At 70.6% G+C, this 103,592-nt stretch carries 90 protein-coding genes and 1 pseudogene; 46 read left to right on the top strand and 45 right to left on the bottom strand.

Annotation, left to right across the window (positions count from 1 at the left end; genetic code table 11):
• Nucleotides 1–265 precede the first annotated feature (265 nt).
• The gene (locus tag Adu01nite_RS30895; protein WP_379138728.1) at nucleotides 266–862 is read left to right on the top strand and encodes a DUF4360 domain-containing protein; all 597 of its coding nucleotides are present in this window, start codon (nucleotides 266–268) and stop codon (nucleotides 860–862) included.
• Nucleotides 863–1,139: 277 nt separating this feature from the next.
• On the opposite strand, the gene Adu01nite_RS30900 is transcribed toward Adu01nite_RS30895, so the two are convergent.
• On the bottom strand, nucleotides 1,140–1,979 hold the full coding sequence (locus Adu01nite_RS30900; RefSeq protein WP_203731978.1) for a LysR family transcriptional regulator: 840 nt from the start codon (nucleotides 1,977–1,979) through the stop codon (nucleotides 1,140–1,142).
• Nucleotides 1,980–2,074: 95 nt separating this feature from the next.
• Between Adu01nite_RS30900 and Adu01nite_RS30905 the strand changes: the two genes are divergently transcribed.
• A complete protein-coding gene (locus tag Adu01nite_RS30905) occupies nucleotides 2,075–2,797 on the top strand; it encodes an SDR family NAD(P)-dependent oxidoreductase (protein WP_203731980.1) in 723 nt (240 codons plus the stop codon).
• On the opposite strand, the gene Adu01nite_RS30910 is transcribed toward Adu01nite_RS30905, so the two are convergent.
• Complete coding sequence (locus tag Adu01nite_RS30910; RefSeq protein WP_203731981.1) at nucleotides 2,764–3,990, bottom strand: hypothetical protein; 1,227 nt, start codon at nucleotides 3,988–3,990, stop codon at nucleotides 2,764–2,766. The genes Adu01nite_RS30905 and Adu01nite_RS30910 overlap by 34 nt on opposite strands.
• A 120-nt stretch (nucleotides 3,991–4,110) precedes the next feature.
• Between Adu01nite_RS30910 and Adu01nite_RS30915 the strand changes: the two genes are divergently transcribed.
• Nucleotides 4,111–4,551: a nitroreductase/quinone reductase family protein gene (locus tag Adu01nite_RS30915; protein WP_239132818.1), complete on the top strand. Its 441-nt coding sequence runs from the start codon at nucleotides 4,111–4,113 to the stop codon at nucleotides 4,549–4,551.
• On the opposite strand, the gene Adu01nite_RS30920 is transcribed toward Adu01nite_RS30915, so the two are convergent.
• Nucleotides 4,526–4,888, bottom strand: coding sequence for a MerR family transcriptional regulator (locus Adu01nite_RS30920; protein WP_203731983.1), 363 nt, complete (start codon nucleotides 4,886–4,888; stop codon nucleotides 4,526–4,528). The two genes, Adu01nite_RS30915 and Adu01nite_RS30920, sit on opposite strands and share 26 nt — an antisense overlap.
• A gap of 62 nt (nucleotides 4,889–4,950) precedes the next feature.
• Between Adu01nite_RS30920 and Adu01nite_RS30925 the strand changes: the two genes are divergently transcribed.
• On the top strand, nucleotides 4,951–5,940 hold the full coding sequence (locus Adu01nite_RS30925) for an oxidoreductase (protein WP_203731985.1): 990 nt from the start codon (nucleotides 4,951–4,953) through the stop codon (nucleotides 5,938–5,940).
• On the opposite strand, the gene Adu01nite_RS30930 is transcribed toward Adu01nite_RS30925, so the two are convergent.
• Complete coding sequence (locus tag Adu01nite_RS30930; protein WP_203731987.1) at nucleotides 5,931–6,209, bottom strand: TspO/MBR family protein; 279 nt, start codon at nucleotides 6,207–6,209, stop codon at nucleotides 5,931–5,933. The genes Adu01nite_RS30925 and Adu01nite_RS30930 overlap by 10 nt on opposite strands.
• A 62-nt stretch (nucleotides 6,210–6,271) precedes the next feature.
• On the opposite strand from Adu01nite_RS30930, the gene Adu01nite_RS30935 reads away from it, so the two are divergent.
• From Adu01nite_RS30935 to Adu01nite_RS30960, 6 genes are all read left to right on the top strand, one after another.
• On the top strand, nucleotides 6,272–10,990 hold the full coding sequence (locus Adu01nite_RS30935; protein WP_203731989.1) for a PDDEXK-like endonuclease domain-containing protein: 4,719 nt from the start codon (nucleotides 6,272–6,274) through the stop codon (nucleotides 10,988–10,990).
• Nucleotides 10,991–11,080: 90 nt separating this feature from the next.
• A complete protein-coding gene (locus Adu01nite_RS30940; RefSeq protein ID WP_203731991.1) occupies nucleotides 11,081–12,469 on the top strand; it encodes a WD40 repeat domain-containing protein in 1,389 nt (462 codons plus the stop codon).
• A 156-nt stretch (nucleotides 12,470–12,625) separates the two neighbouring features.
• Nucleotides 12,626–13,474, top strand: coding sequence for an SDR family oxidoreductase (locus Adu01nite_RS30945; protein WP_203731993.1), 849 nt, complete (start codon nucleotides 12,626–12,628; stop codon nucleotides 13,472–13,474).
• Nucleotides 13,475–13,478: 4 nt separating this feature from the next.
• Nucleotides 13,479–14,105, top strand: a complete 627-nt coding sequence (locus Adu01nite_RS30950) for a TetR/AcrR family transcriptional regulator (RefSeq protein ID WP_203731995.1) — start codon at nucleotides 13,479–13,481, stop codon at nucleotides 14,103–14,105.
• Nucleotides 14,102–14,494 (top strand): HflX-like GTP-binding protein, encoded by a 393-nt coding sequence (locus tag Adu01nite_RS30955; protein WP_203731997.1) that lies wholly within the window; start codon nucleotides 14,102–14,104, stop codon nucleotides 14,492–14,494. The genes Adu01nite_RS30950 and Adu01nite_RS30955 overlap by 4 nt, the downstream gene beginning before the upstream one ends.
• A gap of 23 nt (nucleotides 14,495–14,517) precedes the next feature.
• Entirely contained in the window at nucleotides 14,518–14,841 is a 324-nt protein-coding gene (locus tag Adu01nite_RS30960) for a hypothetical protein (RefSeq protein ID WP_239132819.1), read from the top strand.
• A 183-nt stretch (nucleotides 14,842–15,024) separates the two neighbouring features.
• Here Adu01nite_RS30960 and Adu01nite_RS30965 read toward each other — a convergent pair whose 3' ends face one another.
• Genes Adu01nite_RS30965 through Adu01nite_RS30975 form a run of 3 tightly spaced genes read right to left on the bottom strand, consistent with a single transcriptional unit; the run spans nucleotide 15,025 to nucleotide 16,231 of the window.
• Complete coding sequence (locus Adu01nite_RS30965) at nucleotides 15,025–15,297, bottom strand: hypothetical protein (RefSeq protein WP_203732001.1); 273 nt, start codon at nucleotides 15,295–15,297, stop codon at nucleotides 15,025–15,027.
• A 2-nt stretch (nucleotides 15,298–15,299) separates the two neighbouring features.
• A complete protein-coding gene (locus Adu01nite_RS30970; RefSeq protein ID WP_203732003.1) occupies nucleotides 15,300–15,785 on the bottom strand; it encodes a hypothetical protein in 486 nt (161 codons plus the stop codon).
• Nucleotides 15,782–16,231, bottom strand: coding sequence for a hypothetical protein (locus Adu01nite_RS30975; protein ID WP_203732005.1), 450 nt, complete (start codon nucleotides 16,229–16,231; stop codon nucleotides 15,782–15,784). The genes Adu01nite_RS30970 and Adu01nite_RS30975 overlap by 4 nt, the downstream gene beginning before the upstream one ends.
• 63 nt (nucleotides 16,232–16,294) lie before the next feature.
• Here Adu01nite_RS30975 and Adu01nite_RS30980 point away from each other — a divergent pair, with 63 nt between their 5' ends.
• Nucleotides 16,295–17,323, top strand: a complete 1,029-nt coding sequence (locus Adu01nite_RS30980) for a helix-turn-helix transcriptional regulator (protein WP_203732007.1) — start codon at nucleotides 16,295–16,297, stop codon at nucleotides 17,321–17,323.
• On the opposite strand, the gene Adu01nite_RS30985 is transcribed toward Adu01nite_RS30980, so the two are convergent.
• The 4 genes from Adu01nite_RS30985 to Adu01nite_RS31000 all read right to left on the bottom strand — a co-directional run bounded on the left by Adu01nite_RS30985 (nucleotide 17,275) and on the right by Adu01nite_RS31000 (nucleotide 19,353).
• Complete coding sequence (locus Adu01nite_RS30985; protein WP_203732009.1) at nucleotides 17,275–17,784, bottom strand: mycothiol transferase; 510 nt, start codon at nucleotides 17,782–17,784, stop codon at nucleotides 17,275–17,277. The genes Adu01nite_RS30980 and Adu01nite_RS30985 overlap by 49 nt on opposite strands.
• Complete coding sequence (locus tag Adu01nite_RS30990; RefSeq protein ID WP_203732011.1) at nucleotides 17,781–18,047, bottom strand: hypothetical protein; 267 nt, start codon at nucleotides 18,045–18,047, stop codon at nucleotides 17,781–17,783. The genes Adu01nite_RS30985 and Adu01nite_RS30990 overlap by 4 nt, the downstream gene beginning before the upstream one ends.
• Nucleotides 18,048–18,192: 145 nt before the next feature.
• Nucleotides 18,193–18,417 carry a hypothetical protein gene (locus tag Adu01nite_RS30995; protein ID WP_203732013.1) on the bottom strand — a complete coding sequence of 75 codons (225 nt, stop codon included), beginning with the start codon at nucleotides 18,415–18,417 and terminating at the stop codon, nucleotides 18,193–18,195.
• A gap of 51 nt (nucleotides 18,418–18,468) precedes the next feature.
• Nucleotides 18,469–19,353: a helix-turn-helix transcriptional regulator gene (locus Adu01nite_RS31000; protein ID WP_203732015.1), complete on the bottom strand. Its 885-nt coding sequence runs from the start codon at nucleotides 19,351–19,353 to the stop codon at nucleotides 18,469–18,471.
• 178 nt (nucleotides 19,354–19,531) lie between these two features.
• Between Adu01nite_RS31000 and Adu01nite_RS31005 the strand changes: the two genes are divergently transcribed.
• Genes Adu01nite_RS31005 through Adu01nite_RS31025 form a run of 5 tightly spaced genes read left to right on the top strand, consistent with a single transcriptional unit; the run spans nucleotide 19,532 to nucleotide 26,732 of the window.
• Nucleotides 19,532–22,297, top strand: coding sequence for an alpha-L-rhamnosidase (locus tag Adu01nite_RS31005; RefSeq protein WP_203732017.1), 2,766 nt, complete (start codon nucleotides 19,532–19,534; stop codon nucleotides 22,295–22,297).
• 25 nt (nucleotides 22,298–22,322) lie between these two features.
• Nucleotides 22,323–23,636 (top strand): ABC transporter substrate-binding protein, encoded by a 1,314-nt coding sequence (locus tag Adu01nite_RS31010; RefSeq protein WP_203732019.1) that lies wholly within the window; start codon nucleotides 22,323–22,325, stop codon nucleotides 23,634–23,636.
• A gap of 9 nt (nucleotides 23,637–23,645) precedes the next feature.
• The gene (locus Adu01nite_RS31015; RefSeq protein ID WP_203732021.1) at nucleotides 23,646–24,569 is read left to right on the top strand and encodes a carbohydrate ABC transporter permease; all 924 of its coding nucleotides are present in this window, start codon (nucleotides 23,646–23,648) and stop codon (nucleotides 24,567–24,569) included.
• On the top strand, nucleotides 24,569–25,393 hold the full coding sequence (locus Adu01nite_RS31020; RefSeq protein WP_203732023.1) for a carbohydrate ABC transporter permease: 825 nt from the start codon (nucleotides 24,569–24,571) through the stop codon (nucleotides 25,391–25,393). Before Adu01nite_RS31015 ends, Adu01nite_RS31020 begins: the two co-directional genes overlap by 1 nt.
• Nucleotides 25,394–25,424: 31 nt before the next feature.
• Nucleotides 25,425–26,732, top strand: a complete 1,308-nt coding sequence (locus Adu01nite_RS31025) for a neutral zinc metallopeptidase (protein WP_203732025.1) — start codon at nucleotides 25,425–25,427, stop codon at nucleotides 26,730–26,732.
• Here Adu01nite_RS31025 and Adu01nite_RS31030 read toward each other — a convergent pair.
• Nucleotides 26,729–28,171 (bottom strand): RNA-guided endonuclease InsQ/TnpB family protein, encoded by a 1,443-nt coding sequence (locus tag Adu01nite_RS31030; RefSeq protein WP_203732026.1) that lies wholly within the window; start codon nucleotides 28,169–28,171, stop codon nucleotides 26,729–26,731. The two genes, Adu01nite_RS31025 and Adu01nite_RS31030, sit on opposite strands and share 4 nt — an antisense overlap.
• 105 nt (nucleotides 28,172–28,276) lie before the next feature.
• Entirely contained in the window at nucleotides 28,277–29,065 is a 789-nt protein-coding gene (locus Adu01nite_RS31035) for a phosphatase PAP2 family protein (RefSeq protein WP_203732028.1), read from the bottom strand.
• A gap of 224 nt (nucleotides 29,066–29,289) precedes the next feature.
• On the opposite strand from Adu01nite_RS31035, the pseudogene Adu01nite_RS31040 reads away from it, so the two are divergent.
• Nucleotides 29,290–29,745, top strand: a pseudogene (locus Adu01nite_RS31040) (molybdenum cofactor biosysynthesis protein); the annotation flags it as partial.
• A gap of 187 nt (nucleotides 29,746–29,932) precedes the next feature.
• Here Adu01nite_RS31040 and Adu01nite_RS31045 read toward each other — a convergent pair.
• The 4 genes from Adu01nite_RS31045 to Adu01nite_RS31060 all read right to left on the bottom strand — a co-directional run bounded on the left by Adu01nite_RS31045 (nucleotide 29,933) and on the right by Adu01nite_RS31060 (nucleotide 35,489).
• Complete coding sequence (locus Adu01nite_RS31045; RefSeq protein WP_203732030.1) at nucleotides 29,933–30,715, bottom strand: N-formylglutamate amidohydrolase; 783 nt, start codon at nucleotides 30,713–30,715, stop codon at nucleotides 29,933–29,935.
• A gap of 233 nt (nucleotides 30,716–30,948) precedes the next feature.
• A complete protein-coding gene (locus Adu01nite_RS31050) occupies nucleotides 30,949–31,089 on the bottom strand; it encodes a hypothetical protein (protein ID WP_203732193.1) in 141 nt (46 codons plus the stop codon).
• Between the two features lie 258 nt (nucleotides 31,090–31,347).
• Nucleotides 31,348–32,829, bottom strand: a complete 1,482-nt coding sequence (locus Adu01nite_RS31055; protein WP_203732032.1) for an alpha-amylase family glycosyl hydrolase — start codon at nucleotides 32,827–32,829, stop codon at nucleotides 31,348–31,350.
• On the bottom strand, nucleotides 32,826–35,489 hold the full coding sequence (locus Adu01nite_RS31060; RefSeq protein ID WP_203732035.1) for an MGH1-like glycoside hydrolase domain-containing protein: 2,664 nt from the start codon (nucleotides 35,487–35,489) through the stop codon (nucleotides 32,826–32,828). Before Adu01nite_RS31060 ends, Adu01nite_RS31055 begins: the two co-directional genes overlap by 4 nt.
• Nucleotides 35,490–35,753: 264 nt before the next feature.
• Between Adu01nite_RS31060 and Adu01nite_RS31065 the strand changes: the two genes are divergently transcribed.
• Nucleotides 35,754–37,418, top strand: coding sequence for a methyl-accepting chemotaxis protein (locus Adu01nite_RS31065; RefSeq protein WP_203732037.1), 1,665 nt, complete (start codon nucleotides 35,754–35,756; stop codon nucleotides 37,416–37,418).
• A 16-nt stretch (nucleotides 37,419–37,434) separates the two neighbouring features.
• Nucleotides 37,435–39,054, top strand: a complete 1,620-nt coding sequence (locus Adu01nite_RS31070) for a methyl-accepting chemotaxis protein (protein WP_203732039.1) — start codon at nucleotides 37,435–37,437, stop codon at nucleotides 39,052–39,054.
• On the opposite strand, the gene Adu01nite_RS31075 is transcribed toward Adu01nite_RS31070, so the two are convergent.
• Nucleotides 39,051–39,980 carry a DMT family transporter gene (locus Adu01nite_RS31075; protein WP_239132821.1) on the bottom strand — a complete coding sequence of 310 codons (930 nt, stop codon included), beginning with the start codon at nucleotides 39,978–39,980 and terminating at the stop codon, nucleotides 39,051–39,053. The genes Adu01nite_RS31070 and Adu01nite_RS31075 overlap by 4 nt on opposite strands.
• Nucleotides 39,981–40,187: 207 nt before the next feature.
• Between Adu01nite_RS31075 and Adu01nite_RS31080 the strand changes: the two genes are divergently transcribed.
• Both Adu01nite_RS31080 and Adu01nite_RS31085 read left to right on the top strand, forming a co-directional pair.
• Complete coding sequence (locus Adu01nite_RS31080) at nucleotides 40,188–40,568, top strand: BlaI/MecI/CopY family transcriptional regulator (RefSeq protein WP_203732043.1); 381 nt, start codon at nucleotides 40,188–40,190, stop codon at nucleotides 40,566–40,568.
• On the top strand, nucleotides 40,565–41,455 hold the full coding sequence (locus Adu01nite_RS31085; protein WP_203732045.1) for a M56 family metallopeptidase: 891 nt from the start codon (nucleotides 40,565–40,567) through the stop codon (nucleotides 41,453–41,455). Before Adu01nite_RS31080 ends, Adu01nite_RS31085 begins: the two co-directional genes overlap by 4 nt.
• Nucleotides 41,456–41,534: 79 nt before the next feature.
• On the opposite strand, the gene Adu01nite_RS31090 is transcribed toward Adu01nite_RS31085, so the two are convergent.
• The 4 genes from Adu01nite_RS31090 to Adu01nite_RS31105 form a co-directional block, all read right to left on the bottom strand.
• Nucleotides 41,535–42,020, bottom strand: coding sequence for a GNAT family N-acetyltransferase (locus tag Adu01nite_RS31090; RefSeq protein ID WP_203732047.1), 486 nt, complete (start codon nucleotides 42,018–42,020; stop codon nucleotides 41,535–41,537).
• Between the two features lie 141 nt (nucleotides 42,021–42,161).
• Nucleotides 42,162–42,500, bottom strand: a complete 339-nt coding sequence (locus Adu01nite_RS31095; protein WP_203732049.1) for a hypothetical protein — start codon at nucleotides 42,498–42,500, stop codon at nucleotides 42,162–42,164.
• 240 nt (nucleotides 42,501–42,740) lie between these two features.
• On the bottom strand, nucleotides 42,741–43,331 hold the full coding sequence (locus Adu01nite_RS31100) for a redoxin domain-containing protein (RefSeq protein ID WP_203732051.1): 591 nt from the start codon (nucleotides 43,329–43,331) through the stop codon (nucleotides 42,741–42,743).
• 704 nt (nucleotides 43,332–44,035) lie between these two features.
• The gene (locus Adu01nite_RS31105; RefSeq protein WP_203732053.1) at nucleotides 44,036–45,613 is read right to left on the bottom strand and encodes an MFS transporter; all 1,578 of its coding nucleotides are present in this window, start codon (nucleotides 45,611–45,613) and stop codon (nucleotides 44,036–44,038) included.
• A 105-nt stretch (nucleotides 45,614–45,718) separates the two neighbouring features.
• On the opposite strand from Adu01nite_RS31105, the gene Adu01nite_RS31110 reads away from it, so the two are divergent.
• Nucleotides 45,719–46,219: a CGNR zinc finger domain-containing protein gene (locus Adu01nite_RS31110; RefSeq protein WP_203732055.1), complete on the top strand. Its 501-nt coding sequence runs from the start codon at nucleotides 45,719–45,721 to the stop codon at nucleotides 46,217–46,219.
• Between the two features lie 89 nt (nucleotides 46,220–46,308).
• Here the strand turns inward: Adu01nite_RS31110 and Adu01nite_RS31115 are convergent, their stop codons facing one another.
• From Adu01nite_RS31115 to Adu01nite_RS31160, 10 genes are all read right to left on the bottom strand, one after another.
• Nucleotides 46,309–47,631, bottom strand: a complete 1,323-nt coding sequence (locus tag Adu01nite_RS31115) for a family 4 glycosyl hydrolase (protein WP_203732057.1) — start codon at nucleotides 47,629–47,631, stop codon at nucleotides 46,309–46,311.
• Entirely contained in the window at nucleotides 47,618–48,637 is a 1,020-nt protein-coding gene (locus Adu01nite_RS31120; RefSeq protein WP_203732059.1) for a carbohydrate kinase family protein, read from the bottom strand. Before Adu01nite_RS31120 ends, Adu01nite_RS31115 begins: the two co-directional genes overlap by 14 nt.
• 75 nt (nucleotides 48,638–48,712) lie before the next feature.
• Entirely contained in the window at nucleotides 48,713–50,881 is a 2,169-nt protein-coding gene (locus Adu01nite_RS31125; protein ID WP_203732061.1) for a translocation/assembly module TamB domain-containing protein, read from the bottom strand.
• Nucleotides 50,882–50,957: 76 nt separating this feature from the next.
• Nucleotides 50,958–53,189: an alpha-xylosidase gene (gene yicI, locus Adu01nite_RS31130; RefSeq protein ID WP_203732063.1), complete on the bottom strand. Its 2,232-nt coding sequence runs from the start codon at nucleotides 53,187–53,189 to the stop codon at nucleotides 50,958–50,960.
• A gap of 11 nt (nucleotides 53,190–53,200) precedes the next feature.
• Entirely contained in the window at nucleotides 53,201–54,085 is an 885-nt protein-coding gene (locus Adu01nite_RS31135; RefSeq protein ID WP_203732065.1) for a carbohydrate ABC transporter permease, read from the bottom strand.
• Between the two features lies 1 nt (nucleotide 54,086).
• Nucleotides 54,087–54,977, bottom strand: a complete 891-nt coding sequence (locus tag Adu01nite_RS31140) for a carbohydrate ABC transporter permease (RefSeq protein WP_203732067.1) — start codon at nucleotides 54,975–54,977, stop codon at nucleotides 54,087–54,089.
• A gap of 65 nt (nucleotides 54,978–55,042) precedes the next feature.
• Nucleotides 55,043–56,353 (bottom strand): ABC transporter substrate-binding protein, encoded by a 1,311-nt coding sequence (locus Adu01nite_RS31145; RefSeq protein WP_203732069.1) that lies wholly within the window; start codon nucleotides 56,351–56,353, stop codon nucleotides 55,043–55,045.
• 137 nt (nucleotides 56,354–56,490) lie between these two features.
• The gene (locus Adu01nite_RS31150; RefSeq protein WP_203732187.1) at nucleotides 56,491–57,498 is read right to left on the bottom strand and encodes a LacI family DNA-binding transcriptional regulator; all 1,008 of its coding nucleotides are present in this window, start codon (nucleotides 57,496–57,498) and stop codon (nucleotides 56,491–56,493) included.
• Nucleotides 57,499–57,569: 71 nt separating this feature from the next.
• Nucleotides 57,570–60,389, bottom strand: coding sequence for a beta-galactosidase (locus Adu01nite_RS31155; RefSeq protein ID WP_203732071.1), 2,820 nt, complete (start codon nucleotides 60,387–60,389; stop codon nucleotides 57,570–57,572).
• Nucleotides 60,390–60,454: 65 nt separating this feature from the next.
• The gene (locus tag Adu01nite_RS31160) at nucleotides 60,455–63,373 is read right to left on the bottom strand and encodes a glycoside hydrolase family 3 protein (RefSeq protein WP_203732073.1); all 2,919 of its coding nucleotides are present in this window, start codon (nucleotides 63,371–63,373) and stop codon (nucleotides 60,455–60,457) included.
• A 241-nt stretch (nucleotides 63,374–63,614) separates the two neighbouring features.
• Between Adu01nite_RS31160 and Adu01nite_RS31165 the strand changes: the two genes are divergently transcribed.
• From Adu01nite_RS31165 to Adu01nite_RS31180, 4 genes are read left to right on the top strand one after another with little or no spacing between them, the layout of a single operon-like run.
• Nucleotides 63,615–64,127, top strand: coding sequence for a hypothetical protein (locus tag Adu01nite_RS31165; RefSeq protein ID WP_203732075.1), 513 nt, complete (start codon nucleotides 63,615–63,617; stop codon nucleotides 64,125–64,127).
• A gap of 28 nt (nucleotides 64,128–64,155) precedes the next feature.
• Nucleotides 64,156–64,890 carry a helix-turn-helix transcriptional regulator gene (locus Adu01nite_RS31170; protein WP_203732077.1) on the top strand — a complete coding sequence of 245 codons (735 nt, stop codon included), beginning with the start codon at nucleotides 64,156–64,158 and terminating at the stop codon, nucleotides 64,888–64,890.
• Nucleotides 64,891–64,901: 11 nt separating this feature from the next.
• Nucleotides 64,902–65,861: a phosphotransferase family protein gene (locus Adu01nite_RS31175; RefSeq protein WP_203732079.1), complete on the top strand. Its 960-nt coding sequence runs from the start codon at nucleotides 64,902–64,904 to the stop codon at nucleotides 65,859–65,861.
• Between the two features lie 25 nt (nucleotides 65,862–65,886).
• Entirely contained in the window at nucleotides 65,887–66,480 is a 594-nt protein-coding gene (locus Adu01nite_RS31180) for a GyrI-like domain-containing protein (RefSeq protein WP_203732081.1), read from the top strand.
• Nucleotides 66,481–66,496: 16 nt separating this feature from the next.
• Here Adu01nite_RS31180 and Adu01nite_RS31185 read toward each other — a convergent pair whose 3' ends face one another.
• Nucleotides 66,497–67,432 carry an NAD-dependent epimerase/dehydratase family protein gene (locus Adu01nite_RS31185; RefSeq protein WP_203732082.1) on the bottom strand — a complete coding sequence of 312 codons (936 nt, stop codon included), beginning with the start codon at nucleotides 67,430–67,432 and terminating at the stop codon, nucleotides 66,497–66,499.
• Between the two features lie 122 nt (nucleotides 67,433–67,554).
• Nucleotides 67,555–68,154, bottom strand: coding sequence for a TetR/AcrR family transcriptional regulator (locus Adu01nite_RS31190; protein WP_203732084.1), 600 nt, complete (start codon nucleotides 68,152–68,154; stop codon nucleotides 67,555–67,557).
• Between the two features lie 44 nt (nucleotides 68,155–68,198).
• On the opposite strand from Adu01nite_RS31190, the gene Adu01nite_RS31195 reads away from it, so the two are divergent.
• Nucleotides 68,199–69,107 carry a homocysteine S-methyltransferase family protein gene (locus tag Adu01nite_RS31195; protein ID WP_239132823.1) on the top strand — a complete coding sequence of 303 codons (909 nt, stop codon included), beginning with the start codon at nucleotides 68,199–68,201 and terminating at the stop codon, nucleotides 69,105–69,107.
• Here Adu01nite_RS31195 and Adu01nite_RS31200 read toward each other — a convergent pair.
• Nucleotides 69,042–69,461, bottom strand: a complete 420-nt coding sequence (locus tag Adu01nite_RS31200) for an ankyrin repeat domain-containing protein (protein WP_203732086.1) — start codon at nucleotides 69,459–69,461, stop codon at nucleotides 69,042–69,044. The two genes, Adu01nite_RS31195 and Adu01nite_RS31200, sit on opposite strands and share 66 nt — an antisense overlap.
• Entirely contained in the window at nucleotides 69,458–69,844 is a 387-nt protein-coding gene (locus Adu01nite_RS31205) for a tautomerase family protein (protein ID WP_203732088.1), read from the bottom strand. Before Adu01nite_RS31205 ends, Adu01nite_RS31200 begins: the two co-directional genes overlap by 4 nt.
• Before the next feature lie 78 nt (nucleotides 69,845–69,922).
• Here Adu01nite_RS31205 and Adu01nite_RS31210 point away from each other — a divergent pair, with 78 nt between their 5' ends.
• Together Adu01nite_RS31210 and Adu01nite_RS31215 are read left to right on the top strand one after the other, a co-directional pair.
• Nucleotides 69,923–70,219: a protealysin inhibitor emfourin gene (locus Adu01nite_RS31210; RefSeq protein WP_203732090.1), complete on the top strand. Its 297-nt coding sequence runs from the start codon at nucleotides 69,923–69,925 to the stop codon at nucleotides 70,217–70,219.
• A gap of 157 nt (nucleotides 70,220–70,376) precedes the next feature.
• Nucleotides 70,377–71,033 carry a hypothetical protein gene (locus Adu01nite_RS31215; protein ID WP_203732091.1) on the top strand — a complete coding sequence of 219 codons (657 nt, stop codon included), beginning with the start codon at nucleotides 70,377–70,379 and terminating at the stop codon, nucleotides 71,031–71,033.
• 127 nt (nucleotides 71,034–71,160) lie between these two features.
• Here the strand turns inward: Adu01nite_RS31215 and Adu01nite_RS31220 are convergent, their stop codons facing one another.
• The 8 genes from Adu01nite_RS31220 to Adu01nite_RS31255 form a co-directional block, all read right to left on the bottom strand.
• Nucleotides 71,161–75,198 (bottom strand): CHAT domain-containing protein, encoded by a 4,038-nt coding sequence (locus Adu01nite_RS31220; RefSeq protein ID WP_203732093.1) that lies wholly within the window; start codon nucleotides 75,196–75,198, stop codon nucleotides 71,161–71,163.
• Between the two features lie 13 nt (nucleotides 75,199–75,211).
• The gene (locus Adu01nite_RS31225) at nucleotides 75,212–75,877 is read right to left on the bottom strand and encodes a hypothetical protein (protein ID WP_203732096.1); all 666 of its coding nucleotides are present in this window, start codon (nucleotides 75,875–75,877) and stop codon (nucleotides 75,212–75,214) included.
• Complete coding sequence (locus Adu01nite_RS31230; protein WP_203732098.1) at nucleotides 75,874–76,272, bottom strand: hypothetical protein; 399 nt, start codon at nucleotides 76,270–76,272, stop codon at nucleotides 75,874–75,876. Before Adu01nite_RS31230 ends, Adu01nite_RS31225 begins: the two co-directional genes overlap by 4 nt.
• Nucleotides 76,269–77,624, bottom strand: a complete 1,356-nt coding sequence (gene tnpB / locus Adu01nite_RS31235; protein WP_379135102.1) for an IS607 family element RNA-guided endonuclease TnpB — start codon at nucleotides 77,622–77,624, stop codon at nucleotides 76,269–76,271. The genes Adu01nite_RS31230 and tnpB overlap by 4 nt, the downstream gene beginning before the upstream one ends.
• A gap of 207 nt (nucleotides 77,625–77,831) precedes the next feature.
• Entirely contained in the window at nucleotides 77,832–78,446 is a 615-nt protein-coding gene (locus tag Adu01nite_RS31240) for a hypothetical protein (RefSeq protein ID WP_203732100.1), read from the bottom strand.
• A complete protein-coding gene (locus tag Adu01nite_RS31245; protein ID WP_203732102.1) occupies nucleotides 78,446–80,320 on the bottom strand; it encodes a beta-galactosidase in 1,875 nt (624 codons plus the stop codon). Before Adu01nite_RS31245 ends, Adu01nite_RS31240 begins: the two co-directional genes overlap by 1 nt.
• Nucleotides 80,321–80,338: 18 nt before the next feature.
• Nucleotides 80,339–81,490, bottom strand: coding sequence for an acyltransferase family protein (locus Adu01nite_RS31250; protein WP_203732104.1), 1,152 nt, complete (start codon nucleotides 81,488–81,490; stop codon nucleotides 80,339–80,341).
• Nucleotides 81,491–81,554: 64 nt separating this feature from the next.
• Nucleotides 81,555–83,363, bottom strand: a complete 1,809-nt coding sequence (locus Adu01nite_RS31255; protein ID WP_203732106.1) for a polysaccharide deacetylase family protein — start codon at nucleotides 83,361–83,363, stop codon at nucleotides 81,555–81,557.
• A 356-nt stretch (nucleotides 83,364–83,719) separates the two neighbouring features.
• Between Adu01nite_RS31255 and Adu01nite_RS31260 the strand changes: the two genes are divergently transcribed.
• From Adu01nite_RS31260 to Adu01nite_RS31290, 7 genes are read left to right on the top strand one after another with little or no spacing between them, the layout of a single operon-like run.
• Nucleotides 83,720–84,850 (top strand): Gfo/Idh/MocA family protein, encoded by a 1,131-nt coding sequence (locus tag Adu01nite_RS31260; RefSeq protein WP_203732108.1) that lies wholly within the window; start codon nucleotides 83,720–83,722, stop codon nucleotides 84,848–84,850.
• Nucleotides 84,851–84,904: 54 nt separating this feature from the next.
• Nucleotides 84,905–86,026, top strand: coding sequence for a DegT/DnrJ/EryC1/StrS family aminotransferase (locus Adu01nite_RS31265; RefSeq protein WP_203732110.1), 1,122 nt, complete (start codon nucleotides 84,905–84,907; stop codon nucleotides 86,024–86,026).
• A complete protein-coding gene (locus Adu01nite_RS48585; protein ID WP_203732112.1) occupies nucleotides 86,023–86,613 on the top strand; it encodes an acyltransferase in 591 nt (196 codons plus the stop codon). Before Adu01nite_RS31265 ends, Adu01nite_RS48585 begins: the two co-directional genes overlap by 4 nt.
• Nucleotides 86,610–87,221, top strand: a complete 612-nt coding sequence (locus tag Adu01nite_RS31275) for a sugar transferase (protein ID WP_203732114.1) — start codon at nucleotides 86,610–86,612, stop codon at nucleotides 87,219–87,221. Before Adu01nite_RS48585 ends, Adu01nite_RS31275 begins: the two co-directional genes overlap by 4 nt.
• Nucleotides 87,218–90,259 (top strand): murein biosynthesis integral membrane protein MurJ, encoded by a 3,042-nt coding sequence (murJ, locus tag Adu01nite_RS31280; protein WP_203732116.1) that lies wholly within the window; start codon nucleotides 87,218–87,220, stop codon nucleotides 90,257–90,259. Before Adu01nite_RS31275 ends, murJ begins: the two co-directional genes overlap by 4 nt.
• Nucleotides 90,256–91,452: a glycosyltransferase family 4 protein gene (locus Adu01nite_RS31285; RefSeq protein WP_203732117.1), complete on the top strand. Its 1,197-nt coding sequence runs from the start codon at nucleotides 90,256–90,258 to the stop codon at nucleotides 91,450–91,452. Before murJ ends, Adu01nite_RS31285 begins: the two co-directional genes overlap by 4 nt.
• Nucleotides 91,449–93,062 carry a tyrosine-protein kinase domain-containing protein gene (locus Adu01nite_RS31290; protein ID WP_203732119.1) on the top strand — a complete coding sequence of 538 codons (1,614 nt, stop codon included), beginning with the start codon at nucleotides 91,449–91,451 and terminating at the stop codon, nucleotides 93,060–93,062. Before Adu01nite_RS31285 ends, Adu01nite_RS31290 begins: the two co-directional genes overlap by 4 nt.
• On the opposite strand, the gene Adu01nite_RS31295 is transcribed toward Adu01nite_RS31290, so the two are convergent.
• Entirely contained in the window at nucleotides 93,059–94,189 is a 1,131-nt protein-coding gene (locus Adu01nite_RS31295) for a glycoside hydrolase family 5 protein (RefSeq protein ID WP_203732121.1), read from the bottom strand. The two genes, Adu01nite_RS31290 and Adu01nite_RS31295, sit on opposite strands and share 4 nt — an antisense overlap.
• A gap of 109 nt (nucleotides 94,190–94,298) precedes the next feature.
• Between Adu01nite_RS31295 and Adu01nite_RS31300 the strand changes: the two genes are divergently transcribed.
• The 10 genes from Adu01nite_RS31300 (at nucleotide 94,299) to Adu01nite_RS31345 (ending at nucleotide 103,545) form a co-directional block, all read left to right on the top strand.
• Nucleotides 94,299–95,210 (top strand): siderophore-interacting protein, encoded by a 912-nt coding sequence (locus Adu01nite_RS31300; RefSeq protein WP_203732123.1) that lies wholly within the window; start codon nucleotides 94,299–94,301, stop codon nucleotides 95,208–95,210.
• Nucleotides 95,211–95,351: 141 nt separating this feature from the next.
• Entirely contained in the window at nucleotides 95,352–95,765 is a 414-nt protein-coding gene (locus Adu01nite_RS31305; protein ID WP_203732125.1) for a response regulator, read from the top strand.
• A gap of 125 nt (nucleotides 95,766–95,890) precedes the next feature.
• The gene (locus Adu01nite_RS31310) at nucleotides 95,891–96,070 is read left to right on the top strand and encodes a Flp family type IVb pilin (protein WP_203732127.1); all 180 of its coding nucleotides are present in this window, start codon (nucleotides 95,891–95,893) and stop codon (nucleotides 96,068–96,070) included.
• A 22-nt stretch (nucleotides 96,071–96,092) separates the two neighbouring features.
• Nucleotides 96,093–96,539, top strand: coding sequence for a TadE/TadG family type IV pilus assembly protein (locus tag Adu01nite_RS31315; RefSeq protein WP_275414714.1), 447 nt, complete (start codon nucleotides 96,093–96,095; stop codon nucleotides 96,537–96,539).
• A gap of 110 nt (nucleotides 96,540–96,649) precedes the next feature.
• Nucleotides 96,650–97,435: a Flp pilus assembly protein CpaB gene (gene cpaB / locus Adu01nite_RS31320; protein ID WP_203732130.1), complete on the top strand. Its 786-nt coding sequence runs from the start codon at nucleotides 96,650–96,652 to the stop codon at nucleotides 97,433–97,435.
• Entirely contained in the window at nucleotides 97,432–98,613 is a 1,182-nt protein-coding gene (locus tag Adu01nite_RS31325; protein WP_203732133.1) for a CpaE/TadZ family protein, read from the top strand. The genes cpaB and Adu01nite_RS31325 overlap by 4 nt, the downstream gene beginning before the upstream one ends.
• Complete coding sequence (locus Adu01nite_RS31330) at nucleotides 98,610–99,998, top strand: TadA family conjugal transfer-associated ATPase (protein WP_203732135.1); 1,389 nt, start codon at nucleotides 98,610–98,612, stop codon at nucleotides 99,996–99,998. The genes Adu01nite_RS31325 and Adu01nite_RS31330 overlap by 4 nt, the downstream gene beginning before the upstream one ends.
• Nucleotides 99,992–100,960, top strand: a complete 969-nt coding sequence (locus Adu01nite_RS31335; RefSeq protein WP_203732137.1) for a type II secretion system F family protein — start codon at nucleotides 99,992–99,994, stop codon at nucleotides 100,958–100,960. The genes Adu01nite_RS31330 and Adu01nite_RS31335 overlap by 7 nt, the downstream gene beginning before the upstream one ends.
• Before the next feature lie 4 nt (nucleotides 100,961–100,964).
• Complete coding sequence (locus Adu01nite_RS31340) at nucleotides 100,965–101,867, top strand: type II secretion system F family protein (RefSeq protein WP_203732138.1); 903 nt, start codon at nucleotides 100,965–100,967, stop codon at nucleotides 101,865–101,867.
• Nucleotide 101,868: 1 nt separating this feature from the next.
• On the top strand, nucleotides 101,869–103,545 hold the full coding sequence (locus Adu01nite_RS31345) for a sensor histidine kinase (protein WP_203732140.1): 1,677 nt from the start codon (nucleotides 101,869–101,871) through the stop codon (nucleotides 103,543–103,545).
• Nucleotides 103,546–103,592 lie beyond the last annotated feature (47 nt).

The raw sequence follows: 103,592 nt of genomic DNA on the forward strand, positions 1-103,592 counted from the left end.
CGGATAACCAACGACCATCGACTCCGCTATCAGGTCCCTAAAAACACTGCTTAACACCCATAAGCAGTAGAAAATGCGATAAGCGAATTGAATACGTTGGGTACCGAGTCGTACGTTTCTGCGGCGAGCCCGGCCGGAATCCTGCCGGGCCGCAAGACGGCGGTACTTTCAACGACGAAAGAGGGTCATTGTCATGCGTAAAAGCCGCAAAGTCGTCCTCGCCTCCGTGGCACTGTTCACTTCGCTCGCCGGGGTAGCCACGGCCATGACGGCCAGCGCGTCCACTACGCCACCCGCACCTCTGCCGCCACTGCCGCAGGAAAGCATGACCATCGACGTGGTCTCGGCAAACGGATCCGGCTGCCCGCTGGGCACCGCCGCGGCGACGGTGTCGCCGGACAACAAGGCGTTCACCATCAGCTACAGCGAGTTCACCGCGAAGGTCGGCGCCGACTCCGGCGCAGCCGACTTCCGAAAGAACTGCCAGCTCGGCCTGAACGTCAACGTCCCGCAGGGTTACACGTACGCCATCGCCAGCGTCGACCACCGCGGGTACGCCCACCTGGAACGAGGAGCCAAGGCGACCCACTCGTCGTACTACTACTTCCAGGGCGAGCGCCACACCAGCAAGACCAACCGCAACTACACCGGCCCCTTCGACGACGACTGGCAGCGCACCGACACCTTCGGCGTGAGCTCCCTGTCGTTCCTGCCCTGCGGCGAGAAGCGTTATCTCAACGTCAACAACGAACTGAGGGTCAACGCCGGCCGTTCCGACAAGCGCAAGATCAGCTTTATCACCATGGACTCCACGGACGGCAACCTCGACACCGTCTACCACGTCGCCTGGAAACGCTGCTGACCCTCGTCGAGTGTGCCCGCCAGGTGCAGGCGTACGGCGGGCACACTTGACGTAATAGGTCAGTTGGTCAGGATGGCGCCGGCCCGGCGGCGGCGCGCGCCTGGTCGCGACGATCGGTTGGCACCCGGCCGTCAAGGTCGTCCGCGGCGGAGCGACCGCAAGCCTTCGACGACGGCCACAAAGACGCCGAGCAGCGCCAAGACGGCGAGTGCCCCGGGCGGGTGACACCCACGGCGGCTTCTCTCCTCGCTACCTACACCGGGTGAGCCAAGACGCCCTACAGGCGGGTGGCGGCTCGGACCAGGCCGGCCAAGGCCCGGGAGCGGCTGTGCGGGGGCCACGCGATCACCGTGGTTACCAATGGAGCGTCCAGCAGCGGGACCGCTACCACGTCGCCGCGCAGCTGGGTTCGGGCTGACTCGGGGACTATCGCTACCGTGCGGCTCAGGGCGATCAGCTGCATCAGCTGGGCGTGGTCTCGGACCTCGGGGCCGGGGCCGTCCGGGTAGGTGCCGTCGGCGGTCGGCCAGCGGGGCAGCGGCAAGCCCGGCAGGGCCGCGATGTCGGCGCGGCGCACGCCGGGGCTACCCGTCAGCGGATGGCCGGCCGGCAGGACCACGATCTGGCCCTCGGTCGAGAGCTCCTCGGTGTCCAGGCCGACCGTCGAGTCGAACGGGCGGTGCAGCAGGGCCACGTCGGCGCGGCCGTCGCGCAGCATCCGCTCCTGCTCGGCTATTCCGCACAGCTGCACGTCGACCTCGACCGCGCCCGGCTCGGCCGCGTACGCGTCGAGCAGCTTGGCCAGCAGCTCGCCGGCCGCGCCCGCCTTCGCGACCAGCACCAGGGCCTGGTTCGGCATCGCGGCCCGCCGGGTGCGGCGCTCCGCCGCCTCGACCGCGTCCAGCGCCGCCCGGGCCTCGCGCAGCAGCACCGCGCCGGGCTCGGTCAGCGTGACGCTGCGGCTCGTACGCTCCAGCAGCTCCGCCCCCAGCCGGCGCTCCAGCTGCTGGATCGCCCGGGACAGGGGTGGCTGGGCGATGCCGAGCCGTCGCGCGGCCCGCCCGAAATGCAGCTCCTCGGCGACGGCGACGAAGTACCGAAGCTCCCGCGTCTCCATTCCGGCCAAGTTACTCCACCGCCGATACCCGCGGGGTATTGCTGCCCACCCAGATGGTGTTGGAGCCGCCGCCCGGCCACGGCCAGGATCGAAGCATGAGCGAACAGACGATCGCGCTGGTCACCGGCGCGAACAAGGGCATCGGCTACGAGATCGCGGTGGGGCTCGGCGCCCTGGGCTGGGCGGTCGGGGTCGGCGCCCGCGACGACGAGCGCCGGGAGACCGCGGTGGAGAAGCTGCGTGCGGCCGGGGTGGACGCGTTCGGCGTGCCGCTCGACGTCACCGCCGACGACAGCGTGGCCGCGGCGGCCCGGCTTCTCGCGGAGCGGGGCGGTCTCGACGTACTCGTCAACAACGCCGCCATCACCGGTGGCCACCCGCAGGAGCCGACCCTGGTCTCCGCCGACATCGTGCGCACGGTCGTGGAGACCAACGTGATCGGCGTCATCCGGGTCACCAACGCGATGCTGCCGCTGCTGCGGCGCTCGTCGTCGCCGCGGATCGTGAACATGTCTAGCAGCGTCGGCTCGCTGGCCCGGCAGGGCGCGAACGACGGCACGACCGGGCCGGTCTCCGCCGCGTACGCCCCGTCGAAGACGTTTTTGAACGCGGTGACGTTGCAGTACGTGAAGGAGCTCGGCGACACGAACATCCTGATCAACCTCGGCTGCCCGGGTTTCGTGGCGACCGACCTCAACGGCTTCCGCGGCATCCGGACACCCGCCCAGGGTGCCGCGATCGCCGTCCACCTGGCCACCCTGCCGGACGACGGCCCGACCGGCGGCTACTTCGACGACAACGGCCCGATCTCCTGGTAGCAGCCGCACGGCACGGCGCTCAGGTCGCAGATCGCCGTCTCCGGGTAGTAGGAGCGCATCACCGCCCGGGCGCCGTCGGCGTCGTTGATCGCGGTGACGTTCTGGATGGCCTCGGCGAAGCGGCTGTTCGCCAGCATGTCCCGCAGGAACAGGATGTGCTGGGCGTTCGGCCGCCCCGCCGACCAGGGGACGAACGTGACGTCCGGGAGCGCCTCGATCCGTGGGCGCTGGGTCTCGGTGCCCACGACGTACGTGTAGAAGCCGTTCCGGTCGAGAGTGGTCTCGTCGTCGTTGCGGCAGCCGTAGTCGACCGTGCCGTCGGCGAGCGGGTTGGCCACCAGGGATCGCTGGGCGTTGTTCAGGTTGTTGCAGAGTGACCAGTAGCGCAGGTCGACGCCGCGTCGAGGCCAGGGTGCGGGATGTTCACCGTCGGCCGAGGTGGGACCCCGGCCGCGAATGACGAGGACCTGATCCCCGGTCGGCGGCGTCATCGTCACGGCGAGATAGCCGGTGTCGGTGTTCGGCAGCAGACCGAGATCGGCCGGTGGCCGGACGAACTCTCCGTCGCCCAGGAGGCCCACCGGCGCGGGATCCGCGGCGGCGATATCGGCGGGGGAATCGGCGGCGAGACGAACGCCGGAGCAATCCGGCAGCGGTTCGGACGACGAATCCACGATGGTCACCGAGGGCAGCGGCACCGTCCCCCAGTCACCGCCGGCCGGCAGATAGACCCGCAGCACGAGCCGGCCGAGCGCCCCGTCCGGCGTGTCGAGCGGCGCCAGCGGCAGCACGTTGGCCTGCCCGGCGACCGGCGACGAGACCAGGTCCACGGTGAAGGTGCCGGGCGCGGCCCCCGCCGTACGCCAAGGATTGGCAGTTCCGGCATCCGGCAAGATCTCGTAGTCGGTAAGGGTGGAGTCCACCCCGTTGACCGAGAATGCGCCGCCCTCCCCCTTGTAGACCGACAGCGACATGAACCGGCTGTCCGGAAATTCCCCGCTCAGCCGGACGTGCAGCCCCGGCCGCATGGTGTAGACGAACGCCCAGTAGGCGGCGTGATTCTCCGGGAAGAGCGCGTTGACCGCGTCGGTGCTGACCTCGCCGCCCCAGGCGCAGGACGGATCCTCCGCCGCCGCGACGAACCCCACCAGCAGAAACCCGGACAGGCCCGCCACGATGCGAGACCACCCCATGATCGACCTCCGCATAGATCGACACTTGTCTTTGTCTATCAAAGTAGTAGAGATGGGTTTCCGCCAGGTTTCCGCCCCACGGGGTTGCCGCACGGTCCGGATCGCGACAGAGTCGGCCGCATGACCTTCGATTCCCGTAACGGGACCCGCGGCGCCCGGCAGCCGCGCGGCGCGCTGCTCAAGCTGGCCAACAAACTGACCATGGGCCGGGTCCGCCGCAAGGGTGGCCGGCTGCTCGTTCTCACCACGGTCGGGCGCAAGAGCGGCCAGGAACGGCAGAGCCCGCTGCGCTGGTTCAAGGCCGGCGAGGGCTGGCTCATCGTCGCCTCCGCGGGCGGCGGCCCGGCCAACCCGGCCTGGTATTACAACCTGAGCGCCAACCCCGACAAGGTCACGGTGGAGGTCGACCGCACGAAGGTCGCGGTGACCGCCGAGCAGTTGCACGGCGAGGAGTACGAAGCGGCCTGGCAGCAGATCACCAAGGACGCGCCGCAGTTCGCGAATTACCAGGTCAAGACCGACCGGGAGATCCCGGTCATCCGGCTGACGCCGCGGGGCTGACCCGGTATTCCTCGACCAGCCCGGCGAGGATGTCCCGCGTCCGGTGGAGACTCTCGATCTGCGACTCGACGCGGGCCAGCTCGGCGCCCAGCCGCCCGGCCAGCCACGGCGTGCGGATCGCCGAGTCGCTGATGCACGGCAGCACGTCGGCGATGGTGACGCTGTTGAGCCCGGCCGCCAGCAGCGACTGGATCAGCGACACCCGCTCGACCGCGCCCGGCGGATAGACCCGCTGGCCACCGCCGGTCCGGGTGGACGCGAGCAGCCCCTGCTCCTCGTAGTAGCGCAGCGAACGGGCACTCGCCCCGGTCGCTGCCGACAGGTCGCCGATCTTCATCGATGTCTCCCACGCCACAGACTCTTGAAGCTCACATCCATGTGAAGTTTTACCGTACCGGCATGGACACCTACGCGGCCCCCACCACCCTCGGCAAACTGGCCCTCAGCAGCCGCTTCGCCATGGCGCCGATGACCCGCAAGCGATCACCGGGCGGCGTGCCGACGGCCGCGAACGCCGCCTACTACCGCCGCCGCGCCGAGGGCGGCATCGGCCTGATCATCACCGAGGGCGCGCTGATCGGCCACCCGAGCGCGAGCCACGAGGACGACGTCCCGCGCCTGACGCCCGGTCCCGCCGAGGCCGGCTGGCGCCTGGTCACCGACGAGGTCCACCAGGCCGGCGGCCGGATCGCCGCGCAGATCTGGCATCTCGGCAGCGAGCGCCGGCCCGCCGAAACGGCCTGGACCCCGGATCGGATGAAGGTCAAGGACTTCGAACAACTGCTTATTGCGTACGCCGAGAGCGCGCGCACCGCCGTCCGCGCCGGATTCGACGCCGTGGAGATCCATGGGGCGCACGGTTACCTGCTCGACGAGTTCCTGTGGCCGCACACCAACCACCGCACCGACCGGTTCGGCGGCGCCGCGGCCGCCCGGGCGGTGTTCCCGGCCGAGGTGATCCGCGCGGTGCGCGACAGCATCCCGGCCGAGATGCCGCTGATCGTGCGCTTCTCCCAGTTCAAGGAGCGCGACTACGCGGCCCGGATCGCCGAGACCCCGGCCGAGCTGGCGGTGATCCTCGGTGCGTTCGCCGAGGCGGGCGCGGACGTGCTGCACGCGTCGCAGCGCCGCTTCTGGGAGCCGGCCTTCGACGGCGACCCGGCCAACCTGGCGGGCTGGGCGAAGCGCCTCACCGGCCTGCCGGCGATCACGGTCGGTTCGATCGGCCTCGACCGGGACCGCCTGCCGGAGCTCGAGAAACACGACGCCGACCTGATCGCGCTCGGCCGAGTCCTGCTCGGCACTCCGGACTGGGCCAAGCTGGCCACCACCGGCCGCGAGTCGGAGATCCGGCCTTACGACAAGGCCGACGAGGACGTCTACCTCTGATTACGCCGGGCGATCGACGCGCCGAACGCGGTGATCACCTCGCGCCGGGCCGCGCCGCGGGTGCGCAGCACGGCGTGCCCGCCGGCCCAGGCGATGCTCGCGTAGAGCGGCGTCCAGACCGCGCCGAACGCCCACGACGGCGGCTGCCAGGGCGGCTTTTCGAGGGTGCGGTACCAGCGGGTTCCGGTGTTCACCGCGGTCGAACCGGCGACGGCGGTCGCGGTCACGGCCGCCGCCGAGGCGGTGTAGGCAAGCCAGCGCGTACTCATAAGTTTCGTCCTTTCCCGCGAATCGCCAGCGGAATCATCCCCGCGCTTGCTGGAATCGGTATATGACGCCCGAAACCGCCACCGAGTCGACACGGGCCGCCCTGCGGGCCTGGCGCGACGGCCTGGTGAACCTCGACGCCGGCAACCGGATGATCAACTTCCGGCGGTCCGAGACGGGCATGGTGGAGATCGCCGGGCCGCCGCCGGGGGTGATCGTCGGCGCGCTGCGCTCGGGCGGTGAGCACGGCTTCGCGGGCGAGGGCGAGTTCTTCCGCACCGGCCTGGATTCCAACCAGCTCGGCACGGTGCTGCGGCGGCTGATGCGTAAGGCCCGGCAGGACTTCCTCGACCGCGGCGTGGACGCGCTGCACCTGTCGATCGGCATGCTGCACTGGGCGGAGGACTCGTCGTATGTCAGCCCGCTCCTGCTGCTGCCGGTGGAGCTGACCGCGGCCGGCCCGGCCGACCTGCCCAGGCTGCGCGGCCGCGACGACGACCCGGTGGTCAACCCGGCTCTGGTGCTGCGGATGCGTCTGCTCGGCATCGAGCTGCCGACCGTGGACTCGCTCGACACCCTGGATCTGGCCGAGTTCCTGACCCGGGTGCGGGCGGCGACGGCCGGGCGGGACGGCTGGCGGGTCGACGAGACGGTGCTGCTGTCCACGTTCAGCTTCCACAAGGAGGCGATGTACCGGGACCTGCACGACAACGAGGACCGCATCCTCGACCACCCGGTGATCCGCAACCTGGCCCTGGTCGACGGCTCCCCCGGCTTCGAGCCGATCGCACCCGCCGACGTCGACCGGCTCGCCCCGCCCGAGGAGATGCCGCTGGTCCTCGACGCCGACGCGTCCCAGCGGGCCGGCATCGCCGCGGCCACCGCCGGGCACAGCTTCGTGCTCGACGGCCCGCCCGGCACCGGCAAGTCGCAGACCATCGCCAACATGATCGGTTGCCTGCTGCACGCCGGGAAGCGGGTTCTGTTCGTCTCGGAGAAGGCGGCCGCGCTCGAGGTGGTGCGCAACCGGCTCGGCGACGCCGGTCTCGGCGGCTACCTCCTCGAACTGCACAGCCACAAGGCCACCCGCAAGGAGGTCGCACGGGGTTTGGCGGCGGCGCTCGACGAGCCGCCGATTCCGCCATCGACGCCGGCGGCGCGCACGGTCGGTGCGGCGCTGGCTTCCCGCGAGGGGCTTTCCGCGTACGCCGAGGCGATGAACGAGGTACGCGAACCGCTCGGTGCCAGCCTGCACGACATCCTCGGCCGCTGCGCGCAGCTCGCCGGTGTGCCCGCCGCACCCGCGCCCGAACCGGCCACCCTCACCCCGGACACCCTGCGGCAGGTCCGCGACGCCGCCGACCGGCTGGCCCGGTCCTGGCGGCCAGCCGCGCTCGGCGACGACTTCGCCTGGCGGGAGGTCACCGAGCACGACCCGCTCGACGCCCGGCTGCAGCGGGCCGAGCACGCGCTGCGCGACCTGTCCGGCGCGGCCGGGCGCAACGCCGCGCTCGCCGCCGCGTTCGGCCTGACCCGGCCGGCCGGTGCGGCCGCGCTCGCCGCCCTGGCCGCGCATGCTGCCGGCCGCCCGGCCGGGGTCGACGACGCGTGGCTGACCGCGGCCAGTCTGCGGCCGGTGCGCAAGGCCGCCACCGAGCGCGGGCGCCGGCTCGCCGGGGTGCGGCAGGCCCGGGACGCCGTCCGGGCCGCCGCCGGGGTCGGGTGGGACGACCTTCCCGCGCCGGAGGACGTGCCCGCCGTGAAGCGGGCCGAGACCCGGCCGGCCGCGGTCGACCCGGGGCCGCTGACCGCCGAGGCCGCCGCCGGGCTGACCCGCCGCTTCGACGACGACGCCACCCTCCTCGAGGAGCGGCTCCGCGACGTCAGCAAGATCACCGCCGCGCTGACCCTGCCCGCGGCCGGCACGTTCAACGACGTCGCCCGGGTTCTTGCGCTCTGCGAGCTCGGCGGGCGGGCCAACCGGCCAGAGCCGTACTGGTTCGGGGCGGGGGTGCTCGCCAAGGCCAACACCGCGGTGGCCGCACTGCGCCAGGGCGTCGAAGCGCTGACCGCGGCCGAGGGGCAGGCCCGGCTCTACTTCCGCGAGGCGATCCTCGACCAACCCGTCGAACAACTCGCGGACCGGCTCACCCGGGTGCATCGCGGGCTGTTCCGCAAGCTGTTCGGGGCCTATCGCCGCGACTACGAGGCGGTGGCCGCGTTCGCGCTGCCCTCGATGTCCTCCTCCGACGCGGTCGCGCACCTCGGCACCGCGGTCGCCTGGCGGGCCGCCCGCCGCGACCTGGCCGCCCTCGAACAGGAGCACGCCGCCGTCCTCGGCCGGTTCTGGCGCGGCGCCACCACCGACTTCGCCGCCCTGAACGAGGCTCTGCAGGTCGCCGCCGACCTGCTGCGCTGGGCCCCGCCGCAGGCCGTGCCCGCGGTCATCGACCACGTCTGCGCGCCGGTGCCGGACGACTCTCTGCTGCGGGCCGCCGCCGCGGTGTCGGCCGCGATCGCCCGCTGGCAGTCCACGCTGCGGCCGGCGCCGGAGCCGGCCGCCCGGCCCGAGCTGGCCCAGGCCGGCGTCCGGGACGCGATCGCCTGGCTGCGCGCCAACGCGGCTCCGCTGTCCGCCACCGCCCGCCTGGTCAGCGCGTACGACGAGGCCACCGGCCGCACCCTTGATCTGGCCGGCGCCGAACGTTTTGCCGCCCTGCGGCAGGCCGTCGTCGATGCCGCCGGCTCTCTCGGCGCGGAGAGCGCCGACGACGAGAACACCGAGACCGCTGCCATCGACTGGGCGGAGAAGGCGCGGCAGCTCGCCACCGGCAGCGCCGAGAAGCCGCTCACCGCCGCGCAGGCCGCCGCCCTCGCGGCGAGCCGGCCCGCCGACGGGCTTGCCGCCAAGGCCGCCGCCTGGACGCAGGCCCGTGACGCGGTGACCGCCGCGTTCGGGGCCGCCCGGCGGGCCGCGCTGGTCGAGTCGCTCGAAGACTACGAGCGCGGGCCCGCCCTGCTGCGGGAGCTGCGTGAGGACTCCAGCGGCCAGGAGGAATGGTTCAGCCACGTGGCGGCGCGCGAGGTGCTGTCCGGGTTCGGCCTGGACGCGGCGGTCGAGTTCTGCGCGAGCGAACAGGTGCCGCCGGAGCGGCTGCGGCCGGTGCTCGAACGGGCCGTGCTGCGCGCCTGGGCCGACGACGTGCTGCACCGCGACCGCCGCCTGCACCCGGTGCGCGCCGAGGAGCGCAGCCACCTCGTCGACGAGTTCCGCCGGCACGACCGCGACCTGGTCGCGTCCGCCCCGGCCCGGATCGCCACGGTGCTGCGCGAACGGCGCGAGTCGAACCTGCCCGCCGAGGAGACGGCCCTGCTCCGGCGGGAAGGCATGAAGGAGACCCGCCACCTCGCCGTACGGGATCTGATCGGGCGGGCCCGCACCGCCGTACTCGCCATGAAGCCCTGTTTTTTGATGTCACCGCTCGCGGTGAGTCAGTACCTTCCGCCGGACATCGGCTTCGACGTGGTGATCTTCGACGAGGCGTCCCAGGTGACCCCGGCCGACGCGATCAACTCGATCTACCGCGGCGCCGCCCTGGTCGCCGCGGGCGACGACAAGCAGCTGCCGCCCACGTCGTTCTTCGAGACCGTCGCCGACCGCGACGGCGGCACCGACGTCAGCGACTTCCAGTCCATCCTGGAGCTGGCCAAGGCGTGCGGGGCGTTCCCCAGTCTCGGCCTGGCCTGGCACTACCGCAGCCGGCACGAGGCGCTGATCGCCTTCGCCAACCAGGCGTTCTACGGCGGGCGGCTGGTCACCTTCCCGGCCGCCGACGAGCACAGCCCCGACGCCGGTGTGCACCTGATCCCGGCGGCCGGCGTCTACCGGCGCGGCACCGGCCGGGACAACCCGGTCGAGGCCGCGGTGGTCGCCGAGCGGGTGGTCGCGTCGCTGACCGCCCGGCCCGACCTGTCGCTCGGCGTCGTCACGTTCTCGGTGACCCAGGCCGACGCGATCGAGGCCGCGCTGGAGACGGCGGTCGCCGAGCACCCCGCACTGGCCGCGCTGCTCGACGGCGACCGGCTCAACGGGTTCTTCGTGAAGAGCCTCGAATCGGTGCAGGGCGACGAGCGCGACGTGATGATCTTCTCGATCGGCTACGGGCACGACGAACAGGGGCGGATCAGCACCAACTTCGGCGCGCTCAGCCGGCCCAACGGGTGGCGGCGGCTCAACGTGGCGATCACCCGGGCCCGGCAGCGGGTGGAGATCGTCTCCTCGATCCGCGCCCGGGACATCCCGGACAGCGCCAACGAGAGCGTCCGGCACCTGGCCGCGTACCTCGACTTCGCCGAACGCGGCGGCGCCCCCTCGTCGGCGGCGGCCGTCACCGGCGGCGCGCTGGAGGAGTCGGTGCGGGCGGCCGTCGAGTCCTGGGGTTACGCCGTGCACACCCGGATCGGGTCGGGCGGCTACCGGATCGACCTCGGCGTGCTGCACCCCGGGCACGAGGGCGAGGTGTACGCGATCGGCATCGAGTGCGACGGCGCCATGTACCACTCGAGCCCGGTCGCCCGGGACCGCGACCGGCTGCGCGGGGAGGTCCTCGACGGGCTCGGCTGGCGGTTGTACCGGGTGTGGGGCACCGCCTGGTACCGCGACCGGGCCGAGGAGGAGACTCGCCTGCGGGCCGCCATCGAGAACGCCGTCGCCGACACGTCGCTGCCCGCCCGCGCACCGGGCCACAAACCGGACCTCTTGAAGCTGCTGCCGGTGTCCTGAGGCCTCTTGTCGAACTGCCGACACTTTACTCATTGATCTTTGATGTCGACTGTATTGACTCACGCAGAGTTGATGTCCAGCATTGTCCGGGTGACGGTCGGAACAGGGGGGCCGGCGCACGCCGCCCCGGTCAGCTGCGTAGCTCTCCGGGCCGATGGCGGGCGCCTGGCCAGTGGCTCGCACGACCGCAGCGTGATCGTCTGGGACACCACGGACCCCGCGCGGCCGGCGATGGTGACCGAGTTCGGTCACCGTGCGGCGGTGCTGTCGGTCGCCTGGAACCCGGCCGCCGCCGACCTCCTCGCGACCGGCGCCGCCGACGGCACCGCGGCGGTGTGGCGAGTGGTCGACGACCGCCCGCCGTCCCAGATGAAGGTCCTGTCCGGACACCCCGGCCCGGTCACGTCGGTGGCCTGGATGCCGGACGGCCAGCACCTGATCTGCCAGATCGGCGAGTCCCGGGCCGCGGTGTGGAACGCGTTCGGCGAGACCTACCTGGGCGAGCTCGCCGATTGCGTACGCCTGGCGGTCTCCCCGCACGGCCTGGTCGCCACGGTCGGCGTCGACCGCCTGGTCGCCGTCCGCGACCTGTGGCGCGACCCCGGCCGCATCACCTACCTGCCGGCCGCGACGGTCGAGGACTGCGCCTGGTCCCCCGACGGCACCACCCTGGCCCTGGCCGGCGACGACGGCTCGCTGGAACTGCTCGACAGCACGCTGCGGCCGATCCGCTCGGTCCGCCTCGGCGACACCCCGCTGCGCGGCGTCACCTGGTCGACCGACGGCCGCAGCCTGATCGCCGGCACCTACGACCCGGCGCTGGTCGCGCTGGACACGTCCGGCCGCCCGCAGTGGCGGCACACGGACGTCCGCCTGTGGCCGCGATCGCTGGCCGCGGCCGGCGGCACGGTCGTGACGGCCGCCTTCAGCGGCCGCCCCCAGCTGCTCGTCCAGTCGACCGGCCAGCCCCTCGGCCCCGGCCCCAGCCAGGCACCACCGGAGCCGAGCGCCCCGTTCCGCGGCGGCGCGGCCGCCGCGACCGGCCGGATCGTGACGGCCGGCCCGCCCGGCGAACGCCACCCGCTGTGGGAGCACGAGACCCGGGTGACCGCGATCGCCGCGGTCGGCGACCGGGTGATCGTCTCGGCCGCCCACCGGGCCGTGCGGGTGATGCTGGTGACCGAGAACGATCTGGCGGTGGAACGCGGCATCACCCTGCACGCACCGGAGCCGGTCAAGGCGGTCGCGGTACTCGGCTCCCCCGAGACTCCGGTGGTGGTGGCGGCCTCGCACGACTTCCGCCTGTTCACCTGGACCCTGGACTGGACCGACATGCCGAACGGCCCACGCCTGATCGGCGAGTTCGGCTACGGCATCGCCGCCCTGACCCGCCTCGACGACCACCGCCTGACCGCCACCGACCACCACGGCGAGATGGTGATCCTGGCCCTGGGCGCCGACGGAGCGCTGTCCGCCTAGGGCCGCGTATCGCCACCGTCGTAGTCCCACCTTCGCACCGGCCGTCCGGGTCGCCGCGGCCGGCACCTCCGCGCCCAGCGCCGTCCGCATCGGCTCGCTTTTCGCGACACCTTGTCGTAATCTTGCCGACAGGTTGTCGTATAAAGGAGCCGAGTTATGACCGAGAAGCTCGTCGTCGTCACCGGGGCCTCCACCGGCATGGGCGCCGCCACCGCCCATGAGCTGGCAAGCCAGGGCTTCCACGTCCTGGCCGGCGTCCGCCGCGACGTTCCCCGGTCCCCCGGCATCGAGCCGGTCATCCTCGACATCACCGACGCCGATCATGTGGCGGCCCTGGCCGAGCGGGTCGCCGCCGACCCGCGGCCGCTGCACGCGCTGATCAACAACGCCGGCATCCAGGTGAACGCCCCGGTCGAGGCCCTGCCGATGGCCGAGTGGCGGCGGGTGTTCGAGGTCAACCTGTTCGGCCACATCGCGGTGACCCAGGTCCTGCTGCCCGCGCTGCTGCGCAGCCGGGGCCGGGTGCTCAACATCAGCTCGATCGGCGGCAAGCTGGCGATGCCGACCTACGGTGCGTACGCCGGTGCGAAGTTCGCCCTGGAGGCGGTCAGCGACGCACTTCGCCGCGAGGTGGAACCCCTGGGCGTACACGTGATCGTGATCGAACCCGGCGGCGTCCGCACCGAGATGGCCACCCGCGGGGTGGCCACGGCGAATCACCTGGCCGCCCGGATGACCCCGGAACAGGACGAGCGCTACGGCGACCTGGTCCAGGCGATCAACACGCTGATGTCCACCGGCACCGCCTCCGGCCTGACCGCCGAGGCCGCCGCCCGGACGATCGCCAAGGCGGTGACCGCCCGCAGGCCACGAACCCGCTACCCGATCGGCCGGGACGCCGCCCTGCTGACCCGGCTGGCCCGCCTGCTGCCCGACCGCACCCTCGACCGGGTCAGCGCCGCCAACCTGCGCCGCCACTACCCGAAGGCCCTGCTGGGAGGATGATCCGATGCCGCGGATTCGGGGAGCCACGATCGAGGAGCACCACGAGATGGTGTGGGCCGACCTGGCCGAGGCGATGCGGCAGCTGCTGCTCGAACGCGACTACGACTCGATCAACATGGGCCACCTCGCGGCCCGGGCCGGCCTGGCCCGCAACACGCTGTACAACTACGCCACCGATAAACACGCCCTGGTCCTGGCGCTGACCCAGCGGGCGGGCCGGCCCACGGTGGAGCGGGTCACCGCGATCGCGGCACGCTCCGCGGACCCGGCCGCCGATCGGATCGCGGAGATCGTCGGGGCGGTCCTGGAGGCGTTCACGGATCAGGCCCTGCACCTGATGTTCCGGCCGGGCTCGGCCCCACCGGACACCGCGGAACCGAAGGGCCCGGGCAGCCCGCTCCACGAGATCGTGGTCGCGGTGGAGAAGGTCGTCCGGGACGGCATCGCCCGGAAGGAGTTCCGCGACCCGGGCGACGTGGGGCTCACGGTGGAGTTGCTGTCCGGCGTCATGCGCGCCGGAGCCGAACGCATCGGCCGCGACCCCGCCGCCTTGCCCACCACGGTCCACGAGGCGCGCCACATCATCCTCGCGTCCCTGACCCCCGGCCCGTCGGCAATCATGTCGGCGTGAAGCGGTACCGGAAACGCGATGACCCGCTCGACGGCGCCGACGTCGTGATCGTCGGCCTGTTCTCGGCCAAGGAGAAGGATTTCGAGCTCCGGCTGGACCGGCTCGCCGCGTTGGTCGAGGCCTGCGGCGGCCGGGTGGTGGGCCGGCACGTCCAGCGCCGAGGTGCCTCGGACCGCTGGAAGGAACGCCCGGGCGGCGCGGCCCGGATGTCCGAGCCGTTCTCCCGCCGCACGCTGCTGACCGAGGGCAAGGTCCGCGAGATAGCCGAGGCGTGCCGAGCGGCCGACATCGACGCCGTGGCCTTCGTGAACACCTTGACCCCCGTACAGCAGACGGTCCTGACGGAACTCCTCGGCCGTCCCGTATTCAGCGGCACCGAGATTCACTGACGTCGACGATTAGCATGGCCGCCGTGAGTAGCGACGTCGCGTTCTGGAAGGCCGGCGAGGGCGACCCCGGCGAGATCTTCGACGGCTTGGCCGAGGGGGTGACCGAGCCACTCGAACCGCATTCCGACGTCTCGTGGTTCCGCGGCGAGCTGTTGTCCCGCTGGCCAGACCTGATCGACGTGCTGGAGCCGGCCGACTACGACCTGCTCGACACACCCGAAGACGGCGCAAAGTACGTCCTGCTCACCTTACCGGTAGGCATGCTCGACCGCCTGGACACCATCTTCGACCTGGCCCGGAAGCACGGATTGAGCGGCTTCAGCGGAGTGGCCGACGCAGCCTTCTGAAGTGCGGCGCTACCGCACCGCACCGGACCAGCACTTCCTTGAAACCGGGTCCTCGGCCCAGCTTCGAGGCCCCGACATCCCGGAAATTGGCCCGTGACCCTGACTTTCGGACGGCGCGGGTCGCAGCCTCCCTGCCCGGAGGGCACGGTCTTGCGGCGGCCGGACCGCAACCCCGATGTGTCGCTAGACGTCCAGGACTTCGATCACCCTGGTGGTCGGGGCAGCGGGGCCGGCCTTCTCTCGGAGGGTGGCTCGGTCCTGGTCGGCCATGAATGACTCGAAGCCTTCTCGGGCCTGGAAGCGGATCAAGTGGACCTCCGCCGTGCCGTCCGTGCTTCGGGTTCGGCGCTCCACGGTTGCGCCGTGGCGGGCCAGCAGCTTGAGGACCTCGTTCTCGTAGTGCCGGCCTTCCTCGGATCGGCCGGGGACCATCTCGACTATCGCCACCAGGAGCATGGCTAGATCGTGCCGGAGAACTGGGTGGTCACGTAAGCCTGCTTGGCGGGGGCGTCTCTCGGTGAGCGCAAGTACCTCGTCCAGGCCTCGTGCTCGTGGGCGACGGCGCCGAACTCCCACACGCACATCACTGCGCGGTGCGTTGTCTGCGGTATCAGGTCGAAGCCGGTGGCGCCCCGGACGTACACCGTCTCCCACATCTCGTTGTTCTCGCGCCACGTGAAGACCAGCAGCAGGTGGGTGTGTTCGCCGCTCAGGTGGTGGATCGCGAAGCCCAGGTCGCCGGCGATCGGTAGCCGGGCCGCCTCGGTCTCGGCCGTGAGGAAGGCGCGTGCCTCTGCCTCCACGGCCGGGTCGATGACCTGGTCGGGGCGGCACAACCGGTACCACTTGAGGTATGTGGTGGGGAGCACCAGCGGCTCGGCGGGCGTGATCCGCTTGGGCACGTGGTGGTAGCCGGGGGCGACGGCCGAAAAGTGGTCGGTCATGCTCGGGTGAACTCCATGATCCAGTTGGATTCCCAGGTCTGGCCGCCGTCGGCGGAGAACTCCTGCTCCCATCGGGCCGACGTGGCCGTGATGTCGGACCAGATGAAGTGCGCCCGGATCGGCTTTCCCTCGTGGGTGTCGTCGCCGTAGAAGTCGCCCCGGCCCTCGCTGAAGGTGCCTACCACGGGCGGGTACAGCAGGCCGGTCCGGCTGCTCGCCCAGTAAAGAGACCACTCCTTCCGGTCCTGGTCAAACAGGCGCAGCGTGAAGCCTCGGCTGTCCAAGGTCGGGAAGACGATCTCGTCGGTGTTGCCGGCGCCGTTGAAGATGGGCCGGCACGTGCTGTGGCCGGGGAACGTGTCCCAGTCGTCGCTGCCCTCAAGGAGAGTGCGCAGGCGGCGGTTGCGGACGGTCCAGGAGCCGTTGAGGAAATCGAAATCGTTCACGCCGAAGATCGTGCGGGCTTACCCCTGACATCTTCTGTCAGGGGTCGCTGACAGACTTCGGGCATGCGCGCTAGCCGGCTTCTCTCCCTGCTGTTGCTGCTGCAGAACCGAGGGCGGCTCAGCGCCCCCGAGCTGGCCGCCGAGCTGGGCGTGACCGCCCGGACGATCTACCGGGACGTGACGGCTCTGGCCGCGGCCGGCGTGCCGATCTACGCGGAGCCGGGGCCGACCGGCGGGTATGAGCTGATGGCCGGCTACCGCACCCGGCTGACCGGGCTGACCGAGCCGGAGGCCGAGTCGCTGTTCCTGACCGGGCTGCCGGAGCCGGCCGCCGAGCTCGGCCTCGGCGCGCACCTGGCCGCCGCCGAGTTGAAGCTGATGGCGGCGCTGCCGACGTCCTACCGGGAGGCGTCGACCCGGATCCGGCAGCGGTTCCACCTCGACCCGCCGGGCTGGTACCGCGAGCCGGACGCGGTCCCGCATCTGCCGGCCGCCGCCGAGGCCCTGTGGCAGGACCGGATCATCGAGGTGCGGTATCGCCGATGGTCGCCCCGGCCGGGCGAAGTCACCCGGCGGCTGCACCCGCTCGGCCTCGTACTCAAAGCCGGGGTCTGGTATTTGATCGCCGCCCACGAGAGAGCCGCCGGCGAGGACCGGCCGCGCATCTATCGGGTGTCGTCCATCGTGGCGCTGGAGACGACGCCGGAACGCGCCGCCCGCCCGGCAACCTTCGACCTGGCCGCGTTCTGGCGGGAGCACGTCGACCGCTACGAGAGCGCCGACCAGGAGGATGTCGCCGTGGTGCGGCTCAGCCCGGCCGGCGTCGCCGCACTCCCCGACGTCCTGGGCCCGCGGGCCGCCCGCGCCGCGAAAAACACCCTCGAACCGCCCGGCCCGGATGGCTGGCAGCGCGCCACGATCCCGATGGAGAGCGTCGCGCACGCCACCGGCGGCCTGCTCCGGCTGGCCGCCGAGGTCCAGGTGCTCGCCCCGCCGGCGCTGGTCAGCCACATGATCGACACGATCCGGGCGATGGCCGGGATCTACTCGCCGACCGGCCCGCCGGCCAGCTCGGCGACCACGTCGAGATGACCGGCGTGCCGGGCGTACTCCTGCAGGAGGTGGAAGAGGACCCGTTCCAGGGTGGCCGGTTCCGCACCCTCCCAACGCGGGCCCGGCGCGCCGGTTGCGGCAAGCGAAGAGCCCAAGACCACTTCGGTCGTACGGATACCCTGGCTGCGCAACGAGGCCGTCAAGGTCGCAGCGGTCTCGTCCGGGGTCACGTGCCAGCGGTCGTCCTGCCGGTCGCCCCACGGCTCCGGCACCGGACGGCCCTCGAAACCCCACTCGATCCAGCGCAGCTCGACGTAGCGCAGGTGCTTGATCAGCTCGAGCGGGGTCCAGCCGGACGGCAGGCGACTGCGATGCAGCTCCGCGGGCGGCAGCGCGGCGACCCGGGCCAGCACGGTCTCGCGGAAGTAGTCGAGGTAACGGACGAACACCTCGGCCTGCCCGGCCGCGGGGGTCGTCGGGGCCGGGAACTCGATGGTCATGGTCCTGGATTGTCGGCTCCGGGCGCCGGGGCATCAGCAGCAGGGCGGCGGCCGAAGCGGTCGGAGAGGTGGCCGAACAACGGCACGCTGATCAGCCCGACGGTCGCCGCGATCAGGATGTCGTCGAGCAGGCCGTCGCGGGTCAGTCCCAGCTGTTTCGTGCCGTAGGTGAGCACGAAGCTGGTGAACAGGTAGAACGGCGCCTGCTCGCCGAGCCGCACGAAGGCCGAGCTGAGGACGGTCCGCCACTCGGGGCGGAGCACGTCGACGATCGGCCACCTCGCCGGCCGACGCCACCGCCGCGAACTCGGGGCTCTCCATCACACCCGCAGGCGAACATAGACTCCGACCCCGATGAGTACGACGCTGAGCAGGAACGGGATCCGCCAACCCCACGCCTCGAAGCTGTCACCGGTCCAGTCGCACCACGCCGGTGGAGGTGACCAGGCCGAGCGGCACGCCGAGCTGCGGCCAGCCGGCCATCAGTCCGCGCCGCCGGATCGAGCCCCACTCCATCGACAGCAGGACCGAGCCGCCCCACTCGCCGCCGACCCCGATGCCCTGGCACACCCGCAGCAGGGTGAGCAGCACCGGCGCGGCGTAGCCGATGGTGGCGTAGGTGACTTCGGCCATGCGGGCCTCCCGGGGGAAGACCTCGAATATCGACCGGCGCCGATGCGTACGTCAAGTCTTGAGGGCTTTGGTGAAGCGCGCCCGATAGGTCGAGGCGCTCAGCCCGTAGTGCGACTTGAAGCGGCGGGCGAAGTAGTTCTGGTCGGGCCAGCCCACCGACTCGCCGATCCGGTTGATCGGCTGGTCGGTGTGCAGGAGGCGGGTCGCGGCCAGCTCGACGCGGTGCCGGGAGAGGTAGGCCATCGGCGGCAGCCCGGTCGCGCCCTTGAAGAGCCGCACCAGGTAGCCGGGCGCCACGTGCAGCGCGGCCGCCAGCTCGGTGAGCGTCCAGTGATATTCCGGCCTTTCCTCCATCATTCGCATCGCGTCGAGCACGGCCGGGTGGGTGGTGCCGTGCGAGACGGACTCGTCGACCAGGGCCCGGGCCAGCGACGACAGGAACAGCGTCAGCCGGCCGACCAGGTCACCCCGGTAAGTGGCGAGCGGCGCCTCGCGCAGGTCGTGCAGCGCCTCCAGATGCTCGACGCAGGCGGCGAGATCCGCGCCGGCGAGGTGCCCGGTGAGAATGCCGCGGCGCTGCTCGGCGTACGGCCCGGTCCACAGCAGGTGCCCGAGTTGCGGATCCTCCCTGGTCCAGGCGAGCTCGCGGCGCAGCAGCTCGGTCGAGAAGCAGCAGTTGTAGAGGTCGAGGTGGGTGCAGTCCTCGTAGCCGTGCCAGACGCCCGGCCGCAAGAGCAACACGTCCCCGACGTGTAATTGCTGCCGGCCGGCCAGACTGCGTTGCGCACCCTCGCCACCCATCACCACGGCGATCTCCACGAAGCTGTGGGTGTGGATCGGATGGGTGTCTTCGTGCAGGTAGTGGCCTGCGAAGGCGAGCGAGCCGTCGATGAAATGCAGCAGCGTCCGGGTCTGCTCGACGGGGAAGACATCCATGCCTCACCGTAGAGCCCAGGTGAATTTCGTGCTAGGTCCGGTGAATCTCGGGCTATTTAGTGGCCTGCGCCACACCGCAGGATCGGGTGCAAGCGAAACGTCTTCGCCATCAAGCCGAAACATTGTGACCAGCATTTCGCGCAGCGGTTCTTGAATCGTTTCACCTCGATGGAGTGTCATGCCCGACCTTGCCGCACCATCCGCCCTCCGCTTCGAACACCACCCCGCCGGCCGCCCGGCCCTCGGCATCGGCACCGCGACGCCGCGCCTGTCCTGGGTGGTCACGGCCGCCCCGGACGACTGGAGCCAGGCGCGCTACGAGCTCGAGATCACCCGCGGTGGTCAGGCCGAGGTGCACCCGGCCGCCTCCGGCGAGCAGGTCCTGGTGGCCTGGCCGAGTGCGCCGCTGGCGGCGCGCGAGTCGGCGAGCGTCCGCGTCCGCGTCGGTGACGCCGCCGCCTGGAGCGACTGGAGCGCCCCGGCGGAGGTGGAGGCGGGTCTTCTCGCCCCCGCCGACTGGACCGCCCGCTTCGTCAGCCCCCGCGATACCGCCCTCGACGCCCCGGCGCCGATCGTGGCGAGCGCCCTGGAGCTGCCCGGCGAGGTCGTCAAGGCGCGCCTCTACGCCACCGCGCACGGCCTCTACGTGGCCCGGATCAACGGCGAGCGGGTCGGCGACGAGCAGCTCGCCCCGGGCTGGACCGCCTACCGGCACCGGCTGCGCTACCAGACCCACGACGTCACCGCGCTGCTGCACGCCGGCGGCAACGACGTGGAGATCCTGCTCGGCAACGGCTGGTACCGCGGCCGGCTCGGCTTCCAGGGCGGCCGCGCGATCTACGGCGACCGCCTGGCCGCCCTGGCCCAGCTGGAGGTCACCCTGGCCGACGGCAGCACGCACGTGCTGAACACCGACGGCGGCTGGACCGCCCGGGAGAGCCGGATCGTCGGCGACGACCTCTACGACGGCCAGCGCACCGACCTGACCCGCGCCGAGGGCGATCGCACCCCGGTCGACGTGCTCGACGCCGACCTGTCCCTGCTGGTGGCGCCGGACGGGCCGCCGGTGCGGATCACCCAGGTCCTCCCGGCGGTGAGTGTCACCACCTCACCCAGCGGCAAGACCCTCGTCGACTTCGGCCAGAACCTGGTCGGCTGGGTGCGCGTCACGGTAAGCGGAGCTGCCGGGGAGGTGACCATCCGGCACGCCGAGGTTCTGGAGGACGGCGAGCTCGGCGTGCGGCCGCTGCGCACCGCCCGGGCCACCGACAGCTACGTGGTCGACGGCGACGCAGTTCTGGAGCCGGAGCTGACCTTCCACGGCTTCCGGTACGCCGAGGTCACCGGGGTCGACGATCTGCTGGCCGCCGACATCGAGGCCGTGGTCATCCACTCCGACCTGGAGCGGACCGGCTGGTTCGACAGCGACCACGAGCTGCTCAACCAGTTCCACGACAACGTCGTGTGGGGCATGCGCGGCAACTTCGTCGACGTGCCCACCGACTGCCCGCAGCGCGACGAACGGCTCGGCTGGACCGGCGACATCCAGGTCTTCTCCCCCACCGCGAGCTTCCTGTACGACACCGCCGGGTTCCTCGGCAGCTGGCTCGCCGACCTCGCCGCCGAGCAGCAGAAGGACGGCTCGGTCCCGTACGTCATTCCGGACGTGATCCGCCGCCCCGGCCCGGCCACCGCCGCCTGGGGCGACGCCGCCACCATCGTGCCGTGGGTGATCTACCAGCGCACCGGCGACCGGGACGTGCTCGAACGGCAGCTGCCGAGCATGCGCGGCTGGGTCGACAGGATGGCCGCGCTGGCCGGCGACAACCTGCTCTGGTCGGGTGGTTTCCAGTTCGGCGACTGGCTCGACCCGACCGCCCCGCCCGAGGACCCGTTCCGGGCCAAGGCCGACCCGGACGTCATCGCCACCGCCCACCTGGCCCGCTCGGCCGAGGTGGTCGCGCTGGCCGCCGAGGTGATCGGCGACGCCGACACCGCCCGCGAGTACGGCGAGCTGGCCACCAAGGTGCGCGACGCGTTCGCCCGCGAATACGTCACCCCCGGCGGCCGGGTCCTCAGCGACGCCGCCACCACCTACGCGCTCGCCCTGCAGTGGGCGCTGCTGCCCGACGCCGCGCAGCGGAAGAACGCCGGTGACCGGCTCGCCGACCTGGTCCGCGGCGCCGGCTTCCGGATCAGCACCGGCTTCGTCGGCACCCCGCTGATGACCGACGCGCTCGCCGACACCGGCCACGCCGACCTCGCCTATCGGCTGCTGCTGCAGACCGGCTGCCCGTCCTGGCTCTACCCGGTCACGATGGGCGCCACCACGGTCTGGGAGCGCTGGGACAGCATGCTCCCGGACGGCAGCATCAACCCGGGCGAGATGACCTCGTTCAACCACTACGCGCTCGGTGCCGTCGCCGACTGGCTGCACCGCCGGGTGGCCGGCCTCGCCCCGGGCGCTCCCGGCTACCAGCTCATCGAGGTGCGCCCGCTGCCGAGCCGGCGGCTGGCCCGGGCTTCCGCCCGGCACATCACGCCCTACGGCGAGGCCTCGGTCGCCTGGGAACGCTCCGGCGGCGACCTGCGGCTCGAGCTCACCGTTCCGGTCGGGGCGACCGCGGTGGTCACCCTGCCGGGTCAGGAAACGCCTGTTGAGGTACGCCATGGGCGGTACGAATGGACCGTGCCCGACGCGTACGCCCCAGAGGAGCAAGCACCTGCCGAGCCGACCATCCGGCAGTTGATGGACCACGAACCCAGCTGGGACCGGCTGGTTTCGGCCGCTCGCGAAGCGGGCGTGGCGACGGACGAGGCCGCGCTCGCCGATCGCCTCACCCGGTTCCTCGACGCGCCGGCGACCACCGTCGTCGACGCCGCCACCGCGGATGGCTTCATCCCGGGCGCGGACCGCATGCGCGCCCTGTACGAAACCGAATGATCCCCTCTCCCTCCGGAGGATTGCGATGAGAACACGCCACATAGCGATCGCCCTGCTCGCCGCGACGTCGATGGCCCTGACCGCGTGCAGCGCGGGCAGCCTCGGCAGCAGCGACGACAAGGGCGGCGACGGTAAGGTCACGCTCACCTACCTGATCGACAACGGCCAGGAGACGCTCAAGGTCGCCGAGCAGATGGTGAAGGACTTCACCGCGAAGAACCCGAACATCACCATCAAGCTCGACACCCGGCCGCAGGGCACGGACGGCGACAACCTGATCAAGACCCGGCTGTCGACCGGCGACATGAGCGACGTGTTCATGTACAACTCGGGCTCGCTGTTCCAGGCGATGGCCCCGGAGAAGAACCTGGCCCCGCTCGGCGACACCGAGAACATCGGCCAGCTCGACAAGAACTTCACCACCGCGGTCACCTCGAACGGCAAGATCTACGGGGTTCCGCTGGGTTCGTACATGGCCGGCGCGATCCTCTACAACAAGGACGTGTACGCCAAGCTCGGCCTCCAGGTCCCCAAGACCTGGGCCGACTTCATGGCCAACAACGCGAAGATCAAGGCCGGCGGGGTGGATCCGGTCATCCAGACGTACGGCGAGACCTGGACCTCGCAGCTGTTCATCCTCGGCGACTTCGCCAACGTGACCAGCGCCGACCCGGACTGGGCCGACAAGTACACCAAGAACCAGGCGAAGTACGCGACCACCCCGGCCGCCGAGGCCGGCTTCCAGCACCTGCAGGAGGTGCACGACGCCGGGTACACGAACAAGGACTTCGCCTCGGCCAAGCTCGCCGACGGTCTGCGCTACCTGGCCCAGGGCAAGGGTGCTCAATACCCGATCCTGTCCGCCCTGCTCAGCCAGCTGATCGCCGACAACCCGGGCAGCGAGAACAAGATCGGCCTGTTCCCGATCCCGGGCACCGACGCCGCGAAGAACAACCTGACCGTGTGGAGCCCGAACGGCGTCTACATCCCGGCCACCACCACCGGCGCCAAGCTCGACGCGGCCAAGAAGTTCCTGGCCTACATCGCCAGCCCGGACGGCTGCACCTCGCAGACCACCGCCTCCACCCCGACCGGACCGTACGCGGTGAAGGGCTGCACGCTCGGCGACGTGCCGCAGGCCGTCAAGGACATGCAGGGCTACATCGACTCCGGCAACTCCAGCCTGGCGCTCGAGTTCGTCTCCCCGGTCAAGGGCCCGGCGCTCGAGCAGATCTGCGTCGAGGTCGGCTCCGGCATCCGCAAGGCTGATGCCGCCGCCAAGCTCTACGACGAAGATGTCAAGAAGCAGGCCCAGCAGCTCGGCCTCGAAGGCTGGTAGGAATCGATCGTGGCAACCACCACCGTGCACCGGTCCGCCCGGACGCGTAACAGCGCGTCCGCGGCGGGCCGGGTACGGGCCCACAGCCCGTACACCAGTTGGTTCTATCTTCCGGCCGCGGTCATCTACGGCGTGCTGTTCCTGGTGCCGACGGTCATCGCCTTCTACTTCAGCCTCACCCGGTGGAGCATCTTCGACTCGAAGTTCATCGGGTTCGACAACTACGTGACGTTCTTCCAGGAGCCGGGCCTGATCAGCAGCCTCTGGCACACCCTGGTCTACGCGGTGCTGACGTCCGGGGCGAAGGTCGTCCTCGGTCTCGGCCTGGCCATCCTGCTGACCTCGCAGATCGTCGGCCGCGGCTACCTGCGCTCGGTGGTGTTCTTCCCGGTGCTGGTGTCGACGATCGGGGTCGGCCTCACCTTCACCGTACTGATGAACCCCGAGCGCGGCCTGATCAACCAGTCCCTGGACCTGATCGGCATCACCGGACCGGGCTGGCTGACCGACCCGTCGCTCGCGCTGATCTCGGTCGCCCTGGTCGACATCTGGAAGGGCGTCGGCCTGGCCACCCTCATCTACATCGCCGGCATCGTGTCGATCCCGCAGGAGTACTTCGAGGCGGCCCGCGTCGACGGCGCCGGCGCCTGGGACAACTTCCGGCACATCGTGCTGCCGCTGGCCCGGCCGGCCACCGTCACCGTGATCATCCTGTCGCTGATCGGCGGCCTGCGGTCGTTCGACCTGATCTGGGCGATGACCCGCGGCGGCCCCGGCTTCACCTCCGACGTCATCGCGTCGGTGATCTACAAGCAGTACCAGGCCGGCTTCTACGGCCTGTCCACCGCCGGGAACGTCGTGCTGTTCCTGGTGGTCACGGCGATCATCCTGCCGCTGTCGCGGTTCCTCAACCGCAAGGAGGTCGAGCTCTGATGCCGCGGAAGAACTACGCGCTCAGCGCGATCGCGATCCTGGTGTCCGTCGTCGTTTTCCTGGTGCCGTTCGCGTTCATCCTGCTCACCGCGATGAAGACGCAGCAGGAGGCGTCGCTGCTCAACTTCAGCTGGCCCACCCAGTTCCGCTTCGTACAAAACTTCATCGACGTGGTCCAGGCCCGCGACTACATGCTGATCATCGCGTTCATCAACAGCACCATCCTCACCGTCGCCAGCGTGACCCTGATGGTGGTGTTCGGCGCGATGGTGGCGTTCACGCTGCAGCGCAAGCGGAGCCGCTGGAACGGCCTGATCAACATGTTCGTGCTGGCCGGCCTGATCATCCCGCCCGCGGTCGTGCCGACCATCTGGGTCCTGCAGAAGATCGGGTTGTTCCGCACCATGCCGGGCCTGATCCTGGTCGAGATCGCGTTCGGCCTGGCCTTCGTCATCCTGCTGTTCCGGGCGTTCATCGGCACCATCCCGCGCGAGCTCGACGAGGCCGCGGTGATCGACGGCGCCGGCCCGGCCCGGCTGTTCTTCCGGGTGATCCTGCCGCTGCTCAAGCCGGTCATCGTGACGTCGGTGGTGGTGCAGTCGGTGATGGTCTTCAACGACTTCACCAACCCGCTCTACTTCCTGCCCGGCGACCAGAACGCCACCGTCCAGCTGACCCTGTTCAACTTCTCCAGCCAGTACTCGACCCAGAACAACCTGCTCTTCATGAACATCCTGCTGATCACGATCCCGCCGCTGATCATGTACCTGTTCTTCAACCGGCAGATCGTCGCCGGCATGACGGCGGGAGCTGTCAAGGGGTGACACGGTTGCGTTGATTGGGTACTCCTGAGACATGCGCGCGCATCGGATCGGTCTGTTGGTGGCGGCGGTGCTGATCGCCGGGTGCGGGCTGGCCCCCACCCCTTCGAATGATGGCGCCCGCCCTGAGCAGGGCTCGTCCGATGTGGTGACGAAGTCGCTCAAGGACGTCGAACGGTTCTGGAAGGCCAACTTCCCCGGCATCGCCGCCGGCAAGGCCTTCCAGCCGATCAGCGGCGGCTACTTCCCCTACACCGAGACGACCCCGCCGCCCGACTGCGGCGGGCAGGACTTCGAGTACCAGCCGAACGCGTTCTACTGCCCCGACGGCGATTTCATCGCCTGGGACGCCCAGCAGCTCATCCCGCAGCTGCAGGAGGGCTTCGGGCCGTTGCTGGTCGGGGTGGTGATGGCGCACGAGTACGGGCATGCCATCCAGGCCCGCGTCGGCGACATCCAGCAGCCGACCGTGGTGCTCGAACAGCAGGCCGACTGCTACGCCGGGGCCTGGCTCGCCGACGTGCAGGCCGGCCGGTCGACGGCGTTCAAGAAGCCGTCCGCGACCCAGGTCGACAACACCGTGGCCGGCATCCTCATGCTGCGCGACCAGCCCGGCACCCCCGCCCTCGCCGACGGTGCGCACGGCAACGCGTTCGACCGGGTGCGGGCGCTGCAGGAGGGCGTGCAGCAGGGCGCCAAGAAGTGCGCCGGCTACTCCGCTGGCAATCTGCAGGTCACCGAGGTGCCGTTCAGCACCGAGGAGGAGGCGGCCACCGGCGGCGAGCTCCCGTACGCCCAGGCGGTCAACGCGCTCGCCAAGGACGCCGAGGAATTCTGGACCCGCACGTTCCGGGAGCTGCCCGGCGGCGGCGACTGGCCGCAGCTGGGGGTCGAGCCGTTCACCGACGGCGCCCCGCCGGACTGCAACGACCCCGACGAGACCGCCGAGGGTGCCGCGTTCTACTGCCCGTCCGGCAACTTCGTGGCGTTCGACAACTCGGACCTGGGGCCGCGGCTCTACCAGCAGATCGGCGACTTCGCGATCGGCATGCTGCTCGGCGACCTGTTCGCCCGGGCCGCCCAGGAGCGCCGTGGCGCCGACACCAGCGGCAAGGCCGGTCAGCTCACGGTCGACTGCCTGGCCGGCGCGTGGACGAACGACCTGCTGACCCGCGACAACCAGAACAACGAGGGCATCCGCCTCTCCCCCGGCGACCTGGACGAGGCGGTGACGGCCCTGCTGGCCTTCGGCCGCGCCGAGGACAACACGGGCCCATCAGCGTTCGACCGGATCGCCTCGTACCGCAAGGGCGTCCTCGAAGGCCTGGGAGTCTGTGTCTAGTGCGGTGTCCACGAACGTTCACCGGGTGTGCCCCGGCTTAGTTGTGGATCCTCGCCCTTAGGCGAGCGACTCCCCACCAAGGTTGGTGGGGCGGGCCTCCGCCGGCCAACAGACCCTGCCGTCACCGTCCGAGGTGGGCGGCGGCGGGGGTCACGCCGTGCACGGGCGACACCGGGGAGGTGTCGTCCGGCTCGACGGTGCGTGACCACCCCACCCGACGCTGCGGGTGGGGTCGTGGTGGCGCCGCCCGGGGTTCGGCCGGCGATGGTGTACGCCGCGGCAAGGTCACGATGCCCGGCGAACGCGCAGTGCGGGCAGGTCATGTTCCTGCCACGGGGTTGGCTGATCCTCTTCTGGCAGGCGGGGCAGGTCGAGGAGGTGCCGCGTTCGTCGACCAGATGCACCCGGATCCCGGCTAAGGCAGCTTTGTCCTGCAGGATCTGCAGGGTGCGGCCGATCTGCCACTGCCGCAGGCGCAGGTTGTGCCGCCGCCCGGCCGGCAGGTCGAGAACTCCGCGGGGATCACCGACGGTCAACGTTCCGATCCGCTGGTGCACGGCCCAGCTGACCACTGTTTTCGCTGCTTCATGCAGGGCTTGCCGGACCCGGCGCCGGTGGCGGCCTTCGACCAGCCGGGCCCGCCGCCGGGTCTTGCGCCACCGCCGGGAACCGCGCTGTCCCTTGCCGGGCGCGCGGGCAGCGGCGGCCCGGCGGCGGCCTTTGGTGTCGGCCAGGTGCATCCGATGTTCAGCCCGGATCGCCCGCCCCGAGACCAGCAAACTGTGCCCGCCGCCGGCGGTAGCGACGGCGAACGGGTGGATGATGCCGAGGTCGACCCCGGCGACGCGGCGCGGGTCGGGTTCCTGCCCGGCCGAATAGGCGGTGACCGGCAGTTCTACGGTGATGTCGACCGATAGGCGGCCGTCGGCGAACAACAACGTCACCGACCGGACCGTGTCTGCCGGATACGGGATCGGCCGGTCCAGGCGGACCGTCAGTGGTGGGCAGCCGCGGGCGGTCGGTATCCGCAGGACTCGGACGGTGACGGTGAAGGTGCCATGATGCCAGCGGACCGGCATCAACCCGCGACGTCGGCGGGGGAACCTCACCTCGACATGGCCGGCTTTGCGGCGGGCGGCCGCGGAGAACCAGGCGTCGGAGTAGCGGCGCAGCACCGACCGGGCGCCGGTGGTGTCCAGCTCACCGAACGTGCCCGGACCCGACTGCGCCAGTAGACGACACAACTCCTGATAGCCCGCCGCCGGCTTGTCCCGGCGGCGACGGCGCCACGCGTTGATCTCCAGCACGCACGCCCACACGTCACCGGCCGAGCGCAACAGGCCGAAACAACGCTGCCGCTGGGCGCGGGTGATGCGTAACCCGATCCGGGCGGTGCGGTGCACCACCGGTCCTGTTCCCGCTTCCCGATATCTAGGCATGAGACCAGTATTACTGGACAGCTAGGCGTACGACAACCCCTTCGTGATGCCACGCCGACAAGAACTCTTCGAGCTCGGACCCGGCGAACGTTCATGGACACCGCACTAGCTGGCTTCGCTGATGCGGGGTTTCGGGATGGCCGGGAGCGGTGCGGCTGCGCGGTTATTCAGGATCACCGCTACCAGGCCCAGCAGGACCATGGCTACGATCGCGTCCAGCCAGTAGTGGTTGCCGGTCACCACGACCACGAACAGGGTGATCGCCGGGTGGGCCAGCCACAGCCAGCGCCAGGCGCTCGTGGTCAGGCTCATCATCGCGATCGTGATGGCCAGGGCCCAGCCGACATGCAGGGACGGCATCGCGGCGTACTGGTTGGTCAGCGTGTCGGTGCTCGGCGCGCCGTAGACGGCCGGGCCGAGCAGGCGGCCGGTGTCGACCATGCCGATCGCGGTCAGCATGCGCGGCGGGGCCAGCGGCATCAGCAGGTGCACGACCAGGGCGGAAGCGGTCAGCCAGGCGAGCAGGCGCCGGGTCGGCTTGTAGCGGTCACGGCGCCAGACGTAGAGGAAGATCAGGCAGGCTGCGGTGGCCGGGAAATGGACGTACGCGTAATAACAATTTGATGCCTTTATCAGCCATTCGTGGCTGAGCAGCGAATGCTGCAGGCCGTACTCGCTCGGCAGATGCAGCAGGCGCTCGAAATCCCAGACCCGCTGGGCGTTGGCAATCGCCTCACCGACGTGACCGTCGGCCGCGAGCCGCCCGACCTTGTACGCCATGAACAGCACCGCCACCAGCAGGATCTCTCGGAGAGCCCGCTTGACCTCCGCCCGCTGTATCCCCTTTTCTCGGGTTTTAAGGTTCTCCGGCGCTCGGTCCTGCAGCAGGCTCATTCCGCGTCTCCCCCCGGGTACGGCAGGCGTCCTGGTAACCCCATGCCCACCGTTCCGCGAAGATCGGATCGGTGACCGGCCTGCGATCTTCGCAGACGCGCGCCACCCCGCGGTATGAGCCCCTTCACCTGCGATCCGCGCGGCGTTCACGTGCGTCCGGACGAACCACCCCTATCGTCCGAACCGGTCATAGCGCCCTGGTCTTGGCCCACTAGGATCGCGGAATGCCGGCGATAGTGGAACTGCTCGCGTCTCCGGTTCACCGTTTCGAGGGACGGCCGTCCGACGGCCCGGCTCCGGCCCCGCCGGGCGAGGTGGTCACGTCGATCCAGATCCGGGCCGGGCTGGGCATCGTCGGCGACCGCTACTTCGGCAAGCCGGCCCACCGCGACGCGAGCGTGACGGTGATCGCCCGGGAGTCCCTGCCGGCCGGCACCGGTTTGGCGGCGGTGCGCCGCAACATCCTGGTGACCGGCCTCCCCGTCGACGACCTGGTCGGCCAGATCCTGACCCTGGACTCCGGCGACGGCCCGATCCGCCTGCAGGTGAACCGCAAGGCCCACCCGTGCGCATGGATGGACGTCACGGTCGCCCCGGGCGCATGGAAGGCGCTGCGCGGCCACGGCGGCATCCGCTGCACCCCACTGGACGACGGCATCCTGAGCGTCGGCCCAGTGACGGCATTCTGCACCGCCGCCGACGGACCCCAGCCCCACCGGCCAAGACAGGAGCGTCGTGTTGACCGTCAACATGACATCAACATGTCAACGTCGTCAGATTGACGTCCACATTGATGCAGTCAACACGACTCCGCCTCGCCGGGCGCCGCGGGACGGGCGCCGCGGGACGGGCGCCGGCGGGCGGGCTTCAGGACGTGGGCGTGGCGGCGGTGATCAGGGTGGTCAGGCTGGCGGCCAAGTGGGGCAGGCCCCCGTGGGGTGGGCCGCCGGGCTCGGTCATGTAGCCGTCTCGGCGGATCTCGATCATCAGGGATGTCACGCGCGGGTCGGTCTGCCAGCGGTCGCTCGGGACGTAGCAACCGGCGAACGGGGTGTTCAGGGCTACGTCGCCGAAGGCCTCGGTCGCCGCCTCGATCAACTCGGGTGGGGTGTGGAAGCTGTCGGTGCCGAGGCAGACCGGTGGGCGCGGGTCGGTGCCGTGCAGCTCGTACGGGAGCGCGGTGGTGGGGTACGAGTGCACGTCGAGGATCACCGCCCGGCCGGTGGTGTTGATCCGGTCGGCTACCAGGGTTGCCAGCGCATGCGCGTACGGCCAGTAGTGCGTTCGGAGCGCGGCCTCCGCGCGTACGAAAGCATCGTCTCGCAGCCTTCGCCTCGCGAAGCCGTGCGTGTACACCGCGCCCATGCCGACGGTTTCCATCTCCTCGGTCTCGCCGAGGAAGCGTTCCGGGTCGACCACCAGGCGTGACCAGCGGTTTTCGAAGATCCATGGGCGGATCGGAGCCGCCTGCGCGGCCTGGGCGGCGATGACGTCGGTGTGCGCGTCGGTCAGGTTGTCCAGCTCCTCGGTCAGCTCGCCGGCCGTGATCAGCAGGCTGTCGACGGCCTCCTCGGTCATCGCCCGGGCAGCGTGCGGGACGTGCAGGATCACCGGGGACTCGGCGGCGCCGGGGCGGATCTCGAAGATCATTCGAAACACTAACTCTGACCGCTGAGCCGATCTCGGTTGCTGCCGATGGGGCCGATAAGGCGGAATGTCGACGGCGGGGGCCGGCGGTTTCGTGCGCCAGAAGTCGACCAGAACCCCTGCACGCAGGCGCAGACCAACGTCGCCACCGCACCGAGTGCACGGCGCACGCTGACCGCGGACAACTCCGCCCGGCGCATCTCCGGGCCGGTCGGCGAGGTCACCGACGCGAATATCTACGGCAACAACCGGGAGGGGCCGTCGACCACCCGGACGCCGCGTGCACGCTCCAGCCGGTCGAGCGTGGCGAGGACGCCGTCATTGAGGCGGGAGGCGGGGAAGCACAGAACGACGAGTTCCAGCGGGCCGAGTGCCATGAGACGCAGCATGCGCCGGGCCGGGCCGGGCCGGGCCGGGCCGAGCCGAGCCGGGCCGGGCCGAGCCGGGCCGAGCCGGGCCGGGCCGAGCCGGGCCGGGCCGAGCCGGGCCGGGCCGAGCCGGGCCGAGCCGGGCCGAGCCGAGCCGGGCCGAGCCGGAGCCGAGCCGGGCCGAGCCGGAGCCGAGCCGGGCCGAGCCGGAGCCGAGCCGGGCCGAGCCGGCGGCGGCTCGCCCCTGACGGATGAGCGGGCTGTTCGTCAGGAGTGAGCCGCGGTGGTGACCGCGAACAGGTGCTGGCCCCACGGGGGCAGGTCCACGTAGAGGCCGTCGCGGGCCAGCTCGCCGCCGTCGCGGTCGAAGACCCGGCCGTCGAGCAGGTCGATCAGCCGCCACGACCGGCCGGCCAGCTCCGGCCAGGGCAGCGCCACCCGGCCCTGGCTCCGGTGCCCGGCCAGGTTGATCACCGTGACGTGGTGCGGGACGCCGTCGTGCCACGCCCAGGCGAGGATGTCGTGGTGGGTCGGGTTGTCCGGCCAGCCGCGGCTGTCCAGCAGGGACCAGTCGCCGCGGCGCATCCCGCCGGCCACCGCCAGCAGCCGGCGGTAGAAGGCGCGCAGGTCCTCGTCGACCGGCTCGTCCGGGAACCGGCCGAGGAAGACCGGCAGACGCGTACGCCGTCCCTCGAACTCGCCGTCGTGCCACAGCGTCGCCCCGGGCAGCGTGGCGATCGCCACCGCGGCGGTCCGGTCCCGCCCGCCCGGCAGGGCGGACGCGGCCCGCGGCTCGTCGTGGTTCTCGATGAACCGGATCAGCCGGTCCTGGTAGTCGCGCCCGGCCGTCAGGTGCTTGCGCACCGCCTCCGCGTCGTCGTGCGCGAGCCGGTCGTAGAGCCGTTTGTCGTAGCAGAAGTCGAAGCCCTGCTGCTGCAGCGTCCACTCCATGTCCCAGTACGCCTCGGCGATCAGCATCACCTGCGGATGGTCGCGGCGCAGCGCACCGATCACCTCGGGCCAGAACTCGCCGTCCGGCGCCGGCCCGGCGTGCGCGCCCCAGGTGCGGGCGAACACCTCGGTGGTGAGCAGCATGGCCATGTCGCACCGGATGCCGTCGCACTGTTCGGCGATCTCCCCGAGCACGGCGACGGCCGCCGCCCGCAGGCCGGGCGCGAACGCGTTCAGCTGGGCGACGTCCGGCCACGGCGGGAAGTACGGGTCCCGGCCGTGCGCGACGATCCGGCCGGCGACCGGGAACCAGGCGGCCGGATCGCGGGCCGCGTCGGCCTCGTCGCCGGTGATGAACCACTCCGGGTGCTCGACGATCGCCGGGTGGTCGGGCGCCACGTGGTTGGGCACGTAGTCGAGGATCAGGCGCACCCCGCGGCGGGCCAGTTCGGCCCGGCAGGCGGCGAGCGCTGCCGGGCCGCCGAGGTGTTCGTCGACCCGGTAGCGCCGCACGCAGTAGGGCGAGCCGGCCAGGTCGCCCGGCTGCAGGTCGGGCAGGGCCGCGCGGAAGTCGCGTTGCAGGCCCTCGTCGGCACGGGCCACGACCAGGCCGGCCGGGCTGCGCTCCCAGACGCCCATCAGCCAGACCGCGTCGATGCCGGGCGGGATGGTCTCGTCCCACACCTCGGCCGGGATGTCGGCCAGGGTCACGTCGCGACCCAGCGCGCGGCGCACCCCGGTCATCCACGGCCAGGTGTCGATCTCGTACACGACGGTGGCGGACGGCCGGCCGGTCATGGTTGCGGCTCCTCGTCGTCGATCGCCCGGAACAACCCGGCCATGCCGGTCTCCAGCAGCTCGGGGCCGGTGACCCGGGCGAACAGCAGCGGGAACACGGCGGTCAGGCCGGTCCAGCCGGTCTGGTGGGTGGCGCCGAGGCCGGCGCCGTTGTCGCCGTGGAAATACTCGGAGAACAGGATCAGGTCGCGCCAGTGTTCGCCGGCGAACACGTCCTGGCCACCGTAACAGGGGCGGCGGCCGTCCTCGCCGGGCCGGAACAGCCGGGTGAGCCGGTCGGAGATCTCCCGGGCGACCTCGAACAGGGTCATCTTCACGCCGGACCCGGTCGGGCACTCCACGGTGAAGTCGTCGCCGTAGCCGACGTACAGGTTGAGCAGTGCCCGGATCATCAGGGCGTTGACCGGGAACCAGACAGGGCCGCGCCAGTTGGAGTTCCCGCCGAACATCCCGCTGTCCGATTCGGCCGGCGTGTAGGCCACCCGGTAGCTCACCCCGTGCACGTCGAACTCGAAGGGATGCTCGGCGTGGTAGCGGGACAGCGACCGGATGCCGTACGGGCTGAGGAACTCGTCCTCGTCGAGCATCCGGTCCAGGATCCGGCGCAGCCGGACCTCGTCGAACAGGGCCAGCAGGTGACTGCCCGGCCGCCCGGCGAAGCGACCCGGCGGGAACGCGGCCCGGACGCTGGGATGCCGGCCGAGGAACCGGTTCGCCTCCTCGATCAGCTGGGGGTGGCGGGCGCTGATCACCGGGTCGAAGACGGTCGCGGCGGCCAGCGGCAGCAGCCCCACCATGGACCGGACCTTGAGCCGCACCGCGGTGCCGTCCGGCAGCCGCAGCAGGTCGTAGAAGAAGCCGTCCTCCTCGTCCCACATCGAGGCCAGGGCCGGGGCGTTGACGGCGGCCGCGATCCAGGCGAAGTGCTCGATGTAGGTCTGCGCCTGCTCGAGGTAGGCCGGGTCGTCGAGGGCCAGCTCGAGCGCGATCTGCAGCATGTTCTGGCAGTACAGGGCCATCCAGGCGGTGCCGTCGGCCTGGTCGAGATGGCCGCCGGTGGGCAGCGGCGCGCTGCGGTCGAACACCCCGATGTTGTCCAGCCCGAGGAAGCCGCCCTGGAACACGTTGCGGCCGTCGACGTCCTTGCGGTTGACCCACCAGCTGAAGTTCTTGGCCAGTTTGTGGAAGGCGGTGGCGAGCCAGACCCGGTCGCCCCGGCCGCGGTGCGCCTTGTCCAGCTCGTAGACCAGGTAGGTGGCCCAGGCGTGCACCGGCGGGTTCACGTCGCCGAAGTTCCACTCGTACGCCGGGATCTGGCCGTTGGGGTGCAGGTAGCGGCGGCTGAGCAGCAGGTCCAGCTGGTGTTTGGCGAAGCCCAGGTCGACCACGCTGAACGCGACGGTGTGGAAGGCCAGGTCCCAGGCCGCGAACCACGGGTACTCCCAGGCGTCCGGCATCGAGATGATGTCGTCGGCGTACAGGTGCCCCCAGTCGCCGTTGCGAATGTCGCCGGCGTCGAGCGGGTCCCGGCCGTGCTGGGTGAGCCAGCGTTCCACGTCGTACCCGAAATATTGTTTGCTCCACAGCATGCCGGCCAGGGCCTGCCGGAGGATCTGCCGTTCGTCGGCGCTGAGGTCGTCGCCGAGCCGCTCGTCGTAGAAGTCGTCGGCCTCCCGGCGGCAGTGGGCGATCACCTCGTCGAAGCCGGGGCCGGCGAGCCGCTCGCGGACCGCCTCGGGCGGGACCGGCTCGTCGGTCAGCCGCACCCGCACCACCGCCGACTCCCCGGCGGGGATCTCGAGCCGGGTCCAGAACGCGGCCTTGGTCCCGGCCGACGACGTGTGCACAGCGTCCTTGTCCCCCTGCACGACGTAGCGGCCGATGCCGTCCTTCTGACCGTCCTCGTTGTCGGTGAACAGCAGCGGCTGCTCGCCCTCGCAGAGCAGCCAGCGGCGGCCCAGCTCGGGGTGCCGGGCCTCGATCACCGCGGCGCCGCGCACGCCCGGCACCTGGAACAGGCTGGGCCAGCCATCACCCGAGCCGTTCCAGGTGTTGCGGAACCACAGCGTGGGCAGCAGGTGCAGGGTGGCCGGCTCGGGGCCGCGGTTGTGCACAGTGATCCGGCACAGGATGTCCTCGGGCGCCGCCTTGGCGTACTCGACCTCGACGTCGAAATACCGGTCGCCCTCGAACACCCCGGTGTCGAGCAACTCGTACTCGTACTGGTCGCGGCCCCGGCTGCGGTTGGTCGAGACCAGATCCTCGTACGGATAAGCGCGCTGTGGGTATTTGTAGATCATGCGCTGGTACGCGTGCGACGGCAGGGCGTCGACGTAGAAGTAGTACTCCTTGACGTCCTCGCCGTGGTTGCCCTCGGCGTTGGTGACCCCGAAGAAGCGCTCCTTGAGGATCGGGTCCTGCCCGTTCCACATGGCCATCGCCAGGCAGAGCATCTGGTGGTCGTCGCTGAAGCCGGCGATGCCGTCCTCACCCCACCGGTAGGCCCGGCTGCGGGCCTGATCGTGGCTCAGGTAACCCCAGGCGTCACCGCCCGGGCTGTAGTCCTCGCGGACCGAGCCCCATTGCCGTTCGCTGAGGTAGGGGCCCCAGCGCCGCCAGGGGAACGCGTCGGCGAGTCGCAACTGCTCGGCGTTCGTCATGGACCCATCGTCGGCCCGGCCCCGATGGCCTGCGTCATTCGAGACGGATGAACGACGCAAGCCCTCCGTACGCTCAGGCGGTCGCGACCTTCTCGGTGCCGTGCAGCGCGTCCGGCAGCTGGGCTCGCCGGCGACGCGCGCGAACAATACGCCCCGCCGCGTACGCAATCCTGATTTTTTTGATTTATCCCTCGAATGCTGATCTGACCTTAAAGTTGATCGCGTTCGGCGGTGCGCCGATCGGAACGGCCATCGGGGGGCGCCATGCCGCGGCGGATTCAGGGTGATTCACCGATCACCGTGCAGCGGAACTTCTTCGAGGCACTCCTCGGCGACCGCAGCCTGACCATCAAGACCGTCATCGCCGCCGCCTGCGTCGCGGTGGTCGCGCTCTGCGTGGCAATCCTGTCGATCAACCGGATGTCGCAGCTCAACGACGACCTGCGGGTGATGAAGACGGACCACGTCGACACCCTGCAGCAGGTCGCGAACGTCCGCGGTGAGCTGGGCGCGATGTTCCGCGGCATGCTCATCTACTACGTCGCGGCCGGCACCGCCGCCGAGAAGGCCGCCCAGCAGAAGCAGGGCCACGACCTCGTCGACGCCGCCGACACGGCGATGGACACCGCCCTCGGCAAGTACGACACCCTCACCAAGGGTTCCGCCACCCGGCAGGCCAATCTCACCGCGTTCGTCGAGGCCGACAACTACTACCGGGCGCTGCGCAACACGGTGCTCTTCGGCGAGCCGATGGCGGCCGGCTACACGATGCCGGCCGCCGACCAGTTCCTGGTCGAGTTCAACAAGGCCGAGACCGCCATGGGCGCGGCCGTGAAGTCGATGCAGGACGAGGAGGACGCCCAGTCCGACGCCATGGCCGTCCGCGGCACCGAGGCCTACAACCGGGCCCGGACCATCACCCTGGTCGCCCTGTTCATCGGCTTCCTGATCGCCGCGGCCGTGTGCGTACTCGTCATCCGGCTCATCCGCGGCCAGCTCACCACCGTCTCCGCCGCCCTCGACGCGGTGGCCGAGGGCGACCTGACCGTCGCCGCCGAGGTCCGCTCCCGCGACGAGCTCGGCGCGATGGCCGGCGCCGTCAACCGGGCCCGCGACGGCCTGCGCACCTCGGTGCTCGCCCTCACCAACGGCGCCGACACGCTCGGCTCCGGCACCCAGCGGCTGACCAGCATCACCAACCGTCTCGCCGACCAGGCGCGGGAGGCCGCCGACCAGGCCGGGGTGGTGGCCAACAGCGCCGGCGACGTCTCCTCCAGCGTCCAGTCGGTGGCCGCGGGCAGCGACGAGATGGGCGCGTCGATCCGGGAGATCGCCGAGAACGCCAACAACGCCGCCCAGGTCGCGTCGAGCGCCGTCGGCGTCGCGCAGAGCACCAACGACACCGTCGCCAAGCTCGGCACGTCGTCCGAGGAGATCGGCAACGTGGTCAAGGTGATCACCCAGATCGCCGAGCAGACCAACCTGCTCGCCCTCAACGCCACCATCGAGGCCGCCCGTGCGGGCGAGGCCGGCAAGGGCTTCGCGGTGGTCGCCACCGAGGTCAAGGACCTCGCCCAGGAGACCGCGAAGGCCACCGAGGACATCTCCCGCCGGGTCGAGGCCATCCAGGCCGACACCACCAACGCGGTCGAGGCGATCGCCGAGATCTCCCGGATCATCTCGGAGATCAACGACTACCAGGTGACCATCGCGTCCGCGGTGGAGGAGCAGACCGCCACCACCAACGAGATGAGCCGCAGCATCGGCGACGCCGCGCACGGCAGCACCAACATCGCCGAGAACATCAACAGCGTGGCCCAGGCGGTGCAGGCGCAGACCGGCGCCCTGACCGAGGCCGACCAGTCGGTGACCGAGCTGAGCCAGGTCGCCGACGAGCTGCGCGCCGTCGTCGCCCGCTTCCGCGTCTAGATTCGAGGGTAAGCCGATGCGACTGTTCGGCAACATCAAGATCGGCGCCCGGCTGGCCGGTGCGTTCACCGGCGTCTGCGTCTGCATGGTGGTCGCGCTGGGCGTCGCCTTCTGGGGGCAGCACCAGTCGTCGGACGCCACCGAACGGCTCGTCGCGGCCGGCGAGCTGCGCCGTCTCGCGCTCGACGCCAAGTTCCAGGCGGCCGACTTCAACGGCTGGCAGAACGCGTACGCCTACGACATCCAGCGCGGCGTCAAGGGCGCCGCCTCGGACACCACCGGGTCGCGCAAGAGCTTCCTGGCGTCGACCGCGGCGTTCGCGGCCGACCTCACCGAGTTGCAGGGCCAGGACCTGAGCACCGAGGAAACGGCGGCACTCACCGCCGCGGCCGACGCGTTCGATGCGTACCAGACCGTCGACGACGAGATCATCGCCGCCTTCCGCCTCGGAACGGCGGCCGGCCTGGCCAAGGCCGGCACCATGGTCACCGGCATCTCGAACGAGCACATGAGCACGATCGCCGACAACATCGACAAGCTTTCCGACCTGACCAGCGCCGCGGCCACCGCCGCCAAGGCCGACGCCGTCTCGGCCGCGAACACCTCGCGCACCCTCATGCTGATCGCCGGCGCCCTCAGCCTCGGCCTGGCCGCGGCGCTCGCCGTGCTGGTCACCCGCAGCATCACCAGGCCGCTCGGACTGGCCGTCGCCACGCTGCGCGCGGTCGCCGCCAAGGACCTCACCGTGCAGGCCCCGGCCGACGGCCGCGACGAACTCGGCACCATGGGCCGGGCCGTCAACAGCACCCTCGAGGTGCTGCTCGGCACGTTCACCCGGATCAACGACCACAGCCGTACGCTGGCCGGCGCCTCGCACGAGCTCACGATGGCCTCCGGTCGCATCGCCGAGGCCGCCGGCAACGCCTCCGGCCAGTCGGAACGAGTCTCCTCGGCGGCCGAGGAGGTGTCCCGCAGCGTGCAGACCGTCGCGGCCGGCACCGAGCAGATGAACGCCGCCATCCGGGAGATCGCGGACAGCGCCGGTCTCGCCGCCGGGGTCGCCGCCACCGGCGTCGACAGTGCCCGCGAGGCCGGCGAGACGATCAGCCAGCTCGGCCGCTCCAGCGCCGAGATCGGCGAGGTCATCAAGCTGATCACGTCGATCGCCGAGCAGACCAACCTGCTCGCCCTCAACGCCACCATCGAGGCCGCCCGCGCCGGTGAGCAGGGCAAAGGCTTCGCCGTGGTGGCGAGTGAGGTCAAGGATCTCGCCCAGGAGACCGCCAAGGCGACCGAGGACATCGCCGCCCGGGTGCAGGCCATCCAGCACGACACCACCGCGGCGATCACCGCCATCGACCGGATCACCGGCATCATCGGCCAGGTCAACGAACACTCGACGACGATCGCCGCGGCCGTGGAGGAGCAGACCGCGACGACCGCCGAGATGGGTCGCAACATCACCGAGGCCGCCACCGGCTCCGGCGAGATCGCCGAAGGCATTCATGGGGTGGCGACCTCGGCGCAGATCACCGCCGAGGGCGTGGTCGAGGCCCAGCAGACCGCGGAGAGCCTCGAAGTCATGTCCCGCGAGCTGCAGGAGATCGTCGACCAGTTCCAGACGACCCGCGCTTAGCCCTTCTTCGACCCTTCGATGACGAGGGCGGTCAGCAGCAGGGCCGCGCCCACGATGCCGGCCGGGCCGAGCCGGTCACCGAGGATGAGCACCGACAGAACCGTCCCGACCAACGGTTCCAGCAGCGCCATCAGGGCGGCGGTGCCGGCCTGCGCATCGCGGAGACCTCGGAAGTATGCGGCGTACGCCATAGCGGTCGGTCCGGCACCCAGCAGGAGCAACAGGCTGAGCGCGCCCGTCGTCGGGGTGAAGGTGAGGCCGCCGCCGGCCGCGGCGATCGGCGCGAGCACGAGCGCGCCGAGGGTGAAGCCGAAACCGGTGGACGCCATCTCGTCGAGACCCGCCACCGACCGGCTCCCGATCACCGTCATGGTGGCAAACCCCGCTGCCGCGAGCAGCGCAAACCCCGCTCCGGCAAGCATCGTGGTCAGGTTTCGCCCGCTTGACGGTACGCCGATGAGCAGCGTCAGCCCGACGATCGCGAGGCCGACCGTGGCCAGCGCCCGGCGGTCGGCCCGCCGTCGGCCCATGGCGCTCTCCGCCGCCAGCACGAGCACCGGGGACGCACCGATGGTGATCAGCGTGCCCAGGCTGACCGAGATGGTCGACACCGCGGCGAAGTAGCAGGCCTGGAACTCGGCGGCGAGCAGGCCGATGAGCACGACCCGGGTGATCTGGGGCCGGGTGCGCGGGATGCTCCGCCCGGTGAGCAGGACGACGAGGACGAGGAGGAGGCCGCCGACGGCGAGGCGGTAAGCGCCGATCGCCGGGGAGGTCAGGCCGGTGTGCTGGGCGAGAAGGGTGCCGGTGAGGCCGCCGGCGCCCCACAGGCTGCCGGCGAGGACGAGGAGCCAGAGGCCGCTGGTCTTGTTGTTTTCCTTGCCGTCGGCCTTGGCTTTTTGGCCGGAATCGATCTGTGTGGTCACGTGCTGGTGCTCCTGCTTCTGCGAAATCGACATGGGATCGCGGAAGCGGGCCGGGTTCAGATGCGCGTCATCGCGCGCCGAGGCGATATTCGCTCGTCGGCGCTGTGTCCCGGCTCGCTCAGGAGACCGGGTCCCGGCTCGCTCAGGAGACCGGCGGGGAGATGATGGTGCGCGGCATGCGGCGATACTAGCGGATAGCCTCAGCGTATGAATGACGAGGAGGCCGGGCGGCGGCGCGCCCGGGGCGAGCTCGAGTCCGAGGTGATGGCCGCTCTCTGGGCGGCCGGCGAGCCGCTGACTCCGGCCGGGGTGCAGGCCGCGCTGGGGGCCGGCCTCGCCTACAACACGGTGCAGACCATCCTGATCCGCCTCCTGGAGAAGGACCTGGTCCGCCGTGGGCCGGCCGACCGCGGCCGCGGGCACGCCTACTGGCCGGCCCAGGACGCGGCGACGCTGACCGCCACCCGGATGCGGGCCGCGCTCGACGAGCGGCCCGACCGGCAGGCCGTGCTGCAGCAGTTCGCGGCCGGTCTGCAGGACGACGACGTGGAAACCCTCCGGGCCCTGCTGGCGGAGCGCGAGTCATGACCGTCACCGTCTACCTGCCGCTGCTGCTCCCGGTTCTGGTCGCGCTGGCCGCGCGCCGGCTGACCGACCGCGCCCGGCCGCGGGCCGCCGTCCTCGGGCTGGTGGCCGCCTCGGTGCTGACCGCCGCCACCTCGGTCTGGTCGCTGCTCCTGCTGGTGCTCACCCTCTTCGACGACCTGCCGGCGATGAAAGCCCTGAACATCCGCTCCGGCATGCACCTGCCCGAGCCGGTCCCGGACTGGGTGGCGATCACCGCGTCGGTCGTGCTGGCCGCGTGCCTGATCAACCTGGCGCACGACGTGCATCACCGCCGGAGCACCGCGCGCCGGCTGCGCAACGCCGGGCCGGCCGCGGGCGGCGTGGTCGTCGCCGACTGGTCCGAGCCGCTGGCCGTGGCCGTTCCCGGCCGGCCCGGCCAAGTCCTGCTGACCACCGGCATGCTCAAGGTTCTCGACGCCGATGAACGCCGGGCCGTTCTCGCCCACGAGCGTGCCCACCTCACCCATCGCCACCACGTTGCGGTCCTGCTCGCGAGCGCGGCGGCCTCGGTCAATCCGCTGCTGCGGCCCGCCCGGGACGCGGTCACCTACCTGGTGGAGCGCTGGGCCGATGAGGAAGCCGCCACCGGGCTGGGCAACCGTGACCTGGTGGCCCGGGCGGTGGCGCGGGCGGCGCTTGCCACCGCCGACTTCAAGACCCCGGCGCCGGCTCTGGGCGTGCACGGCGGCGTGATCGTCCGCCGCGTCAAGGCTCTGCATCGGCCGGCCCCGTCCGAGGCTCGGTGGCAGTTGGCGCTGCCGGCCGCGGCGGTGATCGCCTGCCTGATCCTGGCGGCCAACGCCACCCTCGACTTCGTCGACGTCCTGAACGCGTGGCTGATTCGCTGACCTGGCCGGTGTCGCGGCCTGCAGCAGCGAGGGCGGCGGTGTCGCCCTTCCGTCCATCGCGCGGCGTCCGGCCTGATCCTTATCCGGCCTGTTGCGGGGGCACCGAGTGACGCTCCATCCACACGATCTCCGGCCAGCCGGGCCGCTCGCCCGCCTCCCGGCGCAGCTCGGTGAAGCCCCGGCCCGCGTAGAACCCGGCCGCCCGCGAGTTGCCCGCCACGTACTCGAGGCGCACCGCAAGGCCGCCCGCCCGCTCGATCAGCCCCGCCATCAGCGCCGACCCGGCACCGGTCCCCTGCGTCTCCGGCAGCACGTAGAGCTTCCAGATGATCGGCACCGCGCCGCGCAGATCGATGTTCCCGACGCCGACCAGGCCGCTGCCGTCCTCGGCCACCAGCACCGTGGTGTCCCCCAGGCTGCGCGCGATCGCCGCCGGCGACCACCAGGCGGCAAGCCCGTCCCGCACATACTCGTCACCGGCGAACGCATAGGTCGCCGGCCACGTCTGCTGCCCGATCGCCACGATCGCGTCCACATCTTCGGCCCTGGCGTCTCTGATCAGCATCCGCCGATTGTGCCGCGCCCGGCGAGGGCAGCGCTGCCCCGGCACACGCCGGCCGGGGCGGCCACCTCGGTGGCTCGCCGCATTCCGCCGCATGGCTCGCCGTCGCCGTTTGCCACGGCTCGATGAGACCAGCCTGCGCGGCTACCTGCAGGCCGTCGGGCCGACCGCCGCGGACCCCGACGCCGCTGCCGTCTTGCCGTTCGGGCCGACCACCGCGGACCCCGACGCCGCTACCGTCTTGCCGTTCGGACTGACCGCCGCGAGGGCCGTCAGCGCGCCGCCGACCGCGGCGACCACCGCGGTCACCGCGACCGCCCGCAGCCCCCGCCGCCGAACCCGCTGACCGCGCATCACCTGATAGGCAAACCCGGCCCGGTCGCTGTACACGGGCACCAGCTGCCGGAACTGACCCCCGGTCGTCCGCGCCGCCGTCCCGGCGTCGGCCATTGCGTCCCACGGCTCGTAGTCACGTCGTCCCATCGGTCATCCCCTTCGGCAAGGCGTCGGCAACATGCCCAGCGGGCAGCCACGACCGGCCTCTGCCCTCCGCGCGCGCCGAACGCGATGCCTCACCCGCACTGGATGAACGTCCACGTGACCGACCAGATCCGGAACGCCGTTCCGGCGCGCTGGCCCACCGGGGGCCACGGGGAGCATCACGGCCCGCGCACGATCACTCGCCAGCGCCAACTCCCGGCGCGGAACACAGCCGACCCGCGGTCAGGTCAGGGAGCGGACCGCGGTGAGGATGGTGGTCGGGTCGGGGTGTGGGGCGCCGTCGGCGCGGACGTCGGCGAAGCGGACCGTGCCGGCGCGGTCGGCGATCACCACGGCCGGGAACGGCAGGACCGAGCGGCGGCCACCCAGCATCGCGTCGGCGCCGGGCTCGTGGAAGCCCAGGTTGAACGCGTCGATCAAGGTGTGGCGGACGTCGGCCGCGACGAAGTAGGTCAGGTCGTGGCGGCGTTTGATCTCGGCCAGCCGCTGCGGGATCTGCGGGCTCACCGCGACCAGGTGCGCGTCCGTGCCGGCCAGCGCGGGGACCAACTGGTGCTGGTAGGCGGCGAGGGCGGTGTTGCAGGGCTCGGACGATGCGTACCGGAAGAAGACCAGCACGATCGGGCCGGTCAGCCGCAGGCGGTCGAGGTGGATCGGGCCGAGGTCGGCCTCGAGCAGCGGCTGCGACGGCAGCCGGTGGCCGGGTTTGACCATGCGGTTCCAGATGGCGTCGCGGTCGAACTGGCGGCGTAGCGCCTCGTCGTCCGCGGGCCGCCGGGCCGACGGCACATGCCGGTGCACGGCTGTAGTCATCGCGCCCCTCCTAACACCTATCTTACCTATAGGAGTGATGAGCGTAGCGCACAGACTCCACCCGCAATGCCCACCACACCTCCACAGTGCTCGATAGTGCCACCCGACGCCAAATTCACTGGGAGAGACGCACGTCTCACCTCCACAGCGGTGACCACATCAGGCTCACCCGCGTTCCGGCTCCCGCACAATGAGACAAGGCCAGGCCAATAGACCATGGCCAGACCAACATGTGAGAACCGACGCATGACCAGAGGGTGACGAACGAACGCGGGGTCAGATTCCCGCCACGACAACAGCGGCAATGGCCGAGGCGACAGCAAGGAGCACAGCGGCCACAGCGGCCACAGCGGCCACGGCGGCCACGGCAGCCGACCGGCGACACGGACCACCGCGCAGCGCGGGCCACCCGAAGCCCACCAACGTGTTGACGGTCAACACGAAATCAACACGTCAACACATGACGCGTTCAGCAATGTTGATCCAGTCAACACGTTGCTCGGACGGCACCTCCAGCAGGGCGAGTAGCGCGAGCACCGCAGGCCAGGCGGGCGGCCATTGTGGGCCGGGCTGCGGACTCGGCGAGCGCGAGGACCGCAAGCTCTCCGGAACCCGCATGCTCGGCGGGCGTCGACGACCGCGTCGACGACCGCGGCGGCGCCGCGGCGGGCGACCGACAGGACGAGCAACGCCGGCACCGCAAGTCAGGCAGGCATCGCGGGCCGGGCTGCGGACTCGGCGGGCGCGACGGCCGCAAGCACTTCGGACCCCGCCTGCTCGGCGAGCGTAGTTGAACGCGGGGTCGGCGTGGCGGGCGAGCGGCGGGCTGGGCGGAGCGCGATGGCTGCTGCGGCGGCTACTGCGGTGGCGAGGATGGCTCCGGCTATCGCCATTGTGGTGAAAGCGCTCGTATATGCCGGGACAGCCTCGGCCAGGAGCAGCTCTCCTGCGCGGGACGGCAACGTGTGGGCGGTTGCCACCGCCTCGCCGAAGGTTGCGTCGGGGGGCAGGCCGAAAGCGGTCAACGCCGGGGCGGCGGCGTGCCGGTAGACCGCGACCATCAGCGAGCCCAGCACCGCGATGCCGAGGGCGCCGCCCAATTCGCAGCCGGTTTCGGCCAAGGCCGCGGCCATTCCGGCGCGGGCCGGGGGCGCGGTCGACACCACCAGGTCGGTGGTCAAGATGTAGGCGGGGGCCAGGCCGATCGAGAAGACGATCGCGCCGGTGATCACATTGGTCAGGCCACCCATCGCCATGATCGCCAGGCCGGTGGCGATGGCGGCCAAGCCGGTGGCGATCACGTAGCCGGCCGGGATCCATCGGGTCAGGAGCGGGCCGAGGAACGACGCGGCCAGGTAGGCGAGCACCGACGGCAGGGTCCACAAGCCGGCCTGGAGTGGGGACAGGCCGAGGGCCAGCTGCAGGTATTGGGCCACCCCGATCTGGCTGCCGTAGTGGACGAAGAAACTCAGGGCGTTGACGATCAGGGCGACCGTGGTTCGCCGGTTGCGGAAGATCGTCAGGTCGAGCAGCGGCTGCGGGATGCGGCGCTGGCGGCGCACGAACAGCACGGCCAGGGCCGCCGACGCCGCGATGGTCAGGAACGGCACTGAGTGCCAGCCGGAGGCGGCGAGCTGCTTTACGCCGTACACAAAAAGAAGCACCGCGGCGAGGCTCTGCAGCGCGCCGGCGATGTCGAAGCCGGTGGCGCTGCGGTCCCGGGACTCGGGCAGGAGGAACGGGCCGAGCGTGAGCAGCAGCAGCACGGCGGGGACGGCCAGCACGAAAACCGAACCCCACCAGAAATGCGTGAGGAGTACGCCGCCGATCAGCGGGGCGGCTATTCCGCCCAGGGAGAAGCTGGCGCTCCACACGCCGAGCGCTACGGTGCGGGCGCGCGGGTCGGGGAACATCGTCCGGATCAGCGCGAGGGTCGACGGCATCAACGACGCGCCGGCCAGGCCCATCAGGACTCGGGCGGCGATCAGCTGACCGGGGGTGGTGGCGAAGGCGGCCAGCAACGACGCCGCCCCGAAGGCGCCGGCTCCGGCCAGCAGCAGGCGTCGGCGGCCGATTCGGTCGCCGAGCACGCCCATCGCGATGAGGGCGCCGGCCACCACGAACACGTAGCTGTCCATGATCCAGAGCAATTGGACGCTGGTCGGCCGGAGGTCGGCGGTGAGCTGCGGCGTGGCCAGGTAGAGCACCTCGGCGTCCAGGGATACCAGCAGGCAGGGCAGGGCCAGGACGGCGAGTCCGACCCAGCTCTTGGTCGCGGTCATGGTCACTCCCCGATCTTCGTCACGCATTGAAGCCATCCATCACGTTACGCATGACGACTCCGGCGCGCAACGCGAAGAACCGAGCCAATGCGTTACGATCGAGGGGTGGCGACAAGGATCGCGGTCATGGCGATGCCGGAGCTGGTCGCGCTCGTCAACGAGTGGGGCACGCTTCCGCGCGCACTCGACCCACGCGAGCGCGGCGACGACCCGGGGCTGACCGCCCTGGCCGACGAGTTCCACCCGATCTTCGCGGCGGCCGATGCCGCGCAGCGGGCCCGGCTGATCACGGCACTGCTCCAGGCGGCGAAGGTTCGCCCGGTGCTCACCGCCGCCGCCGACGGCACGCTCAGCGAGGAATGGACCGTCGACAACCCCGCGCACGCCGGCCGGGCAGCGGCCGCGCTGGCCCTACGGCATCACCTGGCCGAGCATCCGGGCCGCATCGGGGTCTGCGCCGACGATCAGTGCGCCGACGTGTACGTCGACAACTCCCCCGCCGGCCGCCGCCGCTTCTGCTGCCTGACCTGCCAAAACCGAGCCCGAGCCGCAGCCTTCCGAAAGCGCGGCAAGCAGCCGGCCCAGCGCAAGCCGGCCGACAAATAGCGCGGAAGCAACCCGCCCAGCACAAGCCGGCCGACAAGCAGCGCGGAAGCAACCCGCCCAGCACAAGCCGGCCGACAAGCAGGGCTGGCTCAGCGCAGGTAGGACAGCGAGGGCAGTCGGGCGATGTAAGCGTCGATCAAGCGGCGCGCGATCGGCACCGAATCGACGAGCGGGTGCAACGCCATGGCCCGTACCGCAATGGCGCGGGATTCTTCCGCAGCGGCCGCCAGCACCGCTCGTTCGGTGGTTTTGATCCGCCGGACCAATGCGATGCCGTGCGACGGCACAAATGCCCCCGGATAGGGGTGCGCGCCCGCCGCGTCGACCTCGCACGGCACCTCGACCACCGCGTCGTCGTCCAAGGCGGCGATGGTGCCGCGATTGCGGACATTCACGATCAGCGAAGTGGGCTGATTCCGCGCGATCGCCATCATCAGCGCCAGCGCGATCCGCTCATATCCCCCGCCCTCGGCGTCATCGCGCTCGCCGAGGCCTTCGAGGGCCATATAGGTCGCGTCCCGCTGCCGCAGCGCCGCCTCCCACGCGCCGAGCGGATCGTCCGACGCCAATTCCCGGTAGCACTCCTCCTGCTGCCGGAGCAGGAATTCGCCACGGGTCTCGGTCGCGTCCAACTCGGCCCGCACCATGTCCGCGGTGTCGTAGTAGTAGTGCAGGTATTCGTTCGGCACCGCCCCGAGCTCGCGCAGCCGCGAAGCCCCGAAAAGCCGCCCTTCTTCGAAGGACGCCAGGCCATCGTCATCCTTCAGCAGCTGCGGCAGCAGGTTTTCCGACCCGTTGTGTACGCCGGTGAGCCAGCCGAGGTGATTCAATCCGGCGTATTCCACCCGGGCCGCCGGATTGCCCAGGGCGCGCACGACGCGCCGGGCGAGGGCCGACGGCGAATCGCAGATGCCGATGACCCGGTCGCCGAGATGGGCCGCCATCGCCTCGGTGACGAGTCCGGCCGGATTGGTGAAGTTGATGACCCAGGCCGAGGGCGCGACGAGCGCGATCCGCCGGGCGATGGCGGTGGCGACCGGAACGGTGCGCAGCCCGAAAGCAACCCCGCCGGCCCCGACCGTTTCCTGCCCGAGAACCCCTTCGCCGAGCGCGACCCGTTCGTCGATGACCCGCCCGGCGAGCCCTTCGACCCGAATGGCGCTGAACACGAAGTCGGCGCCGGTGAGCGCTTCGGTGAGATCGGTGGTCGCTTCGACGGCCGGGGCAGCGGAGACAGCCGCGGCCTGCGCCGCGAGAACGCGCCGAATGGCGGACAGCCGCCCGTGGTCGACGTCGTGCAGAACCACCGTCCCGATCGGCGAATCCGGCCCGAGAAGGGCACCGAAGACGAGCGGCACCCGGAATCCGCCGCCGCCGAGAATGGTGAGCTTGAGCCGGTCAGTCGTGGGCATGCGCATCCGATAGCCGGGCAATCGTGGCCCCCGCGCGGCGAACGGAACGCCGCTCGCCATCGGGGATGACGTCGTCGAGGAATTGATAGCGCGCGGCGAGGACGGCCGAGGCCCGTGCGGTCCGCCACCAGTCGGCGATGTCGCCCCAGCCGGGCGCCGACAGGGAGCCGCCGAAGTGCTGCACCGACAGCGAGGCGATCAGGTTGGCGAAGGCGAGTCGCTGCTCGAGCGGCCACCCGGAGAGGGTGCCGAGGATGAAGCCGGCCATGAAGACGTCGCCGGCCCCGGTCGGGTCGAGCGCCTCGACCGGCACGGCCGGCACGCGCACGAGCTCGCCGGTGGCCGAGTCGATCGCGATGGCGCCGTCCGAGCCGCAGGTCACGACCACGACCGGGACGAGCCCGGCGAGCCGGCGGGCGGCCTCCTCCGGCGACGAGGCGCGGGTGTAGCTCATCGCCTCGACCGAGTTCGGCAGGAAGGCGTAGCAGTCGGAGAGCATGTCGAGGGCTTCGGCCGGCCATGCGGCGCTGGCGTCCCAGCCGACGTCGGCGAAGACCAGGGTGCCGGCCGCGCGGGCCTCGCGCACCCACGGCAGCGGGTCCTTGGTGAGGCTCACCGACGCGGCCCGGGCCGCGGGCAGGCCGTTGACCAGGCCGTCGGCGTTGAGCGGCGGCGGGTGGTCGTGGGTGATCATGCTGCGGTCGCGGTCGTAGGAGAGCGAGACGGTGACCGGCGAGTGCCCCTCGATCCGCCGCGAATAGGTCAGATCCACGTTCTCCTGGGTGCAGAGGATGGAGGCGCAGAAATCCCCGTACGCGTCGGTGGCGATCGCCGTGCCGAGGCCGGTCCGCAGGCCGAGCCGGGCCGCCGCGACCGCGAGGTTCGCCACCCCGCCGGGGCAGGAGCCCATGCCGGTGGCCCACACCTCGGTGCCCGGCCGGGGCATTTCGCGCAGGCCGGTGAAGACGATGTCGAGGTAGACGACTCCCGGGACGAAGAGGTCCATCCGGTGATCGTAATTCCTACCCCCGCTCGGGGATCCTCTGATCAGCACCGCAGGAGAGTGATCCTGCTTGCAGAGCTATGTTCGGCCCAACCTGGTGAAGGACAGCGCGAAGACGGTCGACGCGACCCAGCCGAGCATCGTGCAGAGGTTGAGCAGCCAGGCGAGCAGCGGCCCGTGTCGCTCGGAGACCGGGTACCAGGTCGACCGCTGGTGCAGATCGATCAGCGGGACCACGGTGTCGACGGCGAAGAAGAACGGGTTGAGGCAGCGCACCTTGCCGTCACCGCAAGGGTGGTCGGACCGCACCGACCCCACGGCCCCGGCCGGGCTGAAGACCTGGGCGTTCTGGTCGGTGGCCCGCATCTGCTCCTGCACGACCGGCAGGCTCAGCGCGACCGTGACCGCGGCGAGCAGCGCCAGCAGCAGGTAGAGCGCGCGCTGCGGCCGGAAGCCGTAGCGGACCGTGACGTCCTGCAGCACATCGAAGACCCGGCGAGGCAGGGCCTGGGTCCGGCGGGCGCGGCGATACTGCGCCACCAGCACGGTGTCCGCGCCGTCCCGGTCCCCGGCCGCCCGCAGCACCGCCGCCAGCCGCTCCCAGGCCCGCGGGTCGAACGGCTCCATCCGATCCAGCCAGGCGATCCGGGTGGCCGCGTCCCAGACCGCGTGGCCGCGCCCCTCGATCGGCTCGAACCGTTCGTAGCCGAGCCCGCCGATGTAGGAGCCGGCCGGCCAGTCCTGGAGCGCGCGATCGGCGAGGAAGGGGGTGGTCGTGCCGGTGAGGTCGACGGTGCCGTCGAGCACCTGCCAGCCGAGGCTGAACCCGCCCCGGATCTCGGCCGAGATCGCCTCGAAGGCACAACTACGCACGTTGGCCTCGCCCGGCGGCTCAAGCCCGGCGACGGCGCGCCAGGCCAGGGTGGCGCCGTCGGCCCGGAAACGGCCGCCGATCACTGCACGGTTGAGGACAACCACCCCCACCGACCGGAAGCGGCCGCAAAACCGCACGTTGCCGGCGATGTTCGCCATGTTCAGGCCGATGGTCTTGTCACCGGGGTTGTGCACGAAGCCGTCCGTGGCGTCGACGACCCCGGTGATCGTCGCGCCACGAAAGTTGAGGCTGCCGCCGAGGGCGGTGACCCGGCGGAGCCGCACGTCGCCGGCGACGCGCGCGTTGACGACAGCCAGGCACCGACGCAGGGCGGGTTTCGTGAGGACCGCGTCCTCCAGATTGATCGGCCCCTCGATCTTGGCGTTGTTGAGGTCGACCCGGCCCTCGACCGACACACCCGGCGCCTCGAAGCCCCCGCCCAGCACGCCCTGCACCAGGTCGATCGCGGTGTCGCCGGGATTCCAGACGGCTCCCGCGATCTTGACGCCGCCGTCGAACTGAGCACCGGGAAGCACGAGCCCGCCCCGGACGACGGTCTCCCCCTCGATCACCAGCCCGCCGTGCGCCGTGAGCCGCGGTGCCAGCAGAAACGTGCGGGCCGCCCGCGGGGCGGAGTTGTAGAAATGCGCGCCGCCGCCTGCCGCCGGCGCGGTCAGACTCGCGTTCCGGATGAACAGGTCACCGCGGATCGTCGCGTGACTCATCTCGATCCGCCCGCGCACGTGGCACCGCCGGCCGGTGTTCGGCGAGTCCAGCAGGAAGACGCTGCCGCCGATCGAGGCCTTCGACAGGTCGATCGCCCGCCCGTCGGCCGGGGCGAACTCGGCGCCGATCAGGTCGAGGCTGCCGCCGAGGTGGATGGCCGGCATCCGGACCTCGCCGGTGGCCCGGAAGCCGTCCAGGAGCCGGATGTTGCCGGCCACCCGGATCCGGTCGGCGTGCAGCGCCCGCCCGGTGGCCGGCCGGATCTGGGTGCCGGCCATGACGACGCTGCCGCCGACGTCGGCCTCGGTGAGCCAGATGCTGGCGGTGGTGCGGTTCTCGGACCGGGCCGGGAGGTCACCGGTGACCACCATCCCGGACACGACGAGGTCCCGGGAGATCCGGGCACCGGCGGCGATCAGGCCGGGCAGCGCGTGCCCGTCGCCCTCGATGACCAGCTGGTGCAGGCGCGCCCCCTGCACGTTGACCGGACCGGTGAACCGGCAGTCGGTGAAGCGCAGCGGCACGGACACCTCGCAGGCCCGCAGATCGAGCGCCCCGGTGATCGTCGCCCCGGCGATCCGCAGCCCGGAGGGGGCGGCCAGGCAGGCCGCGCGCAGGTCGTCGGCATCGACCTGGGCGAAGTCCACGACTACACAGTAGAGCGGGACGCGAGGACGGTCACCCCGTCCCCGCGTCTCCGCGATCCCTCTCCCCAGAGGCTTCTTAGTCGGTCACCCAGACCGCGTCGCCGGCGGCCAGGTCGCCCGACGCCCCGCCGACGACCTCGACCCGCCAGGGCAGCGCCGGCCCGTCCCGCTCGACCCGGATCGCCGTGCCGTCCCGGGTCACGGTGAACGTGCTGGTGCCGACGTACACCGTCGTACTCCCCTCGGCCGGCTCGTAGAGCCGCAGCGTGACCCCGTCGGCGTGGTCGTAGTCCGGGCGGTCGGTGCGGTTGCCGATGGCCAGCACCGCACCCGGCCGGACCAGCAGCGGCGCGCTGTCGAAGCCGTGCGTCTCGGTGACCCAGGCCGGCCCTTCGACGATCTCCTCGTTGGCGAAGCGGGTCCAGCGACCGGCCGGCACGTAGTAGGTGACCTCGCCGGCCTCGGACAGCACCGGCGCGACCAGCAGATCCCCGCCCAGCAGATACTGCCGGTCGAGGTGGGTGACGGCCGGGTCGGCCGGGAACCCGACGATCATCGGCCGCATCACCGGCAGGCCGGTCAGGTGCGCCTCGCGGGCGGCGCCCAAGAGATACGGCATGAGCCGGTACTTGAGGTGGGTGAACTTGCGCAGCACCTCGACCGATTCCTCGTCGAACAGCCACGGCACCCGGTACGAGTGGTTGCCGTGCAGCCGGCTGTGCGAGGAGAGCAGCCCGAACGCGATCCACCGCTTGAACACGGCCGGGTCGGGGCGGCCCTCGAAGCCACCGATGTCGTGGCTCCAGAAGCCGAACCCGGACGACATCAGCGACAGCCCACCGCGCAGCGACTCGGCCATCGACTCGTAGGTCGCCGAGTTGTCGCCGCCCCAGTGCACCGGGAACTGCTGCCCGCCGACGGTGGCCGAGCGCGCGAACAGCACCGCCTCGCCTTCGCCGCGAGCGTCCCGCAGCACGTCGAACACGACCTGGTTGTAGATCTGCGTGTAGTAGTTGTGCATGCGTTCGGGGTCGGAACCGTCGTGCCACACGACGTCGGTCGGGATGCGTTCGCCGAAGTCCGACTTGAAGGCATCGACGCCCATGTCGACCAGGGCCCGCAGTTTCCCGGCGTACCATTCGCGCGCCGCCGGGTTGGTGAAATCGACGAGCGCCATTCCGGCCTGCCAGCGGTCCCACTGCCAGACGTCACCGTTCGCCTTGCGCACGAGATAGTCGTTCGCCAATCCCTCGGCGAACATCGAGGACCGCTGCGCGATGTACGGGTTGATCCAGAGACAGGTGCGCAACCCGCGGTCGGAGAGCCGCTTGAGCATGCCCGGCGGGTCCGGGAAGATCCGCGGGTCCCATTCCAGGTCGCACCAGTGGAACTCGCGCATCCAGAACGTGTCGAAGTGGAACACGCTCAGCGGCAGGTCCCGCTGCGCCATGCCGTCGACGAACTGGTTGACCGTCTCCTCGTCGTAGGGGGTGGTGAACGAGGTGGTCAGCCACAGCCCGAACGACCAGGCCGGCGGCAGCGCCGGACGCCCGGTCAGCGCGGTGTACTTGCGGAGAACATCGGCCGGCGTCGGCCCGTAGATCACCAGATAGGAAAGGGTCTGCCCGGCCACGCTGAACTGGGTGCGCGACACCATTTCGCTGGCGACCTCGAACGACACCTTCCCCGGGTGGTCGACGAGCACGCCGTACCCCTGATTGGTGAAGTAGAACGGCACGTTCTTGTAGGCCTGCTCGCTGCTGGTGCCGCCGTCCTCGTTCCAGATGTCGATGCTCTGGCCGTTCTTGACGAACGGCCCGAACCTCTCCCCCAGCCCATAAACGGCTTCGCCCACCCCAAGATCAAGTTGCTCGTGTACGAACTGAGCACCGTCCTGAGTGTCGACGATGCCCATGCCCTTCCAGCCGCTACCGGTGAGCCGCTTGCCATCCGCGAGGAAATCGAGACCCCATTCCTCACCGCCCCGGAACTGTGCGGTCAGCGCGCCGGAGGTGAGCGCCGAGTCGGACACGCTGACCTCGTGCTCTTCACGGTTTAGCGCGAAATTTGGCCCTTTGGCGACTCCGCCCAGGAAATGGCCGATCGTCACCCGGATGACGTCCGGGGCCGGCGCCTCGCACCTGATCGTGATGATCGGTGCGTCCAGGGTGTCGCTGCGGGTCTGCACCCGCTTCGCGGTCGCGAACGCGGTCAGGGTGTCGCCCTCGATCGAGCTGTCGTGCAGCTGAGCGGGGTGCAGCACGGTCAGCCCGGCGCGCTTGAGCCAGAAGCCGTCGGTGAACTTCATGAAGAGTCCCTTTACTTGATGGCGCCGGCAGTGATGCCGCGGGTGAGCGTGCGCTGGAAGATCACGAAGAACAACATCGCCGGGAGGATGCCGATCAGCGCCGAGGCACTGGTCGTGGTGGCGTCCATCAGGCGGTCGCCCTGCAGGACGCCGAGGGCGACCGGCACGGTCTGGTTGTCGTTGGAGATCAGGAACACCAGCGGCAGGAAGAACTCGTTCCAGGTCCAGATGAAGAAGAAGGTGAACAGCACGCCGAGGGTGGGCCGGCTGACCGGGACCACGACACGCCACAGGGTTCGCCACTTTCCGGCGCCATCGACGGACGCGGCGTCCAGCAACTCGGTCGGGAATTCGGCGTACACGCTGGTCAGCAGGTACGTACCGAAAGCGCTCTGGATGACCGTGAAGATGATGATGATCGACCACAGGCTGTCGTAGAGGCCGACCTGCTTGGACAGGTAGTACAGCGGGTAGACCAGCACCTCCTGCGGCAGCAGGTTGGCGACCAGGAAGAACACCAGGAACCAGATGCGGCCCTTCACCCGGCCGATGCCCAGGGCGTACGCGTTGAGGATGCTCACCACGACGGCCAGGACCGCCACGACCAGGCTGGTGAAGAAGCTGTTCCAGAGCTTCTGGCCGAAGTTGACCCGGTTCCAGAAGTTGACGATGCCGTCCCAGTAGAGGTGCCCGGGCAGCGACAGCGGCCCGTTGCTGGCGTAGTCACTCGGGCTCTTGACCGCGTTGATCGCGACCACCAGCAGCGGCGCGACCACCAGCAGCAGGAGAACGAGCAGGCCGATCAGGACGCCGAAGCGCAGCGGGTTGCGGTGCTTGGCCGCCTTGACCGGCTCTTCCGAGGCCGGCGCCGCATTCTTCACAGCGGTAACGGTCATGTCAGGCTCCGGCCTTCTCGGCCCGGTTCTGCAAGCGCAGGAACACGAACGCCAGCACGATGATGATCACGGTGAGCACGGTCGAGATCGCCGACCCGTACCCGACCTGGGCTTTTTCGAAGAAGTTCTTGTACGCGAAGTACGACGGCACCAGCGTCGCGTTGCTCGGGCCGCCGCCGGTCAGCACGAAGATCTGCCCGAAGATCTTCAGCGCGGCGATCGTGGTGGTCACCAGGACCACGTAGAACTCCGGCCGGATCATGTAGACCGTGATCTTGCGGAAGCGCTGCCACAAGGACGCGCCGTCCAGATCGGCCGCCTCGTAGAGGGAGGGGTCGATGCGCTGCAGGCCGGACATGAACATGACGATCGGGTAGCCCAGCTGGAACCAGATCATGATGGCCATGACGCTGTAGAGCGCGTATTTCGGGTCGCCCAGCCAGTTCCTCGCGAGACCGGACAGGCCGATCGAGTCGAGGATCTTGTTGAGCGCGCCGTAGTCCGGGTGCAGGATCCAGCCCCAGACGATGCCGGTCACCGCGACCGGGATGACCTGCGGCAGGTAGAAGCCGCTGCGGAACAGCGACGCCCACCGGTTGCTGAACTTCTTCGCGACGTAGTCGAACAGCACCGCCGCCAGCACCAGGCCGAGCAGCGTCGGCACCACCGCCATGGCCACGATCAGCAGCAAAATGTGCCCGAACGAGGACCAGAACAGCTCGTCCTCGAAGAGCCGGGTGTAGTTGTCGAAGCCGATCCACTTCTGGTCGCCGACGCCGTTCCACTTCGTGAAGCTGGTGTAGACCGTCATGATCAGCGGCACCACGATGATGGCCACCGACAGGATCACGCCGGGAATCAGGTAGACCGCATAGCCTTTCTTGCCGGCCATGTCACGTCCCTTCGTGCGGGGGGAGATCCGCGGGCGGCGCACCGGGCGCCACCCGCGGAGGGACGTCACTTACCGATGTCGGCGAGGTTCTCGTTGTACGGCTTGGCGATCTCGTCGAGGAACGCGGTGGGGGTCTTCGAGCCGTTGATCAGGCCCTGCACGCCGGAGACCAGGACGTCGTAGTAGCCGGGGGCCGGCCAGTCCGGGTAGAAGGCGAGACCGTCCTCGCTGGAGATCTTGTTGAAGGTCTCGATCAGTTCCTTGTTCTTCGGGTCGGTGATGGCGGCCGGGTCGGCCGCGATCGGGAGACCGCCGCTGTTGCCCAGCAGGTTCTGCACCTCGGGCTGCATGGTGATGTCGATGAAGTCGTACGCCAGGCTCTTGGCCTTGCTCTTCTCCGGGACGACCCAGAGGTTGCCGCTCGAACCCGGGTGCAGCTTGTTGCCGGGGAACAGGAACGTGCCCCACTTGAAGTTCTTCACCTCGGAGGCGAACCGGCCGTACCACCAGCTGCCGGAGATCAGGATCGGGAACTTGGCCTGCTCCCAGGCGACGCCCATGTCCTCGGCCTTGATGCCGGCCGAGTTCTTGGCGATGTAGCCCTTGCTCACCCAGTCGGCGAACGTGGTCGCGCCGTAGGTCAGCTGCTCGTCGTGGAAGTCCACCTTGTTCTTGTAGAGCTGGTAGTCGTCCACCCACGAGCGGTCGGCCTTGGAGAGGGCCAGCTCGTAGAAGATCTGCTGGGCGGGGTATTCCGCACCGCCGACCGAGAGCGGGGTGATGCCCTTGGCCTTGAACGCGTCGAGCACCTTGACGAACTCGTCGAGGGTGGTCGGCACCTGCAGGCCGTACTTGGCGAACATGTCCTGGTTGTAGTAGACCTCGACGAACTCGCCGTAGTTCGGGATGCCGAAGGTCTTGCCCGAGCCCATGATGCCGTCGTCGTCGTACTTGGCGGTGGTGGCCAGGCTGGAGCTCAGCTTCTTGTCCCAGCCCCGCTTCGACGCCTCGTCCGAGAGGTCGGTGAGCAGGCCCTGCTTGGAGAGCAGACCGGCGGTCGCGTTGCCCTTGTTGTATTCGAGAATGTCGGGTGCGCTGTCGGAGTTGAGGATCATCTGAGCGTTCTGCTGGATCTGCTCGAAGGACTTCTCCTCGAACTTCACCTCGACGCCCGGGTGGGACGCCTTGAACAGCTCGATCGCCTTGTTCCAGGCGACGCCCATGGCGCTGGTCGGGCCCTCGTAGTGCCACAGGGTGAGCGTCTTGGCGTCGCTCCCCTTATCGCTGTCTGAGCCGGAACCGCTGCATGCGGCCAAAGCCAGCGACGTGGCCAGCAACATCGCACCGGCAGCGACGCCGGCTCGTGATTTGAACATGCCGTCCTCCGGATGGGGGTCGTCGAAGCGCTTCGACGAACGATTGTCGAAGCGCTTCGACGCGGGACTTTCCGGTGACGTTAGGGGTGGCCACGCTCACGTGTCAACGGTGTGACGAAGAGATTTCACAACGGCGGTCAGGAAGCGGGCGACGCGCAGCTCTCCCGCTCGACCAGAGTCGGCGGCAGCAGCCGGACCGACTCGGTGTGCCGCCCATCGAGCAGCTTCATCACGGTCTCCACGGCCAGCCCGCCGACGTCGTGCGACGGGATGTCGACCGAGGTCAGCGGGATCGGCATGCCGAGCGCGACGTCGCGCGGGCAGACCGCCACCACCGAGATGTCCTCCGGGATCCGGCGCCCGGCCGACCGCAGCTGGTCGAGCAAGGGCCGGAGGGCCTCCTCGTTGTGCACCACCAGGGCGGTGACACCGGGCAACTCGGCGTCGATGTCGGCCAGGCACTCGCGCACCCCGGCCTGCCCCGGCTCGCACGGGTGGGTCATCGTCTCCAGGCCGAGCTCGGCCGATGCCTCGGTGAAGCCGGCCAGGAACCGCTCGGCGTAGCTGGTGCCGCGGCGGTAGACCGACGGCGACGGCCCGACCAGGGCGATCTTGCGATGCCCGTGCCAGGCCAGATGCCGCAGGGTCTCGGCCGCCGCGGCCGCGAAGTCGAGGTCGACGCAGACGATGCCGGCCGGGTCGCCGGGCAGCCCGATCAGCACCGTCGGCTGTTTGAGCCGGCGCAGCGCCGGGATCCGGACGTCGTCCTTCTCCACGTCCATCACGATCAGCGCATCGACCATCGTGCTGTGCGCGACCCGCTCCAGTCCGCTGGTGCCCTCGTCCTTGGTCAGCAGCAGCACGTCGTGGTTGTGGGTGCGGGCCGCGGTGACCACCGCCGTCGCGAACTGCATGATGACCGGCACGTTGACGTCCACCCGCAGCGGCACCACCAGCGCCAGCACGTTGGTCTTGCTGCTGGCCAGGGCCCGGGCGCCGGCGTGCGGGTGGAACCCGAGCTCGGCGATGGCGGCCTGGACCCGGGCCCGGGTCTGCGCCGAGATCGGACGACGGCCGCTCAGCACGTACGACACCGTGCTCGGCGACACCCCGGCGGCCCGGGCGACGTCGTTGATCGTCGGCACTGATCCTCCCCAGGTGTCCCGTTCGCGTTCCATGATGCGTCCTTGTTCGCCGATCCTAACGACCGGCAAGATCAGGGCCGATCCGATGCCGGAACGTCCCGCACCGGCACCCCGCCCCGCTGGCTCCCCTTGACCACGAGGTGCGGGGTCGCGACGGTCGACGGCTGCTCGGCGATCACCGCCACGGCCAGGGTGTTCGTGCCGTTGGCGTGCAGCACGCCGGTCGGCAGGACGAAGTCGGTCTGCGGCCCGATCGCGGTGCCGTATTGACCCACGTTCCACCCGTTCAGGTAGAGAATCGCCCGGTAACCGGCCGGTGTCGCTCCGTCGAAGCGCAGGGCCAGGGAGGTGTCCTGCCCGGCCGGGAGGTCGAGCCGGAAGTTGTCGCGCAGCCAGGTGACTCCGGCGGGCACGGTCTTCGATGCCTTCGGCCAGATGCGGTCGGCGTAGCCCGGCAGCGACCAGCCGGTCCGCTCGCCGTAGAGGCCACCGTTGTTGAGGCCGCCGCGGGCCGGGTCGATCTTCGCGGTGCCCTGGATCCGCCAGTCGATCGCGGCCGTGCCGATCCGGGCGCCGACCAGACCGCGCGGCTGGCGGAAGCGGTTGTCGTCGGCGGTCCAGTCGTCGTTGTGGCCCATGTTCTGGACGAGAACGGACAGCACGGCCCGCTCGCCGGCCCTGAGCAACCCGGCCGGGACGGTGAATTCACCATGGCCCGGCGACGGGTTGACCGGTGCCTCGGTGTCGAGCTCGACACCACCGGCGGCGGCCCCCAGGTAGCGGCCGTTCAGCCACACCAGGTAATCACCGCGCTTGCCGGTGATCGCGTTGAGGTCCACGGTCGCCTCACCCCCGGTAGCGGTGAAGTGCCCGCGGTACCAGACGCTCCCGGTGTGGAAGCCGTACTCGTCGCTGAACAGCACCGGCTGCGACATCGGCACGAACGGGCTGAGGCTGGTGCTCTTGTCGGCGACCGTCCACCGCGAGTCGTCGAAGGCCGGCTTCGCCTCGGGCGCCTCGCCCTGCTGCCGCCAGCCGTCGAGCGACGGCAGCGAAACCCCGCGGGGGCCGGGCAGCCTGCCTTCGAGAGTGCCGCTTGATGTCGTACGGGTCGGCACGCGCACGCCGTTGACCAGGACATCCTTGGCTGCGGCGAGGACCTCGAAGCCGCCCGCGGCCGCGGTGTCGGCCCGCAGCGCGACGGTCCCGTGCGCGACGGTCGCCGACCGCAGCAGGTCGGTGCCGCGCACCAGAATCGGCCCGGCCGGAGTGTCGTAACGCCAGAAAGAAGCGGCGGTGTCGTCGGTGCCGAGCAGGAGCAGCAGCGGCCGGTGTCCCCCGCCGCTGATCAGCACCCGGGCGAGGCCGCGGTGCGTGTAGTCGAGCCGCAGCTTCCCACCGTCGTAACTCGACGTGACCTGCCCGTCGAGGACCCGCACGCTCGGCTTCCTCGCGTAGCTCAACACGGTGCTACCGGCGGTGCCGTCGGTCCCGTAGAGGATCCCGACGTCGCGGCCGCCGACGGTCGCCTGGGTGAGCAGCTCCGAGGTGGACGCCACGAGGTGCTGCGCACCGAAGTCGAAACCGGTCAGCAGGATCTTGGCGCCGTGCCCTTCCAGCCCCACCGGCAGCGCCAGCCCGGCCAGGTCGACGGTGGCCGAGACCGGCGTGGTCCCGGCGTTGCGGACCAGTACGAACTGCGTCCCGGTGTCCGGGTTGGTGCGAGCCGCGGTCTCCAGCCCGGCGACCGCGGGCGCGGCCGACACGTCGGTCTTGGTGAGCTGCGGGACCGCCTGCAGGAAGTAGCCCTGCCGCTTGTACTCGAAGTACTTGTCGGTGAGCTGCCGCGACTCGTCGATCGCCGCGCCGTAGTCGTAGGAGGTGTAGACGTCGTTGGGTTGCGCGAGCCAGCCCCAGTTGGTGCCGCCGAAGCCCATGTAGTAGTTGAACGCGGTCGCCCCGGAGAGGATCACGTTCCCCTTCTGGAAGTACTTCGTGTACTGCACCCCGGTCAGGTCCCGGCAAGCGTCGTAACCGGCGTTGTTCAGGTCGATCGCGCCCGCCTGGTATTCGGCCGCGAAGACCGGCGCGTCATCACGCACCTTCTCGGTCACCCCGGCGCCCCACGGCCCCCACACCGTCGCCGCGTTGCCGCAGTCGAAGGATTGCGGGTAGTCGTCGACGCCCGGGATCTGCACCGCCCCGGGCCCACTCCCCCAGGTCGACGACCAGGAGCCGGCGTCGCAGCAGTTGTTGGTGGTGATCGGCACGTCGATGCCGGCCGCCCGCGCGGTGTCCTGCAGATCCTGCATGTAGACGGCGTCGGTGTTCACCGCGTACTCGTTCTCGACGTTGTAGAGCAGCACCGACCCGCCCCGGGTGACCTGGTGCCGGGCCAGGATCGGATTGAGGTGCGCGAGCCAGTCGTGGTACGCGGCGGTGTAGCCGGGCGCGCTGCTCCGCGCGCGGCCGGGCACGGTCTTGAGCCAGGCGGGGAAGCCACCGCCGGTGGTCTCGGCATTGATGTACGGGCCGGGCCGCGCGATCACGTAGAGGCCGGTCTCCTCGGCGATCCGCAGCAGCCGGTCGACGTCACGGACGCCGGTGAAGTCGTACTTCCCGGGGGCCGGTGAGTGGAACGCCCAGGAGAAGTAGACGCTGACCGCGTTGAAGCCGGCCGCCTTCTCCTTCTCCAGGATGTCGCGCCACAGATCCGGGCTCGGTAGCCGGAAGTAGTGGAACTCGGCCGCTTGGAGTAACACCCGCTCGCCGTCGACCATCAGCGAGTACCTGTCGTAGGTGACCGTGTGTTTCGGGGCGGCGGGTGCGGCCGGTGCCGGGACGACGAGCCCGGCGATCACCAGGGCAAGGACGAGCAGGATCTTCTTCATGCGGGCTCCTCTGGGCCGGTGCGACCCGCCCGCCGGCTGACCAGGCCGGCGGGCGGGTTCCCCTCTCACCGAATGGAGAATGTGGACAGGCGCAGCGCGTCGCCGAACACCAGGTAGACGTCCTGGTGCCCGCTCGCCTTGGCGAGCTGGGTGCGGACCGTGGCGTACCGGTAGACGTCACCCGTCGCGGTCACCGGGGCGGTGCCGAGCAGCTTGCCGGTGGGCGACCCGAGGCGTACCTCAATCGTGGTGTTGGTCAAGGCGGCGACCTGTGCGGTGAAGGTGCCGGGATTACCCAGGGCGACATCCTTGAACGCGATCCAGTCACCGGCCGCGGCCGGGCCGACGCTGGTCCCGGACGCTTTGCTCTCGTCGAGCAGCCGCACCGCCGGGGCGTACCCGTCAAAGGTTTCCGCTCTTGTGCTCTTCGACAGGTCCCGGGCCGGGATGGTCTCGCCGGTGACCTTCAGCGTGGTGCGCTGCCGGATGTCGCTCGACGACGCCCCGATCAGGAGGTCGTAGACCGACGATTCGACCACCCATCTGCTGCGGGTCTGATCCCAGCGTTCGAGGTCGGCCGGGCTGAGCGGGAGGGTCACGGTTTTCGTCTGGCCGGCTTTGAGGTGTACGCGCTGGAAGGCGCGCAACTGCTTGACGGCGGTCTTGTCGCGCGAGGTCCGCTGGTGCGTGTAGAGCTGCACGACCTCGTCGCCGTCACGCTTGCCGGTGTTGGTGACCGGGACCGTGACCTTGCCGTGCCCGACGCTGGGCTTGCCGTACCTGAAGGACGTGTACGACAGGCCGTACCCGAACTCGTAGAGCGGCTTCTGCCGGCTGTAGAGGTAGGTCTGGTCGGACGAGATGATGTCGTAGTTGAGCAGATCGGCCGGCAGCTGGTCGTCGGACCGGTACCAGGTCTGGGTGAGCCGGCCGGCCGGGTTGTAGGCGCCGTAGAGGACGTCGGCGATCGCGTGCCCGGTCTCGGCGCCCGCGTGCGTGGTCCAGACGATCCCGGGCACGTGCTGCTGTTCCCAGCCGATGGTGTCCGGGTAGCTGGTCTGCAACACCACGATGGTGTGCGGGTTGGCCGCGCGCACCGCCTTGACCAGGGCTTCCTGCCCGGCGCCGAGCGCGGTCGTGGTGCGGTCGTGCGCCTCCCGGCCGTTGATGAACGGCTGGCTGCCCACCACCAGCACGGCGGTGTCGGCCGCCTTGGCCGCGGCGACCGCCTCGTCGATGCCGCTGCGCAGCACCTCTTTGCTGAACTTCGCGGCACCCGCCACGTCCGGCGAACCGAGCCCGACCGTGCCGTCGGCGCCGATCGTCAGGTAGCGGTTCGGGCCGAACCAGCCCTCCTGGGTCTCGTAGCCGGCGTAGCGGATCGCGACCGTGCCGTCGGCCTGCGGCTCCAGCTTGAACTGTTGCTGCACGAACCAGCCGTTGGGCTGGTCGTCCCGGGTGACGAACGGCCCCCAGTTGTAGCCGAGGTACTTGCCGTTCGCGACGTTCTTGAGCGTGAGCACGCCCTGACCCCAGTCGTCCGCGTCGAACTGCGCATTCACACCGACGCTGTCGGCGGTCACCGTCACGGGGTTCGCATCGTCGGCGGCCAGATACTTGCCGGTTTTGGTGTCCCGCAGCGCAATGCGGTCAGAACCGGTGCTCGCCGTGACCGAACCGGCCTTCTCCCTGATCCCGTCGACGGCCGTCACCTGGTACGGCAGCTTCCCGCCGTACCAATCGGTGTAAAGGGTGTCGGCGAGAGGGCCGACCACCGCGACCTTCCCGCCCGGCTTGAGCGGCAGCGCGTTGTTGTCGTTCTTCAGCAGCACCATGGCCTTGTCGGCGGTCTCCCGCGCGAGCTGCTTGTTGGCGGCGCTGTTGATGACCTCCGGGCCGATCTTCGCGTACGGCCCGCCGTCCGGATCGAATTCGCCCAGGCGGAAGCGGATGCTCAGGGCCTGACCGGCCGCCACGTCGATGTCGTGGACGGTGAGCAGGCCCTGGTCGAGGGCGGCCTTGATCGCGGTGACCGTGGGTGCGCCATTGGCATCGTCCACCGTGAAACTGTTCAGGCCGGCCTTGATGACGGCGGCATTCGCTTCCGCCTGGGTGGCGTAGTACCTCTGCGAACCGGTCAGGTTGGTCGGGGCCAACGCGTCCGAGACGTTGAAGAGGGGGTAGTCCGACCAGCTCCGCTCGAGCGTGGCCAGGTCCGGGTCGACGGTCGCCGGGCGGCCGTTGACCAGGTTGTAGGAGGCCATCACGCCGGTCGCGGCGTTGGCTTCGAGGGCGGGCTTGAAGGCGGCACGGTCGTACTCGTTGAGCACCCGCGGCGGCACGTTCGACGAGGTGACGTCGCGGCCGGCCTCGTTGTTGTAGGCCAGGTAGTGCTTCAGCGTCGGCGCCGACTTGAGGTGGTCGGGTTCGCCGCCCTGCAGGCCCTCGCCGTACGCCGTGGAGATCGCCCCGGTGAGCAGCGGGTCCTCCGAGTAGCCCTCCTCGTTGCGCCCCCAGCGGGGATCGCGCAGCAGGTTGACCACCGGCGCCCACAGGTTGAGGCCGAAGACCCGCGGGTTCTGGGCGTGGAAGCCGCGGGCCTCGTCGCCGACCGCCGAGCCGACCCGCTCGATCAGCGCGGTGTCCCAGGTGCTGGCCAGCCCGACCGGCTGGGCGAAGGAGGTGCCGTCGGCCTGGACGACCGCGCCGCCGTTGTCCAGATCGTTCGACCAGGCGACGCCGTGCAGGGCCTCGGTGCCGGCCTTGAAAAGGTTGATGCCCAGGCGCGGGATGGCCGGCTGGTATTGATGCAGCAGGGAGATCTTCTCGTCCAGGGTGAGCCGCCCGACAAGATCGTCGACACGCGCCTGAAGCGTCAGATGTGGATCACGGAACGGATAGGACGGGTCCGCATGGGCGGCGCCGGGAATGGTCGGTACGACCAGTAATGCGGCGGCCAGCAGCGGCAGGAAACGCCGTCGCATGGGTGATTCTCCTCGTTCGGGGGAACAGCGAATCACCTGCTCAGCGTAGGTCGCGCGACCGAGCAGGCCGGTATTCGAAGTATTCGTCGAAGCGCTTCGATAATCGGTGGTATCGCTCACGATAGATGTCCGGCAATCGGCTGTCCACAGTCTCCCGGAAATCGGCCGGTAACATCGATTACGATCTTCTTCCGACCCTGGTGGGAACGGGTCCGGGCGCCGCCGCACTAAGATCCACGGGATGCAGCCCTCCGCCCCGCCCAGCCGCCGCACCGTCGTCGTCGTGATGGCGATCGTCGGCACATTCGTGCTGCTGGCCGCGGCCGGGGCGATCGCCTGGTTCGCGGGCGCCTTCGACGAGAAGTCGACATTCGACGCCGCCCCGGCCGCCTGCGCCCCGGTCGAGCCCGGGCTCGGTCAGCTCGGCACCGGCTTCACCACCACGACCGACGCCACCACCTGCGTGGTGATGCACGGCGAGCGCACGGTGCTGCGGATCAGCTTCAAGCTGGCGCCCACCCCGGCCGACGCCTCCAGCGCGCTGCGCAAGACCACCGAGGGCCAGGCGACCGAGGTGGCCGGCCTCGGCGACCTGGCCTTCCGGCAGGGACCGCTGACCGTCTTCCGGATCAGCAACCTGATGGTCCTCTGCGTCGTCATGTCCACCGACGCCGAACTCAAGGACGCCGGCACCACCAACGCTCAGATCCGCGTCTTCGAGGCCGGCCTCGCCGAACGCCTGGCCGGTTCCTGACCGCCCGTCGTGTTGTTAGCGTCGGAGCGTGGCCGAGAGCGAACTCGGATTGTTCCTCCGCAGTCGACGCGAAACGATTGCCGCTCACCGCAACACTCCCGGGTTGAGCCGGTCCGAGGTGGCGGCCCGCGCCGGGGTGACCGCGTCCCGGCTGGCCGGTATCGAGGACGGCGACGAGCCGGACCCGCCGGCACCGGTCCTCGGCGCCCTGGCCGCGGTGCTGGGGTTGAGCGCGAGCGAGCGCCTCCACCTGTACAGGCTGACCAGGCGGAACGACTCCGCGCCTCCACTCGAGATACGCCCGACCGTGCGGGAGGTGTTGTCCCGCCTCGAACCGGCCGCGGCGGTGCTGATCTCCCGTCCAGGCGACCTGCTCGCCTGGACGAGCGGCTTCCAGCGGCTGGCCGGAGCCACCGGGCTGCTCGACGGTGCCCCGCCCAACCTGAATCGCTACATCTTCACCGACCGCCGGGCCCGCATGACGTTCCCCGATTGGGATGTCGTGGCCGACCTCACCGCCGGGTCGGCCGCTCCGGAGATCGCCGAGGAGTTGATCGTCACCGCGGGCCCGGTTTTCGCCGGCCGCTCGCCGACCGGCCCGCCGGCCGCCAGCGGCGTGCTGCGCTGGCGGCATCCGGCGGCGGGTGAGTTGCAGATCGCGTACGAGACCCTCGTGCTCCCCGGCGACGACGGCCTGCATCTGGTGGTCGTCCTTGTGGTAGGTGGTGAAAATTCGGAGGAAGAAGTCCGCTTTGAAGCCTAAAGTGGCGATCGATGAAGGCCAACGACTGGCATGACCCGAATTGGGTGGCGACCGCCCACGACTGGATCGAGGCCCACCTCGACGCCCGGCCCACCGGCTGGATCGAGGAGGTCCGGGTCCGTCCGTGGTCGGTGACCCATCGCGTGCCCACCGAGTCCGGCGACCGCTGGTTCAAGGCCAACACGCCGGCCTGCGCCTACGAGGCTCCGCTGGCCGAGGCCCTGTCCCACTGGCAGCCGGACGCCGTCCTGCACCCGATCGCCGTCGACCAGCGCGGCTGGCTGCTGACCGCCGACGCCGGCCAGACCCTCCGCGAGAAGATCGGTGCCGACCCCGGCGGCTGGCCCCTGCTCCCGACGTGGTCCCGCATGCTCCAGGCGTACGCGTCGCTGCAGCGCGCCACCGTCCCGCACGCCGACGAGATGGTGGCCTTGGGCGTCCCCGACGTCCGCCCGTCGCAGCTGCCCCACCACCTGAAGTCGCTGCTGGACGACATCACGCTGACGGCCGGGCAGTCGGCCGCCGTCGAGGCCGTCCCCTTCGCCGACTGGTGCGCCGAGCTGGCCGCCGACGGCATCCCGGCCACCCTGCAGCACGACGACCTGACCGACGCCAACGTTTTCCCGACCGCCGGTTCCGGCTTCCGCTTCTTCGACTGGGGCGACGCCGGCGTGGCCCACCCGTTCGCGTCGCTGCTGGTGGCCCTGGGTTTCGCCGGCCACGTCCTCGACCTGAAGCCCGGCGCCCCCGAGCTGACCCGCCTGCGCGACGCATACCTGGAGCCCTGGACCGACCTGGCCCCCGCCGCCACCCTGCGCCGCTCGGTGACCCTGGCGTGCCGGGTGAGCCGGGTGGCCCGAGCCCTGGCCTGGCAGCGCGCGGTCCGCGACGCATCCCTCCCGGTCGAGGAGGACTTCCGCACCGCCGCGTCGTACTGGCTGGCCGAGCTCCCGGAACCACCGGTCATCTGACCATGCACCGATAGAGTGCTGGCCCATGACGTCAGCGTCGGCCAAGGTCGACTTCAAGCGGGAGATCGGCGCCTACCGCGCGCGGCCGGGCCGGTTCGAGATCGTCGACGTGCCCGACATGCAGTACCTGATGATCGACGGGCACGGCGATCCCAACACCGGCGGCGCCTTCGCCGAGGCGACCGCGGCGCTCTACCCCCTGGCCTACAAGCTGAAGTTCGCCAGCAAGCGGACCTTGGGACGCGATTACGTGGTCATGCCCCTGGAAGGCCTGTGGTGGGCCGACGACATGGACACCTTTACCGCGGCCCGCGACAAGTCGCGCTGGGACTGGACTCTCATGATCATGGTGCCGGACTGGATCGACCAGCAGATGGTCGAAGGATCCGGGGTGCGGCTCGCCACCCTCTCCGAAGGGCGGTGTGTGCAGACGCTGCACGTCGGGTCCTACGACGACGAGGCCGAGGTCCTGGCCCGGATGCACGACGGCTTCATCCCCGACAACGGGCTCCGGATGACCGGCAAGCACCACGAGATCTACCTGAGCGACGCCCGGAAGGTCGCACCGGAGAAGCTCCGGACGATCCTCCGGCAGCCGGTGGCCGCCGCTTCTGAATGAGCGGCGGCCACCGGGGTCAGCTCAGCTCAGCGAGCAGTCGCTGCTCCTCCTCGGGCGAGAGAGGTTCGCAGACCTCGCTGCGACCGGCGTCCCACTCGGCGACATCGGCGACCGTGTCGGCGACCGGGCGGGTGGTCAGGCCGGCCGCGTGGGCGCGGCGGCTGTCGACCAGATTGGCGGCGGTCCACTCGGGATCGCCGATCCACATCGGGACGCCCATCCACGGGTCGACCCCGGCCGCCAGCAGCTCGGCCGTCGAGACCCAGACCGTCTCCTGGCCGGAAGCGCCGGAGCCGGTCGCCGCCTGGCACGCGGACACGAACGCGGCCATGGTCAGCGGCGGGCAGACCACGTTGAACACGCCCGAGGCCGTCGCGCCGACCAGAAAGCCGGCCAGATCCCGTACATCGATGAACTGCACCGGATCACCCGGGTCACCGGGCACCAGGATCGGACCGGCCCGCCGGAAACGCCGCGGCCAGTACGAGAACCGCTCGGTCTGATCGTGCGGCCCGACGATCAGCCCGGGCCGCCCGACGAGGGCCCGGTCGCCGTACCGATCAAGAACGACCTGCTCGCAGACCGCTTTCCGGCCGCCGTAGGAGTTGTCATCCAGCACCGCGGCCCCCTCGACGGGCGCAACGGTCTGGTCGGCATAGACCGAGACGGACGACACGAAGACATACCGGTCGACGGTGTCGCGCAGCGCGTCGGCCGACAACCCGACCACGGCCGGGTCGTAGCCGGCGCAGTCGACGACCATGTCGAAATGCCGCCCGGCCAGGGCCGACAGGTCGGCGGTCCGGTCGCCGTGCACGGTTTCCAGCTGCGGATAGAGCCCGGGAGCGGTCTGCCCCCGGTTGAAGAGAGTTACCTCGGCGCCGATGGCCAGCGCCTGGTCCACGACGGCACGCCCGACGAAACGGGTGCCGCCCAGCACGAGCAGATGCATCTTTGGGAGAGTCCTTAAAGGCAGTGAGTCGAAGTCAGATCAGGGCATGCGAAAGGAGGCTCTGCGAACGCATGGCCTCACCCCGGTGACTCACTGCGCGCCCACAGCGGGCGCGGAACTGGTCAAGATCCTAACAACGCCTCGACGAGCTGTCGATGGATCCGGAGCTGGGCGCGCATCGCCGACGGGTCGGCGTAGGTGCGGCACAGGATGAAGCCGCCCTCGAACGTGGTGTAGAGGTGGTCGGCCAGGGCCTCGACGTCGATGTCGCGGCGGCCGCCGAGGGCCGGCCGCAGCAGGCCGGCGACCGCGTCCCGCCAGGTCCGGGCGGTCCTGGCGATCTCGTCGTTCATCTCGCTGCCGGTGAACTCGCGCTCGGCGAGCACGGTGGCGTAGAGGCAGCCGGACTGCTCGGTCATGAGGTGGTCGGCGCCGTCCTCGTAGTAGCGCAGGAACGCCACGACCCGGGCGGCCGGGTCGGTGAGGTGCGCGGTCGCGGTCAGGCCCGCGTCGAGCTGGGCTAGGTCGCCCGCCACGTACCGCCGCATCAAGTGGACCGCCAGGTCCGTCTTGGAACTGAAGTGGTGGAAGAAAGCGCCCTTGGAGCTGGCGGCCGCGGCGATCACCTGGTCGACCGAGGTGGCGCTGTAACCCTGATCGGTCATCAGGCGCTCGGCGGCGCGCAGGATCCGTTCGCGTGTCGGGTTGCCGTCTCGGGGCATGAAGCGGTTGTACCAGACTAATCGGTCTGTTACAAACTGACGGTATGACCACACCACTACCGCAGATGCACGGTCGCCCGGTCGTCACCGACGGCGGCCTGGAGACCGACCTCATCTATCACCACGGCGTCGACCTGCCGGATTTCGCCGCGTTCCCGCTGGTCGACGACGACCGCGGCCGAGAACTGCTGCTGCGCTACTACGGCGACTACGTCGACATCGCCCGGCGGGCCGGCGCCGCCCTGCAGTTGGAGACGCCGACCTGGCGGGCGAGCGCCGACTGGGGTGACAGGCTGGGCTGGTCGGCCGCCGACCTCCGCCGGGTGAACCGCGACAGCGTGACCCTGCTGCAGCGCCTGCGCGACCGCGCCGCCCTGGAAACGCTGCTGGTCAGCGGTTGCATCGGCCCACGCGGCGACGGTTACGTCGCAGGCGAGGAAACAGACCCGGACGAGGCCGCCGCTTACCACGCGCCGCAGATCACCGCGTTCGCCGAGGCCGGTGCCGACCTGGTCACCGCGCTCACCCTGACCGGCGCGGCCGAGGCGGCCGGCATCGTCCGCGCGGCAAGAGCGGCCGGCCTGCCGGTGGCCGTGTCGTTCACGGTGGAGACCGACGGCCGCCTCCCGGACGGCACGCCGCTGCACGAGGCCGTGACCACGGTGGACGCCGAGGGCCCGGACTATTTCATGGTCAACTGCGCCCATCCGACCCACATCGCCCCCGGGGTGACCGAAGGCGACTGGGTGGCCCGGATAGTGGGCCTCCGCGCGAACGCCTCGGCCCGCAGCCACGCGGAGCTGGACGCCGCCACGGAGTTGGACGAAGGCGACCCGGCCGGCCTCGCGCAGGTTCAGGAAACGCTGCGCGAAAGCCTGCCCGCCCTGTCACTGATCGGCGGTTGCTGCGGCACCGACGCCCGCCACGTCGCCGCCATGTGGGGCGTGCGCTGACCATTCGTGCGCATTACGCCCGCGGCCGTCATCCTCCCGGCGTTCCGGGTCCGCCCCGGCCGCCAGCAGCTCACGCACCGTGTCGGCATGCCCCCAGCAGGCGGCCGCGCACAGCGGCAGCCCTTCCTCGCCGGTGCCGCTCTCCAGGTTCGGATCCGCCCCCGCCGCGAGCAGCACCCGCACGTTGTCCGCCCGGTTCTGCACACTGGCCCGATAGAGCGGCGTGGTGCCGTCCCGGTTGGCCAGGTTCGGATCGGCGCCGGCCCGCAACAGGGCGGCCACCCACGAGGCGGACTCCCCGCTCGCGGCCTCCACCAGCAGTTGCTGCAACTTCTTGCGCCGGCGCCGCTTCATGGCGTGACGACGACTCCGCCGATGCCGGTGCGCCCGGCCACCGTGGCCACGAGCTCGACCGAGACTCCGGCGCGAACGCGTTCCCCGAAGACGTCGACGATCGCATCGGTGACCCCGGCGACAAGGCGGGCCACCACCTCGGAGGCATCGGGCCGCCGGAACGCACCCTCCTTGATGCCGAACGTCACGCTCGGTGACGGCGCCGACGCCGGCACACCACCGATCCCCCACCGCTGCGGCGGCAGACCGATCAGATGCACCACCACAAGACCACGGGCCCATTCGCCATAGACGGCGACAACCGCGTCGGTCAGCGTCTGCATCAGCGCGGTCTCACGCCCGGCCAGGTCGCTCTCCAGCACGTGAACGCTGAGATGGGGCATACCATCCTCCGAAAAAGGTGTGCCCCCAAGCTATCGCCACCGGCAACCGCATTTTCCGACCCCGAGAGGCAGTCCCTCATGACCGAACACATCCGGGTCGAACTGCTCAGATCCGGCGGCTTCATCGGCCGATCCGTCCACGTAACGCTCGATTCCACCCAACTGCCACCACCGGAGGCAGCCGAGCTGACCCGCCTGGTAACCGCGATCGACCCACACACCCTGCGCTCCACCGGCCCGACACACGGCGCCGACCTGATGCACTACAACCTGACCATCCACCGCGGCACCCAACAATGGCAGGTCAAGGTCTCCGACCCCGCGATCCCCGCCGACCTGAGCCCCCTGCTGCAATTCCTGAACAACTACTCATAAACCCAATACGAGTACGCCGTGCCCAGCCCACAACCGCACCAGCGCGAACCCGCCTACCAGCGCGAGCAGGGACGGCCACCCGGCCGTAACGCGCCTCTCGCGCGAGGCGGTCGGTCCGGGTCAAAACCACCCCGGGTTCGTCAGCGATGATGGCGCCATGATCAACAGCAGGCCTGCCCGAGTGGCCGCCATCGTCCTGGCCACCACGGCAACCACCGCCTGCGCCAACCCAGCCACCCCCGCGCAACAGCCGCCATCCGCCCCCGCAACCGTGCCGGCCGGCTGTTCCCCCACCGACGCCAACGTGCAGTGGTCGAAGCCCACCACCGAGTCGCGGCTGACCGCGGTGTCGTTGTTCCGGACAAAAGACGACTTCGGCAGCGGCGAGGAGGTCCTCCACGAGCCGTTCACGCCCGCCGTAACCCAGCTGGCCGCACCGCCGGAGTGGATCCCGCAGCTGGCCAAGTCCCTGAGCGCCAAGACCGGCAAAAAGGTCCAGGACAGCCCGGCCCGGGCGGCCGACGGCGGTTACTCTCTGATATCCGGCAGCCAGGACGACCCCAGCATCACCGAATCGCTGTTCTATACCGGCGCCGAGCTCATCTCGGCCACCTTCACGATCGCCTGCACCCCCGCGGTCACCGGCACCTTCACGTCCTGGACGTCGGCCGGCGTCGGCGGCGTGACCTGCGCCCAGTTCGAGCCCCCCGCCGAGCCCTTGGGCCGCCTGGCCCGCCGCTTCTGCCCCCGGACCCCGACCGCCGCACCCCCGTCGGAGGACGCCATCCCGTTCGTCCCGGACCCGACCGGCTGACCATACTTCTCCGCCATGGAACCTCGACCTGCCCCTGGACGACATCGCGACCGGCAACCTCGCCAAGCTGGCCGCCCGGCAGAGCCGCGGCGTCCTGGGCGGCAGCGGCGACAACCGCTGACCGCGGTCAGGGACCCGAATGGGTGTACGGGGCCCACACCAGCGGCCGGTCCGGATATTTCGAGCGCAGCTGAGCCACGGCCTCGTGCAGGGCGAGAGCCGCCGGACCGGCATCGGCGGCGCCGGTGACGGTCAGTCTCGAGTACACCGCGTCGGCGATCTCCGGCGCGGGCGCGTCACGGATGTGCCACAGGCCGGCGATCACGTGCCGGAAGCCGAGCAGCCGGAACGCCGCGGCGAGGTGCACCGCCTCGTCCAGCACCCGGATGTCGCCGGTGGCGGTCTGGCACGCCGACAGAAAGGCGAACTCGGCCCGGTCGTGCCGCAGCCGAACCAGGTCGTCGACGGTGAGCGGACCGTCCGCGAGCCAGAGCGCGCTCCGCGACGGATCGGCCGGGTCCTGGTGACCGTGGCAGGCGAAATGCACCCATCGGGAGTCCGGCAGGAGTTGCTTGACGGCGGCGCCGGTCGCGGCGTCCCCACGGAGCTCCCGGCCATGCTCGGGCTCCGCGAAGTAGCGCCGCACCGCCGCCAGTTCCTGATCGACCGCGGGCAGGTCCGGCATGCCGGGCGCCGCCGCCACCCCGACCGCCAGCATCCGGGCCATGGCATCCGGGACGGCCTCGGCCCGAGCGCGAACGAGGGCGGCCAGCGTCGGGGTGTAGGAGGAGATCGCCCGCCCGGCGACGGTGCGCACCGGGTCCGGATCGCTGTTCCGGTTCCGCGGATGCCGTCCGGCGGCGTGGATCGGGAAGACCGTCCACAGCCCGGTCGGGCACCACCACAGACGCTTCACCGGACCGCCGGTCCAGCCGAGCGCACCGAAAACCGGCTCGGCGACCGCCGTCCAGAGCCAGTCGAGCAGATCGAAGACGGCATGCCGGTCGCGCTCCCGTGCCAGGAATCCGCGCTGCCGCTCGCCGTCGCGCCCGATCACGGTCAGGAACGCGTCGATCCGGGCCAGCGCCTCGGCCGGGGCCGCATCGGGCAGCGGCACCACCTCGACCGTCTCCCGCCCGACGATGAGAGCATGCGAGCCGAGCTCGCTGGTGTTGAGCAGAACCACCGGCCCCTCGGCCGCGGCCACCCGCAGCTGGTCGAGCGGGGTGGTCCGGAAGAAGTGTTCGAAGCCGTCGAGCCGCCGGATGTCCCCCAGCAGATCGTCGAGCTCACGGGCCGCGCGGCGGCGGCGATCGGCGAAGGCACCGGCCGGCTCCAGGTCGTCCAGGGGCGCCGCACCGAGTTCGTGGCGGAGACGCCGGAGGCGCTCGGCAAGCTCAGGAGCCCGATCGGCGAGCAGGGCGGGCTCGCTGCGCAGGTGCAACGCGTGCGACCAGATGATCGAACGGCCCTGCTCCAGCAGTTCCACCGCCCGGTCCGGCCGCCCCGCGGCGATCGCGCAGGACGCGGCGATGGCGGCGAGACCTTGCAGTTCCGCGAGTTGCTCCCGCCGGGTCACCTCGTCGAGCCCGTGCCAGGCCGCCTGCGGCAGGAGATCGACCGCAAGCGCGAACCCGTCGAGCGCCGACTCCTGCTCGCCCGCCTCGAAGGCCATCCGCCCCCAGGCCAGGGCCGCGATGATCCGGTGCTGGACGGGGCTCGTCACGATGCCGGCCGCGCTCCGCTGGCATTCGACGGCCGTGCGCAGGTCGTCGGCCTGCCCGGTCTTCCGATGTCGGGACTGCAACGCTCGCCCGAGGTGGCTCAGCACCCGGGCGCGGGCGGCGCCGTCCGCCGACATCGGGACGGCCTGCTCGGTGACCTCGATCGCCGCGTCGATGTCACCGAGGTCGCCGAAGGCCTCGTACCGGGCCCGAAGGGCGGAGCCGAGGTTCGTCAGGCTGCGGGCCCGGTCCCAGGTCGCGTCGGGTGCGGCGGCGTCGGCGGCCCGCGAGAACTCGACCGCCTCGTCGATGTCGGCCCGTTCCCCGGTGACCGCGAAGCGCAGCCGGAGCATCACCCCGAGGCTGCCCGCGCGACCGGCCCACGCCGAGTGGCCGGGCGGAGTCGCGGTGAAGCTCTCCCGGCTGTCGGCCACCGCCTGGTCGAGGTCCGACCGGTTCCCGGAAAGCTCGAACCGGTCGCCGTGCAACGTGGACCGGATCGACCGGAGAACGGCGCGCTCGGGATGGCCGGACGGCGACTCCTCGATGGCCTTTCCCAGCGATGCGATCGCGGCGTCGAGGTCGGCGCGTTGTCCCGTCCACACATACCGCCGGCGCAACACGGTCGCGTAGTTGGCGCGCGCGCCGAGGGCGTCGGTGATCCCCGGCTCGACGGTGTCGACCGCCGTCCGCGCCATCTCGATGCTCGCATCGAAATCACCGCCGTCACCGGTCAACTCGGCCCGGCGGGCGAGCGCGAGGCTGAACATCGACAGGCGGAGGCTCCGCGCGACATGGCCCGGCGGCGTCCGGTCCACCGACTCCTGATGGTTGCGCACGCCACGCGCAAGGTCGGCCGGGTCGGCGGTCAGGTCGAAGCGTTCGATGTAGAGGGACCCAAGATTGGTCCGGTGCAGGGCGGATTCGGGGGCCGCGAGCGGCATTCCCTCGACCGCCTGTTCGGTCGCGGCGATCGCCGCGTCGAGATCGGAGCGGTCACCGAACTGCTGGAACCGCCGCATGAGCACGATGCCGAGACTCGCGAGCCGGCCGCGGCGGTCCGCCGCCTCGCCGCTGGTCACCTCGACCGACTGCTGGGCGGCGGCGACGGCCGCATCGAGATCACGCCCGTCGCCGGTCCATCGGTGGCGCTCCTGCAACACTCCGGCCAGGTTCGACAGGTATCTGGCCCGGGTCCGATCGTCGGCGGCTTCGTCAACTGCCTCCCGGTTCAGCCGGACCGACTCGTCCAGGTCGGCACGATCCTGGCCGGCCACGAATCGGGACATCAGCATGCTCGCGAGGGATCCCATGATTCCCGGTCGCTGCGGATGGTCGGCCGAGATCATGTCGACCGCGCGGCGCGCCCGGCGGATCGCCTGGTCCAGGATCGGCCCCTGCTCGCCGAACTTCGATGCGGCATGCAGGCAGACGGCCAGGTTCGCCAGGCGCATCGGAAGGTACGGATCCTCGGCGCCGAGGAGGCCGACCGCCTGCTCGGCGGCGTCGATCGCCGCCGTCAGGTCCCGCCGGTCACCGGTCGTCTCGAAGCGTGCGTGCAGGGCGACGCCCAGGTTGGCCAGCGCCGGGGAGCGGTGGGAATCGTTCGGCGGGCACCGCTCGACGGCCAGCTCCGCGATCTGGACCGCGTCGTTCAGGTCGTCGAGCCGGCCGGTTCGCCGGAACCGGTCCAGGAGGGCCAGGCCGAGGTTGGTGGCGAACAGCGAAACATCGGCGGAGTCCGCGGCGGAGGCGGCGAGCGCATCCCGGAGCAGCTGGATCGCCTCGTCGAGATCCGCGATGTCGCCGGTCAGGTCGTATCGGATGTTGAGCGCGGTGGCCAGCTGCGACAGCGCCAGCGCGGGTTCGGCGGGGGCGTCGGCCTGGGCGTCCACGGCGCGGCGGGCGAACGCGATCGCGTCCCGGAGGTCGTCCGCCCGGCGGGTCCGCTCGTATCGCAGGCGCAGTGCGTACCCGAGGTTCAGCAGCACCAGGGTCTGCGGCGGCTCCCCGGTGGCGAGCCCGGAGAGGACATCCACGGCCTCGTTCAGCAGGCCCAGTCGCCCGGTGCGTTCGTAGGCCTCGACCAGATCGGCTGCCCGGTCGCTCGGCCGTTGCGCCGCCTCGAGCTGCGACCTCACCTCGTCGGGCACGGCGTCCGGCACGACCGGCCACAGCGCGGCGAACAGCGCGAAGGCTTGATCGAAGTCGTCCGCGCCCTGCTCCCCGGCCGCCAGCGAGCGGTGCCAGTGCAGCCAGGCCAGCACATAGACCGGCTCGATCGCGACCACGCCGGACTCCGCCTGCTGCGCGCCGATGAGCTCCAGCGACCGTTGCGCGAGCGCGAGCGTGTCACCGCTCAGCAGCACGTCCGGATCGCCGGAGCGGACGAACTCCGCGGCGATCTCGGCGAGCGCCTCGGTCAGGTCGTCCAGCTCCACGTCGCGGCCCCGCTCAATCGGGCGGGCAGGCCGCGACGACGGTCAGGTTGGCCACCGCGGCGAGCGGGATCACGACCTGGTCGTGCCGGCCGGCGACGGCGACGCGCACGACCCCGCCGTCGGCCGATCGGAGCGTGCCGCACGTCGTCTCCGAGCCGTGCTCCACCCGCACGTAGCCGGGCGGCTTGGCCGGGGCGGCCGGGGCCCACCAGGTCACCACGACGCCGGCCAGCAGCAGGGCGAGCGCGGCCGCGACCCATCGCCGGGCCAGCCGGAGCCGGCGGGCGTCGCGCACCGCGGTGGCGATCTCCAGCGCCTGCAGGGAGCCGAACCGGCGCCGGACCTCGGGCAGCGCGATCGCGACCGGAATGCCGGCCTGCACGGTGAGTGCCTGCCACAGCCCGGCCACGGCGGCGGTGAGGCCGGCCGCGACGAGCAGGGTGGCGGCCACTCGCCACCCGACGGCCAGGGTGGCGACCGAGTTACGGCCCTGGAGGACCACGCCGGTCGTGACCAGGGTGATGAAGGCGGCCAGGCCGTTGCGCCACGCCTCCGCGCTGGTCCGCACGGCCCGGGCCGATTCGCGGGCCAGCTCCGTGAATCTGTCCCGCTCGGCGAGGTCCGACGCGGCCGGCGCCCGGGCGGGCAGCACCGGCCGAAAGCGGCGGGGACCCGTCACGAGTCCTCGAGCGCAATACGAAAGCTGACGCCACAGCCGGCGACGTTCTCCGGGGCATGGTCGTGCGGCACTCCGCACCGGCAGGTCACATCGACCTCCAGCACGTCACCGGGATCACCGCCGTCGGCCGGCCCGCGCTTGACGTCGACGCCGGTGATCACGGTATCGACGAAGCGCTCGACCGTCTCATGAGAACACCGTGGGCAGCTCCCCGAGATGACGATCGAGATGATGCCGTCCACGAAGTGCGGTGTGATCACGATAGCGTTCCGCTCCAGCAGTGCGAATGCCCGCTCGGTCCACTCGAAGTCGGCGGTCTCGAGGTACTCCACCGCCGGCGCCGGTGCGTCCACCACTCGATCTCCCGTTTCCGTTGAATGCTCTTTAGCGCTCATGCGGCTGCCCGACCTTGCGGTTGGGCGGTCCCGGTCTGACTCGCCGAGGCGACGCCGGGTTGACGCTTCACAGCCTCCCGCCCTGCAAGCAGGGTCTTCTGGATGGCTCCACGTCCTGCCACCGGGCCACTCCCGGCGGTAGAAACCTCGGCCGCGAGGGCGGCGAGGTTGCGCGCGGCGTTCAAGTCTCGATCCAGGCTGAGGCCGCATTCGGTGCAGTCGTACGTGCGCTCGCGCAGGGCGAGTTTGGTTTTCACCGCACCACAGCCCGAGCAGGTCTTGCTGGACGGATACCAGCGGTCAGCCACGATGAGCCGGCCGCCGTTCCATTCGGTTTTGTACGCCAACTGCCGGCGGATCTCCCCGAACCCGGCGTCCGCGATCCGGCGCGCGAGCCGCCGGTTGCGGAACATGCCGGCGACGTTCAGGTCTTCGACCACGACCGTCGCGTGCTCGACGGCGAGGCGGGTGGTGAGTTTGTGCAGGCCATCCCGGCGCAGGTTCGCCACCCGGGCGTGTGCCCGGCCGAGCCTCGCGGACGCACACTTCCACCGGTTCGACGGCTTCCGGCCAACGCGCCGGTCGGGGCCTTGCTTACGCGACAACGCGCGGCCGAGAGCCCAGAGGCGCTGCTGGGCGGCGTCGAGGTGCTTCGGGTTCGGGACGAGTTCACCGGTGGACAGCACGGCCAGGTGCTTGATCCCGACGTCGACGCCAACCACCGACTCGGGCCGGGCTGCGGGAGTCGCGCGTTCGATTTCGACGGTGAAGGAGACGTGCCACCGGCCGCCGTCACGCCGGACGGTCGCCGACATGATCCGTGCCGTGCCGGCTTCCAACCGGCGGGCCAACTTCCGCGCCGACTCATGCAACTTCAACCGGCCCAAACGCGGCAAGGTCACGTGCATACGATCCGGCTCGACCCTGATCGTGCCGGTCGTGAACCGGATCGAGGGCGTGGTGCGGTGCCGGGATTTGAACCTTGGGAACCCGACCTTCCGACCCTTGCGCTTCCCTGAGTGGGACTCCGACCAGTTCTTCAACCCACGGGCCAGCGCGTCGAGGCCGGTGTTGAACGCCTCCTTCGACACCTCCGCCCACCACGGCGCAATCATGGTCTTCTCGACGTTCCACGCCTTACGCAGCGCTGGCAACGACCAGCCCAGTGCGGGCGTCAGCACGTCGCCAGCCAGGCCGTACGAACGTTCCGCGGCTCGCTGATCCATCACGGCTTTCACCCGGGCGAGAGCCCAGTTATGCGCCTTGCGGGCTGCACCCGCGTGCGCCAGCATCTGCCGCTGCTGGGCGGGGGTGAGGTCGAGCGCGAACCGATACGCCTGCACCGTCTTCACGCCCATCACCCCCTCACCGGTTTCATGATCAGTATCGGCTGCGAGTACGACACTTCCGACCAGCCGACCCATGACCGGACACTCACGAGCGCCAGTGGGCACTAAAGACCACTCACTCGGCAGCAGTTGGCTCCCCCATCCGTGACTCACTGTGGAACGTACTGGAGGCCGGCGCCGAAGCGAAGCGCCCGATCGGCGGACCCGTGGTCAGCGCCGGGGCGTTCCGTCCCACGTCCAGGTGCGCCGCCGGGGCCGGCCGGGCAGGGTGGCGCGGCCGGTGGCCCACCGCAGGGTCGGCCACGGGTCGTCGACGGCGACGTCCGGGAAGAGGCGGTGCAGCGCGCCGGCGCACAGGTCGTCGGGTGGTGACCAGGGGAATTTCAGCGCCGCGGCGACGTCGTTGGTGTGCACCAGGACCTCGACCACGCCCATGGCGGCGAACCCGGACGCGTCGGACGCGCCGTAGTTGTGGAACGACAGCCGGTCCGGCGGGACGGTGCCGACGATCGCGGCCAGCATCGCCCCGCAGGCCTCGAAGACCTGGAGCAGCGCGGCGTTCCCGTCGGCCGGTTCCACGAAGACGGTCAGGGCCGGGCCGCCGTCGCGCCGCACCTGCCAGCCGAACGGGACGTGGGTGCTGATCGGCGGCGCCGACGGGGCGAGCTGCGCCGTGTAGGCGAAGAGATCGTCGCTCATGTGCTCGACGGTCTCCCAGCAGGTCCACGTCAGATCGCCGGCCGGCACCTGCCAATCCCGCTCGGCGACGGACCCCAGGGCGGCATGGGCGAGCGAAACGGCGCGGGTGACATCGGCGGCGAGCATCACATCAACTTATAGGCGTACGGGCCCAGCTCCTCGCCGCCGATCTTCACCGCGGACGGATTGTGGTTGATGATCGTGATCAGGCCGCCGCGGGCGCACGCCTCGACGTTCGGCGGCAGGTCGGCCACCACCGGGGCGATGCCCAGTTCGCCGGCCAGGCGGGTGACCAGCGCGGTCCGGGCGTCGGCGCCGGGCAGGGTGGCCACGTGCCAGGCCGAGCCCCGGCCATGACCGTTGCGGGTCAGGGCGGGCGCGCCGTCGGCGAAGGTCGCCAGCACCGTCGCGCCGTCGAGGCGGAGCTCCTCGCGGAGATGTTCGCCGGCACCGTCGTCGTAGCGGGCCTCGTCGCCCTGGGCACCGGCAAAATCGGTCACGGTGAGCCCGAGCGCCCCGCCGAGCCGCTGGGTGAAGCCGCCGGGCAGGAAGCCGTCGTTCTCGTCGGCCACATCGGTGTAGGCCGTGGTCAGCAGACAACCGCCGTCCTCGACGTAGCGCACGAGCGGCGTGGCGTCGCGCATGAGGTAAAGGCTGGGCGCCACCACCAGGTCGTACCCGTCGAATGGCCCTTCGGTTCTGGCGATGTCGACCTGGATGTTCTGGGCGTGGAAGGCCGCGTGCCAGCCCTGGACCTGGTTGAGGTAGTTGACGCGGGCCGGGTGGTTGGGCTGGTCCAGGGCCCAGTGGCAGCTCCAGTCGAGGATGATCGCGACCTTCGCGTCGCGCCCGGGCGGCGGCGGCGACAGCGTCGACAGGGCGGCGCCGAGCTCGGCCACCTCCCGATAGGTCCGGGTGTCCGGGCCGGCGTGCGGCAGCATCGCCGAGTGGAACTTCTCCGAGCCGCGGGCCGCCTGCCGCCACTGGAAGAACAGCACCCCGTCGGCGCCGCGGCCGACCGCCTGCATGCTGAGCGCCGCCATCTGGCCGGGCGCCTTGACCGCGTTGTTGGGCCGCCAGTTGACCTGGTTGGGCGCCTGCTCCATGAGCACCCACGGGGTGCCGGGCTTGAGCGAGCGCATCAGGTCGCGCGCGAAGGCGGCCTGCCGGAAGGACAGCGGATCGCGCGGGTCGGGGTAGCTGTCGTCGGCGATGAAGTCCAGCTCGTCGGCCCAGGACCAGTAGTCGGCGTTCGGGAACGCGCCCATCATGTTCGTGGTGATCGGCTGGGTCGCGCCCGCCCCGCGGATGATCTGCTTCTCCATCCGCAGGAGTTCGAGCAGCATGTCCGAGCTGAACCGGCGGAAGTCGAGCTGGCCGGTCGGGTTGACCGCGGCCGGCGCCAGCCGGGGCGGCACGATCTGCTCGAAGTCGGTGTAGCGCTGCGACCAGAACATCGTGCCCCACGCCCGGTTGAGCCCGTCGATGTCGCCGTACTTGGCCCGCAGCCAGTCCCGGAACGCGCCGGCCGCCTGGTCGGAGTAGTCGTAGGTGGTGTGGCAGCCCAGCTCGTTGTTGATGTGCCACATGACCACGGCCGGGTGGTCCTTGTACCGCTCGACGATCGCCCGGACCAGGTCGGACGCGAGCCGCCGGTAGTCCGGTGAGGTGGGTGCGTAGTGCTGCCGGCTGCCGGGCCAGCGGGTCGCGCCGTCCCGGTTGGTGGTCAGGATGGCCGGATAACGAGCGGTCGCCCACGGCGGGGTGGAGGCGGTGGCAGTGGCCAGGTCGACCGCCACTCCCCCGGCGTGCAGCAGGTCGATCACCTCGTCCAGCCACGCGAAGTCGAAGACACCCTCGTCGGGCTGGATCCGCGCCCACGAGAAGACGCCGACGGTCGCCAGGTTGACCCCGGCCCGCCGCATCAGCTCGACGTCCTCGCGCCACACCTCGGCCGGCCACTGCTCGGGGTTGTAGTCCCCGCCGTAGAAGATCGCCATGGGTCCATCCTGCAACGTTCAGTGCCGCCCGGCAGGAGTCGGTACCGGCCGGTTCGGCGCAACCACCGGGGCGGGTGGCCGGATCGTGTCCCGGACGTCCGCCCAGGAGCGGAACGGCACCTCGAAGACCTTGGCGAAGAACCACGCCCCGACCAGCGAAAGGCCGCCGGCGAGCAGGGTCGTGACGGTGAACGAGACGGTGTCGCGGCCCAGGCGCGGGATCACCAGTTTCTGGCTGATCGCGACCACGATCGGCAGGTGGATCAGATAGAGACTGTACGAGATCGCGCCCAGCCGGCGCAGCGGCGCCGAGTCGAGCAGCCGGATCAGCCCGGCGGGCCGGCCGCTCACGACCGCCAGCAGGAACAGGGTCATCGCCGGGACGACCGCCAGATCGACCCAGTAGTAGTTGTTGACCATCCAGCGCGCGCCCCGATGCAGGATGAGTGCTCCGGCCGGGATCGCGGCCAGCACCGACAGCCAGGCCCACGGCAGCCGGCCCAGACGGTCGCCGGCGGCGGCCACGCCCGCCGCCACGACGCCGGCCGCGAAGGCGGGCACGAGATGCGGGGCGAGCCAGTTGTCGCCCTGCGGCGGTGAGCCGTCGAAGACCACGAATCCGATGACGATCACCGGCAGGGTGACGACGGCCAGCATCGCGGCCGGGCCGAACCGGCGGCACAGGAGCACGAGCAGCGGGAGTACGCCGTACAGCAGCGCCTCCACGCCGATCGACCAGAACGCGCCGTTCGGGGTGGGCACCGCGAACAGGTCCTGCAGCATCAGCGTGTAGACCACCACCGACCCGGCGCTCGGCTCCGCGGAGTGCGGCTGGCGCACCACGGTCCACGCGATGACCAGGCTGAACGCCAGCGCCGCCCAGTAGGCGGGGAGGATCCGCCAGGCCCGCCGCCGGGCATACCGGGCCAGGCTGCCCAGCCGCCAGTCGTTGCGGGCGGCCGCCAGGGCCAGCGAGAACCCGGACAGGACCAGGAACAGCACCACCGAGAGCCGGCCGAAGCCGAGCCAGCTCAGCCAGTCGGGCCCGCGATAGCGGGGAAAACCGCGGAACGTGTACGCCCAGCAGTGGAACAGCATCACGTAGAGGGCGCAGAGCCCGCGCAGACCGTCAAGACCGGCCACCCGTTTCCGGTTCACGTCACAGATCACGCACAGGAGACTCAAAAGGTTCGAGGGGGTGGGGAGACAGCCTGCGGCTGCCTCCCCGAAGACCTCAGTTGCTGATCAGGCTGTAGTTGTCGGTGGTCACCTCGCCGACCGAGTCCAGGGTGAGGCCGAAGCTCACCGCACGGGTGCCGGCCGGCACCGCGGAGGTGGTCCAGCCGGCGGTGCCGTAGCTGGTCAGGGCCGGGAACTGCGGGCTCTGCGTCCACCACGACCAGTTACCGGCGATGTCCTGCCGGTAGAGGGTGAAGAACGTCGGCTGGGTGGCGTGATAGGAAACGGACAACGTGAGCGTCTTGCCGGGCGTGACGAGCGGCGCGCAGTTGCCGCTGTCCCAGCCGGGGATCAGCTTGGCGTCGCCGTCGGTCCGGGCGGTCAGCTCCAGCTTCTGGGCGTACGTCCCGTCGGCCGCGTCGGTGACCCGGGTCCAGACCGGGGTGTTCTCGCCGTAGCCGGCCCCGGTCCAGCAGGCCGGGTAGCCGTCCGCGCCGGGTGTCTCCAGCGACGGATTGACCAGGGCGTTGACCCCGTCGGGGGCGGGTGCCGGCGGGGTGTCGGCGAAGCCGTAGTCGTCGGTGACGAGCGTGCCGACGCTGTCGATGGTGAGGCCGAAGCTGGCCGCCACCGCGGTCGCCGGGGGCTCCGGGGTGTTCCAGGTGGCGTGCTGCCACTCGGCCGACGGCGCGATCCGCGGGCTCTGCGTCCAGTAGCTCCACTGGCCGAGCGCATTGCGCTGATAAAGCGTGAAGAAGACCGGGACATCGGATTTGTACCAGGTGCTCACCTGGTAGGTGCGGCCCTGCGCCACCTGCGACGAGCAGGCCCCCAGGTCGAACCGCGGGATCAGTTTGGCGTCACCGTCGTTGAGCGCGGTGACCTGGATCTGCGAGGCGTAGGTGCCGCTGTGCGCGTCGGTCACCCGGGTCTGCACGGCGGTGTTGTCGCCGTAGCCGGCCGACTGCCAGCAGTCCGGCAGGTTCGCATCGGACGGGCTGACCGTCTCCAGCGACGGGTTCTGCACGGTGTTGACGCCCGGTGCGCCGGGCTCGCCCGGCGCGGTCGGCGCGACCGCCGCGGCGACGGTGCCGCCGATCACCTGGTGGACGGTCTTGACCGTGGTGCCGACCACGGTGCGCGGTTCGAGCCACGTCAGGAAGTCGCTGAGGACGGCGGGCGTGACCGACTCGGCCGGGCAGCTGGTCTCGCAGACGTGGTGCAGGTTGAACGGCAGCCAGCCGCCGTCCACCTCGGCCCGGGTGACCAGGTCCTGCAACTCGGCCAGGGTGGTGGTGACCTCGACGTCGTCGGGGGTGCGGATCGCGTACGGGTCGATCGGCGGCACCGTCTCGGCGGGCGGGCAATCGTCGCAGTCGGTGGCGTCGAACAGGTCGCCGACGGCCCGGGCGCTGTTGTAACCGCAATTGGCCACGGTCGTTTCGATGCCCGGATCAAGATTGGCGAATGGATAGGCGAAGGACGTTACGTTAAATCCCCACGACAACAGCGTGTCACGATCTTGGCAGATCTGCCGGTTCCGCTCGCCGGCCGACAGGGTGAGCAGATCTTGGTGAGTTGCGGTGTGGCCACCGATTTCATGACCGTGCGCCGCAAGATTTTCCAGATCTGAACGAGTCATGTAGGACGGCATACCTATCAGCGCAGAGTTGATGTAGAAGGTGCCGACCATATTGTGCTGTTCCAGCAAGGTCTGCGCGGTCAATTGATCGGCGACACCGTCGTCGAACGAGAAGGTCACCGCGAGCGGGTGAGTGAGCGAGGCTCGGGCGGCGCCCGGCCAGGCCAGGAGGACGGCACCCGCCAGTACCGCTGCGAACAGGGAAGATAGTGCCTTTTTCATGGTCACGGCTCCTCGGCTGTGACGTGCGTAGCGAACCCTGTCAGGTTGCCCGACCGGCAACGGAGTTACGAGTAGCAGATATCTGACAGAGGGTCGAATGTGGACAGACAATACGTGAATCTATGTTTCAGGGCTATTTCGTGACCATTTCGGACTACCAGCGCATCGTCGAGGCGAAAGAATCGTTATTGACGTGCCTCTTTCCATGGTCCACATGGGTCAGACCTTTCTGAGATCAGCCGAAAGGGCCGGTGTCACTCCGTCGGACGGTCCCTTCTCCGTCGCAGCGGAGCATTGGAAAACTCAGCCGGGTGTCCACCCGCCAGTGGATGCGCATTTCCGAGGGGACGGAAAGTATGGGATCAGAATCGCGAGCGTCCGGTTCGGACGGCAGCGACGATCGTCTGGGCGGTGGTGGGGTACCGCCCGCCCAACAGATCCGGGTCGGCGTGCTGGGCGTCGGTTACTGGGGTTCCAAGCAGCTTCGGGTGATGCGGTCCACGCCGGGGGTCTCCCGGGTCGTGGCCATCGACGCACGCCTTCCGCTGCTGTCCGGGATGGCACACCTGCTGGCCACCGGCGAGGGCTACACCTCGCTGGAGGCGGCGCTGCCACACATCGACGCGGTGGTCATCGCGACCCCGCCCGCCTCGCACGTGCCGCTAGGGCTGGCGGCAATTCGTGCGGGCAAACACGTACTCATCGAGAAGCCCCTGGCCACCACGGCCGCCGGGGCGCAGGAACTGATCCAGGCCGCCAAGGAGGCCGGGGTCACGCTGATGGTCGGGCACACCTTCGAATACAACGGCGCGGTCTGGATGCTGCGCGAGTTGGTGCAGTCGCGGGAGCTCGGCGATCTCTACTACCTGGACAGCGCCCGGCTCAACCTCGGGCTCTACCAGAGCGACGTGAACGTCGTCTTCGACCTCGCGCCGCACGACATCTCCATCGCCAACCACGTGCTCGGCGCGACGCCGACCTCGGTGCGGGCCTGGGGCAGCCGGCACGTCGACCCGGCCTTCGAGGATGTCGCACACCTCGAGCTGGGGTATGACGACATCGGCGTCCAGGCGCACATCCACGTCAGCTGGCTGGACCCGCGCAAGGTCCGGCTGGTGACCGCCGTCGGCTCCAAGAAGATGGCCGTCTACGACGACACCAACGCCGAGGAACGCATCCGGATCCACGACAAGGCGGTCACCCGCTCGGCCGGCAAGGGCATGGAATACCACGTCGGCGGGGTCACCTCGCCGGTGGTGCGCTTCGACGAGCCGCTCGCCGTGCAGGCCCGGCACTTCGTCGACTGCATGACGACCGGGGCGCAGCCGCGCACCGACGGGGCCAACGGTCTCGCCGTCGTCCAGGTCATCGAGGCCGCGCAGCTGTCTCTCGCGCAGGAACGCAAGGTGCTGATCAGCGAGGTCGACGGACTGCCGGGCCTGGTCCCGGTGCCGGCGCAGCGCAGCGCGGCCACCGCCGTCCTCTGAAGAGCCCGCGATAGCACCACCTCTCGTACGCCGCCACGTCAGTGAGGAATGCTGATGCACCCTGCCATCGAAGTGCCGTTCACCGACCTGTCCGCCATGGCGCGGGAGGTCTGGCCCGACATAGAGCAGACCTACATCGAGGCGCTGCTGTCCGCCCGGTACGTCGGCGGGCCCGCCGTCGCCCGGTTCGAGGAAAACTTCGCCCGCTACTGCGAAGCCACCCACGCGGTCGGGGTCGCCAACGGGACCGACGCCCTGCAGCTCACCCTCCAAGCCCTCGGCCTCGGCCCGGGCGACGAGGTGATCGTGCCGAGCAACACGTTCATCGCCACCGCCGCGGCCGTGGTCCGGGCCGGCGCGGTGCCGGCCTTCGTCGACGTCGACCCCGGCTCACTGCTGATCACCCCGGCGATCCTGGCCGCGGCGATCACCCCGCGCACCAGCGCGGTCATCGTGGTCCACCTCTACGGCAACATGCCCGACATGGACGGCCTGGTCGCGGTGGCCGAGCGGGCCGGCATCGCCCTGGTCGAGGACGCCGCGCAGGCGCACGGCGCCGAGTGGCGGGACAGCCGGGCCGGATCGTTCGGCGCGGCCGCGTGCTTCAGCTTCTACCCGGGGAAGAACCTGGGCGCGTTCGGCGACGCCGGCGCGGTGGTGACGAACGACCCGAAGATCGCCGAGCGGGTCCGCAGCCTGGCCAACCACGGCCGGGACGGCGGCGCCAACCACTACGAGCACTCGTTCGTCGGCACCAACAGCCGGCTCGACGCGTTGCAGGCCATCGCGCTCGACGCCAAGCTGGCCCGCAACGAGGACTGGACCGAGGCCCGGATCTCGCTCGCCGACCGCTACCGCAAGGAACTGGCCGGTTCCGCGATCCGGCTCACCGAGGTCGACCCGCTGGCCCGGCACGTCTACCACCTGATGGTGGTGCGGGTCGCCGACCGGGCCGCCATCCAGCAGAAACTGCAGGAGAACGGGATCCAGACCGGGGTGCACTACCCGGTCCCGTGTCACCTGCAGCCGCCGCTGCGCCAATACGCGTCCGGCCCGCTGCCGGTCTGCGAGCAGGCCGCCACCGAGCAGTTCTCGCTGCCGCTCTTCCCGCACATGTCCCGGGCGCAGGTCGACCGGGTTTGTGAGGTTCTCGACGAAGCGGGTGTGTCCCGGTGACCGAGAAGGACGAGGGCGTCATCGTCGGGTATCCGGTGGACCGATCGGGATCCGGTCCACTCAAGCTCGGCTCGGGGGCGCGCCTGCGCAGCGGCACCGTGCTCTACGACGGGAGTCACATCGGGCCGGGACTACAGACGGGTCACGGGGTGGTGATCCGCGAGGACAACCGGATCGGCGCGGACGTCAGCGTGTGGAGCAACACGGTGATCGACTACGGCTGCCGGATCGGCGACCGGGTGAAGATCCACGCGAACTGCTACATCGCGCAGTACACCGTGATCGAGGACGACGTGTTCCTCGCGCCCGGCGTCACCATCGCCAACGACCTCTACCCGGGCGACGAGCGCTCGGCCAAGCTGATGACCGGCCCGCACATCGAGGCCGGCGCGCAGATCGGGGTCAACGTCACGATCCTGCCGTTCGTCCGGATCGGCGCGGGCGCGATCATCGGGTCGGGCGCGGTGGTCACCCGGGACGTCCCGGCCGGCTTCGTCGCGTACGGAAATCCGGCCGTTGCCCACCGCAAGGTGGCCGATCTCCCGGAGATCGGGCACCGGGTGGCCGCGCTGCGGGAGCGGTCGTGAAACGGGCGCTGGATCTCGTCGGCGCCGGCCTGGGCCTGCTGATCATCTCGCCGCTGCTGGTGGTGATCTGGCTGGCCGTCCGGCTGACCTCGCCCGGCCCGGCGATCTTCAAACAGGAGCGGCTCGGCCTCGGCCAGAAGCCGTTCACCATGTACAAGTTCCGGTCGATGACGACCGGGAACAGCGACGCCATCCACCGCGAGTACGTCTCGCAGATGCTCACCTCGGACGGCACCGCGACCGCGACGGTCAACGGCCTCTACAAGCTGGCCGGCGACCCCCGGGTCACCCGGCTCGGCGCCTGGCTGCGCAAGACCAGCCTCGACGAGCTGCCCCAGCTGTTCAACATCGTCGCGGGCGAGATGTCGCTGGTCGGACCGCGGCCGGTGCTCGCCTGGGAGGCGGCGCTGTTCAAGCCGGAGACGATGGCCCGCTTCGACACCCCGCCCGGCCTGACCGGGCTGTGGCAGGTGAGCGGCCGCAACATGCTTACCATGACCCAGGCGCTCGCCCTGGATGTCGAATACGTCCGCCGCCGGAGCCTCTGGTTGGATCTGTCCATCATCGCGAAAACCTTGCCGGCCCAGATGCGCCGCGGCGCCGCATGACCCTGACGCAGGAGGCTACAAAAGTCGAGTCGCCGGCCGATGCGGTCGGCGACTCGATGACCGTGGCCGTGTGGACGGCGATCAGCCGCGGCACCGGTGTGATCCGCGGCGTCGTGATCGCCGCGGTGCTCGGCGCCACCATGTTCGCGAACACCTACCAGTTCACCAACTCGCTGCCCAACCTCGTCTTCTACGGCCTGCTGGGCGGCTCGATGCTGTCCTCGCTGCTGATCCCGGCGCTGGTCCGGCACGTCGACACCGCCGACCGGGCCGGCGCGGAACGGGTCGCCGGCGGCTTCCTCGGCATCGTCGCCGTCGGGGCCGCCGTGCTCACCCCGATCGCGGTGCTGGCCGCTCCGTTCGCGCTGCGCTTGTCGCCGGAGGGCGGCGGCGCCCAGGCCCGCACCGGGATGCTCCTGGTGGTCATGCTGCTGCCGCAGATCCCGCTCTACGGCCTGATCGCCACGGCCGGCGCCGCGATGAACTCGCACGGCCGGTTCGCGCTGGCCGCGGCCGCCCCGGCGCTGGAGAACGTCGGCACGGTCGTGGTGCTGGCCGCGGTGGCGATCCTCTACCCGGGCATCGGCACCCTGGAACGGGCGCCGACCGGCGCGTTGCTGCTGCTCGGCCTGGGCACGACCGGCGCGGTCGCGCTGCACGCGGCCGCCCAGTGGTACGGCGCCCGGCGGGCCGGGATGCGGCTGCGGCCCCGGCGCGGGTGGCGCGACCCGGAGGTCCGCAAGGTCCTGCAGCGGGCGCTGCCGTCGCTCGGCCAGGCCGCGCTGGCCGCGGTGCAGCTGCTGATCCTGCTGATCTTCGCGAACCGGGTGGCCGGCGGCGTGGTCGCGTTCCAGCTCGCGATGAACTTCTACTTCCTGCCGATCGCGCTCGGCGCCACCCCGGTCGCGCTCTCGCTGGCGCCCCGGCTGGCCCGGCTGCACGCGGCCGGCAATCACGCGGCGTTCCGCGACACGTTCGTCAACGGCCTGGTGTTCGCCCTGTTCGTGGCGGTCCCGGCCGCGGCCGGCTACCTGGCCGTCCGGGAACCGATCGCCCGGGCCATCGCGTACGGCGGGTTCGGCACCGACGCCGGCACGACGCTGATCGCCACCGCGCTGGGTGCGCTCGCCCTCGGCGTCCTCGGCGAGACCGCGTTCCTGGTCGCCACCTATGCCTGTTACGCCCGCGAGGACACCCGCACCCCGATGTACGCGATGCTCGTGCAGCTGGGCATCTGCGTGGCCGGTGCGTGCGTGGCGCCGTCGATGGAAGGCCCGGCCGTCCTGCTCGTGCTCGGCCTGGCGATGTCGGCCGGCACCCTGGTCGGCGCGGCCATCCTGGTCCGGTCGCTGTTGCGGCAGCTGGGCCCGGGCGCCGAACCTCTCGTCCGGCCGGTGCTCCAGACCGGCGCAGCGGCCGTGGTCATGGTGATCCCCGCCTACCTGGCCGGTCGGCTGATATCCACAGTGGTCGGAGGTGGGGGCGGCGGCATCCTTGCGGTGGTGGTGGCCGCCACGGTGGGCGTGGCAACGTACGTCGGTGTGCAGGCCAAACTCGGCGCGCCCGAGATCGAGTGGATTCTGCAGTCGGTCCGCCACAAACTCCCGCGCCGCCGGCCGCGCCGCAACGCCGGTTTCCTCACCAACGTGGCGCTGCTCGCCGCCGCGGCGGCGGTCGGCGCCCTCGCCGGGCTCAACCCGCTCTACGCGGCCGCCCTGGTCGTCGCGCTGGCCATCGGCGGCTGCGTCTACGTGTGGCCGGCCACCGCCGCCTACCTGCTGGTCTTCCTCACCCCGCTGACCGCCGGCATCGACCGCGGCACGCTCATCCCGGTGCTGCGGCCCAACGAGGGCCTGGCCGCGCTGGTCGGGGTCGCGCTCGCGGTCCGCTGGCTCGGCACGTTGCGGGTCGGCACGTTCCGGCTGCCCCGGCTCAACGCGATCGACTGGTCGCTGATCGGGCTGGCCGCGTTCAGCTCGGTCGTCCCGCTCGCGATGATGGCCGCCCGCCGCCGCGAGATCATCCCCGACGACCTGCAATACGCGATCGTGCTGTGGAAATACCTCGCCGTCTACTTCATCATCCGGTTCAGCCTGACCACCCGGCGGCAGGCGCTGCGGACCGCCTACCTGTCGATCGCGTCCGCCTGCGTCGTCAGCATCATCGGCATCCTGCAGTCGCTCGGCCTGTTCGGCGTACCCAAGCTCCTCGGTCTTCTGTATGCGCCGTTCGGCGCCGAGCGGGTGTTGTCGATCGGCCGGGGCAGTTCGACGCTCGCGCTCGCCGCCGCCGTCGCCGACCTGTGCATCCTCAACCTGGCGCTGGCGATCGGGCTGCTGCTCTACACCAAGAAATACAAGCCGTGGCTGGCGGCGGCCGTGCCGATCTGCGTGTTCGGCGCGCTCGGGGCCGGCGAGTTCTCCACCATCATCGGCCTGCTCGTGGCGCTCGGCGTGCTGGTGGTGATCTCCCGGGCCACCAAGCTCGTCGGGTACGCGGTGCCGCTGCTGCTGGTCGGCGGCGTCGTCATGTGGCCGGTCATCGAGACCCGGCTGCTCGGCTTCCAGAGTGCCTCCGGCCTTCCGGACAGCTGGATCGTGCGGCTGCGCAACCTGAACACCTACTTCCTGCCCCAGCTGACCGCCGACCACAACTGGCTGCTCGGGGTGCGCCCGTCGGCGCGGGTGCCGGCCTCGCACGAGGAGTTCGGCTGGGTGTGGATCGAGAGCGGCTACGTCTGGCTGCTCTGGGGTGGCGGAATTCCGCTGCTCATCGCGTACCTCGCCTGGGTCGTCGTGAGCATGCGGCGCGGCATCGCCGCGGCACGCAGGGCGACCGGAGTGATCGCCGCGGTGGGTCTGGCGGTCGCGTCCTATGTGGCGGCCAACGCGCTGCTGATGCTCTTCGACCCGCACCTGACCTATCGCGGCGCGGCCGATTGCCTGCTGGTGCTGCTTGCCATCCTGCGTAACCTCGGTGTGGAGGAACGCGCCGGCCCATCAACCCAGCCCATGGAACGGGGACGGCTGACGACATGAAACCAATCCGAGTCCTCCTGATGGTCGAGAATGTCGCGCTCGGCCGGGACCACCGGCTGCGCAAACACGCCGCGGCGCTGGTCGCGGCGGGCATGCAGGTCACCGTCATCTGCCGCAAGGACCCGGCAAACCGGGAAAACCCCGACGTGCGGGTCCTCGACTATCCGGCCGGCGACGGGGTGGGCAAGCTGGGTTTCATCCGGGAGTACGCGTGGAGCCTGTCGGCCGCCGCGGTCCTCACCGTGCGCGCGGTGTTCTCCGGCGGGGTCGACGTGGTGCAGGTGTCCAGCACCCCGGACATCTACTTCCTGCTGGCCGCGCCGCTGAAGTGGTTCCGCCGCCGGGTGATCTTCGACTTCAAGGACCTCTCCCCCGAGATCTACCAGGCCCGGTACGGATCGGCCGACGGAGTGATGTACCGGCTGCTGCGCCGGTTCGAGCGGGCCAGCCTGCGCACCGCCGACCACGTGATGGCGGTCAACGCCTCGGTCCGGTCGGTGGCGATCGACCGCGGCGGCATCGGCAGCGACCGGGTCACCGTGGTCGGCAACGGCCCGTGGCTGGCCGACCTCGGCACCCGGGCGGCCCAGCCGGCGCTGCGCCGCGGCTACCCGCACCTGTGCGTGCTGGTCGGCATGATGGGCCCGCAGGACGGCATCGACCTGGCCCTGGCCGCGATCGATCACCTGGTCAACAAGATGGGCCGCACCGACACCGCGTTCACCTTCGCCGGGATCGGCGACTACGTGCCCGAGGCCGAGCGCTTCGTCGAGGAGCACGGCCTGGCCGCCTGGGTGTCGTTCCCGGGCTGGCTGACCCGCGACGAGGTGTACGACCTGCTCTCCACCGCCGACGTCGGGCTCGAACCGAACCTCGAGGAGTTCGTCACCCCGGTCAAGGCGATGGAGTACATGGCGTTCGGGCTGCCGTTCGTCGCGTTCGACGTCGCCGAGACCCGGATCATCGGCGAGGGCGCATCCGAGCTGGTCCCGACCGGTGACGTGGTCGCCTTCGCTGAACGGATCGACGCCCTGGTGCGTAACCCCGAACGGCGGGCCGAGCTGGGCGCGGCCGGGGAGCGGGCGGTCCGGCAGCGGCATTCGTGGGACCGCCAGCAGGTCCCGTACCTCGCGGTGGTCGAGCGGCTCGGCCACCGGAAGCACGTCACTGCGGTAGGAGGCACGGCGGCATGAACACGTTCGGGGGCCCGGCGCGGCTGATTCGCGCGTACGGGTGGTGGATCGCCCTGGTCACCCTGGTGGTGATGGCCGCGGGGTACGGGGTGAGCACGCTCGCGCCCACGGTGTACCGGTCCGCGGCGATCGTCGTGGTCGAGGCGCGGGTCCGCGCCAACACCACCCCGGTGCCGCCGGAGATGGGCACCGAGAAGGAGCTGGCCAAGTCCGGCCTGGTGGTGCGGCCGGCCGCCGCCTCGATGGGGCTGGAGGAGGGGCAGCTCGCCGACGGCTTCACGGTTTCGGTGGCGCCGGACGCGAACGTGCTGACCTTCATCTACGAGTCCGGCAACCCGGTGACCGCGCAGCGGCGGGCGCAGGCGCTGGCCGAGGCGTACGTCACCTTCCGCAACGCCGGTGAGCAGTCGAAGAGCGCGACCGCGGCGGCCACCGCGAACGCGCACGCCACCCTGGTCTCGTCGGCCTACCTGCCGAGCGTGCCGGAGGCCCGGCCGGTCTGGATCGACCTGGCCATCGGCCTGGTGCTGGGTCTGCTGCTCGGGATCGGCACCGCGCTGATCCGTGACCGGATGAGCGACCGGATCCGCAGCCTGCGCGACTTCGAGAAGCTCAGCGGGGTCCCGGTGCTGGCCACCGTGCCGCGGACCGCCCGGCCGCGCGGGCCGGGCGCGGCGCTGCCGGTGCTGCTGCGCTCGCCGCAGTCGCCGGCCGCCGAGTCGTACCGCTACCTGCGTTCCCGGCTGCAACCGGTGATGGCCAAGGACGGTGCCACCTCGGTGCTGGTGGCCAGCGCCTACGACGGCGAGGGCCGCAGCACGACCGCGGCGAACCTGGCCGCCGCCCTCGCCCTGGCCGGCCGCACGGTCATCCTCGTCGACGCCGACCTGCCGAAGCCGCAGCAGCACACGATGTTCGACCTGAGCGGGGAGCGCGGGCTCACCGACCTGCTCGCCGCGACCGGCGACGACATCCGGCTGCCCGACGTGCTGCAGCAGGGACCGGTCGCCCGGTTGCGGCTGCTGGCCGCCGGGCCGGGCGCCGACCGGGCGCACGACCTGCTCGAGGGCCCGCGCCTCGGCCAGGTGCTGTCGGTGCTCGGCCGGCTGGCCGACGTCATCGTGATCGACTCGCCGGCGATCCTCAGCGTCTCGGACGCGATCGGGCTGGCCGCGGTCGCCGATCATGTGCTGCTGGTCGGCGACTACCGGCGCAGCACCCGGGCCGGGGTCGGCCGGGCGCTGGCCGAGCTGGCCGAGGTGGTCGACGGCAACGTCAGCAGCGTCCTGGTCAACGCGCCGAAGAGCGCGGGCGGCCTGGTTCCCCGGCCGCGCGGCGCGGTGGCCGCGCACATCCCGGTCGCGCCGGCCGCCGACCCGTCGGTCGAGGAGCACGGTCTCGCGCTGCTCGACGCCACGAGTGACCGCTCCGGCAGCCCGGTGGTCGGCTCCGCCTCGGTGCCGAAGTCGATGGTCCCGACCTCCCCCGCCACGCCCTCGACCGTCTACCAGTCGGCGTCGTCGCCGCCGGTGATCAGCCCGCCGTCGGGCCCGGTGAAGACCCGCACGAACGGCTCATCGGTGCCCGCTCCCCGGGAAGACGCCTCTTAAGACGCGGCGAGTCGGCGCCTCAGCTCCTTACCCCACGCGGGTGTCGGCTCGCCGCCCCAGTCCTTCACCAGTGACCAGCAGTCGCCCCACGGGTTCCAGCTCCACGCCGTCCAGCTCACGCCGTGCTCGTCGAGCCAGTCGAGGGTGTCGCCGGCCCAGCCGCCCTTGCGCACCGCCCGCTGCGGGCAGTCGTCGTCGACCTTCGCCGCGTCCACCTTCAGCGACGGCCCGACCTCGCCCGTCAGCACCGGCACCGTGGCGAGGATCGGTTTGAGGTCGCGGTCGTAGCAGTCGGTGTCGGCGCAGTATTCGTTGAACGAGTAGGCGTGGAACGACGCGGCCAGCTGCCCGGCCGGGTCGACGGGCCGGTGGTCGAGCCAGCCGGTCATCGACTCGGCCCAGTGGATGCCGCCGGCCAGCAGCACCACCTTCGATCCGGTGCCGCGCACCGCCGCGACCAGCTCGTTCATCCCGGCCGCCGGGTACGGCTGACCGGTGTTGACCGAGGTCAGGGTGCAGCCGTCCCGCCAGCAGTCCCAGGCCCGGGCGGTGTTCGTCTCGGCGAACGGGAACGGCTCGTTGAACAGGTCGAAGATCACGTCGCCGGTGCGGAAGCCGGTCGCCACCGACCGCCAGAAGTCGAGGCTGTGATCGCGGTCGGGCATCGGCTCCTGCTCGCGCGGGACTCCCCCGGCCGGGGCACTGCGGTGCAGATCAAGAACGGCGACGAAGCCGTACGCGTTGAGCCGCCGGACGAAATCACGCACCGCGGCCCGATACTTCTCCCCGGCGAAGGCCGGCGGCGCGGCCGGCAGGCCGAGCCAGCACTGCTCGTTGAGCGGCACCCGGACCGCGTTGGCCCGCCCCCACCCGCGCATCGCCTTGACGGTCCTGTCGCCGGGGGCTTGGCCGTCCGGGGTGTCGAAAAAGCCGTCGCCCTCGATGCACGAGTACTCGGCGCCGGCGACGTTGAAGCCGCGTAGGTCGACCGTTTCGCCGGTTTTGTTGACGAAGTGGTTCCCGTTGATCGCGATGCCCTCGACCGAGACCGGAGGCGGGGGTGGCTCGGGGGAACCGCATCCCGTCAGTAGCAGCAGCAGAACGAGCACGATCCGTGGGCTGCGCACATGTCCAGAATGGACGAGCAACGGTGAGTCCGCATCGCCCGTCCGGGGCGACTGGTGAGCCGAGCGAGCGGTGGGTTAGGTTAGCCATACCTAAAGGGGAGGTACGAGGGTGACCCAGACCGTGACCGTTCAGCCGTGGCGCTTCTTCACGACCGAGGTGCGCGCCGTCCGCCAACTCGGCCCCAGCTTCCTGCGGGTGACCTTCACCGGCGACGATCTCGACAAGTTCGCCGACAACGGCTTCGACCAGCGGATCAAGCTGATCCCGCCGCTGCCCGGCCACGGCCACGACCACCTGCCCACCGGCGAGGACTGGTACACGCAGTGGCGCGACCTGCCCGACCAGCACCGCAACCCGATCCGCACCTACACCGTCCGCGCGGTCCGCCCGGAGCTGCGCGAGGTCGACGTCGACATGGTGCTGCACGGCGTGCACGGCCCGGCCTCCCGCTGGGCGGTCGACGCCGTCCCCGGCTCGGCCATGGTCATCATGGGCCCGAACGCGGAGCACGACCGCGTGCACGGCGGCATCGACTTCCATCCGCCCGCGCACGCCGAGAGCATCCTGCTCGGCGGCGACGAGACCGCGGTCCCGGCGATCTCCTCCATCCTGGCCTGCCTGCCGGCCGACGCGTCCGGCGAGGCGCTGCTCGAGGTGCCGGCCTCGGGCGACGTCATCGCGCTGACCGCCCCGGCCGGGGTGCGGGTCAGCTGGCTGCCCCGGGACGGCGCGGCGCACGGCGAGAAGCTGGTCCCGGCCCTGCGCGCCGCGGTCCGCCGGATCCTCGGCGACCGCGCTCCCGGCCCGGTCGTCGAGCTGGAGGACGTCGACGTCGACCACGACCTGCTCTGGGAGGTTCCGGAGGAGGTCACCGACGTCAGCAACTTCTACGCCTGGCTGGCCGGCGAGGCCGCGGTGATCAAGACCCTGCGCCGGCACCTGGTCGCCGAGTGCGGCGTCGACCGCCGCTCGGTCGCGTTCATGGGCTACTGGCGGCTCGGCAAGGCCGAAGACAACTAGGGCGCATCTGCCCTACCTTTATCGCCGCATTTCCCCTCCGGAGCCGGGCCACGCCGTTAGCGTGGAATTTCGAGGCCACGCCCGCGTGCGGCCCTGGAGGGGGTCGTGCTCGCGCGGCGTGGCCCCCGGCGAGGAGGGGCCATGTGGAACACGTCGACGGCGCGAACGGGACCGGTGGTCCTGCTCGTCGAGGACGACGAGGACCTGCGCGAGATGACCACGCAGATGCTGGAGATGCGCGGGTTCACCGCGCTGGTCGCCCAGGACGCGGTCAGCGCCATCACCCAGCTCAAGGTCTTCGACGGCACCATCGACGTGCTGCTGACCGACCTCGGCCTGCCCGGCGTCTCCGGTGGTGAGCTGGCCCGCTCGGCCGCCGCGATCCGGCCGACGATGGAGATCGTCTACATCTCCGGCATCCCTCAGGACATCGCGATCAAGAAAGGTCTGATCAAGGCCGGATCGCCGTTCATCGCCAAGCCGTTCACCACCGATGTGCTCGCCGGGACGCTGCGTTCCGTGCTCGCCCGGCACAGCAACGCGCAGGCACCCTGATTGATGGTTGTTAGCAACCACATTTGCCCGGCGGGCCCTCAAGAGGCGCCGCCAGAGTCCGATACCTACTGGCGCAAGGCGGTTACCGAGAGGCGGTAGCCAAGCTTCGACCAGGGGAGTCACCAATGCCGAACATCAACACGATCGTCGCCTACCTGCGCAGCCGCCTCAACAACGAGGAGGGCGCCACCGCCGTCGAGTACGGCCTGCTGGTGACGTTCATCGCCATCGTGATCATCGTCGGTGTCTCGGCGTTCGGCACCCACCTGAGCGACGTCTTCACGAACCTGACCAAGAAGTTCTGATGGAAGGGCGGTAGCCGTGCCGATGCGCACGCGCCAACGCTTCCCACGCTCCGCTGCCGGCCGACGGCCGCACCGGGGCGATGAGGGCGCGGCGGCGGTGGAGCTGGCGCTGGTGCTTCCAGTCCTCCTTCTGCTCATCTTCGGCCTGATCGACTTCGGCCGGGTGATGCAGCAGCAGATCCAGCTGACCGAGGCGGTGCGGGAAGGCGCTCGGGTGGGCGCGCTGAACGGCACCGCCTCGGACATGCAGACTCAGGTCGTCGCCGCGTTCAGCGGCGACGCCACCGGACTCACCTACACCACGGCCACCCCGTGCACCCCGGCGTCGACGGCGACCACCGACTCGACTCTCAAGGTGGCCCGCACGTTCACTCCCATCACGCCGCTCTACAGCGTGATCAAGCTGTTCCAGTCGAATCCCAGCAACATCACCCTCTCCGCGACCGGCGTGATGGCATGTCTGGGATAGGCACATCGTCGGATTCGCCCCCTTCGAGGCCGTCGGCATCCAGAATCGGTTTTGCGGGCACTGCGCCCGTTCGGCCGATCGGCTGACAGGTACACGAGAGGAGAGGCGGAATGCGCCGACGGATCGTGCTCCTGCTGGTCGCGTTCGTGCTGGCCGGGTTCAGCGCGGTAGCGGTCGTCGCATACGGCCGCAACGCCGACGAGCGGGCTCTCCAAGGCGGCGAGGGCACCTGGGTGCTGCTCGCCACCACCGCCATCCCGGCCAACACCACGGGCGCCGACATCCGCAGCCGCAAGCTCGTCCGGCAGGTCCTGATGCCGGCCCGCAGCGTGCCGTCCGGAGCGATCACCAAGCTCGACACGTCGTACGACAAGCTGACACTGAATTCCGAGCTCGAACCCGACCAGATGCTGATGGGCGGGCACTTCCAGCACCCGCCGCCGGCCGCCGCGAGCCCGTCACCGACGTTCGTGCTGCCCTCCGGCAAGATCGCGATCAGCGCCGAGCTCACCATCGCCCGCCAGGTCGCCGGCAACGTCGACTCCGGTTCGGTGGTCGCCGTCTTCCTCACCGAGCAGACCGGCCTCTACAAGCGGGAACAGACGACCAAGCTGATCGTCGCCAAGGCCACCGTGATCACCGTCGGCGAGCGGCCCGAGCCGACCAGCGCCTCCCCCACCCCCACCGCCGGCAACGGCGCGACGGTCCTCCCGACCGTGGTTGCCGGGACCGCGTCGCCGGAACCCCAGTCGCTGGAGCGGTACGTGGTCACCCTCGCGGTCAACCAGGCCGACGCCGAGAAGATCGTCAACGGCTACAACAGCGGCGAGTTGCACCTCGCCCTGATCAGCACGCCGGTGCCGAGCGTCTCGCCGACCCCGGACGCGGAATCGTGAGCCAGTACGTCTACCTGGAACCCGACCGGGACCGGCTCGCGCAGGTCGGACCCCAGTTCCAGTCGATCGGCACCTCGATCGTGCACAGCATGGCCGACCTGGAGTCGCACCTGCCGCGCTACCCGGAGACCCTGCTCGTGATCGTCGGCGCCAGCGTGCCGCTCGACGAGGTGCTCATGTTCACCGCCTACCAGCGGCTGCAACGGCCGCTGATCGGCGTGGTGCTCGTCCGCCAGAATTTGGATCCCGCCGACGTGCTGCGCTGCCTGCGGGCCGGGGTCCGCGAGGTGATCGAGGAGTCGGACTGGGACGGGCTGCGCAACGCCTGCTCCCGCTCGGTCGATCTGTCCAAGGCGCTCAGCACCACCCTGCACACCAGCAACGAACAGACCCCCTACGGCCGGGTGATCACCGTCTTCGCCGGCAAGGGCGGCTGCGGCCGCTCGGTGATCGCGGTCAACCTGGCCGCCGCGCTCGCCGCCGGCGGTGGCCGCCGGGTCCTGCTGGTCGACCTCGACCTGCAGTTCGGCGACGTCGCGATCATGTTGAAGCTGCCACCGGACCGCAACATCGCGGGCGGCATCGCGATGGCCGGCCGGCTCGACGAACCGGGCCTGCGCTCGATCATCACGCCGTACAAGAACGGCATCGACGTGCTGCTCGCCCCGTCCAGTCCGGCCCAGGGCGAGCACGTCCGCCGGGAACTGGTGGTGGAGATCCTCGACCTGGCCCGGCCCAACTACGACTTCATCGTGGTCGACACCCCGGCGCTGGTCACCGACCAGGTGCTGGCCGCCCTGGACATCTCCGACTGGCTGGTCCCGATCGTCACGCCCGACCTGCCCACGCTCAAGAGCGTCCGGCTCACCGTCGAGATGTTCGACATGCTCGACTACCCCAAGGACCGCCGGATGCTGGTCTTCAACCGGTCCAACACCGAGGTGGGCCTGACCGCGGCCGACATCGAGGAGGCGGTCGGCATGCCGTTCGCCGTGCACGTGCCCTCCAGCCGGGAGGTGACGATCTCGGTGAACCGGGCCGAACCGCTCTACATGACCAGCCCGACCCACCCGTTCAGCCTGGCCATCGGCCGCCTTGCCGACCTGTGCACCGGGGTCCAGCGAGCGGCCGTCCAGAAGAAGCGGCTGTTCTCCCGGGCCGGGAAGGACCGGCGATGAGTCTCTCCGCGCGGCTCGGCTACGACCCGCTGCAGAACCCCAGCGGCGAGACCGCCGTCGAACCGGCCGGCTCGGCGGCGACCCACCGCTACCGCGCCGCCGGCCGGCAGGTCAGCGACCCGGTCTACGACGTACGGCTGCGGATCCAGCGCCGGCTCGCCGACGAACTCGGCCCGACCCTCTACACCAACCGCGGCGCGGCCGACGAGGACCTGACCGCCCGGGTCCGGGAGGTCCTCAACGAGTTGCTCGCCCGCGAGGAGACGCCGCTCTCCGGCGCCGACCGGGCCCGGATCACCAAAGAAGTGATCGACGAGGTGCTCGGCCACGGGCCGATCGAACCGCTGCTGCGCGACCCGTCGATCAGCGAGGTGATGGCGAACGGCGCGAAGAGCATCTACGTCGAGCGGTACGGCCGGCTCGAACGCGTCGAGGTCGAGTTCGACGACGAAGGGCACCTGCGCCGGATCATCGACCGGATCTGCGCCCGGGTCGGCCGCCGGGTCGACGAGGCCAGCCCGATGGTCGACGCCCGCCTGCCCGACGGCAGCCGGGTCAACGCGATCGTCCCGCCGATCGCCCTCGACGGCGCGTCGCTGACCATCCGCAAGTTCGCCGCCACCCCGCTCACCGTCGGCGACCTCATCTCCTACGCCACGCTCAGCCGGCAGGGCGCCGAGTTCCTCGAGGCCTGCGTGCGCGGCCGGCGCAACGTCATCGTCAGCGGGGGCACCGGCTCCGGCAAAACGACCATCCTCAACGTCCTGTCCGGGTTCGTCCCGCACGACGAGCGCATCGTCACCATCGAGGACGCCGCCGAACTTCAACTGAATCAGGACCATGTCGTACGCCTGGAATCGCGCCCCTCCAACTCCGAGGGCCGTGGCACGGTGACCACCCGGGACCTGGTGCGCAACGCGCTGCGGATGCGCCCCGACCGGATCGTGGTCGGCGAGGTCCGCGACTCGGCCGCGCTCGACATGCTGCAGGCCATGAACACCGGACACGACGGCTCGCTGACCACCCTGCACGCCAACACGCCGCGCGACGCCCTGTCCCGCCTGGAGACCATGGTGCTGATGGCCGGCATGGACCTGCCGAGCCGGGCCATCCGCGACCAGGTCGCCTCGGCCGTCGACCTGATCATCCAGGTCAACCGGTTCAAGGACGGCAGCCGCAAGGTCACCCACATCACCGAGGTGGTCGGGATGGAGGGCGACATCATCACCCTCCAGGACCTGTTCGTCTTCGACATCAGCGCCGACGCCGGCCCGATGCACATGGCCTCGCTGCGGCCCACCGGCGTCCGGCCCCGCTTCGTCGACACCCTGGCCATGTACGGGGTGACCCTCAACCCCAACCTCTTCACCGGCGGCCGGTGGTGAGCGGCCTCGGCTGGGCCGCCGCCCTCTCCGGCGGGGTGGCCGTCTTCCTGATCGTCTACCTGATCCTGGAAGTCGTCTTCGGCCGCACCCCGGAACAGCGCCTGATCGCCTCGCTGAAGGTCTTCACCCACGACGAAGGCAAGAAGGGCGCGCCGCCGCTGCGGCAGTTCCTGGCCGTGGGCGGCAAGCTGATCGAGGAATCACCCTCGCTGAACCAGATGGCGCTGCGCAGCGAGGCCATCCTCGACCAGCACACCGGCGCACCCAAACCGGCCGAGTGGCTGTGGCTGCGGTTCATGGCGGCGATCGGCACCGTCCTCGTGCTGGTCCTGGTGCTGCCGTTCTGGTTCGCCTTCCCGGTCGGCGTCCTTCTCGGCTTCTTCCTGCCGCCGGTGGTGCTGCGTGCCCTGGTCCGGCGCCGCCGCCAGCGCTTCTCCGACGAGTTGCCGAACATGCTGGGGCTGGTGCTGAGCTCGCTGCGGGCCGGCTTCACCCTGCAGCAGTCGGTCGACGCCGCGGTCCGCGACGACGAGGGCCCGGTCGCCGAGGAGTTCAGCCGGGCTCTGTCCGAGTCGCGGATCAGCGGCGAGTTCGAGGACGCCCTGCAGCGGGTCGGCGACCGCACCGGCAGCGGCGAGATGGCCTGGCTGGTGATGGCGCTGCGGCTGCAGCGCGAGGTCGGCGGCAGCCTCGCCGACGTCATGCAGACCACCGCCGACACCATGCGGGACCGGGCCTACCTGCACCGGCAGGTGCGCACCCTCTCCGCCGAGGGACGCATGTCGGCGTACGTGCTGATGGCCCTGCCGGTCTTCACCGGCATCACCCTGACGGTCATGCGGCCCGGCTACATCCGCCCGCTCTACACCGAGCCGCTCGGGATGCTGATGCTGCTCCTCGCCGCGTTCCTGATGACGGTCGGGATCATCTGGCTGCGCGCCGCCGTCAAGATCGAGGTCTGATCCGGTGAACGCGACGACGCTCCTCGCCATCGCCGCCGGCTGCGCCGCGCTGGCCGTCGCCGTCGGCGTCACCGCCGTCGGGATGCCGGCCACCCAGCGCGAACGGATGTTGCGCATCCTCGCCGACTTCGGCGAGAACCGGATCACCGACACCCGCCCGGCCAAGCCGAGCCTCTACGGCCGGGCCCGCCCGACGCTCGTCTGGTTCTTCCAGCGCACCGGCGACATCATCACCCCACCGGCGATGAAGGCGCGGCTGGCCCGGCAACTCGACTACGCCGGCAACCCGCCGAACTGGCCGGTCGACCGGGTGGTCCAGGCCCGGATGTTCGCGGTGCTCTTCTTCGGTTTCGTCGGCTGGCTGATCGTCCCGGCCAACCCCGCGTTCGCGGCCCTCATCGGCATCGCCATCGGGCTGGTGCTGCCCGAGGTGCTGGTCCGCAACATGGGCGAGAAGCGCCAGCAGCAACTCGCCCGATCGCTGCCCGACGTGCTGGACGCCCTGGTCATCGGGGTGGAGGCCGGCCTCGGCCTGGACGCGGCGCTGGCCCAGGTCGGGCAGATGCTCAGCGGGCCGATGCCGGACGAGGTTCGTCGCCTGCTGCAGGAGATGAAGCTCGGCGTGGCCCGCACCGAGGCGCTGCGCGCGCTGGCCGCCCGCACCACCTCCCGCGACCTGAAACGCCTGGTCACCGCGCTCGTGCAGGCCGGCGAGCTGGGCATCTCGGTGGCCGGCATCCTCCGCGAGCACGCCGCCGACCAGCGCACCCGCCGCCGGCAGCGGGCCGAGGAAAAGGCTCAGAAGGTCGCGATCAAGCTGCTGTTCCCGGTGCTGTTCTGCCTCTTCCCGGTGATCTTCGTGGTGGTGCTCGGCCCGGCCATCCTCAACATCATGGAGAACTTCTGACATGCCCGTGCTCAGCGTTCTCGAACTCAACCTCGACGAGGGCGCCCGCCTCAGCGCGCTGCACAAGTACGGCCTGCTCGACGCCCCCGCCGACGACGAGTTGGAGGCCGTGGTCCGGGTAGCCGCCATGGTCGCCGACGTGCCCACCGCCACCCTCAATCTGATCGACTCGAACCGGCAGTGCCAGCTCACCACGGTCGGCTTCGACGGCGCCGACTCACCGCGGAGCGAGTCGATGTGCGACGTCGAGTTCCGGGCCGGTGGCTTCGTGCACGTACCCGACGCCACCCTCAACCCGCTCTACCGCGACAACCCGTGGGTCACCGGCCGGCTGGCCGACGTGCGCTTCTACGCCTCCGCACCGTTGATCACCCCCGACGGGTACGCCCTGGGCACGCTCTGCGTCTTCGACGACAGGGTCAAGTCGTTGCAGCCGGAGCAGATCAGCCGGCTGCTCGACCTGGCCGACATCGTGGTCGCGCTGTTCGAGCGGCGGCGGCAGGCCCGGGCCATGGCCGAGCTGGCGGTCGAGCGGGAACGCAGTAAGAAGTTCATCGCGACCGTCCTGGAGACCATCGACGTCGGCATCGCCGCCTGCGACCAGCACGGCCGGCTGACCGTCTTCAACCGGGCCGCCCGTGAGTGGCACGGCGTCGCCGACACCCCCGACCTGACGCCGGACCGGCTGGCCGAGCACTACAGCCTCTACGACGCGCTCGGCCGGCGCCGGCTCACCGCGGAGGAGATCCCACTGATCCGCGCCCTGCACGAGGGCGAGATCCACGACGCCGAAATGATGATCAAAAAGCCGGATCAGCCGCACGTCGACCTCAGCTGCACCGCCCGCCGGCTGCACGGCGAGGACGGCCGGGTGGTCGGCGCGGTGGTGGCGATGAACAACGTCACCGTCGACCGGGAACACCGCCGGGCCATCGAGGCCGCCCACCGCGAGCTGGCCGACCGCGGCGAGCAGCTCGCCGCCGCGGTCACCGAGCTGCGCCGCTCCAACGAGGAGCTGGAGCAGTTCGCCGGGGCGGTCAGCCACGACCTGGTCCGGCCGATGGCCGCGGCGCACGGCTACCTGGAGATGATGACCCTCGACTACGCCGACGACCTCGACCCACGCGCCACCAAGTGGCTCGACGGGGCGATCCGCGCGGTCGAGCGCATGCAACTGCTGGTCGAGGCCCTTCTGGAGTACGCCCGGGCCGGACACGCCAAGTTCGAACCCAGCCCGGTGAAGCTCGACGAGGTGGTCACCGCCGTACTCGCCGACCTGACCACGATCACCGCGGCGAGCGGCGCCGAGGTCGTCGTCGACAGCGAACTGCCGACCGTGCGCGGCGACGCCACCCTGCTGCGCCAGCTGCTGCAGAACCTGATCGACAACGCGATGAAATACCGGTCCCCGGAGCGGCCCTGCCGGATCACCCTGTCCGCCGAGGACAACGAGTTCGGCTGGACCATTCTGGTCGCCGACAACGGCATCGGGATTCCGCCCGATCAGCGCGAGCGGGTGTTCGAGATGTTCGCCATGGTCGACCCGGCCTCCCGGAAGGGCCACGGCATCGGCCTGTCGACGTGCCACCGCATCATCGACCGGCACAACGGCGCGATCACCATCGGCGACACCGCCGGCGGCGGAACCACCATCCGCATAAGCCTGCCGGCTTCCTAGTCCGGGGAATGGAAAAAGCCCGCCCAGTTGCCCGGGCGGGCTTTCTC

Source organism: Paractinoplanes durhamensis (genome assembly GCF_016862175.1).
Lineage (GTDB): Bacteria > Actinomycetota > Actinomycetes > Mycobacteriales > Micromonosporaceae > Actinoplanes > Actinoplanes durhamensis.

Bases quoted from the DNA above. Each gene is read 5' to 3' on its own strand.
- Adu01nite_RS30895 (WP_379138728.1), top strand. From the start codon at position 266: ATGACGGCCAGCGCGTCCACTACGCCACCCGCACCTCTGCCGCCACTG.
- Adu01nite_RS30900 (WP_203731978.1), bottom strand. From the start codon at position 1,979: ATGGAGACGCGGGAGCTTCGGTACTTCGTCGCCGTCGCCGAGGAGCTG.
- Adu01nite_RS30905 (WP_203731980.1), top strand. From the start codon at position 2,075: ATGAGCGAACAGACGATCGCGCTGGTCACCGGCGCGAACAAGGGCATC.
- Adu01nite_RS30910 (WP_203731981.1), bottom strand. From the start codon at position 3,990: ATGGGGTGGTCTCGCATCGTGGCGGGCCTGTCCGGGTTTCTGCTGGTG.
- Adu01nite_RS30915 (WP_239132818.1), top strand. From the start codon at position 4,111: ATGACCTTCGATTCCCGTAACGGGACCCGCGGCGCCCGGCAGCCGCGC.
- Adu01nite_RS30920 (WP_203731983.1), bottom strand. From the start codon at position 4,888: ATGAAGATCGGCGACCTGTCGGCAGCGACCGGGGCGAGTGCCCGTTCG.
- Adu01nite_RS30925 (WP_203731985.1), top strand. From the start codon at position 4,951: ATGGACACCTACGCGGCCCCCACCACCCTCGGCAAACTGGCCCTCAGC.
- Adu01nite_RS30930 (WP_203731987.1), bottom strand. From the start codon at position 6,209: ATGAGTACGCGCTGGCTTGCCTACACCGCCTCGGCGGCGGCCGTGACC.
- Adu01nite_RS30935 (WP_203731989.1), top strand. From the start codon at position 6,272: ATGACGCCCGAAACCGCCACCGAGTCGACACGGGCCGCCCTGCGGGCC.
- Adu01nite_RS30945 (WP_203731993.1), top strand. From the start codon at position 12,626: ATGACCGAGAAGCTCGTCGTCGTCACCGGGGCCTCCACCGGCATGGGC.
- Adu01nite_RS30950 (WP_203731995.1), top strand. From the start codon at position 13,479: ATGCCGCGGATTCGGGGAGCCACGATCGAGGAGCACCACGAGATGGTG.
- Adu01nite_RS30965 (WP_203732001.1), bottom strand. From the start codon at position 15,297: ATGCTCCTGGTGGCGATAGTCGAGATGGTCCCCGGCCGATCCGAGGAA.
- Adu01nite_RS30970 (WP_203732003.1), bottom strand. From the start codon at position 15,785: ATGACCGACCACTTTTCGGCCGTCGCCCCCGGCTACCACCACGTGCCC.
- Adu01nite_RS30980 (WP_203732007.1), top strand. From the start codon at position 16,295: ATGCGCGCTAGCCGGCTTCTCTCCCTGCTGTTGCTGCTGCAGAACCGA.
- Adu01nite_RS30985 (WP_203732009.1), bottom strand. From the start codon at position 17,784: ATGACCATCGAGTTCCCGGCCCCGACGACCCCCGCGGCCGGGCAGGCC.
- Adu01nite_RS30995 (WP_203732013.1), bottom strand. From the start codon at position 18,417: ATGGCCGAAGTCACCTACGCCACCATCGGCTACGCCGCGCCGGTGCTG.
- Adu01nite_RS31000 (WP_203732015.1), bottom strand. From the start codon at position 19,353: ATGGATGTCTTCCCCGTCGAGCAGACCCGGACGCTGCTGCATTTCATC.
- Adu01nite_RS31005 (WP_203732017.1), top strand. From the start codon at position 19,532: ATGCCCGACCTTGCCGCACCATCCGCCCTCCGCTTCGAACACCACCCC.
- Adu01nite_RS31010 (WP_203732019.1), top strand. From the start codon at position 22,323: ATGAGAACACGCCACATAGCGATCGCCCTGCTCGCCGCGACGTCGATG.
- Adu01nite_RS31020 (WP_203732023.1), top strand. From the start codon at position 24,569: ATGCCGCGGAAGAACTACGCGCTCAGCGCGATCGCGATCCTGGTGTCC.
- Adu01nite_RS31025 (WP_203732025.1), top strand. From the start codon at position 25,425: ATGCGCGCGCATCGGATCGGTCTGTTGGTGGCGGCGGTGCTGATCGCC.
- Adu01nite_RS31030 (WP_203732026.1), bottom strand. From the start codon at position 28,171: ATGCCTAGATATCGGGAAGCGGGAACAGGACCGGTGGTGCACCGCACC.
- Adu01nite_RS31035 (WP_203732028.1), bottom strand. From the start codon at position 29,065: ATGAGCCTGCTGCAGGACCGAGCGCCGGAGAACCTTAAAACCCGAGAA.
- Adu01nite_RS31045 (WP_203732030.1), bottom strand. From the start codon at position 30,715: ATGATCTTCGAGATCCGCCCCGGCGCCGCCGAGTCCCCGGTGATCCTG.
- Adu01nite_RS31050 (WP_203732193.1), bottom strand. From the start codon at position 31,089: ATGGCACTCGGCCCGCTGGAACTCGTCGTTCTGTGCTTCCCCGCCTCC.
- Adu01nite_RS31055 (WP_203732032.1), bottom strand. From the start codon at position 32,829: ATGACCGGCCGGCCGTCCGCCACCGTCGTGTACGAGATCGACACCTGG.
- Adu01nite_RS31060 (WP_203732035.1), bottom strand. From the start codon at position 35,489: ATGACGAACGCCGAGCAGTTGCGACTCGCCGACGCGTTCCCCTGGCGG.
- Adu01nite_RS31065 (WP_203732037.1), top strand. From the start codon at position 35,754: ATGCCGCGGCGGATTCAGGGTGATTCACCGATCACCGTGCAGCGGAAC.
- Adu01nite_RS31070 (WP_203732039.1), top strand. From the start codon at position 37,435: ATGCGACTGTTCGGCAACATCAAGATCGGCGCCCGGCTGGCCGGTGCG.
- Adu01nite_RS31080 (WP_203732043.1), top strand. From the start codon at position 40,188: ATGAATGACGAGGAGGCCGGGCGGCGGCGCGCCCGGGGCGAGCTCGAG.
- Adu01nite_RS31085 (WP_203732045.1), top strand. From the start codon at position 40,565: ATGACCGTCACCGTCTACCTGCCGCTGCTGCTCCCGGTTCTGGTCGCG.
- Adu01nite_RS31090 (WP_203732047.1), bottom strand. From the start codon at position 42,020: ATGCTGATCAGAGACGCCAGGGCCGAAGATGTGGACGCGATCGTGGCG.
- Adu01nite_RS31095 (WP_203732049.1), bottom strand. From the start codon at position 42,500: ATGGGACGACGTGACTACGAGCCGTGGGACGCAATGGCCGACGCCGGG.
- Adu01nite_RS31100 (WP_203732051.1), bottom strand. From the start codon at position 43,331: ATGACTACAGCCGTGCACCGGCATGTGCCGTCGGCCCGGCGGCCCGCG.
- Adu01nite_RS31105 (WP_203732053.1), bottom strand. From the start codon at position 45,613: ATGACCGCGACCAAGAGCTGGGTCGGACTCGCCGTCCTGGCCCTGCCC.
- Adu01nite_RS31115 (WP_203732057.1), bottom strand. From the start codon at position 47,631: ATGCCCACGACTGACCGGCTCAAGCTCACCATTCTCGGCGGCGGCGGA.
- Adu01nite_RS31120 (WP_203732059.1), bottom strand. From the start codon at position 48,637: ATGGACCTCTTCGTCCCGGGAGTCGTCTACCTCGACATCGTCTTCACC.
- yicI (WP_203732063.1), bottom strand. From the start codon at position 53,189: ATGAAGTTCACCGACGGCTTCTGGCTCAAGCGCGCCGGGCTGACCGTG.
- Adu01nite_RS31135 (WP_203732065.1), bottom strand. From the start codon at position 54,085: ATGACCGTTACCGCTGTGAAGAATGCGGCGCCGGCCTCGGAAGAGCCG.
- Adu01nite_RS31140 (WP_203732067.1), bottom strand. From the start codon at position 54,977: ATGGCCGGCAAGAAAGGCTATGCGGTCTACCTGATTCCCGGCGTGATC.
- Adu01nite_RS31145 (WP_203732069.1), bottom strand. From the start codon at position 56,353: ATGTTCAAATCACGAGCCGGCGTCGCTGCCGGTGCGATGTTGCTGGCC.
- Adu01nite_RS31155 (WP_203732071.1), bottom strand. From the start codon at position 60,389: ATGAAGAAGATCCTGCTCGTCCTTGCCCTGGTGATCGCCGGGCTCGTC.
- Adu01nite_RS31160 (WP_203732073.1), bottom strand. From the start codon at position 63,373: ATGCGACGGCGTTTCCTGCCGCTGCTGGCCGCCGCATTACTGGTCGTA.
- Adu01nite_RS31165 (WP_203732075.1), top strand. From the start codon at position 63,615: ATGCAGCCCTCCGCCCCGCCCAGCCGCCGCACCGTCGTCGTCGTGATG.
- Adu01nite_RS31175 (WP_203732079.1), top strand. From the start codon at position 64,902: ATGAAGGCCAACGACTGGCATGACCCGAATTGGGTGGCGACCGCCCAC.
- Adu01nite_RS31180 (WP_203732081.1), top strand. From the start codon at position 65,887: ATGACGTCAGCGTCGGCCAAGGTCGACTTCAAGCGGGAGATCGGCGCC.
- Adu01nite_RS31185 (WP_203732082.1), bottom strand. From the start codon at position 67,432: ATGCATCTGCTCGTGCTGGGCGGCACCCGTTTCGTCGGGCGTGCCGTC.
- Adu01nite_RS31190 (WP_203732084.1), bottom strand. From the start codon at position 68,154: ATGCCCCGAGACGGCAACCCGACACGCGAACGGATCCTGCGCGCCGCC.
- Adu01nite_RS31195 (WP_239132823.1), top strand. From the start codon at position 68,199: ATGACCACACCACTACCGCAGATGCACGGTCGCCCGGTCGTCACCGAC.
- Adu01nite_RS31200 (WP_203732086.1), bottom strand. From the start codon at position 69,461: ATGAAGCGGCGCCGGCGCAAGAAGTTGCAGCAACTGCTGGTGGAGGCC.
- Adu01nite_RS31205 (WP_203732088.1), bottom strand. From the start codon at position 69,844: ATGCCCCATCTCAGCGTTCACGTGCTGGAGAGCGACCTGGCCGGGCGT.
- Adu01nite_RS31210 (WP_203732090.1), top strand. From the start codon at position 69,923: ATGACCGAACACATCCGGGTCGAACTGCTCAGATCCGGCGGCTTCATC.
- Adu01nite_RS31215 (WP_203732091.1), top strand. From the start codon at position 70,377: ATGATCAACAGCAGGCCTGCCCGAGTGGCCGCCATCGTCCTGGCCACC.
- Adu01nite_RS31230 (WP_203732098.1), bottom strand. From the start codon at position 76,272: ATGAGCGCTAAAGAGCATTCAACGGAAACGGGAGATCGAGTGGTGGAC.
- Adu01nite_RS31240 (WP_203732100.1), bottom strand. From the start codon at position 78,446: ATGCTCGCCGCCGATGTCACCCGCGCCGTTTCGCTCGCCCATGCCGCC.
- Adu01nite_RS31245 (WP_203732102.1), bottom strand. From the start codon at position 80,320: ATGGCGATCTTCTACGGCGGGGACTACAACCCCGAGCAGTGGCCGGCC.
- Adu01nite_RS31255 (WP_203732106.1), bottom strand. From the start codon at position 83,363: ATGAAAAAGGCACTATCTTCCCTGTTCGCAGCGGTACTGGCGGGTGCC.
- Adu01nite_RS31260 (WP_203732108.1), top strand. From the start codon at position 83,720: ATGGGATCAGAATCGCGAGCGTCCGGTTCGGACGGCAGCGACGATCGT.
- Adu01nite_RS31265 (WP_203732110.1), top strand. From the start codon at position 84,905: ATGCACCCTGCCATCGAAGTGCCGTTCACCGACCTGTCCGCCATGGCG.
- murJ (WP_203732116.1), top strand. From the start codon at position 87,218: ATGACCCTGACGCAGGAGGCTACAAAAGTCGAGTCGCCGGCCGATGCG.
- Adu01nite_RS31285 (WP_203732117.1), top strand. From the start codon at position 90,256: ATGAAACCAATCCGAGTCCTCCTGATGGTCGAGAATGTCGCGCTCGGC.
- Adu01nite_RS31290 (WP_203732119.1), top strand. From the start codon at position 91,449: ATGAACACGTTCGGGGGCCCGGCGCGGCTGATTCGCGCGTACGGGTGG.
- Adu01nite_RS31305 (WP_203732125.1), top strand. From the start codon at position 95,352: ATGTGGAACACGTCGACGGCGCGAACGGGACCGGTGGTCCTGCTCGTC.
- Adu01nite_RS31310 (WP_203732127.1), top strand. From the start codon at position 95,891: ATGCCGAACATCAACACGATCGTCGCCTACCTGCGCAGCCGCCTCAAC.
- Adu01nite_RS31315 (WP_275414714.1), top strand. From the start codon at position 96,093: ATGCGCACGCGCCAACGCTTCCCACGCTCCGCTGCCGGCCGACGGCCG.
- cpaB (WP_203732130.1), top strand. From the start codon at position 96,650: ATGCGCCGACGGATCGTGCTCCTGCTGGTCGCGTTCGTGCTGGCCGGG.
- Adu01nite_RS31330 (WP_203732135.1), top strand. From the start codon at position 98,610: ATGAGTCTCTCCGCGCGGCTCGGCTACGACCCGCTGCAGAACCCCAGC.
- Adu01nite_RS31345 (WP_203732140.1), top strand. From the start codon at position 101,869: ATGCCCGTGCTCAGCGTTCTCGAACTCAACCTCGACGAGGGCGCCCGC.